General features: G+C 64.5%; 102 protein-coding genes and 1 tRNA gene (2 of these 103 only partly in view). 54 read left to right on the forward strand and 49 right to left on the reverse strand.

The annotated features are described in order from the left end of the window. Positions 1–1065, reverse strand: partial view of a 4-hydroxybenzoate 3-monooxygenase gene (gene pobA / locus XH96_RS35900; RefSeq protein WP_194390014.1) — the 5' portion only. It extends 105 nt beyond the left edge of the window; the window shows 1065 of its 1170 coding nt (coding positions 1–1065); the start codon lies at positions 1063–1065; its stop codon lies off the left edge, out of view. Positions 1066–1328: 263 nt separating this feature from the next. Here pobA and XH96_RS35905 point away from each other — a divergent pair, with 263 nt between their 5' ends. From XH96_RS35905 to XH96_RS35945, 9 genes are all read left to right on the forward strand, one after another. Then, positions 1329–2345 (forward strand): TRAP transporter substrate-binding protein, encoded by a 1017-nt coding sequence (locus XH96_RS35905; RefSeq protein WP_194390015.1) that lies wholly within the window; start codon positions 1329–1331, stop codon positions 2343–2345. Between the two features lie 225 nt (positions 2346–2570). Continuing rightward, complete coding sequence (locus XH96_RS35910) at positions 2571–3080, forward strand: TRAP transporter small permease (protein WP_194390016.1); 510 nt, start codon at positions 2571–2573, stop codon at positions 3078–3080. Positions 3081–3082: 2 nt separating this feature from the next. Beyond that, a complete protein-coding gene (locus XH96_RS35915) occupies positions 3083–4402 on the forward strand; it encodes a TRAP transporter large permease (RefSeq protein ID WP_194390017.1) in 1320 nt (439 codons plus the stop codon). A 211-nt stretch (positions 4403–4613) separates the two neighbouring features. Beyond that, positions 4614–5075: a DUF3237 domain-containing protein gene (locus XH96_RS35920; protein ID WP_194390018.1), complete on the forward strand. Its 462-nt coding sequence runs from the start codon at positions 4614–4616 to the stop codon at positions 5073–5075. Positions 5076–5336: 261 nt separating this feature from the next. Further along, positions 5337–6146: a crotonase/enoyl-CoA hydratase family protein gene (locus XH96_RS35925; RefSeq protein ID WP_194390019.1), complete on the forward strand. Its 810-nt coding sequence runs from the start codon at positions 5337–5339 to the stop codon at positions 6144–6146. Further along, complete coding sequence (locus XH96_RS35930; RefSeq protein ID WP_194390020.1) at positions 6143–8026, forward strand: feruloyl-CoA synthase; 1884 nt, start codon at positions 6143–6145, stop codon at positions 8024–8026. Before XH96_RS35925 ends, XH96_RS35930 begins: the two co-directional genes overlap by 4 nt. Before the next feature lie 25 nt (positions 8027–8051). After that, positions 8052–8813 (forward strand): SDR family NAD(P)-dependent oxidoreductase, encoded by a 762-nt coding sequence (locus tag XH96_RS35935; protein ID WP_028180698.1) that lies wholly within the window; start codon positions 8052–8054, stop codon positions 8811–8813. Positions 8814–8823: 10 nt separating this feature from the next. Further along, positions 8824–9243 (forward strand): thioesterase family protein, encoded by a 420-nt coding sequence (locus tag XH96_RS35940; protein WP_061029942.1) that lies wholly within the window; start codon positions 8824–8826, stop codon positions 9241–9243. A gap of 91 nt (positions 9244–9334) precedes the next feature. Next, the gene (locus XH96_RS35945; protein WP_194390021.1) at positions 9335–10486 is read left to right on the forward strand and encodes an ABC transporter substrate-binding protein; all 1152 of its coding nucleotides are present in this window, start codon (positions 9335–9337) and stop codon (positions 10484–10486) included. Between the two features lie 230 nt (positions 10487–10716). On the opposite strand, the gene XH96_RS35950 is transcribed toward XH96_RS35945, so the two are convergent. The 3 genes from XH96_RS35950 to XH96_RS35960 all read right to left on the reverse strand — a co-directional run bounded on the left by XH96_RS35950 (position 10717) and on the right by XH96_RS35960 (position 12987). After that, positions 10717–11730, reverse strand: coding sequence for an IS5 family transposase (locus tag XH96_RS35950; protein ID WP_194389004.1), 1014 nt, complete (start codon positions 11728–11730; stop codon positions 10717–10719). 214 nt (positions 11731–11944) lie between these two features. Then, positions 11945–12673, reverse strand: a complete 729-nt coding sequence (locus XH96_RS35955; RefSeq protein ID WP_194390022.1) for a glutathione S-transferase family protein — start codon at positions 12671–12673, stop codon at positions 11945–11947. A 38-nt stretch (positions 12674–12711) separates the two neighbouring features. Beyond that, entirely contained in the window at positions 12712–12987 is a 276-nt protein-coding gene (locus XH96_RS35960; RefSeq protein ID WP_194390023.1) for a hypothetical protein, read from the reverse strand. Positions 12988–13115: 128 nt separating this feature from the next. On the opposite strand from XH96_RS35960, the gene XH96_RS35965 reads away from it, so the two are divergent. Then, positions 13116–13814, forward strand: a complete 699-nt coding sequence (locus XH96_RS35965; protein WP_194390024.1) for a YafY family protein — start codon at positions 13116–13118, stop codon at positions 13812–13814. Between the two features lie 5 nt (positions 13815–13819). After that, positions 13820–14134, forward strand: a complete 315-nt coding sequence (locus XH96_RS35970; RefSeq protein WP_194390025.1) for a YkgJ family cysteine cluster protein — start codon at positions 13820–13822, stop codon at positions 14132–14134. On the opposite strand, the gene XH96_RS35975 is transcribed toward XH96_RS35970, so the two are convergent. Together XH96_RS35975 and XH96_RS35980 are read right to left on the reverse strand one after the other, a co-directional pair. After that, positions 14131–14529, reverse strand: a complete 399-nt coding sequence (locus XH96_RS35975) for a hypothetical protein (protein ID WP_194390026.1) — start codon at positions 14527–14529, stop codon at positions 14131–14133. The two genes, XH96_RS35970 and XH96_RS35975, sit on opposite strands and share 4 nt — an antisense overlap. Positions 14530–14801: 272 nt before the next feature. Continuing rightward, the gene (locus tag XH96_RS35980) at positions 14802–15149 is read right to left on the reverse strand and encodes a DUF3307 domain-containing protein (protein ID WP_194394388.1); all 348 of its coding nucleotides are present in this window, start codon (positions 15147–15149) and stop codon (positions 14802–14804) included. A 389-nt stretch (positions 15150–15538) separates the two neighbouring features. On the opposite strand from XH96_RS35980, the gene XH96_RS35985 reads away from it, so the two are divergent. Together XH96_RS35985 and XH96_RS35990 are read left to right on the forward strand one after the other, a co-directional pair. Continuing rightward, positions 15539–16984, forward strand: a complete 1446-nt coding sequence (locus tag XH96_RS35985; RefSeq protein ID WP_194390027.1) for a TAXI family TRAP transporter solute-binding subunit — start codon at positions 15539–15541, stop codon at positions 16982–16984. A gap of 192 nt (positions 16985–17176) precedes the next feature. Continuing rightward, positions 17177–17962: an enoyl-CoA hydratase/isomerase family protein gene (locus XH96_RS35990; protein ID WP_194390028.1), complete on the forward strand. Its 786-nt coding sequence runs from the start codon at positions 17177–17179 to the stop codon at positions 17960–17962. A 30-nt stretch (positions 17963–17992) separates the two neighbouring features. On the opposite strand, the gene XH96_RS35995 is transcribed toward XH96_RS35990, so the two are convergent. Next, positions 17993–18637, reverse strand: a complete 645-nt coding sequence (locus XH96_RS35995) for a glutathione S-transferase family protein (protein ID WP_194390029.1) — start codon at positions 18635–18637, stop codon at positions 17993–17995. An 85-nt stretch (positions 18638–18722) separates the two neighbouring features. Between XH96_RS35995 and XH96_RS36000 the strand changes: the two genes are divergently transcribed. Together XH96_RS36000 and XH96_RS36005 are read left to right on the forward strand one after the other, a co-directional pair. Beyond that, entirely contained in the window at positions 18723–19742 is a 1020-nt protein-coding gene (locus XH96_RS36000) for a YafY family protein (RefSeq protein WP_194390030.1), read from the forward strand. Between the two features lie 98 nt (positions 19743–19840). Then, the gene (locus tag XH96_RS36005) at positions 19841–20089 is read left to right on the forward strand and encodes a hypothetical protein (RefSeq protein ID WP_028179940.1); all 249 of its coding nucleotides are present in this window, start codon (positions 19841–19843) and stop codon (positions 20087–20089) included. Positions 20090–20145: 56 nt separating this feature from the next. Here XH96_RS36005 and XH96_RS36010 read toward each other — a convergent pair whose 3' ends face one another. The 3 genes from XH96_RS36010 to XH96_RS36020 all read right to left on the reverse strand — a co-directional run bounded on the left by XH96_RS36010 (position 20146) and on the right by XH96_RS36020 (position 23088). Continuing rightward, positions 20146–21093 carry a fatty acid desaturase gene (locus XH96_RS36010; RefSeq protein WP_194390031.1) on the reverse strand — a complete coding sequence of 316 codons (948 nt, stop codon included), beginning with the start codon at positions 21091–21093 and terminating at the stop codon, positions 20146–20148. Positions 21094–21107: 14 nt separating this feature from the next. Then, positions 21108–22124: an alpha/beta fold hydrolase gene (locus tag XH96_RS36015; protein ID WP_194390032.1), complete on the reverse strand. Its 1017-nt coding sequence runs from the start codon at positions 22122–22124 to the stop codon at positions 21108–21110. A gap of 160 nt (positions 22125–22284) precedes the next feature. After that, positions 22285–23088 (reverse strand): MBL fold metallo-hydrolase, encoded by an 804-nt coding sequence (locus XH96_RS36020; RefSeq protein WP_194390033.1) that lies wholly within the window; start codon positions 23086–23088, stop codon positions 22285–22287. A gap of 172 nt (positions 23089–23260) precedes the next feature. Between XH96_RS36020 and XH96_RS36025 the strand changes: the two genes are divergently transcribed. Continuing rightward, on the forward strand, positions 23261–24463 hold the full coding sequence (locus XH96_RS36025) for an MFS transporter (protein WP_194390034.1): 1203 nt from the start codon (positions 23261–23263) through the stop codon (positions 24461–24463). Between the two features lie 10 nt (positions 24464–24473). On the opposite strand, the gene XH96_RS36030 is transcribed toward XH96_RS36025, so the two are convergent. Next, entirely contained in the window at positions 24474–26087 is a 1614-nt protein-coding gene (locus XH96_RS36030; protein WP_194390035.1) for an acyl-CoA synthetase, read from the reverse strand. Positions 26088–26296: 209 nt separating this feature from the next. Between XH96_RS36030 and XH96_RS36035 the strand changes: the two genes are divergently transcribed. The 4 genes from XH96_RS36035 (at position 26297) to XH96_RS36050 (ending at position 32703) form a co-directional block, all read left to right on the forward strand. After that, on the forward strand, positions 26297–27499 hold the full coding sequence (locus tag XH96_RS36035) for an ABC transporter substrate-binding protein (protein WP_194390036.1): 1203 nt from the start codon (positions 26297–26299) through the stop codon (positions 27497–27499). 250 nt (positions 27500–27749) lie between these two features. After that, positions 27750–28817 (forward strand): HlyD family secretion protein, encoded by a 1068-nt coding sequence (locus XH96_RS36040; protein WP_194390037.1) that lies wholly within the window; start codon positions 27750–27752, stop codon positions 28815–28817. After that, entirely contained in the window at positions 28814–31588 is a 2775-nt protein-coding gene (gene rbbA, locus XH96_RS36045; protein WP_210337828.1) for a ribosome-associated ATPase/putative transporter RbbA, read from the forward strand. The genes XH96_RS36040 and rbbA overlap by 4 nt, the downstream gene beginning before the upstream one ends. A gap of 2 nt (positions 31589–31590) precedes the next feature. Beyond that, entirely contained in the window at positions 31591–32703 is a 1113-nt protein-coding gene (locus XH96_RS36050) for an ABC transporter permease (RefSeq protein ID WP_194390039.1), read from the forward strand. A 144-nt stretch (positions 32704–32847) separates the two neighbouring features. On the opposite strand, the gene XH96_RS36055 is transcribed toward XH96_RS36050, so the two are convergent. After that, a complete protein-coding gene (locus XH96_RS36055) occupies positions 32848–35901 on the reverse strand; it encodes an AAA family ATPase (protein WP_194394389.1) in 3054 nt (1017 codons plus the stop codon). Positions 35902–36189: 288 nt separating this feature from the next. Between XH96_RS36055 and XH96_RS36060 the strand changes: the two genes are divergently transcribed. Both XH96_RS36060 and XH96_RS36065 read left to right on the forward strand, forming a co-directional pair. Continuing rightward, the gene (locus XH96_RS36060) at positions 36190–36681 is read left to right on the forward strand and encodes a hypothetical protein (RefSeq protein ID WP_194390040.1); all 492 of its coding nucleotides are present in this window, start codon (positions 36190–36192) and stop codon (positions 36679–36681) included. 85 nt (positions 36682–36766) lie between these two features. Continuing rightward, positions 36767–37039 carry a hypothetical protein gene (locus XH96_RS36065; RefSeq protein ID WP_246789882.1) on the forward strand — a complete coding sequence of 91 codons (273 nt, stop codon included), beginning with the start codon at positions 36767–36769 and terminating at the stop codon, positions 37037–37039. A gap of 40 nt (positions 37040–37079) precedes the next feature. Here the strand turns inward: XH96_RS36065 and XH96_RS39595 are convergent, their stop codons facing one another. From XH96_RS39595 to XH96_RS36080, 3 genes are all read right to left on the reverse strand, one after another. After that, positions 37080–37211, reverse strand: a complete 132-nt coding sequence (locus XH96_RS39595) for a helix-turn-helix domain-containing protein (RefSeq protein WP_246789883.1) — start codon at positions 37209–37211, stop codon at positions 37080–37082. Between the two features lie 184 nt (positions 37212–37395). Next, complete coding sequence (locus XH96_RS36075; protein ID WP_371740193.1) at positions 37396–37767, reverse strand: type II toxin-antitoxin system RelE/ParE family toxin; 372 nt, start codon at positions 37765–37767, stop codon at positions 37396–37398. A 280-nt stretch (positions 37768–38047) separates the two neighbouring features. Next, positions 38048–38437 (reverse strand): hypothetical protein, encoded by a 390-nt coding sequence (locus XH96_RS36080; RefSeq protein WP_194390041.1) that lies wholly within the window; start codon positions 38435–38437, stop codon positions 38048–38050. 212 nt (positions 38438–38649) lie between these two features. Here XH96_RS36080 and XH96_RS39000 point away from each other — a divergent pair, with 212 nt between their 5' ends. From XH96_RS39000 to XH96_RS36100, 5 genes are all read left to right on the forward strand, one after another. Then, a complete protein-coding gene (locus XH96_RS39000; RefSeq protein WP_210337832.1) occupies positions 38650–39573 on the forward strand; it encodes a formylglycine-generating enzyme family protein in 924 nt (307 codons plus the stop codon). Further along, entirely contained in the window at positions 39570–41246 is a 1677-nt protein-coding gene (locus tag XH96_RS36085; protein WP_210337834.1) for an arylsulfatase, read from the forward strand. Before XH96_RS39000 ends, XH96_RS36085 begins: the two co-directional genes overlap by 4 nt. Before the next feature lie 80 nt (positions 41247–41326). Then, entirely contained in the window at positions 41327–42352 is a 1026-nt protein-coding gene (locus tag XH96_RS36090) for an HAD family hydrolase (RefSeq protein ID WP_371739915.1), read from the forward strand. Positions 42353–42396: 44 nt separating this feature from the next. Further along, positions 42397–42789 carry a cyclic nucleotide-binding domain-containing protein gene (locus XH96_RS36095; RefSeq protein WP_194390043.1) on the forward strand — a complete coding sequence of 131 codons (393 nt, stop codon included), beginning with the start codon at positions 42397–42399 and terminating at the stop codon, positions 42787–42789. Positions 42790–42813: 24 nt separating this feature from the next. Next, positions 42814–44964: an adenylate/guanylate cyclase domain-containing protein gene (locus XH96_RS36100; RefSeq protein WP_194390044.1), complete on the forward strand. Its 2151-nt coding sequence runs from the start codon at positions 42814–42816 to the stop codon at positions 44962–44964. A 302-nt stretch (positions 44965–45266) separates the two neighbouring features. Here XH96_RS36100 and XH96_RS36105 read toward each other — a convergent pair. After that, positions 45267–45343: transfer RNA gene (locus XH96_RS36105), tRNA-Met, on the reverse strand. Positions 45344–45706: 363 nt separating this feature from the next. Here XH96_RS36105 and XH96_RS36110 point away from each other — a divergent pair. Continuing rightward, positions 45707–47083 (forward strand): coniferyl aldehyde dehydrogenase, encoded by a 1377-nt coding sequence (locus XH96_RS36110; protein WP_371740194.1) that lies wholly within the window; start codon positions 45707–45709, stop codon positions 47081–47083. 116 nt (positions 47084–47199) lie between these two features. After that, positions 47200–48798, forward strand: coding sequence for a GMC family oxidoreductase (locus XH96_RS36115; protein WP_194390046.1), 1599 nt, complete (start codon positions 47200–47202; stop codon positions 48796–48798). 388 nt (positions 48799–49186) lie between these two features. On the opposite strand, the gene XH96_RS36120 is transcribed toward XH96_RS36115, so the two are convergent. Then, positions 49187–49948, reverse strand: coding sequence for an SDR family oxidoreductase (locus tag XH96_RS36120; RefSeq protein ID WP_194390047.1), 762 nt, complete (start codon positions 49946–49948; stop codon positions 49187–49189). A 129-nt stretch (positions 49949–50077) separates the two neighbouring features. Here XH96_RS36120 and XH96_RS36125 point away from each other — a divergent pair, with 129 nt between their 5' ends. Continuing rightward, entirely contained in the window at positions 50078–50590 is a 513-nt protein-coding gene (locus XH96_RS36125) for a CvpA family protein (protein ID WP_194390048.1), read from the forward strand. A gap of 127 nt (positions 50591–50717) precedes the next feature. Further along, the gene (locus XH96_RS36130) at positions 50718–51500 is read left to right on the forward strand and encodes an SDR family oxidoreductase (RefSeq protein WP_035669603.1); all 783 of its coding nucleotides are present in this window, start codon (positions 50718–50720) and stop codon (positions 51498–51500) included. A 169-nt stretch (positions 51501–51669) separates the two neighbouring features. Here the strand turns inward: XH96_RS36130 and XH96_RS36135 are convergent, their stop codons facing one another. Continuing rightward, a complete protein-coding gene (locus tag XH96_RS36135) occupies positions 51670–52146 on the reverse strand; it encodes a DUF3775 domain-containing protein (RefSeq protein ID WP_194390049.1) in 477 nt (158 codons plus the stop codon). A gap of 111 nt (positions 52147–52257) precedes the next feature. Here XH96_RS36135 and XH96_RS36140 point away from each other — a divergent pair, with 111 nt between their 5' ends. The 7 genes from XH96_RS36140 to XH96_RS36170 all read left to right on the forward strand — a co-directional run bounded on the left by XH96_RS36140 (position 52258) and on the right by XH96_RS36170 (position 59969). Continuing rightward, positions 52258–53106 carry an MBL fold metallo-hydrolase gene (locus XH96_RS36140; protein ID WP_194390050.1) on the forward strand — a complete coding sequence of 283 codons (849 nt, stop codon included), beginning with the start codon at positions 52258–52260 and terminating at the stop codon, positions 53104–53106. Between the two features lie 240 nt (positions 53107–53346). Further along, positions 53347–54189 (forward strand): fumarylacetoacetate hydrolase family protein, encoded by an 843-nt coding sequence (locus XH96_RS36145; protein WP_194390051.1) that lies wholly within the window; start codon positions 53347–53349, stop codon positions 54187–54189. A 182-nt stretch (positions 54190–54371) separates the two neighbouring features. Continuing rightward, on the forward strand, positions 54372–54983 hold the full coding sequence (locus tag XH96_RS36150; protein ID WP_194394392.1) for a glutathione S-transferase family protein: 612 nt from the start codon (positions 54372–54374) through the stop codon (positions 54981–54983). 15 nt (positions 54984–54998) lie between these two features. Further along, the gene (locus XH96_RS36155) at positions 54999–55868 is read left to right on the forward strand and encodes an MBL fold metallo-hydrolase (RefSeq protein WP_194390052.1); all 870 of its coding nucleotides are present in this window, start codon (positions 54999–55001) and stop codon (positions 55866–55868) included. 201 nt (positions 55869–56069) lie between these two features. After that, entirely contained in the window at positions 56070–57218 is a 1149-nt protein-coding gene (locus tag XH96_RS36160; protein ID WP_194390053.1) for an alpha/beta hydrolase, read from the forward strand. Positions 57219–57283: 65 nt separating this feature from the next. Further along, positions 57284–58255 carry an iron exporter MbfA gene (gene mbfA, locus XH96_RS36165; protein ID WP_194390054.1) on the forward strand — a complete coding sequence of 324 codons (972 nt, stop codon included), beginning with the start codon at positions 57284–57286 and terminating at the stop codon, positions 58253–58255. Between the two features lie 241 nt (positions 58256–58496). Further along, entirely contained in the window at positions 58497–59969 is a 1473-nt protein-coding gene (locus XH96_RS36170; RefSeq protein WP_194390055.1) for an amidase, read from the forward strand. Between the two features lie 91 nt (positions 59970–60060). On the opposite strand, the gene XH96_RS36175 is transcribed toward XH96_RS36170, so the two are convergent. Together XH96_RS36175 and XH96_RS36180 are read right to left on the reverse strand one after the other, a co-directional pair. Beyond that, entirely contained in the window at positions 60061–61149 is a 1089-nt protein-coding gene (locus XH96_RS36175) for a Zn-dependent alcohol dehydrogenase (RefSeq protein ID WP_194390056.1), read from the reverse strand. A gap of 45 nt (positions 61150–61194) precedes the next feature. Continuing rightward, entirely contained in the window at positions 61195–62979 is a 1785-nt protein-coding gene (locus XH96_RS36180; protein WP_194390057.1) for an acyl-CoA dehydrogenase family protein, read from the reverse strand. 229 nt (positions 62980–63208) lie between these two features. On the opposite strand from XH96_RS36180, the gene XH96_RS36185 reads away from it, so the two are divergent. From XH96_RS36185 to XH96_RS36195, 3 genes are all read left to right on the forward strand, one after another. Further along, a complete protein-coding gene (locus XH96_RS36185; protein ID WP_194390058.1) occupies positions 63209–63910 on the forward strand; it encodes an SDR family NAD(P)-dependent oxidoreductase in 702 nt (233 codons plus the stop codon). A 105-nt stretch (positions 63911–64015) separates the two neighbouring features. Continuing rightward, entirely contained in the window at positions 64016–64846 is an 831-nt protein-coding gene (locus XH96_RS36190; RefSeq protein ID WP_194390059.1) for an enoyl-CoA hydratase, read from the forward strand. A gap of 65 nt (positions 64847–64911) precedes the next feature. After that, positions 64912–65082: an RNA polymerase sigma factor region1.1 domain-containing protein gene (locus XH96_RS36195; protein WP_194390060.1), complete on the forward strand. Its 171-nt coding sequence runs from the start codon at positions 64912–64914 to the stop codon at positions 65080–65082. An 84-nt stretch (positions 65083–65166) separates the two neighbouring features. On the opposite strand, the gene XH96_RS36200 is transcribed toward XH96_RS36195, so the two are convergent. Both XH96_RS36200 and XH96_RS36205 read right to left on the reverse strand, forming a co-directional pair. Then, positions 65167–65790, reverse strand: a complete 624-nt coding sequence (locus XH96_RS36200) for a GNAT family N-acetyltransferase (protein ID WP_194390061.1) — start codon at positions 65788–65790, stop codon at positions 65167–65169. 68 nt (positions 65791–65858) lie between these two features. After that, a complete protein-coding gene (locus XH96_RS36205) occupies positions 65859–66062 on the reverse strand; it encodes a DUF1127 domain-containing protein (protein ID WP_124159348.1) in 204 nt (67 codons plus the stop codon). A gap of 110 nt (positions 66063–66172) precedes the next feature. On the opposite strand from XH96_RS36205, the gene XH96_RS36210 reads away from it, so the two are divergent. Together XH96_RS36210 and XH96_RS36215 are read left to right on the forward strand one after the other, a co-directional pair. After that, entirely contained in the window at positions 66173–67072 is a 900-nt protein-coding gene (locus tag XH96_RS36210) for a transcriptional regulator GcvA (RefSeq protein WP_194390062.1), read from the forward strand. A 143-nt stretch (positions 67073–67215) separates the two neighbouring features. Then, entirely contained in the window at positions 67216–68547 is a 1332-nt protein-coding gene (locus XH96_RS36215; RefSeq protein WP_194390063.1) for an MFS transporter, read from the forward strand. A gap of 118 nt (positions 68548–68665) precedes the next feature. Here XH96_RS36215 and XH96_RS36220 read toward each other — a convergent pair whose 3' ends face one another. Genes XH96_RS36220 through XH96_RS36230 form a run of 3 tightly spaced genes read right to left on the reverse strand, consistent with a single transcriptional unit; the run spans position 68666 to position 71272 of the window. Then, positions 68666–69079, reverse strand: a complete 414-nt coding sequence (locus XH96_RS36220) for a Rieske (2Fe-2S) protein (RefSeq protein ID WP_194390064.1) — start codon at positions 69077–69079, stop codon at positions 68666–68668. After that, positions 69079–70188: an amidohydrolase family protein gene (locus tag XH96_RS36225; protein ID WP_194390065.1), complete on the reverse strand. Its 1110-nt coding sequence runs from the start codon at positions 70186–70188 to the stop codon at positions 69079–69081. The genes XH96_RS36220 and XH96_RS36225 overlap by 1 nt, the downstream gene beginning before the upstream one ends. Before the next feature lie 25 nt (positions 70189–70213). Continuing rightward, positions 70214–71272, reverse strand: a complete 1059-nt coding sequence (locus XH96_RS36230) for an amidohydrolase family protein (protein ID WP_194390066.1) — start codon at positions 71270–71272, stop codon at positions 70214–70216. A gap of 143 nt (positions 71273–71415) precedes the next feature. On the opposite strand from XH96_RS36230, the gene XH96_RS36235 reads away from it, so the two are divergent. After that, positions 71416–71898 (forward strand): CinA family protein, encoded by a 483-nt coding sequence (locus XH96_RS36235; RefSeq protein WP_194390067.1) that lies wholly within the window; start codon positions 71416–71418, stop codon positions 71896–71898. A 164-nt stretch (positions 71899–72062) separates the two neighbouring features. Here the strand turns inward: XH96_RS36235 and XH96_RS36240 are convergent, their stop codons facing one another. From XH96_RS36240 to XH96_RS36295, 12 genes are all read right to left on the reverse strand, one after another. Further along, entirely contained in the window at positions 72063–72338 is a 276-nt protein-coding gene (locus XH96_RS36240) for a DUF1488 family protein (protein WP_131872072.1), read from the reverse strand. Positions 72339–72419: 81 nt separating this feature from the next. After that, the gene (locus XH96_RS36245) at positions 72420–73889 is read right to left on the reverse strand and encodes an AMP nucleosidase (protein WP_194390068.1); all 1470 of its coding nucleotides are present in this window, start codon (positions 73887–73889) and stop codon (positions 72420–72422) included. Positions 73890–74052: 163 nt separating this feature from the next. Next, entirely contained in the window at positions 74053–75387 is a 1335-nt protein-coding gene (locus tag XH96_RS36250; protein ID WP_194390069.1) for an HlyD family type I secretion periplasmic adaptor subunit, read from the reverse strand. A 10-nt stretch (positions 75388–75397) separates the two neighbouring features. Then, positions 75398–77146, reverse strand: coding sequence for a type I secretion system permease/ATPase (locus XH96_RS36255; RefSeq protein WP_194390070.1), 1749 nt, complete (start codon positions 77144–77146; stop codon positions 75398–75400). A 354-nt stretch (positions 77147–77500) separates the two neighbouring features. Continuing rightward, a complete protein-coding gene (locus XH96_RS36260; protein WP_028179604.1) occupies positions 77501–77770 on the reverse strand; it encodes a GlsB/YeaQ/YmgE family stress response membrane protein in 270 nt (89 codons plus the stop codon). A gap of 107 nt (positions 77771–77877) precedes the next feature. After that, positions 77878–78855: an ABC transporter ATP-binding protein gene (locus tag XH96_RS36265; RefSeq protein ID WP_194390071.1), complete on the reverse strand. Its 978-nt coding sequence runs from the start codon at positions 78853–78855 to the stop codon at positions 77878–77880. Further along, the gene (locus tag XH96_RS36270) at positions 78852–80267 is read right to left on the reverse strand and encodes an amidase (RefSeq protein WP_194390072.1); all 1416 of its coding nucleotides are present in this window, start codon (positions 80265–80267) and stop codon (positions 78852–78854) included. Before XH96_RS36270 ends, XH96_RS36265 begins: the two co-directional genes overlap by 4 nt. Next, on the reverse strand, positions 80264–80461 hold the full coding sequence (locus XH96_RS36275) for a hypothetical protein (RefSeq protein ID WP_194390073.1): 198 nt from the start codon (positions 80459–80461) through the stop codon (positions 80264–80266). Before XH96_RS36275 ends, XH96_RS36270 begins: the two co-directional genes overlap by 4 nt. Continuing rightward, positions 80458–81516: an ABC transporter ATP-binding protein gene (locus XH96_RS36280; RefSeq protein ID WP_194390074.1), complete on the reverse strand. Its 1059-nt coding sequence runs from the start codon at positions 81514–81516 to the stop codon at positions 80458–80460. The genes XH96_RS36275 and XH96_RS36280 overlap by 4 nt, the downstream gene beginning before the upstream one ends. Before the next feature lie 185 nt (positions 81517–81701). Then, complete coding sequence (locus tag XH96_RS36285; RefSeq protein ID WP_194390075.1) at positions 81702–82604, reverse strand: ABC transporter permease; 903 nt, start codon at positions 82602–82604, stop codon at positions 81702–81704. 3 nt (positions 82605–82607) lie between these two features. Continuing rightward, complete coding sequence (locus tag XH96_RS36290; protein ID WP_194390076.1) at positions 82608–83561, reverse strand: ABC transporter permease; 954 nt, start codon at positions 83559–83561, stop codon at positions 82608–82610. 189 nt (positions 83562–83750) lie between these two features. Continuing rightward, a complete protein-coding gene (locus XH96_RS36295; RefSeq protein WP_028179611.1) occupies positions 83751–85412 on the reverse strand; it encodes an ABC transporter substrate-binding protein in 1662 nt (553 codons plus the stop codon). Positions 85413–85611: 199 nt separating this feature from the next. Here XH96_RS36295 and XH96_RS36300 point away from each other — a divergent pair, with 199 nt between their 5' ends. Beyond that, positions 85612–87207 (forward strand): ABC transporter substrate-binding protein, encoded by a 1596-nt coding sequence (locus XH96_RS36300; protein WP_194390077.1) that lies wholly within the window; start codon positions 85612–85614, stop codon positions 87205–87207. Between the two features lie 94 nt (positions 87208–87301). Here XH96_RS36300 and XH96_RS36305 read toward each other — a convergent pair whose 3' ends face one another. Both XH96_RS36305 and XH96_RS36310 read right to left on the reverse strand, forming a co-directional pair. After that, entirely contained in the window at positions 87302–89533 is a 2232-nt protein-coding gene (locus tag XH96_RS36305; RefSeq protein WP_194390078.1) for a CHASE2 domain-containing protein, read from the reverse strand. A gap of 79 nt (positions 89534–89612) precedes the next feature. Beyond that, entirely contained in the window at positions 89613–93887 is a 4275-nt protein-coding gene (locus XH96_RS36310) for a VCBS domain-containing protein (protein WP_194390079.1), read from the reverse strand. Positions 93888–94506: 619 nt separating this feature from the next. Here XH96_RS36310 and XH96_RS36315 point away from each other — a divergent pair. From XH96_RS36315 to XH96_RS36325, 3 genes are all read left to right on the forward strand, one after another. Further along, complete coding sequence (locus XH96_RS36315) at positions 94507–95238, forward strand: transglutaminase-like cysteine peptidase (protein ID WP_194390080.1); 732 nt, start codon at positions 94507–94509, stop codon at positions 95236–95238. Between the two features lie 94 nt (positions 95239–95332). Further along, complete coding sequence (locus XH96_RS36320) at positions 95333–96448, forward strand: lysozyme inhibitor LprI family protein (protein ID WP_194390081.1); 1116 nt, start codon at positions 95333–95335, stop codon at positions 96446–96448. Between the two features lie 144 nt (positions 96449–96592). Further along, positions 96593–97606: an IS5 family transposase gene (locus tag XH96_RS36325; protein WP_194389004.1), complete on the forward strand. Its 1014-nt coding sequence runs from the start codon at positions 96593–96595 to the stop codon at positions 97604–97606. A gap of 338 nt (positions 97607–97944) precedes the next feature. On the opposite strand, the gene XH96_RS36330 is transcribed toward XH96_RS36325, so the two are convergent. The 6 genes from XH96_RS36330 to XH96_RS36355 form a co-directional block, all read right to left on the reverse strand. Beyond that, positions 97945–99144: an ABC transporter substrate-binding protein gene (locus XH96_RS36330; protein ID WP_194390082.1), complete on the reverse strand. Its 1200-nt coding sequence runs from the start codon at positions 99142–99144 to the stop codon at positions 97945–97947. Positions 99145–99221: 77 nt separating this feature from the next. Continuing rightward, positions 99222–101060 carry a long-chain fatty acid--CoA ligase gene (locus tag XH96_RS36335; protein WP_194390083.1) on the reverse strand — a complete coding sequence of 613 codons (1839 nt, stop codon included), beginning with the start codon at positions 101058–101060 and terminating at the stop codon, positions 99222–99224. A gap of 95 nt (positions 101061–101155) precedes the next feature. Next, on the reverse strand, positions 101156–101944 hold the full coding sequence (locus XH96_RS36340) for an ABC transporter ATP-binding protein (protein WP_194390084.1): 789 nt from the start codon (positions 101942–101944) through the stop codon (positions 101156–101158). 3 nt (positions 101945–101947) lie between these two features. After that, entirely contained in the window at positions 101948–102706 is a 759-nt protein-coding gene (locus XH96_RS36345) for an ABC transporter ATP-binding protein (RefSeq protein ID WP_194390085.1), read from the reverse strand. Continuing rightward, entirely contained in the window at positions 102703–103854 is a 1152-nt protein-coding gene (locus XH96_RS36350; RefSeq protein WP_194390086.1) for a branched-chain amino acid ABC transporter permease, read from the reverse strand. The genes XH96_RS36345 and XH96_RS36350 overlap by 4 nt, the downstream gene beginning before the upstream one ends. A gap of 5 nt (positions 103855–103859) precedes the next feature. Further along, complete coding sequence (locus XH96_RS36355) at positions 103860–104735, reverse strand: branched-chain amino acid ABC transporter permease (protein WP_028179067.1); 876 nt, start codon at positions 104733–104735, stop codon at positions 103860–103862. Between the two features lie 261 nt (positions 104736–104996). Between XH96_RS36355 and XH96_RS36360 the strand changes: the two genes are divergently transcribed. The 5 genes from XH96_RS36360 to XH96_RS36380 all read left to right on the forward strand — a co-directional run bounded on the left by XH96_RS36360 (position 104997) and on the right by XH96_RS36380 (position 109926). Continuing rightward, complete coding sequence (locus XH96_RS36360) at positions 104997–105746, forward strand: ABC transporter ATP-binding protein (protein WP_194394393.1); 750 nt, start codon at positions 104997–104999, stop codon at positions 105744–105746. Then, positions 105743–107269 (forward strand): permease, encoded by a 1527-nt coding sequence (locus tag XH96_RS36365; protein WP_194390087.1) that lies wholly within the window; start codon positions 105743–105745, stop codon positions 107267–107269. The genes XH96_RS36360 and XH96_RS36365 overlap by 4 nt, the downstream gene beginning before the upstream one ends. Positions 107270–107361: 92 nt before the next feature. Beyond that, positions 107362–108174, forward strand: coding sequence for an MBL fold metallo-hydrolase (locus XH96_RS36370; RefSeq protein WP_194390088.1), 813 nt, complete (start codon positions 107362–107364; stop codon positions 108172–108174). A gap of 65 nt (positions 108175–108239) precedes the next feature. Further along, entirely contained in the window at positions 108240–108761 is a 522-nt protein-coding gene (locus XH96_RS36375) for a hypothetical protein (RefSeq protein WP_194390089.1), read from the forward strand. 112 nt (positions 108762–108873) lie between these two features. Further along, complete coding sequence (locus XH96_RS36380; protein WP_194394394.1) at positions 108874–109926, forward strand: amidohydrolase; 1053 nt, start codon at positions 108874–108876, stop codon at positions 109924–109926. 82 nt (positions 109927–110008) lie between these two features. Here XH96_RS36380 and XH96_RS36385 read toward each other — a convergent pair whose 3' ends face one another. From XH96_RS36385 to XH96_RS36400, 4 genes are all read right to left on the reverse strand, one after another. Continuing rightward, a complete protein-coding gene (locus tag XH96_RS36385; protein ID WP_194390090.1) occupies positions 110009–110464 on the reverse strand; it encodes a cupin domain-containing protein in 456 nt (151 codons plus the stop codon). Positions 110465–110875: 411 nt separating this feature from the next. Beyond that, on the reverse strand, positions 110876–112132 hold the full coding sequence (locus tag XH96_RS36390) for an aminopeptidase (protein ID WP_194390091.1): 1257 nt from the start codon (positions 112130–112132) through the stop codon (positions 110876–110878). 113 nt (positions 112133–112245) lie between these two features. Continuing rightward, positions 112246–113607 (reverse strand): 3-carboxy-cis,cis-muconate cycloisomerase, encoded by a 1362-nt coding sequence (gene pcaB, locus XH96_RS36395; protein ID WP_194390092.1) that lies wholly within the window; start codon positions 113605–113607, stop codon positions 112246–112248. A 123-nt stretch (positions 113608–113730) separates the two neighbouring features. Then, a complete protein-coding gene (locus tag XH96_RS36400; protein WP_194394425.1) occupies positions 113731–114102 on the reverse strand; it encodes a hypothetical protein in 372 nt (123 codons plus the stop codon). Here XH96_RS36400 and XH96_RS36405 point away from each other — a divergent pair. Continuing rightward, on the forward strand, positions 113995–115343 hold the 5' portion of the coding sequence (locus XH96_RS36405) for a winged helix-turn-helix domain-containing protein (protein WP_194390093.1). 208 nt of this gene lie beyond the right edge of the window; only the first 1349 of its 1557 coding nucleotides appear in the window; its start codon is at positions 113995–113997; the stop codon falls past the right edge of the window. The genes XH96_RS36400 and XH96_RS36405 overlap by 108 nt on opposite strands.

Raw genomic sequence — 115343 nt, forward strand, 5'->3', positions numbered from 1 at the left:
GGTGTCGGGGAATTTGTGCAGCATCGAGGTCATCCACCACGAGAACCGCACGGCTTTCCAGACCCGTGCCAGCGCCTTGGCGGAGTAGGCGTCGAGGCCGGCGCTGGACTTCTCGTCGTAGAACTCGCGCAGCGCGCTCGACAGATAATGCGCGTCGCTGGCGGCGAGGTTCAGTCCCTTGGCGCCGGTCGGCGGCACGATGTGGGCGGCGTCGCCGCACAGGAACATCCGGCCGAAGCGCATCGGCTCGGCGACGAAGCTGCGCAGCGGCGCGATGCTCTTCTCGATCGACGGGCCTGTGACGAGGCTGTCGGCCGCCTCCTGGTCGAGCCGGCGCTTCAATTCGTCCCAGAAGCGGTCGTCCGGCCATTGATCGACATGATCGTCGAGCGAACATTGCACATAGTAGCGGCTGCGCCTGGTCGAGCGCATGGTGCACAGCGCAAAGCCGCGGGCGTGGTTGGAATAGATCAGCTCGTGGCTGACCGGCGGTGTGCCGGACAAGATGCCGAGCCAGCCGAACGGATAGACCCGCTCGAACTCCTCGATCGCCGAAGACGGGACGCTGGCGCGGCTGACGCCGTGGAAACCGTCGCAGCCGGCGATGAAATCGCAATCGATGGTGTGGCTGACGCCGTCCTTGACATAGGTCACGCGCGGGTGACTGCCGTCGAAATCATGCGGCTGCACGTCCCGGGCCTCGTAGACGGAGATGAGACCGGCGGCCTTCCTCGCATTCATCAGGTCGAGCGTGACCTCGGTCTGGCCATAGATCATCACCGTCTTGCCGGTCGCGCTCTTCATGTCGATGCGGTGACGGCGGCCGGAGAAGGCGAGCTCGATGCCTTCGTGCACCAGGCCTTCGGCATGGGCCCGCGCGCCGGCGCCGACCTGGTCGAGCAGCGCGACGGTTCCTTCCTCCAGAAGGCCGGCGCGGATGCGGCCGAGCACGTAATCCGGGCTCTGCCGCTCCAGGATGACGTTGTCGATGCCATATGTGTGCAGCAGTTGCCCGAGCAACAACCCGGCCGGCCCGGCTCCGATGATTGCGACTTTTGTCCGCAATACTTGCTCCTTCCGATCCTGTAGGCTTTCGTCGCGGGTCGCTTGTCGCCTCGCTCCGTGCAGGATAATTATATCATATAACGGTTGGGAAGAAGGGAGGGCGTTCGCCGCAGCGCGACAAATCCATGCAACATGGATGATGTAGACGGCGCGGCGAGGTGCGCGCCAGTTTCCGGCTTGAACGCGCCGGCCAATTAGATAACATGTTAATTAACAAGACCGGGCCATCGAAGCCCGCCGTCAAAAACAGGGAGAGACGCGTGATGAGGAAAGCCTGTCTGGCGTTGCTGCTGGCAGCAAGCGTGAGCCCAGCGTTCGCGCAGGAGAAGACCTTCGATCTGAAGATCTCGCACTGGGTGCCGGCCTCGCATCCGCTGCAGAAATCACTGGAGGACTGGGCCGCCGCGGTCGAAAAGGATTCCGGCGGCACCATCAAGGGCAAGGTGTTTCCGGCCCAGCAGCTCGGCAAGGCCTTCGACCATTACGACATGGCGCGCGACGGCATCGCCGATGTCACCTATGTCAATCCCGGCTATCAGCCCGGCCGCTTCCCCATCATCGGCGCAGGCGAACTGCCCTTCCTGATCTCGGACGCCAAGGGCGGCTCGATGGGGCTCGACGCCTGGTATCGCAAATATGCAGAGAAGGAGATGAAGGACGTCAAATACTGTCTCGCCTTCGTCCACTCGCCCTCCTCGTTCCACTCCCGCACCAAGAAGATCGTCAACCCCGAGGACGTGAAGGGCCTGAAGATCCGCCCCGCACACGCCACCATGGCGAATTTCGTCACTTCGCTCGGCGGCACCAATGTGCAGTCCTCCGCGCCCGAAGTGCGCGACATCATCGAGCGCGGCGTCGCCGACGGCGTCACCTTCCCCTGGGGCTCCCTGGTGCTGTTCGGGATCGACAAGGTGACCAAATACGACATGGAGGCGCCGCTCTACACCACGACCTTCGTGTTCGTGATCAACAAGGACAAGTACAATGCCATGTCCGACAAGCAGAAGGCCGCGATCGACAAGAATTGCACGGTCGAGATGGCGGGCGCAGTCGGCGAGCACTGGGGCAAGTTCGAGGACGCCGGCATCGACAAGGTGAAGGCGGAGTCCAGTCACGAGGTCTACAAGCTCACGGCCGAGCAGACCGCCGCCTGGAAGAAGGCCGCCGAGCCGCTGGTCAAGACCTGGAGCGATAATGCCAAGAAGGCCGGCGCCGATCCCGATGCGGCGCTCGCGGACCTGAAGGCATCGCTGAAGAAGTACAACGCGCTGGCGGAGTGACGCCCGGCAGCGGCCACGCGCTCACTGCACCTCTCCCGCTTGCGGGTGAGGTCGCGCCGAAGGCGCGGGTGAGGGCTCTCTCCTCTTGGGGGCTCTCGATTCTTTGGGGCTCTCGATTGTGGATGCACCCTCTCCCCAGCCCTCCCCCGCAAGCGGGGGAGGGAGTGCACCTCCCTCGCGGAAAAACTGAACCCGGCTTCGCCGGATTTAGATAGGATTCTTCCCATGAAGCGCTCCTGGATGGATCGCGTGATCGACTCGATCGAATGGATCGCGGCCGGCTTCGTCGGCATCGTCGCGCTCGACATCTTCCTGTCGGTGCTGCTGCGCAACACGCTGAACTATTCGATTCCCGACAGTTTCGACATCGGCCGCATGCTGCTCGGCATCCTCATTTTCTGGGGCATCGCGGCGACCTCCTATCGCGGCACTCACATCACGGTGGACCTGGTCTGGGGCAATGTCGGCCCGCGCTATCAGCGCTGGATCGACGTGTTCGCGACGCTGGTGCTGCTGTTCGTCGTCACCGTGCAGACCTGGACGCTGTTCGACAAGGTGCGCGGCACCTACAACGACAACGTCCAGACCTTCGACCTGCACATGCCGACATGGCCGTTCTTCGCGGTCGCCTGGATCGGCGACGTCTGCGCTGTGCTGCTGATCGCGATCCGCACCTACCGGCTGATCTTCCATCCCGAAGAGATGCACGACCCCAAGATCAAGGCGACGGAGTAGTCATGAGCACCGATGCCGTCGCCGTTATCGGCTTTGTTTCCCTCTTTGCCCTGATGCTGCTGCGCGTTCCCGTCGGCATGGCCATGGGCCTCGTCGGCGTCTCCGGCTTTTCCTATCTCGTCGGCGCCACGCCGGCGCTGAAGCTGGTCGGGCAGACCTCGATGCGCACGGTGACCGACTACACGTTCGGCGTCATTCCGATGTTCCTGCTGATGGGCTCCTTCGTCAGCAATTCCGGCATGAGCCGCGAGCTGTTCCGCGCCGCCAACGGCTTTGTCGGCCATTTGCGCGGCGGCCTCGGCATCGCGACCGTCGGCGCCTGCGGCGGCTTTGCCGCGATCTGCGGCTCCTCGGTCGCGACGGCCGCGACCTTCTCCGCCGTCGCCTATCCTGAGATGCGCCGGTTCGGCTATCCGCAATCCTTTGCCACCGGCGTGATCGCGGCCGGCGGCACGCTGGGCGCGATGCTGCCGCCCTCCACCGTGCTCGCGGTCTACGGCATCATCACCGAGCAGGACATCGGAAAACTCTTCATCGCCGGCATCATCCCGGGCCTGCTCGCGATGACCATGTACATGATCACGATCTTCCTGATCGGCTATTTCCGCCCCGACTTCCTGCCCAAGGGCAAGGTGACACCGTGGCGCGAACGCTTCGCCGGATTGAAGGACATCTGGGCGCCGGTGCTGCTGTTCATCTTCGTGATCGGCGGCCTCTACGGCCTGCCCTTCCTGCCGCGCTTCACGCCGACCGAGGCCGGCGGCGTCGGCGCCACCGGCGCCTTCATCATCGGCGTGCTGACCGGCCGCCTCGACCGCGAGAAGGTGCTGGCCTCGCTGCTCCAGGCCACGCGCACCGCGGCCGCCGTGTTCACCGTGCTGATCGGCGCGCTGATCTTCGGCTATTTCCTCACGGTGACGCAGACGCCGCAGAAAGTCACGGAATTCCTCACCGGCCTCGGCCTCGGGCCCTACGGCGTGCTGGCGCTGATCATGGTGATGTATCTCGTGCTCGGCTGCCTGATGGACGCCATGGCGATGATCATCCTCACCGTCCCGATCATCTTCCCCGTGATCATGCATCTCGGCTTCGACCCGATCTGGTTCGGCATCATCATCGTCATGACGGTCGAGCTCGGATTGATCCACCCGCCTGTCGGCATGAACGTCTTCGTCATAAAAAGCGTGGTGAAGGACGTGTCGTTCTCCACCATCTTCAAGGGCGTGATCCCGTTCGTGGCGACCGACCTCGTGCGCCTCGTGATCCTGATCGCCTTCCCGCTGCTGGCGACATGGCTGCCGACGCGCATGATGGCGCATTGAGGAGACGGATATGATTTCGTGCCATACGGCGAGCTGTCTTCCCCTCTCCCCCTGTGGGAGAGGGTGGCTCGCCGCGTAAGCGGCGAGACGGGTGAGGGGTCTCTCTCCACACGCTCGCTCGGGGAGAGAGACCCCTCATCCGGCGCTTCGCGCCACCTTCTCCCACAAGGGGAGAAGGGAAGAGACTGGCGCGATAGATTGGAGATAAGCGATGACCACCCCTACCCTCGAAACCAAATACGTCTTCACCATCACCGCGCGGATCGGCGAGGTCGTCACCGCCGGCGAGACCGGCATCGGCGTTCGCCGCATCATCCCGATCATCGGCGGCGAGGTGAATGGCGCGGTCACCGGAAAGGTGCTCCCCTTCGGCGCCGACTTCCAGACCATCCGCCCCAACGAGCTGATCGATCTCGAAGCGAAATACGCGTTCTCGACCGACGACGGCGCAGTTATCTATGTCGAGAACAAAGGCATGCGCTTCGGGCCGGTCGAGCTCCTGCAGAAGCTCAAGCGCGGCGAGCCGGTCGATCCCAAGCTGATCTATTTCCGCACCGTGCCGAAATTCGAGACCGGGCATGACAAGTATCGCTGGCTGATGGAGCACATCTTCGTCGGCTCGGCCGCGCGCCATGCGGACCGCGTGGTGATCGACGTGCACCAGGTGATGTGAGAAAGCTGCCACCTCGTCATTGCGAGCGCAGCGAAGCAATCCAGAGTCCCTCCAGGGAAAGATTCTGGATTGCTTCGCTGCGCCGCTGCGCTCGCAATGACGGAGGGTTCGGCAACAGCAACATGTCAAATGCTCCCCGAAGCCTCTGACCGCCGGGTCAGGCCCCGGCAATCCAATCCCTGCCCGGGGGTGATATCATCCCGCCCTCCTTGACTCCCAAAAAATTCGTTATACAACATAACTATTCTGATAAGGACGCAAATGACACAGGGAAACGCCGACACCGCCAACGCGGGCAGCTCCGGGCTGTTGAAGATCGAGCGGGCGGACCGGGTTCTGACCGTGGGTCTGAACCGGCCGGCCAAGCGCAATGCGCTCAATGACGGCATCATCCTGGAAATCGGCGAGTGTTTTGCTTCCCTGCCCGAGGACATCGGGGCGGTGGTGATCCACGGCATTGGCGACCACTTTTCCTCAGGTCTCGACCTCTCCGAACTGACCGAGCACGACGCGACCGGCGGCCTGCTCCATTCACAGATGTGGCACCGGGTGTTCGACCGCATCCAGTACAGCCGCGTGCCCGTCATCGCGGCGCTCCGGGGCGCCGTGATCGGCGGCGGGCTCGAGCTTGCCTGCGCCGCGCATATCCGCGTCGCCGAGCCCTCGACCTATTTCGCGCTGCCGGAGGGACAACGCGGCATCTTCGTCGGCGGCGGCGGCTCGGTGCGGCTGCCGCGCCTGATCGGCGTCGCCCGGATGATGGACATGATGCTGACCGGGCGCGTCTATAGCGCGACCGAGGGCGCATCCTACGGCTTCGCGCAATATCTGACGGAGGCCGGCAACGGGCTCGGCAAGGCGCTGGAGCTTGCGACCAAGATCGCCTCCAACGCGCCGCTGACCAACTTCGCCGTGCTCCAGGCGCTGCCGATGATCGCGGAGGCCAATCCGCAGACGGGTCTGTTGATGGAATCGCTGATGGCCACCGTCGCGCAGAGCGACAAGGAGGCCAAGCGCCGGATCCGCGAGTTCCTCGAACACAAGACCGCGAAGGTAAAGCCGAAGTCATGAGCGCACAGCCGTCCTCTTCCAGCACGGAGCGCGGCGCGAGCACTTTCCCGCTGCGGCCGATCTCGTTCGGCGATCCCGCCGTCAACGTCGAGCGCCGCGACGACGGCACGATCTACCTCAGGCCGAAGCAGCCGCTCGGCGACTATCCCGTCCGCATCACCGACCGCCTGCATCACTGGGCGACGACGACGCCGGACCGCGTCTTCATGGCCGAGCGCGAAGGCGGCCGCTCCTGGCGCAAGATCACCTACGCCGAGCTGCTCACCGCGAGCCGGCACATCGCATCAAGCCTGATTGCGCGCGGATTGTCCGCAGAGCGCCCGGTCGTCATCCTCTCCGGCAATTCGATCGACCATGCCCTGCTCGCCTTCGGCGCGTTCTATGCGGGCGTTCCATTCTGCCCGGTGTCGCCGGCCTATTCGCTGGTGTCGAAGGATTACGGCAAGCTGTCCTATCTGATGAAGTTGCTGACGCCCGGCCTCGTCTTCGCCGAGGATGCCGACAAGTTCGCCGATGCGCTCGCCGCCAATGTCTCGCTCGGCACCGAGATCGCCGCGTCCTATGGCCACGTGCCGGGCCGCGACGTCACCCTGCTCGCCGACCTCATGGCAACGCCGCTCCGCAGCGATCTCGACGACGTCCACGGCAGGATCGGACCCGACACGATCGCAAAATTCCTGCTGACCTCGGGCTCGACCGGAAACCCCAAGGCCGTCATCAACACCCAGCGCATGATCTGCGCCAACCAGGTGATGCTGCGCGAGACGCTCGCCTTCCTGAAGGACGAGCCGCCGGTTATCATCGACTGGCTGCCCTGGAACCACACCTTCGGCGGCAACCACAATATCGGACTGACGCTCTACAACGGCGGCTCGATGTATCTGGACGCCGGCAAGCCGATGCCCGGCGGCATCGAGGAGACCGTGCGCAATCTCCAGGAGATTTCGCCGACAGTGTATTTCAACGTGCCCAAGGGCTACGAGTCGCTGCTGCCGTATTTGCGCGACGATCAGGGCCTGCGCGCAAAGTTCTTCGACCGGCTGCACGCGATGTTCTTCTCGGGCGCAGCGCTGTCGCCCTTCGTCTGGGACAGCCTCGACGAGCTCGCGGTGAAGGAAAAGGGTTACCGCGTGCCGATGTTGACGGGCCTCGGCGCGACCGAGACTGCGCCGTTCTTCATGTCGGTCAATCCGCGCACCAGCCGCTCCGGCCATGTCGGCCTGCCGGTCTCGGGCAACGACGCCAAGCTTGTGCCGAACAACGGCAAGCTGGAGGTCCGCTGCAAGGGGCCGAACGTGATGCCCGGCTACTGGCGCCAGCCCGACATCACGGCGAAATCGTTCGACGAGGAAGGCTTCTACAAGCTCGGCGATGCGCTCAAGCCGGCCGATCCTGATGATCTCAACGCCGGCTTCGACTTCGACGGGCGCATCGGCGAGGATTTCAAGCTCGCCAGCGGTACCTGGGTCAGCGTCGGCCCGCTGCGGGCGCGCTTCGTTGCGGCCTGCGCGCCGCTGGTGCGCGACGTCGTCATCGCCGGCATCAACCGCGACGAGATTTCCGCGCTGGTCGTGCTCGATCTCGACGGCTGCCGGCTGATCAACCCGACGCTGCCGACCGACGATCTCGTCGTCGCCACGCGCGACCGCCTGGTGCGCGAGGCGTTTCGCGAGCGCCTGACCCGTTTCCTAAGCCAGGCTACGGGCTCCTCGACACGGATCACGCGCGCAATCCTGATGGACACGCCGCTGTCGATCGACAAGGGCGAGGTCACCGACAAGGGCTCGATCAATCAGCGCGCGGTGCTGGAGCATCGCGGCGAGCTGATCGAGGAGCTCTACGCTGCCAATCCGTCGAACCGTGTGATATCGGTCGCTTGAGAAATCATCGCCAAAGGAGAACGCCATGTTGTTGAAGGATCAGGCAGCCATCGTGACCGGCGGCGCATCGGGGCTTGGCGCTGCCACTGCGCGAAAACTGGCAGCGCAGGGCGCCAAGGTCGCGGTGTTCGATCTCAATGCCAAGCTCGCGGAAACCGTCGCCGCCGAGATCAAGGGCGTCGCCGTGACCTGCGACGTCTCCGATGCCGCCTCCGCTGAAGCCGCGATCGCGCAGGCGACGAAGGCCCACGGCCCGGCCCGCGTGCTGGTCAATTGCGCCGGCATCGGCGTTGCCAAGCGCGTGGTCGGCCGCGACGGCCCGATGGCGCTCGCCGATTTCGACAAGGTGATCAAGGTCAATTTGATCGGCACCTTCAACATGCTGCGCCTTGCCGCGACCGAGATGTCCAAGCTCGAGCCGCAGGCGACCGGCGAGCGCGGCGTCATCATCAACACCGCTTCGGTCGCCGCCTATGACGGCCAGATCGGCCAGTCGGCCTATTCGGCGTCCAAGGGCGGCATCGTCGGCATGACGCTGCCGATCGCTCGCGAGCTCGCGCAGTTCGGCGTCCGCGTGCTGACGATCGCGCCCGGCCTGTTCCTCACGCCGCTGCTGGCCAACCTGCCGCAGGAAGCCCAGGACTCGCTCGCCGCAGCGATCCCCTTCCCGCGCCGGCTCGGCAATGCCGACGAGTTCGCCGCGCTCGCGCTGCACATGGTCGAGAACGCCTACCTGAACGGCGAAGTGGTGCGCCTCGACGGCTCGCTGCGCATGGCGCCGAAATAAGGCGCTGCCCATGTTCGTGAACCGGCGCGAGGTCCAGATCCAGTGGGGCGATTGCGACCCCGCCAACATCGTCTATTACCCGCGCTATTTCGCGATGTTCGACGATTCGACCTCGACCCTGTTCGAGGTCGCCGGCTTCTCCAAGCAGGACCTGGTCCGGAAATACGGCCTGGTGGGTATTCCCATGGTCGATACGCGGGCCAAGTTCTACATCCCCTCGACCTATGGCGACTGGATCACCATCGAAACAAAGATCGAGAGCATCAAGCGCTCGAGCTTCGAGGTGAAGCACAACGTCTACAAGGGCGAGGCGCTGGCGATCGAGGGGTTCGAGACCCGCGTCCTTGTCGGCCGCGACCCCGTTAACCCCGACAAGCTGAAATCGGCACCGTTTCCGGCGGAAATGGTAGCCAAATTCACGGGGAGCTAGAGCCCGGAGCTAAATCGCCGCATCGCCAAAAGAGGGGGCTGAATTACCCCCCGATTTCTGCTTTCAAAGAAACACGTCAAGGGAGGAATAGATGAAACGTTCTTATTTGACCGCTGCCATCACTGCGGCCGCGCTGGCGCTGCCGGCATTGCCTGCGCTGGCCCAGACCAGCGAAATCACCATCGGCATCACCACCACCACGACCGGCCCGGGCGCAGCCCTCGGCATTCCCGAGCGCAACGCGCTGGAGTTCGTGCCGAAGGAGATCGGCGGCGTGCCGCTGAAGGTGATCGTGCTCGACGACGGCGGCGATCCCACCACCGCGACCACCAACGCCCGCCGCTTCGTGACCGAGTCCAAGGCCGACATCATCATGGGCTCGGCCCTGACGCCGCCGACCATCGCGGTCTCCAACGTCGCCAACGAGGCCGGCATCCCGCATTTCGGCCTCGCGCCGTTCCCGATCACGCCCGAGCGCATGAAGTGGTCGGTCGCGATGCCGCAGCCGATCCCGATCGTGGGCAAGGTGCTGTACGATCACATGAAGTCCAAGGGCGTGAAGACGCTCGGCTATATCGGCTATTCCGATTCCTACGGCGACCTCTGGTTCAACGACCTCAAGGCCCAGGCCGTGCCGATGGGCATGACCATCGTCGACGAGGAGCGCTTTGCCCGTCCGGACACATCGGTGACCGGACAGGTGCTGAAGCTGGTCGCCGCCAATCCGGACGCGATCCTGGTCGGCGCGTCCGGCACCGCGGCCGCGCTGCCGCAGACCGAGCTGCGCGAACGCGGCTACAAGGGCCTGATCTACCAGACCCACGGCGCTGCCAGCATGGACTTCATCCGCATCGCCGGCAAAGCGGCGGAAGGCGTGCTGATGGCCTCGGGCCCTGTGATGGACCCCGAGGACCAGCCGGATAGCGCGCTGACCAAGAAGCCGGGCCTCGCGCTGAACTCGGCCTATGAAGCCAAATATGGTCCGAACAGCCGCAGCCAGTTCGCCGGCCATTCCTACGACGCGTTCGAAATCCTCAAGCGCGTGATCCCGACGGCGCTGAAAACCGCAAAACCCGGCACGCCGGAATTCCGCGAAGCCATTCGCCAGGCGCTGCTGACGGAGAAAGAGCTCGCGGCGAGCCAGGGCGTCTACAACTTCACCGAAAAGGACCGCTACGGCCTCGACGAGCGCTCGCGCATCCTGCTCACGGTGAAGGACGGCAAGTACTCGCTGGTGAAGTAGGCGCGGCGAAAGATCCGAGACGACGAGAGCCGGCCCATCGGGCCGGCTCTTTTCATGTGTGGGTCGAGTTGCGGCTACGAGCGTTGCTGCGCCCCCTCTCCCGCTTGCGAGAGCTTTGCTTAATTGGACGCGGGGGAGTGATTGCCGCTGTTGGGCGTTTTTTGCGTAGCGTTGGACGTCGGCGGCATCGAAGGTTTGCGCTTTCGTGGTCGACTGATTGGGTTGGGCGGTCATGCGGCAACTCCCGCAGGAGACAACGCCACCCATCGTTTGAGATTCATTGCCAGGCAGATCAGGCGCAGATGCGTCTGGTTGCGCGCCCAGCCCAGATAGCGGGCGCGCGCCCAGCGGTAGCTGCCCTTGAGGCGCGCGAAGACCTGCTCGACCGGTGCGCGGCGCTTTCCCACGGCACCGTTGAAGCGCTTCTGCCGCGCGGTCAGCGGATGATGCTTGTTGGGCCGGAACATCAGCCGCGGCTTGATGCCTCGCGCGCGCAGGCCGCTACGGCGCTCGTGCTTGTCATAGGCCTGGTCGGCATAGACCGCCTTCTCATCACCACAGACCAACTCGTCGGCGGGCACCGTATCGTTGACCGCAGCATCGGTCAGCTTGCTGCGGCGGATGATTGCCGAGCCCTGGTCGATGCCAACATGGGCCTTGTAGCCGAAGTATCGTTTGCCGCCCTTCTTGGTCCATCGCGCATCCGGATCGCGCTTGCTGTTGACCAGTTTGCTCGGCGCCCGACCGTCCGGGCCGGGGGGCTGCGGCTCCTCTGGTGGCTTCGGCGGCTTCACCGCCGCCGGGATCAGGCTCGCGTCGATTAGTGTACCCCGCCGCACCACCAGCCCATGCGCATCGATCTGGCGCAGGATCTCACCGAACAGCCTCTCGTCCAGGCCGGCCCGCTGCAAACTGTCGCGGAAGCGCCAGATCGTGGCGTGATCGGGTGTCTCATCGCCGAGCACAAAGCCGCAGAAATCGCGGAATGAGGCGCGGTCATCAAGCGCCTCTTCAAGCTCCGGATCGGACAGCCCGTACCATTGCTGCAGCAACAGCGCCTTGAACATCACCAGCCGCGGATAGGCCGGCGCCCCACGCTCCGGTTCCGGCAGACCGCCTAGCACGCCCCCTACCGCTGCCCAATCGACCAAGTCCCCAATCCGTCTCAGCACCGGATTGCCTTTTCCCCGTCGCGACACCAGCGCGTCCGCAAAGCTCGGTTGTCCAACCTGTCGATAGGCCATTCCCGTCCTCCCTCAGCGGTCTAGGGAATCGCAGATTCGCGAATATGCAAAGCTCTCGCTTGCGGGAGAGGGTTGGGGAGAGGGTGCCTCCGCGTTGGGACTGTCCGAGGCGTGCAGAGACAATCCCCCAGAGGAGAAAACCCTCACCCGGCGCTTAGCGCCGACCTCTCCCGCAAGCGGGAGAGGTAACACCGAATCTGCCGATGCACCGCGGCTACGCCGCCTGCCGCAGCGGGGTCCAGGCGAACTCCGGATAATAACTGTCCATCATGCGATCGACATAGGCGGTGAGGTTTGGAAATCCCTCGGCGCGCTCGCGCAAAGCCGATTCGAAGAACGGCGAGAGAACGCCGGCGAGCATGCCGAACGCAGTGGCATCGACGCCGCAGGGCTTGCTGCCCATCAGGTACGCCTTGTCGCCCAGCTGCACCGACAGCGCGAACAGCGAGCGCACCGCGAGATCGACGTCGTCGTCCGGCGCATGGCGGCCGAGGCCGGAGAGCAGATAATTCTCGGCGACGCGGAATTGCGCATCCTCGCGCAGCTTCTCGCGATTGTGCTCCGGCGCGCCGTCGAAGAAATGCGCCGGCCCCTTGGCGAAATTGACCGGATCGACCCAGCGTGCGCCGACCAGCGCCCAGTAGACGTGATGCTCGATCATGCGCTCGAAGGCCCAGGCCTGCGCACGCTCGGCCAAGGAGAGCCCGGCATCGAAATCGAAGCCGTAGCGGCGCTCGATATGGGCGCGGATGAAGGTGGAATCGGCCACCGCCTCGCCGCCGTCGTCGATGAAAGGTAGCTGCCCCTTGGGGGACGCGGGCGGCATCGCCCGCTCCTTCCGGTAAGGCAGCCCCGCCATCTTGAGCTGCACCTCGGTCTTGGTGACGAAGGGGCTGATTTCCGGCAGGCCGAAGCCGGCGCCAAAGCCGTAAAGCGTGATCATGCGGGCTCTCCTGAACCTGTCGAATGAATTGACGGAACCTAGCGGCCGGCTGCTGCCACCATGGTGGCAGCAGCCGTGATATCTTCTGCGAAGCGCGCCCCTCGCCAGGCGCGGCCCATCACGTGGCGGACCAGCGCATCCGCGGCATGGATCAGCGAACGCGTCACGGCAGTCGCGAGCGCAAAGCGGAGGTCGACGACCGTGACATCAAGCGAAACGAGGCGGCGGAATGCCCAGGCCTGCCACGCCTGGACCTGGAAAGGCTGGCTCCGCCACAACGGGCCGGCCGGGCCGAAATGGGTTGGAATGATCATGGACAAATCCTCTTCAGTCGATGTGTTGTCCCGGTATAGAACTCCCCTGCTGCCAACATCCTGTCAGCAGCCGCCCGCCGCCTTCTGAAAAAGACCACCGGGAAAAAAGCAGCGACAAGGGACCTGTCATGAGACGCGCCGACCGGCTGTTTCAAATCATCCAGGTGCTGAGGCGTACGCGGAAGCCGCTGACGGCGGACGCGATCGCGGCCGAGCTCGAGACCTCGAAGCGCACGATCTATCGCGACATCGCGACGCTGATCGGCCAGCGCGTGCCGATCCGCGGCGAAGCCGGCATGGGTTACATTCTGGAGAAAGGCTTTGACCTCCCGCCGCTCATGCTGACACCCGACGAGATCGAGGCGGCGGTGCTGGGCGCGCAATGGGTCGCGGGCCACGCCGATTCCACGCTGGCGCGTGCGGCTGAAGACTTGATGGCCAAGATCGCCGACACTGTGCCTGAGCGCCTGCGGCCTTTCGTGCTGGAGCCGGCGAGCCGGGCGCGGCCGAGCTGGAACAGGGAACCGGACCGCCTGGACATGGCGCGCACCCGAACCCAGATCCACGAAGGCAGGAAGATCGTGCTACGCTATCGCGACGAGCAGGGTCGTCCCAGCGAGCGCGTGATCTGGCCGATTTCGGTCGGCTATCTCGAAGCAGTCCGGCTGCTGGCGGCCTGGTGCGAGCTGCGCGGCGACTTCCGCAGCTTCCGCACCGACCGCGTGGTCGAGGCGACCTATCTCGACGAGAAATATCCGGAACGGCGCGACGTGCTGCGCGCAAGATGGCGGCAGAGCCTGGTCTGGGGTCCGCCAAAGGACACGTGAGGACGATGGAAGAGATCGACCTGTCGAGCTGTTGCCAGGGTTGCGGCGCCTGCTGCGGCTATTCGCAAAACTGGCCGCGCTTCTCGATCGAGAGCGACGAGGAACTTGCCGCGATTCCCGAAGGGCTGGTCAATGCGCGCCAGTCCGGCATGCGCTGCGAGGGTGATCGCTGCTCGGCCCTGCAGGGAGAGATCGGACAGATGACGGCCTGCGGCATCTACGACGTGCGGCCGGAGGTGTGCCGCACCTGCATGCCGGGCGACGCCGAATGCGCGATGGCGCGGCGGAAGTTCGGCTTGCCGATGATAGAGGCCGCTTAGGCGGGCACCGCTTCGCCGATTTCGTCGTCGAGCTCGTCATCGAGCGGTGCGAGCACCGAGAGCGGCTTGGTCGACAGCGTGATCGGCTTGCGCCCGCCCGACAGCGACGGCGAGGATTTGGTCGAGCGTTCCCGCGACAGCGCATAGAGCGTCGAGCCGACGCGGCCACCGTTCTCGACCAGGTCGCGCTCGCTGCAGCTTGCTGCGATCGCGACCGCCAGCGAATGCAAATGGCTGCGGCGATAGCAGAACAGCGCCAGCCTGGCGCGCGCGTCAGGGGCAACACTCTCAACCAGCCTCGGCAGCCCACTCTCGCTGGCGCGATACATTTCGCCAAGGAGCTCGTCGCGGACCGGGCAGAAATCGCTTTCAAAGGTGTCGCGGCTTGAAAACATTGCAGTTCTCCCCTCGTGTCAGGAAGATGCAGCGCAATTCTCTAACGAAAGGTTAACCACACGGGGCGGTAGTCACCCGGGGTGATTGCGCCCCGGCCGCGAATCAGAGGCGGCGGTATGGACGAAACTGCAGCAACAGCGTCATGGCCGGGCTTGTCCCGGCCTTCCACGGAAGGCTGAGCGGCACTGAGAACGTGGATGCCCGGGACAAGCCCGGGCATGACGATCTTCTATATCGACCAGGGATTGCCCCCGCATCGAGGCCGCGCCTCTCAGTTCGCCGCCATGAAGATGGAGAGGCCGAAGCCGGTCAGGTGATGCAGCGCCTGGTCGACGCCGATCAGGGTCCAGAACCAGGGGTGCGCAAGGTCGACGCCGAAATTGGCGGAGACGAACCCCTTGGCGCGGTCGATCGTGATGTGGATCGCGAAGTCGATCAGCGCCACGAACCAGAATCTCGGCGCCACGACCAGGATCAGCGGCAGCGCAACGGCAAGGTGGATCAGGCAGTGCACCAGAAGCGGCAGGGCCCAGCCATGCTTCTGGTCCTTGCCGTGCGCCATCCAGGCGGTCTGGAGAACAAAATCGGCGATGATGTGCTTGAAGGTGAGCAGCAACATCCAGCCAATGAGCGCTTCAACCGGAATCGCCGATGACATGGGTGGAAACGACAAGCTGACGCCCTCATTGACGTGACGAGAAGAATTGGAGCGTTCAGCGCAACTTCTTCTTGGACCGGTCAAATCGCCGGGACGCGCGATTTATGACATTTCCCGCGGCGGAATGCAGCCGGGGGAACCGGAAAATCGCCAAGTGTGGCTAACTGGTGATAGGATGCCCGATCGCCGCGGACGTGTCGCGTCCGGTTACCTCCGGCTCGAAATTTGCGTTCTGTTACCGTCGCGCTATCATCGGCGACAGAGAATATCTTTCTTTTTTCAGACATTTACGAACTGCAGGGCGCCCGCCGCGAGCCGACCGCCATCCGAGATTAAGGCCAGGTGCTGCCATGAGTACTGAAGGCCCCACCTCATCGCCGACCGAACCGCCGCCCCGGCGCCCCAAGGTGATCAAGACAAACCAGCAGCAGGTTTTCCTCTACGTCGTGCTGACCCTGCTGTTGTCGCTCGCCACCGTCTGGGGCGGTCGCGCCTTGCTGCACAATTCGGAGACGCTGACCTTCGCCGTCGGCGCTCCCAACAGTGACGAGGCACTGTTCGCGGCCAAGCTCGCCACTGTGCTGGAGGACAACGCCTCCCGCGTCCGGATCGAGATCGTCAACAACGCGGACAACGCCAGGGCGCTCGCCCAATTCGACCGCAAGCAGGCTGACCTCGCCGTCCTGCGCAGCGACTCCAAAGTGCCGCTGCGCGCGCGCACGCTCGCGATCCTCGAGCATGATCTCGTGCTGCTGCTCGGGCCCGGCAACAGGAAGATCAAGTCCCTCTCCGAGCTCGGGAAGAAGAAAGTCGCGGTCGTCGCCGAGAACGAAGCCTCGCTCGCCTTCGTCCGCAGCATCCTCGAGGTCCCGGACGGCCCCGAGGCTGCGAGGGTCCAGATGGCGCCGCAGGGCGCAACGCTCGACAGGCTGTTTGCCCCGCCGAACGGCTTTGGCGCGGTGGTCGCCGTTGTCCACGCCTCCAGGGCCGTCAGGGACAAATCCTATGAGCAAGTCGCCAGACGCGGCGGCTTCACGCTGAACGCGATCGACGAAGCGAAGATGCTGGCCCGCAAATTCCCGGGCATCTCCAGCGAGACACTGACGGCAGGCACGTTGTCGACATCGCCGCAAATTCCCGACGATGATCTCGACACGATCGGGCTCGAATGGCTCCTGGTCGCACAATCGAGAATGTCCCCGACGACGGCAGGCGAGCTCGCGCGTATCATCTACGAGAACAAGTCCGCGCTCGGCCTCGACAACGGCTTCGCCACCAGGATAGAACCCGCGTCCGTCGAGAAGGATGCGTTCGTGATCGCGCACCGGGGCGCCGCCGATTACATCAACGACGACACCAAGACGTTCATCGATAAGTACAGCGACCTGATGTATGTGGGCCTTGCCGCGCTCAGCATCATCGGTTCGATCTTCGCGGCGATCTACGCCAAGATCACAAGGATCGCGCCGGAGAAGGCCAGCGAGCTCTCCACCGCCATCCTCGACATCGGCGAGCGGATCGAGCATGCCCACTCGCTGGACCAGCTCGAATGTCTCCAGGACGAGCTGGAGGCCATCTTGCGCGGCGCTGTTGTCGGCCTCAGAGACGGCACGATCAGTACCGACGGGCTCGACACCTTCAAGCTCGGCTACGAATTCGTCCGCGACGAGATCGGCATGCGCCGCGACTATCTGAAACGTCATGCCGGCGAAGCCGACAAGACGGTGCGCGACGTTGGCCCGGCCCAGCCGGACGACAGCAATGTCGTGGCGGTGAAGACCGCCCAGAGCGCCTGATCCACCGGGTTGGGCAAGCCGCTCTCGTGTCCCGGCTCTGCGGCGCATCACGACGTGCTGTGCCGCGTCCGGGGCACGACACCAAGACTTCCCGCCCCTATCCGTTAGCCAGCCGTCTGGATGAAACAGCCCGCACCGTCGTTGACGGTCTCCGCCCGGGCGGGCACTTTGGCGCCGACAATGGAGACAAGAATGTCGGACACCGCCGAGGCAGCCACCGGCCCCCTGATCGAGATCACCGGCGCACGCGCCACCATCCGCCTCAATCGACCGAAACATCTCAACCGGCTCCAGGCGGAGGATCTCGGCGAGCTGACGAGACTGTTCGACCGGGTCGAGGCCGATCCCGATATTCGCGTGCTGGTCTTGACCGGCACCGGGCGTGCCTTCTCCGCGGGCTACGATCTCAACTCGGTGGCGGAGCGCGCGGTCAGCGCGAGCGAGCAGCAGAGCGCGGGCTCGGCTTTCGAGGTGGTCGTCAACCGGCTGGAGGATTTGGGCGTACCGACCATCTGCCGGCTCAACGGCGGCGTCTATGGCGGCGCGACCGACCTCGCGCTCGCCTGCGATTTCCGGATCGGCGTCGATACCGCGGAAATGTTCATGCCGGCGGCGCGGCTTGGGCTGCATTATTACCCGAGCGGTATCAAACGCTACGTGACGCGTCTCGGCGTGGACAATGCGAAGAAACTGTTCCTGACCGCACAGAAGATCGGCGCGCCGGAGATGCTGCGCATCGGCTATCTCACCGCGATGGTGCCGGTGGAATCCCTCGACGAGGAAATCGACAAGCTCGCTGGTGTCCTCGCCGGCAACGCCCCGCAGGCGATGCGCGGCATGAAGCGCGCCATCAACGAGTTCGCCCGCGGCAAGCTCGATGAAGCCGCCGCCGACCAACGCCACCGCGACAGCATGCGCGGTGACGAGATCAGGGAAGGCATCAAGGCGTTTGCGGAGAAGCGGGCACCGCGGTTCTGAGGGATCGGTTGGTGTGCACGAGCGCGCGCCTCACACTCCAGCCGCAGCCGCATGTTGCGCCGCCATCTCGGCGTCGGCTGCCGTGATACGCTGGAACGCCGGCCGCGCCGTCATGCGTTCGGCATAACGGACGAACACGTCCTTCTTCGGCACGATGCCGAACATCATGGTCCAGCTGAAGGCGACGCCCCACAACACGTCGGCGGCCGTCATGCGCTCGCCGAGCAGATACGGGCCCTTCGACAGCTGTGCCTCGAGCGCGCCCAGCATGGTGTCGTAATCGGCATAGGGCGATTGCGTGATCGGCGCCGGCTCCCGCTGCATGAACTTGTCGATCAGGGCCGGCTCGAACGACGATCCGTAATATGCAATCCAGCGCAGATAGGGACCGCGCAGCGGATCGTTCAGGGCGGGCGTGAGGCCGGCTTGCGGAAACAGGTCGGCGAGATAGATCGTGATGGCGACCTGCTCCGTCACCAGCGCCTCGCCCTGGCGGATCGCCGGTACCTTGCCGAGCGGGTTGATGGCGAGATAGGCGGGCATGCGCTGCTCGCCGGCCTTCATGTTGAGAACGTGGAGATCGTAAGGAGCGCCCAGCTCCTCCAGCAGCACCCGCGTGCCGGTGGCGCGCGTCTGCGGCGAATAATACAGCGTGATGCGGTTCGGATCGGTCATGGCAGTCTCCCTCTGGCCGGCTGGCGCGGGGCTGCTTGTAGCGGACCATACCTGACATCTTCTGTCAGGTATGGTTTAAGGGATCATGCGCGCGAGCCGGATGCTGTCGATCCTCACCACCCTTCAGGCCAGGGGACGGGTCACTGCGCCCGCGCTCGCGGAGGCCTGCGAAGTCTCGGTGCGTACGATCTATCGCGACATCGACGCGCTCGCGGCGTCCGGCGTTCCCGTTTACTCCGACCGCGGCGCCGAAGGCGGCTATCGCCTGCTCGACGGCTATCGCGTGCGGCTGAACGGCCTGTCGCAGAGCGAGGCGGGCGCGCTGTTCCTGGCGGGATTGCCCGGCCCTGCGGCGGCGCTCGGGCTCGACGCCGCGATGATCGCCGCGCAGAACAAGCTGATGGCTGCCCTACCCGAGACGCTGCGCGAAGACGCGGGCCGGATGCAGGAGCGTTTTCATCTGGACGCACCGGGCTGGTTCGGCGAGGCGGAAGCCCCAAAGCACCTGCGCGCCATCGCCGCCGCCGTGCTGCGCGGGACGCTGATCAAGATCCGCTACCAGAGCTGGCGCGCGGAGAAGCAACGCCGCGTTGCGCCGCTCGGCCTCGTGCTGAAGGGCGGCAGCTGGTATCTCGCCGGCCAGGTCGACGGCAGCGTGCGCACCTATCGCGTCGCGCGCGTGCTCGACTGCACGGCGCTCGACGACCGCTTCGACAGGCCCGCCAGCTTCGATCTCGGCGCCTATTGGCAGGCCGCGACGCTGCGCCTGGAAGCCGAGATGCATCCCAATGTCGCGATCGTGCGGCTGTCGTCGTTCGGCGTCAAACTGCTCGACGCGCTGAGCCAACCCTATGTCAAGGCACGCACGCAGCTTGAAGAGACCATGGATGCCGATGGCTGGCGCATCGCGCGAATCCCGGTCGGCAAGACGTCGTGGCATGCCGCGGCCGAATTGCTGCGGCTCGGCCCCGAGGCCGAAGTGCTGGAGCCCGCCGATCTCCGCGACAAGATGGCGGAGATGACGCAGGCGATGGCTGCGCGCTATCGCGCGGTGCGAAAAGCCCGACGGCAGCACACTTTGTCGCAGCCCACGAAACAATCCTGAAACACGATTCTCCGCATCCCGTGTGAACGCGATCGCATCTCATCCCGACCGAGATGCAGGGACACAACAATGGCCCCTGCGCCAAATGGAGAATGAAGATGTTTCGTAAGCTTGCTCTCGGTCTGATCGCTGCCGGCTCGCTCGGTGTTGCCGCCCTCGCGCCCACCGCGGCCTCGGCGGGCGGCTTCCATCACCATCACGGTCATCACCACTGGGGTCCCGGCTGGGGCGTTGGCGGTATCTACCTCAACACGGGCGTCAGCAACTGCTACCAGGAGCGCCTCGTCCGCACCCGTCATGGCCTGCGCGTGCGCGTCGTGAATGTCTGCGCCTACGGGATCTACTGATATCTTGCCTCGCAGCAAAGCCCCGATCGCCAAGCGATCGGGGCCTTTGCGTCTGACTAGCCGGCCTGCCGCTGCCGCCGAAACCAGGCCCAGGTCTCCCGCGTCGTCCTGATGTAGCCGCGACCGCGATGCACGATCTCGCCGTCGACGATCTCGTTCAGCTTCGGCAACGCGTGAAAGGGGATCGAGGGATAGGCGTGGTGCTCGACATGGTAGGGCATGTTCCACGCGAACCATTTGACGACCGCGCCGGTGTAGGTGGTGCGGGTGTTGTGGAAGGCGCTGCGGGTGTGGTCGCAGCCGGTATGCTCGGCGTAGAGGTAGGGCCGCAGGAAGAACTGCCCGATGACCAGCGGCACGATCCAGACCCAGAGCAGCAGCGCCGACGAAAACCAGAGTGAGAGCGCGAGCAGCAGCGCATAGAGGGCCACATGGATCCGCGCCTCCGTCACGATGACGGCGCGCTTGTTCTCGGGAATCCAGGGCACGGTGACCTTACCGGTGAGCGCATGGACGAGCATCAGCCGCAGCCGGCCGGCGACCTGGAGCAGGCCGCTATAGGCCAGCGCGAGCTGCGTGTCGGATGCCGGCTTCACCCCGACGATCAGCTCGGGATCCCTTTCGGGATCCTGCGTGTAACGGTGATGGTCCCAGTGAAACAGGCAGTAATATTCGTAAGGCAGTCCGATGATGAAGGCCGAGAGATAGCCCACAGCGAGATTGAGGCCGCGGCTCCTGAACGCGGTCTTGTGCGCGGTCTCGTGCACCGCCATGAACAGGAAGGCGACGACATAGCCCTGCACCACCACCAGCGGCAGCGCCCAGAGCACGCCCCATGTCGACGATACCTTCCAGATCAACGCGCCCACCAGCAGGATCACGCCGTAATGGCCAAGGCTCTGCGCCGCACCCCTGATATTGGAGCGAACCGACAATTCGCGCAGCATGGCCGGCGTCAGCGGCTTCAGGCGATGCCCGGGTTCTGAAACGGTCGCGTCGCTCATGATCGGTGCCTGCCTTACTTGCTGAGAAGCGCGGCGATCTCGGCCTTGATGAAGGCCTGGTCGCGCGGATTGTTGACGGGGTTGCCGGCGCGATGACCATGCAGCGATGGGATCGGATGCAGCACGGCCGATTTCGCGCTGACGAGCCGAACGAGTTCGTCCTCGTTGTCGCGAACGTCGAAGTAGCGATCGGTCGCGCCCGGCATCAGCAACATGTGCGCCTTGATCGCCGCCAGCGCCCGGTCGAAATCACCCGCGAATGTCGGGCAGCGGCTGACGTCGCCATTCTGCCAGATCCCGATCTGCGCCAGGAGGTCGTTGGCGTCGCGCCGCGCAAACGTCGCGTCCCAGGCGCGGACGAGATAATCCTCCAGCGATGTGAAGCCGGCCTCGCGCCACAGTTCGTCGCGATAGAAGCCGTGCGACATCGCCCAGCCGGCATAGACGCGCCCCATGGCGCGATAGCCGGCGACGGGTCTTTCGGCGAAGCGGCCGTCGCGGAAGGCTGGATCGGCAGTGAGCGCGGCCTTCACGCTTTCCAGGAAGACGTAATTGTAGGGCGCGCAGCGGGCGCTGCCGCAGACGACCGCCGCACGCTCGACCATGTCGGGGTGCAGCGCCGCCCAGTGATAGGCCTGCATACCGCCCATCGACCAGCCATAGACCAGCGCAAGCTTGGAGATGCCGAAGCGTTCGGTGAGCAGCCGGTGCTGGACCGCGATGGCGTCGTGATAGGTCACCGCGGGGAAGGGCGCGGGCGTATTCGACGGCGAGGACGAGAGGCCGTTGCCGAACAGGTTCGGGATGATGATGAAATAACGCGTGGGATCGAGTACGCCGTCGGGCCCGATCAGCCATTCCGTATCGGTGTGCTGCGCACCGAACGAGGTCGGATAGAGGATGACGTTGTCCCGGGCGGGACTCAGCGTGCCGTAGGTCTTGTAGGCGAGCTTCATGGCGGGAAGGACGGTCCCGGACCGGAGCAGGACGTCGCCGGCCTCAAAAATCTCGTAGTCGCGCTGCGTCGTCATGCATTCAGCTCCCGCTCACGGAGGCCGCAAAACCCCACGGCTTCCGCGATGCATCGATCATGCCGGACCCGCAGCTGCGTGGTTTTGCGGCAGGAACAATAAATGTACTTATAGTACAGTTATTAGGGGCCGGCAAGATAAATCCGATCGCAGGTCCGGCTCAGGCGATGGCCGACAGATAGCGCGCGACCGACGCCGCGAACGCGGCCTTGGCGCCGCTGGCGATGTTGCGGCCCCACCAGGCTCCGTAGATCCGGTCGAAGGCGAGCGGCTCGACGGCGGCCGCGATCCGCCGCACCGCGGCGGCCCCCAGCGGCATGTAATTCGGATAGGAATACATGAAGCTGACGAAGCGGCGGTCCATCGTCACCTGCGCGATGTCCCCGGTGAGCAATGCGCCCTTGCCGTCCGCACCACGCCCATAGTGCAGCATGGTGGCGCCGGCGAAGTGGCCGCCGGTGCGCAGCAGCAGCACGTCATCGGAGATGCGATGGCTCTCGCCGGTCCAGTGCACGATGGCGGGATGAGGACGTGTGACGAAGGCGCGGTCGTCGGCGTGCAGATAGACCGGCACGCCGCCGAACGTGTCGCTCCAGTCGGCGACCGCGCCGTAATAGTGCGGATGCGAGATCGCGATGGCCTTCAGCCCGCCAAGTGCCGCGACATATTGGATGGCCTCGTCGGTCGCAAGCGGAATGCAATCCCACATCACGCAGCCGTCGTCTTGAGGCACCAGCAGTGCGCGCTGCCCGATGGCAAAGCTCGGCTCCATCCCGATCCCGGTGAGGCCAAGATCGTCGCGTCCCACCAGTCGATGCCTCCGCGCGAGCTCCTCGCGCGCGAGAAAGGTCTGTCCTTTCCAGTTCACGAACTGCCGCTCGTCCTCGCAAATCGGGCAGGAGCCGGGCGGCGCTCCGCGTGAGGGAAATTGAGCGCCGCAGGTTTCGCAGGTCCAGAGGGGCATGACTCGGGCTCCGTGGGAAGATCCAGGATGACACTGCGGACAAGCTCCCGGCAAGATCGATGGCCGGCAGCAGCGACTGGAACCAACGCGGTGAGCACCCGTTACGTTCAGGTCCACGCCAGAACGATTGGCCAAGGGGATCACGACACACGAAGAGCATGTTCGAGTATCGATGGCATCGCGGTCCCCCACCTCCTCCCGTATCTGGCCTTTGTTTGCGCTCAACTTCTTCATGGCCGACATGCAGTCGGGCATCGGGCCGTTCGTCGGGGTTTTTCTGCAGGAGCGCGGCTGGGCCAGCGGGCTGATCGGCACCGCGATGACGATCGGCAACGTCGCGGGCATGCTGATCACCACGCCGATCGGAGGCTTCATCGACGCCAGCCGCAACAAGCGGCTCTGGGTCGTCATTCCCGGCATCTGCGTCGTTCTCGCGTCCGGGATCATCCTGCTCTCGCAGAACTTCTGGGCGGTGACGTTCTCGCAAGTCGCGCAATCGCTGGCGAGCGCTGCGATCGTGCCGGCGGTAACGGGCATCACGCTCGGCATTGCCAAGCAGAAGGGTTTCAATGCGCTCAATGGCCGCAACCAGGCCTACAACCATGCGGGCAACATGGTCGGCGCCGGATTGTCGGGCTATCTCGGCTACAAGTTCGGCTATGTCGCCGTGTTCGCGCTGGCGGCCCTGTTCGGTGCCATCGCCATCGCCTGCGTCCTGATGATCCCCGCAAAGGCAATCGACGACCGCGCCGCGCGCGGCAGCAAGGAGGACGACTCCAAGGCTCCGCCGGATGCGATGACGATGCTGCTCAAGCACCGGGCGCTGCTCGTGCTGGCTCTCGCCCTCGCGCTCTTCCATCTCGGCAACGCGGCCATCGTTCCGCTCTACGGACTAGCCGCGGTGGCCGAAGGGCAGGCCAACGGCCCGAGCTTCGTCGCGACCACCGTGGTGATCGCGCAAGGCGTGATGATCGTGACGTCGCTGATCGCGATGAAGGCCGCGAGCAAGCGCAATTACTGGCCGGTGATCCTGGTGTCTTTCATGTTCTTGCCCGTCCGCGGCGTGCTCGCCTTCTTCGTCACGGGGTGGTGGGGCGTCGTGCCGATGCAGGTGCTCGATGGCATCGGCACCGGGCTGCAGACTGTCGCCGTCCCGGGCATGGTCGCGCGCTCGCTCGACGGCACCGGCCGCATCAATCTCGGCCAGGGCGCCGTGATCACGGTGCAGGGCATCGGCGCGAGCCTCAGTCCCGCACTTGGTGGCTGGATCGCGCAATGGATCGGCTACGGACCGACCTTCCTGCTGCTCGGCGGCTTTGGGCTCGCGTCGATCGCGCTGTGGCTGACCTTCGCGGCGGCGGTGAAGAAGTATTGAGGCGAAATCATTACGTCCCAAAATTCTTCTGGATTGCCTTGTCGAGCGTCTCACCGCCGACGAAGCGCTGGCGCAGCTCGCGCTTCAGCAGCTTGCCACTCGGATTCTTCGGCAGGCTATCGACGAAGATGACGCGCTTAGGCACCTTGAAATGCGCCATCTGGCCGGCGCAATGCTTGATGACGGCGTCCTCGTCCAGCGTCTCCCCGCTCTTGACCACGACGATCGCGGTGACCGCCTCGATCCAGCGCGGATCGGGCAGGCCGACCACCGCGACCTCGGAGACGGCGGGGATGCGGTAGACCATCTCCTCGACCTCGCGACTCGCGACGTTCTCGCCACCGGTCTTGATCATGTCCTTGACGCGATCGACTACGGTGATGTGGCCCTCGTCGTCGACAGTGGCGAGATCGCCGGAGTGAAACCAGCCGCCGGAGAACGCGGCCGCGGTCTTGACGGGATCGTTGTAGTAGCCGGACAGCAGATGCGGCGAGCGGTGCACGATCTCGCCGACTTCGCCCACCTCGACATCCTCCATCGCCGTGTTGACCACGCGCGTCTCGACATTGAGCACGGGCTTGCCGGCCGACCCGGCCTTGCGCAGCTGATCCTCCGGCCGCAGCACCGTCGCGAGCGGCGCGATCTCGGTCTGACCGTAAAAATTCCAGAATTTTACGGCGGGCAGGCGGCGCTGAAGCTCGAGCAGGACTTCCACCGGCATAATCGAGGCGCCGTAATAGCCCTTCTGCAGTGTCGACAGATCGGTCGTGTCGAAATTCGGCGAGCGCAGCATCGCGATCCAGATCGTCGGCGGTGCGAAGAACGAGGTGATCCTGTGGGTCTGGATCAGGGCCAGGATGTTGTCGGCGGTCGGCTTGCCGGTGATGACGCCTGAGGCGCCGAGATAGATCTGCGGACCCAGGAAGACGTCGAGCTGGGCGCAGTGATAGAGCGGCAGCGCGTGCAGGAACTTGTCGTCCGCGCTCATGCCGCCGTCGATGATGCAGCTGACATACTGCCACATCACGGCTTCGTGGGTCAGCATCGCGCCCTTGGGCAGAGATTCCGTGCCGCTGGTGTAGACGATCTGCGCGAGATCGCGGCTGTCGACCGATGCATCCAGGAACGAGCCGTCGGCGTCGAGGAGATCATCGAAGGTGGTGAGCCCCGCGGGCGCCGTGGCCGCATCCTCGCCCGGTAGCCAGATCATCTTCTCGACCGCGCAATCCCTGGCGCTCGCCGCGCGTGCCTGCGCGAGGAAGTCCGGTCCGGTCGCGAGCAGTTTCGCGCCGGAGCTCTTCAGGATGAAATTGATTTCGTCCGGATTGAGCATGAAGTTGATCGGCACCAGCACGGCGCCGATCCGCGCCACCGCGAAGCGCAGCGCAGCGAAGGCGTGCGAATTGCGCGACAGCACGGCGACACGGTCGCCCTTCCTGACACCGAACCCGAGCAGGCCGCGGCCGAGCCGGTTGCAGATCGCGTCCATTTCGGCAAAGGTCCAGCTCACACCGCCGCAGCTTACCGCGAGCTTGTTCGGCTCGCGGCCCGCCGAGCGGCGCAGGAGATCGCCGATCGAATGCTCGCGCGCTTTCGAGATGGTGGCTGCGGTGTCGCCGGTCATGTCCTTCCCCCTGAAATTTTAGCCTGCATGAATGGGTGTCTGGGCATTCGGCCCACCGCATTCAAACGTATTTTGCGTTTGCGCAAACGTAGTCGGCGCGATTGGCCGCGTCAAATCGACCGGCCCGCGCGGCGCCGTCACGCAAGAATTGACGCTCCGGAGCGGCAAATCTGGGCTCGTGCACCAACTATAATATCGGGGGAAATACCATGTGCCGGATTATGTGCGCCGCATTTGCGGCCGCACTCGCTGCGTCTGCGATCTGCCCTTCTCATGCCCAGCAGGCACCGCTCAAGATCGGCGTGCTCTCCGACTTCTCGTCCGTCTATTCCGACATTGGCGGCATGGGGAATGTCGAGGCCACCAAAATGGCGATCGAGGATTTTGGCGGGCAGATGTTCGGCAAGCCGATCGAGATGCTGAGTGCCGACGTACTCAACAAGCCCGACGTCGCATCCACCATCGCCCGCAAATGGTGGGAGACCGAAGGCGTCGACATGATCATCGATCTGCCGACATCGGCGACCGCGCTCGCGGTGATGGAGCTGTCGAAGCAGTACGAGAAGATCATGATCGTGACCGATGCGGCGAGCTCCGACATCACCGGAAAGTCCTGCTCGCCCTACACCGCGCACTGGACCTACGACACCTATGCCAATGCGCACACCGTCGGCAGCGCCATTGTCAAGAACGGCGGCGATACCTGGTTCTTCCTGACCGCGGACTACGTGTTCGGCCATTCGGTCGAGCGCGACACCAGTGACGTCGTGAAGGCCTCCGGCGGCAAGGTGCTGGGCAGCGTCAAGCATCCCCTCAACACGGCGGACTTCTCCTCGTTCCTGCTTCAGGCCCAGGCTTCCAAGGCCAAGATCGTCGGCCTCGCGAACGGCGGCGGCGACACCATCAACGCGATCAAGCAGGCCGGCGAGTTCGGCATCGTTGCCGGGGGCCAGAACCTGGCTGCGATCGTGATGTTCATCTCCGACGTGCACAGCCTCGGGCTCAAGCTGGCGCAAGGGCTGATCGTCACCGAGGCCTATTATTGGGACCTCAACGACAAGACCCGCGCCTTCGGCAAGCGCTTCCTGGAGCGGGTCAAGCGCATGCCAACCATGAACCAGGCCGCGACCTACAGCGCCACACTGCACTATCTCAAGGCGGTGCAGGCCGCCGGCACCCGCGACACCAGGACGGTGATGGCCAAGATGCGCGAGCTTCCGGTGCGGGATGCCTTCACCGACAACGGCGTGCTGCGCGAGGACGGCCGCATGGTGCACAGCATGTACCTGTTCCAGGTGAAGAAGCCGGAGGAATCGAAGGGGCCCTGGGATTATTACAAGCTGCTCGCCGAAGTTCCCGCCGACCAGGCGTTCCGGCCGCTGAAGGATGGCGGCTGCCCGCTGGTGAAGTGAAGCAGCCTGGATCGAGCCGGCGGCAATCCCTCCACCAAGGCTCGCGCGTCCGCTCCGCCGATCAGGGCGGACGCGTGGCGATGACGACGCGCGGCCCAAAATAGAGGCAGCACGGCGCGCACCGCGGTCTGATCTGCATCAAGCTGCGGTGCAAAATTCGCTGCAATGTTGAGCTCCGCCCTTTCCGCGCGATCCGCGATCGGGCGTTCGTATCTCAACAGTGGGCGCCACCGCACGGCGTTGTGCACAGATGAACTTTACACCGGGTCGCGTCGTCGCAGCCCTCGCCATCCTGCTCGCGGGCGGCGGTTATTACTATTGGCAGCACCGTGATGCCGACGCACTTCCACCGGGTTTCGCCCGCGGCAATGGCCGCATCGAAGCGGTCGAGATCGACATCGCCACCAAGACGCCGGGACGGGTCCGCGAGATCCTCGTCAACGAAGGCGATTTCGTCAGCGCGGGCCAGGTTCTGGCACGCATGGATACCGAGCAGCTGCAGGCCCAGCGCCGCCAGGCCGAAGCGCAGCTCCAGCGCGCAATGATCAATGTCGAGACCGCGAAGAGCCTGGTGAACCAGCGCGAGGCCGAGCGCCGGGCTGCGGAGGCCGTGGTCGACCAGCGCATCGCACAGCTCGACACCACGAGCCGCAAGCTGGACCGGTCCGAACAATTGATCAAGACGAGTGCGGTCTCCCAGCAGGTCCTGGACGACGACCGCTCCGCCAACGCCACGGCGAAAGCGGCGCTGGCCGCTTCCCAGGCCCAGGTGGCGGCCTCGGAAGCCGCGATCAGCTCCTCCCGCGCCCTGGTGATCGATGCCGGCGCAGCAGTCGACGCGGCAAAGGCCGCGATCGAAAGCATCAACGCCGACCTCAACGACAGCGTGCTGAAGGCGCCGCGCGACGGCCGCGTGCAGTATCGCGTGTCGCAGCCCGGCGAGGTGCTCGCCGCCGGCGGCCGCGTCCTCAACATGGTCGATCTCGGCGACGTCTATATGACGTTCTTCTTGCCGACGGCCGAGGCCGGCCGCGTCGCGATCGGCGCCGAGGTCCGCCTCGTCCTGGACGCCATCCCGAAATATGTGATCCCCGCCAGGGCCACCTTCGTCGCAGACGTCGCGCAATTCACGCCCAAGACCGTCGAAACCGAGGAGGAACGCCAGAAGCTGATGTTCCGCATCAAGGCGCATATCGCGCCCGATCTGTTGCGCCAGCACGTCGAGCATGTGAAGACCGGCCTTCCCGGCATGGCCTATGTGCAGCTCGATCCGGCGGCGCAATGGCCCGACAACCTCAAGATCAAGTTGACGAGATGAGCACGACTGCCGCAGCCGAAGCACCGGCTGCCGTCGGCAGCGTGGTGCATCTGGAAGGCGTGGGCCTGAGCTACGGCAAGACCCGGGCGCTCGAGTCCATTACGCTCGACCTGCCGTCCGGCTGCATGGTCGGGATGATCGGCCCCGACGGCGTCGGCAAATCGAGCCTGCTCGCCCTGATCGCGGGCGCGCGCGCGATCCAGGAGGGACGCATCCACGTGCTCGGCGGCGATATGGCGAGCGCGCGCCACCGCCGCAACGTGTGCCCCGACATCGCCTACATGCCGCAGGGCCTCGGCAGGAATCTGTACCCGACATTGTCGGTGTTCGAGAACATCGACTTCTTCGGTCGCCTGTTCGGACACGGCAAGGCGGAGCGGAACAGGCGGATCGCTGGCCTGCTGCGCGACACCGGGCTGACGCCCTTTGCCGACCGGCCGGCGGCAAAGCTCTCCGGCGGCATGAAGCAGAAGGTCGGCCTGTGCTGCGCGCTGATCCACGATCCCGAGCTCCTGATCCTGGACGAGCCGACCACCGGGGTCGATCCGCTGTCGCGCCGCCAGTTCTGGGAATTGATCGCCTCGATCCGCGACAGCAGGCCCGGCATGAGCGTGATCGTTTCGACCGCCTACATGGAAGAGGCCGCGCAGTTCGATTTCCTGATCGCGATGAACGCCGGCCGCGTGCTGGCGACCGGAACGCCCGCCGAACTCAAGCGGCAGACCGGAGCCGACACGCTCGATGATGCCTTCATCGGCCTCCTGCCCGAGGCCGAGCGCAGCAACCATGCCAATGTGGTCATCCCGCCGCGCGACGAAGACCACGCGGAGATCGCGATCGAAGCCGACCACCTGACGCGGCGGTTCGATGGTTTCGTTGCCGTCGACGACGTCAGCTTCCGCATCAGGAAGGGCGAGATCTTCGGCTTTCTCGGCTCGAACGGCTGCGGCAAGACCACGACCATGAAGATGCTCACCGGCCTCCTGCCCGTGAGCGAAGGAACCGCGCGGCTGTTCGGCAACACCATCGATGCCGGCGACATGTCGGTGCGGCGGCGCATCGGCTACATGTCGCAGGGCTTCTCGCTCTATTCCGAGCTCACGGTCGCGCAGAATCTCCATCTGCATGCACGCCTGTTCGAGCTGCCGGCGGACACCATCGCTGCGCGCATCGACGAGATGATCGCCCGGTTCGATCTTGCCGACGTCGTCGACGCCCTGCCCGACGCCCTGCCGCTCGGGCTGCGGCAGCGGCTGTCGCTGGCGGTCGCCATGATCCATGCGCCCGACATCCTCATCCTCGACGAGCCGACCTCCGGCGTGGATCCGGTCGCCCGCGACCGTTTCTGGCAGATCCTCGCCGAGCTCTCCCGCAAGGACAACGTCACCATCTTCGTCTCCACCCATTTCATGAACGAGGCCGAGCGCTGCGATCGGATCTCGCTGATGCACGCCGGCAAGGTGCTGACGTCGGATACGCCGGCCGCGATCGTGGCCGCGCGCGGCACTGCCACGCTGGAGCAGGCCTTCATCGCCTGGCTGGAAGAGGCGATCGCGGAGACGACGGAGCCGGCCCGCCAGCCGGCGGCCGCCCCGCCGCCGCCCGCACCTGCAAGTCCCCCAGCGGTCCGTCGGCACAGCGCCGCGTTCAATCCGACGCGCATGCTGGCCTATTCCCGCCGCGAGACGCTCGAGCTGCGGCGTGATCCGATCCGCGCCACGCTCGCGATCCTCGGCAGCGTGCTGCTGCTGTTCGTGCTCGGCTACGGCATCAGCATGGACGTCGAGAACCTGACCTTCGCCGTGCTCGACCGCGACGACACCGCGATCAGCCGCGACTACAGCCTCCAGATCGCGGGCTCGCGCTATTTCACCGAGAAGCCCCCGATCACCGACTACGCCGATCTCGACCGCCGCATGCGCGCCGGCGAGATCGGTCTTGCCATCGAGCTGCCGCCGGGCTTCGGCCGCGACGTCAGCCGCGGCCGCCAAGTCGAGATCGGCGCCTGGGTCGACGGCGCCAATCCGACGCGGGCCGAGACGCTGCGCTCCTACGCCCAGGCGATCCACGCGACCTGGCTCGCGCAGAAGGGCCGCGAGCTCTACGGCGATGCGGCAGTTGCCGGGTCCTATCAGCTCGCGCTGCGTTACCGCTACAATCCGGACGTCCGGAGCGTCGTCGCCATGGCGCCTGGCATCATTCCGCTGCTGCTGATCATGATCCCTGCGGTGCTCGCAGCACTCGCGGTCGTGCGCGAGAAGGAGCTCGGCTCGATCGTCAATTTTTACGTCACACCGGTGACGCGGCTGGAGTTCCTGCTCGGCACCCAGCTGCCCTATGTGGTGCTGGCCTTTGCCAACTTCCTGCTGCTGGTCGGCTTTGCGCTCACCGTCTTCCGCGTGCCTTTCACCGGAAGCTTCCCGACCTATGCGGCTGCCGCGCTGCTCTATGTCACGGCCACCACCGGCATCGGGCTGGTGATCTCCTCGTTCATGAAGAGCCAGATCGCCGCGCTGTTCGGCACCGTGCTGATCACGCTGATTCCCGCGATCCAGTATTCCGGCCTGATCGATCCGGTCTCCTCGCTGCAAGGGGTGGGCAAGATGATCGGTCTCGTCTATCCGACCAGCTATTTCGTGACCATCTCGCGCGGCACGTTCTCGAAGGCACTGGGATTCGCCACGCTTCACAACGAGCTCTTGGCGCTCGCCGTCATGATCCCGGTGCTGGTCACCGCAGGTACGCTGCTGCTGAAGAAACAGGCCCGCTGACCATGCGCCTTGGCAACTTGCTACAGCTCGGAATCAAGGAATTGCGCGGACTGGCGCGCGACCCGGTGTTGCTCGTGCTGATCGCATATTCCTTCACGTTCGCGGTCTATGAGGGTGCCAACACGCTGCCGGAGACGTTGAACCGCGCTGCGATCGCCATCGTCGACGAAGACCATTCGCCGATCTCGACTCGCATCGGGATGGCGTTCACCGCCCCGTACTTCTCCACGCCCCGGCTGATCTCGCAATACGAGATGGACCGACGGATGGATGCCGGCCTCGACACGTTTGCCCTCGACATTCCGCCGGACTTTCAGCGCGACCTCCTGGCGCGGAAGGCGCCGACGATCCAGCTCAACGTCGACGCGACGCGCATCTCACAGGCCTTCAACGGTGGCGGTTACGTCGAGCAGATCGTCAACGCCGAGATCGCGGAGTTCCTGGCGCGCGCCCGCGAAGCTCAAACACCGCAGATCGACCTCGCGCTGCGCGCCCGTTTCAATCCGGAGCTGAAGCGGTCCTGGTTCGGCGCGATCGACCACCTCATCATGTCGATCACGATGCTCTCGATCATCCTGACCGGGGCGGCGCTGATCCGGGAGCGCGAGCACGGCACGATCGAGCACCTCCTGGTGATGCCGGTCACGCCGCTCGAGATCATGGTGAGCAAGGTCTGGTCGATGGGAGCGGTGGTGCTGGTCGCCTCGGCGCTCTCCATCGCCTTCGTCGTCAAGGGATGGCTCGCGGTCACGATCGACGGCTCGGTGGCGCTGTTCCTGGTCGGCACGGCGCTGCAGCTGTTCGCCACCACCAGCATGGGCATCTTCCTCGCCACCGTCGCCGGGTCGATGCCGCAGTTCGGACTGCTGCTGATCATGATCCTGCTGCCGCTGCAGACCCTGTCGGGCAGCATGACGCCGCGGGAGAGCATGCCGCAATTCGTCCAGGACATCATGCTGGCGGCGCCCAATACGCATTTCGTGATGCTGGCGCAGGCGATCCTGTTTCGCGGCGCGGGGCTGGAGGCGGTGTGGCCGCAGCTTGCCGCACTCGCCGTGATCGGCAGCGTCTTCTTCGTGATCGCGCTGCGCCGGTTTCGCGCGTTTCTGGCGTGAGGCGCGAGGGCTTCGCTTCAAAAGGAGCGAAAAACAACCCCATGCACAGTAGCGATCCCTTTGTTTTAGCTGCGTGATTTATTCGACGCGTCGGGCAGGATGGCTCCTGCGCCGGCGCTATCGCCAGCCTGACCGGGAGCCGGCTCAGCTGAGCCGATCGTCCCGGGCGAGCATCTCGTTCAGCATCGCCTCGGCCTTGTGCTTCAGCGGCAGCGCGCCGCGTTCGGAAGCGATGGCGATGGCGGCGCGCAGAGCGACGAGGATGGCGGCCTTGTTCGCCGCATCCGATGGCGGGGTCACGACGGCTTCGCCGAACAGGGCCTCGGCCTCGAGGCCTGAAAACCCCTGCTGGCGGGCGGTGTTGCGGGCCTCGCGCAGCATGTTCTGCGCGGCCCTGACATCGCCGAGGCGGTGGGTGGCGAGCGCCAGATAGATCGAGCTGCGCAGCACCGCCGAGGTATAACCGACCGTCCTCGCCTCCTCGCACGCCTCAGTCAGCATGCCGCGCGCCCGGTCGAACAGCCCCTGCTCCAGATAGGCGATGCCGAGGTGGCAGGCCAGCACCGGCACGAACAGCCGGATGTCGTGCTTCTGCGCGAGGACAAAACCCTCTTCGAGAATGGCGGCGGCCGCCGCCGGATCGTTCTGCCCGAGCTTCAGCCAGCCTCCGCTATAGGCGGCAGCGACGCGGTCGTAGGGCCGGCCGGTCTCCTCGGCGATCGCGGCGGCCTCGCGCTGGAGCTGCTCGGCGACATCGAGCTCGCCCATGACGGTGTGGGTGAAGCTCTTCATCATGCAGCAGAGGAGGAGCAGGTATTTTGGAGTCGTTCCGATCGGGGCGCTGGCGTCAGGGCCCGCCAACTGGGCGTGAGCCAGTGCCAACGTCTGCTCGGCTTCGCGATAACGGCCGGCGAGGAAGTAAGCTTGCCCCAGTCCATATCGCGCGAGATTGAGCCAACCCTTGTTGCCCCACTCCACCGCGAGGCGTACGACTTCCTCGCCGATCGCGACCGCCTCGACCGGCGCCCCGTAGAAATTCTGTGCGCCCGATCTGACGGTCATTGCGGCGACCTTGCGTCCGAGGTCGTCGATCGCGTCAGCGCGCCGTTCGGCTTCCTTTCCCAGATCCAACCACTCTGAAATCTGGCCGGAGGCGATGAACGCCGCGCGCGCTTCCATCCGAAGATCGATGGCATCCGTCTCTCGCAAAGGCGTCATCGACGTCCTGTCCAGCGAGCTCATTGCGATTTCGAAATAGTTGGCCGCGTCCGCAAATGCCGAACGGCTCAGGCATTTTCGTCCCGCGCTCCTGCCATGGACGAACGCCTTCCGCCAATCCTTGGCACGCAGTGCGTGATAGCACAGCGCATCTGGCTCATCCGCGCCCGTTCCGTCGCTCTCGAATATCGCAAGAATGCGCGCATGAATGTCCTCGCGCAACTTTTCGACCATCGATTCGTAGGTCACCTGGCGGACCATCTCGTGCCGAAACTCGAGTGCATCCTCCAGCTCGCTGTCGATCCGCGCGAGCAACTCGGCACGATCGAGGGCCGCAAGGCAATCCTGGAGGACTTCCTCCGGCAGCTCGACGACCCTGCGCAGCATGGCTACGCTCGATCTCGGCCCAAGCGCCGCCGCAATCTGCAAGACGGAACGCTCCTGCCGCGACACGCGATCGAGACGCGCGGCGATCACGCCCTGGATGCTCGTGGGAATGCCGAGTTCGTCGATGGGACGCGTGAGCGCAAGATCACCCCACTGGCCCCGCAGCGTTCCGCTGTCCCTCAGGCCGCGGCAGACCTCCTCGATGAACAAGGGCACATTCGCGGTATGCGAGATGATCCTGGTCTTCAGATCGTTGTTCGCCGCGGATGGTCCAAGCATGTCGGCCAGCATGGCCAGCCCCGAATCGTCGTCAAGGGGCCGCATCGCAACGACCTCGGCGCGGCAGCGCGCGATCCAGATCGGCATGCCGTTCGGCCTCGACGTCAGCAGCACGAGAAGATTCGGTGTCTGAAGCGAAGCAATGGCAGACATGACGGTATCGCTGGCGCGGTCGATCCAGTGCAGGTCCTCGAGCAGCAGTATCGTGCGGTGGCGCCGGGCCGCAGTCTCGACGATCGCGCAGCTCGCGTCGGAAATCGCCCGCCCTCGGGCGTGAGGCTCCAACTCGGTCCACTGCGGCTCCGATATCGGCAAGTCCAGCACGGCATCGAGAGCGCATTGCTGGATCAGCGGTCGATCCTTTCGCGGATCTCCGAGGCCGTTGGGATCCTTGGCGGCGGTCTCCAGCAGCGAGAGCAACAGGCGCTTGAGCGTACTGAACGGCGCTCCCTGGAGATTCGGGCTGCACTCGGCGTCCATCAGGCGCCAGCCGGCCGCCTTGAGCTCCTGCGCAAATTCGTGCGCGAGGCGCGACTTTCCGATGCCAGCGTCGCCCAGCAGCAGCACGGTTTGCCGGCCAGCCCCAACGGCCTCCGCGGCGCGACCCAACAGCCCCCGTTCCGTGGCGCGATCGACGAACCGGGAGATGCTGCGCGCCCGTCGCACCCGCCAGCTCGACAGGTCACTTGCGCCCACGATCCGATAGACCGGTACGGGCTGATTGAAGCCTCGCAGGGACTTGCCACCGAGAAACTCGAAACGGACGTGCCCTTCGGCAAGCTGCTGGCAGGCCTCCGACACGTAGATCTGATTCGCCTCGGCTGCCGACTCGAGCCGGGCCGCCAGATGCTGGGCGGCACCGCCGATCTCGTAGACCCTGGAAAACTCGCTGGCGACCATGTAGGTGACCACATGTCCGGAGTGAAGGCCGACACGAACCTGAAGCCCGGCATCGCCGAGACTCGCGACGCGCCGGACGAGTTCGAGTGCTGCATGACAGGCCAGCGGCGCGTGGTTGTCGTCCGCGATCGGCGCGCCGAACACCGCCGCGATCCCGTCGCCCAGTTCTTTGCTGACGATGCCCCCGAACTGGCGTACCGCGCCTCGCATCGCGGCCAAGGCCGGCTCCAGCCGCGAGACCGCCGCCTCCGGCTCCAGCTCGGCGACGAGCTCGGTGGAATCGACGACATCCGCGCGGAGAATAGTGACGAACCGGCGTTCACTGTCGGGATCGGAGCGTTGCACGGCCAGGCCACATTTCGGGCACCAGCTCGCGCTTGGGTCGATCGTCGACTGACACGCGACACAATGCATTCCTGTGCTTTCAAAGGTCACGACGGCGTTCTCTGCCGACCGATTCTCACGGGGAGCTTGGCGCAAGAATACCTATCGCGACATGCATGGCAATCAAGTTGCCGCGAAACATACCTGTGTCGGCGAAGGTGGCTCTCTGGACGAGATATATTTTCGGGTGCTAGCGTCTTCACCGCGCGAGATCGGGCCGCGCATTCCAGCGGGGCAGCGAGGCTTTCGTTCTGACCAACGCGCCTTGCTGGCCTGCACGTCTCCGTGACAGATTTGATTGCATCGAAGGATAAGGCGATGGGCGGCAGGACATATAGCGGCAAGGCGTTTCGAGACTTGATGAACAGCAACTACTACCCCCTGGCGAACATGAAAAAGAGCGTCGCCAAGCTCAAGGCATCGGAGGACATTGACCTGCCGACCCTGGAATACGGCCAGTACCATCTGATTCTGACGCCGGCCTCGAAGTGGCCGCAGGGAAGCGCCAAGTACTGGCACAAGGAGAAGGGCCGGGCTCGTCTCGACCTCAGCACCCAGCCGAACACGGTCCCGCTGTCCAGGGACGAGCCGGGCGTGATCCCGCTGACGCGATGCGATCTGCTCGATGCCTGCGTCCGGAAATGCTTCAACTCCGAGCCGCCGATCCCGATGAAGACCAACATCATCGTCCACGCGCCGAGCGACGCCTATGCCCACCGGCACGAGATCCGGCTGGAGTGGGAATACAAGAAGGGCTCTGACAAGCCGACGCTGCTGAATCTGACGATGGTCTGCCCGTACCGATCCTGATTGGAAAGATTCTACTCTATTGGCGAAAATCATCGTCGCCCGCGCGCCCCAGACGCGCGGGCGTTTTGTTCGCCGGCGCTGTGACGTGGTCTCACCCGTCTCACATGCGATCACGGGGAAGGCCAAGGTGACGAGCCAGAATTTCCAGAAGTTCCTGGGCGAAGGCTCCGGCGGAAAGACCGGCACCTGCTACGAGACCGGCGACTTCCTCGCCACCGTGCACGCGGCGACGCCAAGGAATCTTGCGGAGTTCGTCGAAGGCGGGAAGACGATCAAGTTTCAGCCGGCGGGGCTGGTGTTTGGGCGAGGCGCCGTCGACGCTGTGGGAGCGGATGGGAAGGTGGTTGCAAGGTGCTGAGCACCGCATTCCACAAAAACATAAATGGCTGGCTCTACACTCAGGCAGCAGCCCCTGATGCGGCGCGGCGGGTGGTCTTGTGGCGGATAACTACGTCCACCCGATAGCTAAGTCGATCCAGGCATCGAACGATCCTGTCGATCGAGAACTTTCCGACACGCCCGGTGACCAAGGCAGATACATCGGGTTGCTTAAGGCCCAGCAGTTCGGCAGCCTTGTCTGAGTCAGCTTGCGACGTTTGATGATCGCACGAAGCTCACGAACAAGTTTCGCTTTGAGGAGTTCTTCCTCGGGATTGGCAAAGCCAAGGTCAGCGAAAATGTTATCGCTGCCTGCGGTTGCTTTGATAGCCTTGCTCATTTCCTGCCACCTCTTCCGTAGTTATCTTGGTAGTGGGCCTCGGCTGCCTTCAACCGGGTCTGAATTACCGAGATGTCATGCCTCGGAGTTTCGATCCCCTTCTTCAACTTCTTTTGGAAGGCATGAAGAACATAGACAACACCAACGAAGCGCACGGTGTAGCGCCGATAAGTATCGCCATCTTCATCGTCAACGACCTCCAGCACACTCCGGCCGCAGAAGCCCTTTAAGGCCCTGGCACGAGGATGCTCCCCGCCGCTCTGCGCATCGTTGATCGCAAACCCCATGACGCGGCGAACCTCGTCCGGGAAAGCCCGTAAATCGTCCTTCGACGACCCGATCCAAACTACGGGCTTCTGTTGGCGGATAGCCGTGGATCAGCAGATTGCGGAAAGCGATGATCTTCCGTACGTCGGGCACTCGGCCGGCGACTTCCGGCGCCTCCTTCGACAGTCGGTTCAGCGCCTCTCGAACTGCCGCTCCACTGCCGAACGGATCAACGGGCTCGCCCGATAGCCTGCGGCATCGTGGGACTCAGTATAGCCAAGCACCGGCGCCCGCCGGCTGAGGCTTAATAAAGCCAATCCAGAGTTGAATAGGCCAGCACACGTGTCACTTAATCCGCTTGCGAACCTTGGGTAGTAGGGCCTAGCGTGATACGCGCTCTGATCCCGGAGACGTTTCGCGCGGGCCCCAAACGGAGCCGGCGCGGGGACTTGCTGTCTGGTCTGGCAGCGTCGCGAGAGAGCTGCGAGCAATGAAACGCGTGGGCACTGCGCTGGCGTGCTTGGTTTTTTTAATGCTCGGCACGAGCGACATATTCGCTGCCAACCCTAGGGGCGCGCTGTTGTTGCCCTGCGGCCTGCAGCCATCCGGGACGCGCATCCGGAGGCTCGTATTATTTTCATTTCGGTTCTGGACGAGCCGGCCGTCATCAGAAAAGCCCTTGCGGAAGGAGCGTTGGGATACGTCATCAAATCCGACGCCGGCGATGAACTGGCGGATGCCGTACAGGCGGTTCTTGGTGGAGGTCTCCATGTGTCTTCTTCTGCGCGGCACGCGCTGAAAAGCGCGCATTGACAGGTAAGCCCCGCGCGAAGCACCCAAGGCACAGCAACAGCAGGGTGAGGGACGCGATGTCTTCAAGAACGGCATCAAACGACGCGTTCGATCTCGCGGGCGATCGTCAGTGCGGAAGCGGTCGGCACAGCACGGAAAGCGACCCCGCATCCATCCCCGATCGGGCGGAGATGATCCTCATACGCGGCGGCACCTTCCGCATGGGTTCGGACCGGCACTATCGGGAAGAGGCGCCAGTGCACCGCGTCACCGTCGATCCGTTCTGGATCGACCGGACGCCGGTGACCAACCGTCAATTCAGGGCGTTCGTAAAGGCGACGGGCCACGTCACCTTTGCCGAGATTTCCCCGGATCCGAAGGACTATCCCGGCGCGTTGCCTCACATCCTCTATGCCGGGTCGCTGGTCTTTGCACCCCCGCTCCGTCCGGTCGATCTGCGCGACTGGAGCCAATGGTGGAGCTTCCTCAAGGGCGCCGACTGGCGCCATCCTTACGGCCCGAAGAGCAACATCAACACGCTTGACGATCATCCCGTGGTGCACGTCGCCTATTCCGATGCGCTGGCCTATGCGCTCTGGGCCGGCAAGGACCTGCCGACGGAAGCGGAATGGGAATTCGCCGCGCGCGGCGGGCTCGACGGCGCCGAATTCGCATGGGGCGACGAGCTTGCCCCCGGCGGCAAGCACATAGCCAATACCTGGCAGGGCCGCTTCCCCCAAGAAAATCTCAGCAGCGACGGTTTCGAGCGCACCTCGCCGGTGACGGCGTTTCCGCCGAATGGCTACGGCCTGCACGACATGATCGGCAATGTCTGGGAATGGACCTCCGATTGGTGGTGCGCACAGCACGAAGCCGACGCGGCCAGGCCGTGCTGCATCCCGGAAAACCCGCGCGGGGGTCGCGAGGCCAACAGCTACGACCCCTGCCAACCCAACATCAGGATTCCACGCAAGGTGCTGAAAGGCGGTTCACACCTGTGCGCCCCGAACTACTGCCGCCGCTACCGTCCGGCCGCGCGTCATGCAGAGCCGATCGATACGTCCACGAGCCACGTGGGATTTCGTTGTGTCATTCGCGAAAGGAGCAAGTCGTGAGCACAGAGAAGGATGGAGACAAGTCCAACACGAAGGCCAGTGCACTTGATCGGCGCAGGATTCTGCTCGGTGGTACGGCGCTCGCCGCCACGTCCGCGCTCGTCGCGGGCGCGCGGGTCGAGGTGACGCAGGCGCAAGCGCAGCAGCCCGCTCCTGCCGGGCAACGGCCGAACATCCTCGTCATCTGGGGCGACGATGTCGGCGTCGCCAATATCAGCGCCTACACGTTCGGCCTGATGGGATACAAAACGCCGAACATCGACCGTATCGCCCGCGAAGGATTGATGTTCACCGACTATTACGCCGAGCAGAGCTGCACGGCGGGGCGGGCATCGTTCCTCACCGGCCAATCCGGCCTACGCACCGGGATGACCAAGGTCGGCTTGCCCGGTGCGGCGCAAGGCTTGCGGTCCGAGGACATCACCATCGCCGAGGCGCTGAAGCCGCTCGGCTATGCCACTGGCCAGTTCGGCAAGAACCATCTTGGCGACCGCAACGAATTCCTGCCGACGGTGCACGGGTTCGATGAGTTCTTCGGGAACCTCTATCACCTCAATGCCGAGGAGGAGCCCGAGCATCCCGACTATCCGAAGGACCCCGGATTCAAGGCGAAATTCGGCCCGCGCGGCGTGCTCAGATGCAGAGCCACCGATCGGGATGACCCGACGGTCGATCCACGCTTCGGCAAGGTCGGCAAGCAGACCATCGAGGATACCGGTCCGCTTACCAAGAAGCGGATGGAGACGGTCGACGACGAGACATCCAATGCGGCGATCGACTTCATCAAGCGGCAGGTTCAGGCCAACAAACCGTTCTTCTGCTGGCATAACGGCACGCGCATGCATCTCTACACCCATGTACGGCCGGAATATAAGGGCCGCAGCGGCCTCAGCGAATACATGGATGGCATGCTCGAACACGACGGCCACGTTGGCAACCTGCTCAAGGCCCTCGACGATCTGGGTATCGCCAACAACACCATCGTCATCTACGGCACCGACAACGGTGTGCACATGAACTCGTGGCCGGACGGCGGCATGACACCGTTCCGCAGCGAGAAGAACACCAACTGGGAAGGCGCCTATCGCGTTCCAGCGATGATCCGCTGGCCGGGCCGCATCAAACCGGGACAAGTCAGCAACGAAATCTTCGCTGCCCTTGACTGGTTCCCGACACTGTTGGCAGCGGCCGGGGAGCCCGACATCAAGAACAAGCTGCTTACTGGCTATGCCGCCGCCGGCAGGACGTTCAAGGTGCACCTCGACGGGTACAACCAGTTGCCGCTCCTTACCGGCCAACAGGAGAAGTCCGCGCGCAAGGAATTCTTCTACATCAACGATGACGCACAGCTTGTGGCGATGCGCCATGAGAACTGGAAAATGGTCTTCTGCGAGCAGAAGGTCCAAGGGACGTTGGAGATCTGGGCTGCGCCCTTTGTCTGTCGCCGCTTGCCCAAGATGTTCAATCTGCGCCTGGACCCATACGAACGGGCCGATGTTACGTCAAACACCTACTACGACTGGACGATTCAACGGGCGTTCCTGATCGTCCCGGCTCAAGCGATGGTGGCGCAGTTCGTCGAGACATTCAAAGACTTCCCGCCACGGCAAAAGCCCTCGAGCTTCAGTGTAGACGAAGTCCTGGCGCAGATGTCGAATCCGCACGGCGGGTGACAGTGGCAACAATGCGTCGGCCGGATCACGTGCTCCGGCCGGCGCCCGCGGTGGAGAATCCCGACCGGACGGAGATTGTCATGATTACCACCATGCGGCAAACCACCCGGCGTGCAGTGCTTACAGGTTTGCTCAGGGCCGCGCTTTGCGTGCTTGCAAGCCACAGCGCGTTCGCGCAAGCCGATCCACTGCCATCCTGGCAGGAAGGGGCGACAAAGAAATCGATCATCGAGTTCGTCACACGGGTAGCGACGCCCGGCGGACCGCAATTCGTGCCGGCCGTCCAACGCATTGCGGTCTTCGACAACGACGGAACGCTCTGGTCCGAGCAGCCGGTGTATTTCCAGGTCACGTTCGCCTTCGACCGTATCAAGGCTCTGGCGCCGCAGCATCCGGAGTGGAAGGACGCACAGCCATTCAAGGCAGCGATCGAGAGCGACTCCGGGGCGCTGGCGGCCTCCGGCGAAAAAGGGCTGCTGGAAATCGTGACGGCTACTCACGCCGGCATGACAACCGATGCTTTCTCCCAAACGGTCGCCGATTGGTTAGCGTCGGCGCGCCACCCGCGTTTCAATCAGCCCTACGACAAATTGGTTTACCAGCCGCAGCTCGAGCTCCTCGCCTATCTTCGTCAAAACAGCTTCAAGACGTACATCGTGTCTGGCGGCGGCGTCGAGTTCATGCGCGTGTTCGCCGAGCGGACCTACGGCATCCCGCCGGAGCAGGTCGTCGGCTCGTCCGGCGTGATCAAGTTCCAACTCGGACCAGATGGCACGCCTGAACTCATCAAGGAGCCCAAGATCGAATTCATAGACGATGGCCCCGGAAAGCCGGTTGGCATCAACCGCTTCATCGGCCGTCGGCCGATCCTCGCTTTCGGCAACTCGGACGGTGACCTTCAAATGCTGCAATGGACCGCAGCCGGCGGCGGGGCGCGCTTCATCGGCATTGTGCATCATACCGACGGCGAGCGTGAATGGGCTTACGACCGCACCTCTCCGGTGGGCAAGCTCGACAAAGCGCTGGAGGAAGGCCTGGCCAGGGGCTGGACCATCGTGGACATGAAGCGGGATTGGAAGGTGATCTATCCGTTCCAGAATCCCTGAGGGGTGCACGATGGGCATCCGCCGCCTCAATTGAGGGCTTTCGAATGACGTTCGAGCCCGGAAATGCAAAGACCGCGGTCCAGTCCGCATGGAAAGGCCTAGATCGAAGGGTGTTTCCCGCGGGCGCAACGATCTTCGCCGAAGGTGAGTTGGGAACGATCGCCTATATCCTGCTTCGGGGCGACGTCACGATTTTCGTTGGATACGGAACGGCTCAACAGCGCGCTTTGACGGAGCTGAAGCCCGGGCAGATGTTCGGCGTTCACGCGCTCATGGCCGGAGCGCAGCGCGCCGCGTCGGCTTTTACGAAAGGCGGATGCGAGTTGCTGGCCGTGAGCGAGGAAAAGCTCAAACAGAAACTGGATGAAGCCGACCCGTTCCTTCGCTACTGGGTCGACTATCTGTCGAAGCGCATTATCGACCTGTCTACGCAATAAAACGTCCGCGGAGGCGGCAGTTCAATGTATCCCGCTCCGGCTCGCATCTCGCGCATCCCTCTCTTCGTGACGGTCCTGACACTCTTCCTGACCGCCTCGCTGCTGGTAGGCGCCGGAGTTACGGTCGCCAACTACGTTGAGGACCGCAAGACCGCGATCAAGGTCGCATCCGATACGTTCAAGGCGAAAATAGACCGGATCAATGAGCGACGTCTCGCATTTTTTGCGACCGCCTTCTTGATGACCGAGCAACTCGGCAACGATCCCACGTTCCATCAGGCCTCCGGCTCGAAGGAGGCGATCCTGCCTCTGATCCTCTCCAGCTTGACGCTGAGCCCGCAGATATCCGCGGTGTATGCTGGTTTCGAGAACGGGAATTTCTTTCACGTTCTGTCGATCTCGGAAGCCGAGAACTCCTTTATCGCAGGTCTGGGCGGGCCTCGGACGACCCGGTTCGCGATTCGGGAGATCCGCGTCGACGGCAGCGGCGTTCGCGTCGAAACCTGGCGATTTCTCGACTCCAATCGCCAGCAGATTGGGACGCTTGGCAATCAGCTTCCCGCCTATGACCCTCGTCGCCGCGATTGGTATCGTAGCGCGCGCGCACAACCGCAAAGCGTCGCCCGCACGCTGCCGTATATATTCGCGGCCACCTCGCAGGCAGGAATGACCCTGGCAAAGGCATTTGAAGGCGGTGTCGTCGGCGTCGACATCACACTCGACCGGTTGATGGCCTATGTCCGGTCGGTCAGATCGAATGAAGAGCAGCGATTCGTGGCATTTGACGAAGAGAATCGTCTGCTCGCTCACTTCGATCCTGATCGGATGTTCAAAGTCCCCAGCGCAGGGGAAACCCAAGCGACCGAACTCGCAAGGACCACCGATCTTACCGACCCCGTGGTTCGGGAAGCATTGCAGATCTTCGCACGCAGCGGTCCCTACCAACTGGCCAATCTTGATGTAGCCGGTACGGAGTATCTGGCCACAGTGGTCCGGCAGGTCGCCAGAGACGGAGGCGTCTTCTTTGTGCTTTATGCGGCTCCTCTCTCGGACTTTCTGGGGTCTCTGGCCCACGCCGCTGCGCGAAACATCCCCACCGCATTGCTCGTCTTTGTTCTTGCCCTGCCGGCCATCATTTACCTCGCGCACTCGATTTCGAAGCCGCTCAGGAAGCTTTCCGACGAGGCGGAATTGATACGATCGTTCCAACTGGCTGATCCGATCAGAATGGAATCGCGGGTGCGTGAGATCAACACGCTCATCAGGTCAATGTCCGGCATGAAGGGCACGATTCGCGAAGTTTCCAAATTCGTACCGAAGGCGCTGGTCAAGGATCTTCTCGAAAGCGAGAGCCTGGTTGAGGTCGGCGGAGAGACCCGCCGCGTCAGCATACTGTTTACCGATGTCAAGGATTTCACTCGCATCGCCGAGGGCATGCCAGCTGAGAATCTCATGGTGAGACTGTCCGAATACTTTGAAGAGCTCGCGTCCTTGATCATCAAGGAGAGTGGAACGGTGGACAAATTCATCGGCGACGCAATTTTCGCGTTCTGGAATGCGCCGCTTCCGGTTGCGCGACACGAACATGTGGCCTGCGCGACGACCCTTGCATGCCGCGCCGTAGCGCGACGTTTGAACGAGCGGTGGGTCAAGGAAGGTTTGCCCCCTTGGCAGACGCGCTTCGGGATTCACGTCGGCGAGGCCGTGCTGGGAAATGTCGGGTCGTCCGATCGAATCGACTACACCGCGATTGGCGACACCGTGAACATCGCCGCGCGCCTGGAGGCACTGAACAAGTATTATGGGACCGGCATTCTCGCGAGTGGACAGGTTGCAGATCTCTGTTCGCGAGAATTCCTATTTCGGCGCGTGGACCGCAGCCAGCCGAAGGGCGCAGGAAAGGCGCTGAACGTCTTCGAACTTCTCGGCATGATCGATGGCCCCGAGGAATACCGCGTCACCCCGGAAATGGCGAAGCTCGTCCGGGACTGGAATAGTGTCTATGAGATGTACGCCAGCAAGGATTGGCTGCGCACGCTCAACGCTCTGGAGGGGTTTGCCACCGAGCATCCCGAAGATGTCGTGGCTGGAATCTATCTCGATCGCGTTGTCGGATTTCTGCTGGAGCCCCCGCCCCAAGATTGGGACGGCGTCATCCACTTCAGATCCAAATAGGGCAGTTCCTCGCTGGACCCAGAACATGCTGCGCTCGATGAACTGTTGAAGTAAGCGCGCGGCCGGTCTTTGATTCAGACGCCGCGAACAACAAGGCGGTGCCGGAAGACGAATTGGCCGATCGAAATATCGACGCCGCGAAGCTTTCCCACTGGGAGATTTTTCGTCTGGTGAAGATGCGAATGGGTCGTTGCGGGGCGATTTGAACCCGCAAGCTAAGCTATTGATGTTGTTGGGTTCGACCTCGGCACCAAAACAATACCCCAGCAATCCTGTGAGATTGCTGGGGTATTTTATCAACTTGGTTGCGGGGATAGGATTTGAACCTATGACCTTCAGGTTATGAGCCTGACGAGCTACCGGGCTGCTCCACCCCGCGTTAAATCGCTGCGTGCCTTTGCGGAAATCCCGGGGACGGTCGGTTGAGGCCGGCGCTGTTCGCGTGGCTTGCTCTTCCGTCCCAAAGGCTTCCTTGGAAGGCGACCCCGGGGCAAAGCCCATCGGGTGCGGGGCGTATGTATCAAGGCGGGGTGCCTTTGGAAAGGGCTGCGGGAACGTTTTTTTCGACTTTATGACAGGGGATGGACGAATTTCCGCTGCGTTCCGCGCGCTCTTGCCAGAAGTTCCGCAAAGCGCCAGCTTGCGGCAACAAGATTCAGGCTGAAACGCCTGGAGGGAGGAACCCGTGGACAAATCCCTGACGAGCGCCCCGCTGCGGGCCCTCGAAGAGGCCTTCCATGCCATGCGCGCGCGGTCGCGGGACGAGCCGGCGCCGGACCTCGCCCAGCGGCTCGACCGGCTGGCACGGCTGCGCGCGGTGGTCGCCGACAACGAGGAACGCTTCCGGCAGGCGATCTCGGCCGATTTCGGCCACCGCTGCGCGGTCGAGACCACCATCGCCGAAACCATGCTGCTATTCTCCGAGATCCGGCATGCCACCAAGCACCTCAAGGCCTGGATGACGCCGCACCACGTCGCCACCGCGCTGCAATTCCTGCCCGCGCGCAACCGGCTGATGCCGCAGCCGCTCGGCGTCGTCGGCATCATCGCGCCGTGGAATTACCCGCTCCAGCTCACGCTCGCGCCCGCGATCGGCGCGATCGCCGCCGGCAACCGCGTCATCATCAAGCCGAGCGAGCTGGTCCCGCACTTCTCGGCGCTGCTCCAGGAGACGGTCGCACAGCGGTTCGACGGCACCGAGGTGCTGATCACCGGCGTCGAGGACGAGGTCGCCAAGGGTTTTGCGAACCTGCCGTTCGATCATCTCGTGTTCACCGGCTCGACCCGGGTCGGCCGGCTGGTCGCGGAGGCCGCCGGACGCAATCTGACCCCTGTCACGCTCGAGCTCGGCGGCAAGTCGCCCGCGATCATCGATGCCTCAGCCGATCTCGACGAGGCCGCCGAGCGCATAGCCTATGGAAAACTTCTCAATGCCGGGCAGACGTGCATCGCGCCGGACTACGTGCTGGTGCCGGAGCGCTCGGTGCAGGCCTTCGCCGAGAAGGTCCGCGCGCAGATGCGGCGCATGTTCGGCACCGATCCCGCCAACAAGGATTACACCTCGATCATCTCCGACCGGCATTATGCCCGGCTCGAAGGCCTGGTCGCGGACGCAGCCCAGCACGGCGCAAAAATCCTGCAGCCGGCAAAGCCCGACGATCCCAACTGGAAGGCGCATCGCAAATTCCCGCCGACGCTGATCGCTGGTGCGACCGAAACGATGGCGGCGATGCAGGAGGAGATCTTTGGCCCGGTGCTGCCGGTGCTGGGCACTCGCGACCCGGCGGAGGCGATCGCCTTCATCAACCGTCGCGACCGGCCGCTGGCGCTGTACTGGTTCGGCAAGGACGCTGCCGCGCGCGACGAGATGCTGGCGCGCACCGTCTCCGGCGGGGTCACGATCAACGACTGCCTGTTCCACTTCACGCAAGTGAACCAGCCGATGGGCGGCGTCGGCGCCTCCGGCACCGGCGCCTATCACGGCGAGTGGGGTTTCAGGACGTTCAGCAAGCTGAAGCCGGTGTTCTATCGCTCCAGGTTCAACCGCCTCGCCGATCTCTATCCGCCCTATGGCGGCAAGATCGCGCGGCTGGAGAAGCTGATGCGGTTCATGTCGTAGGGGCTACACAAACGCCGTCATTGCGAGCGCAGCGAAGCAATCCAGAATCCCTCCGCGGTGACAGCCTGGATTGCTTCGCTGCGCTCGCAATGACGAGAAGAGGCAGGGGGAAACAATTGACCGACACATTCGATTTCGTCGTCGTGGGCGCGGGCTCGGGCGGCTGCACTGTCGCGGGGCGGCTGTCGGAGGATGCGGCGACGTCCGTGGCGCTGCTCGATGCCGGCGGGGCTTGCGACAACTGGGTCGTGACCACGCCGGGCGCGCTGGTGCTGATGGTCGCCGGCAACGTCAACAACTGGGCGTTCAACACCGTGCCGCAGAAGGGGCTGAACGGCCGCATCGGCTATCAGCCGCGCGGCAAGGGCCTCGGCGGCTCGTCGGCGATCAACGCCATGGTCTATATCCGCGGGCACCGCGCCGATTACGACCACTGGGCCTCGCTCGGCAATGCCGGCTGGGCCTATGCCGACGTGCTGCCCTATTTCAAGCGCTCGGAGAACAACGCCGATTTCGACGGCGAGTATCACGGCAAGGATGGGCCGCTCTTCGTCAACAAATTGCGCTCCGGCAATCCGGTGCAGCAGATCTTCCTGCAGGCGGCGCAGGAGGGGCAATTCCGCATCCGCGAGGATTTCAACACTGACGACCATGAAGGCCTCGGCATCTACCAGGTGACGCAAAGGAACGGCGAGCGCTGGAGCGCGGCGCGGGCCTATGTCCATCCGCACATGGGCAAGCGCGCGAACCTGCGCGTGGTGACCCAGGCGCATGCCACGCGCATCCTGTTCGATGGCAGGCGCGCGGTCGGCGTCGAATACCGCCAGGGCAAGGAATTGAAGCAGCTTCGCGCGCGGCGTGAGGTGATCCTGGCCGCCGGCGCGTTCCAGTCGCCGCAGCTCCTGATGCTGTCGGGCATCGGCGATGCCGCCGCGCTGCACGGGCACGGCATCGCAAGCGTGCATCATCTGCCGGGCGTCGGACAGAACCTGCAGGATCATCCCGACTTCATCTTCGGCTACATGTCCGACAGTCCCTATTTCTCCGGCATCTCGCTGAAGGGCATGCCGCGGCTGATCCGCGCCATCCTGCAATATCGGCGGGAGCGCCGCGGTCCCCTCACTTCCAATTTCGCCGAATGCGGCGGCTTCCTGAAGACGCGGCCCGATCTCGACATCCCCGACATTCAATTGCATTTCGGCATGGCGATGGTCGACGACCACGGCCGCAAGCGCCATAAGGGTAGCGGCTTCTCCTGCCATGTCTGCCTGCTCCGGCCGAAGAGCCGCGGCAGCGTTTCGCTCGCCAACCTTGATGCGATGCAGGCGCCGCTGATCGATCCGAACTTCCTTGGGCACGAGGACGATCTCGAGACCATGGTCGCGGGCTTCAAGACCACGCGCCGCCTGATGGAGACACCGGCGCTGCGCGCGCTGCAGAAGAAGGACATGTTCACCGCCAACGTGCGCAGCGACGACGATATCCGCGCCGTGCTGCGCGAGCGCGTCGACACCGTCTATCATCCCGTCGGCACCTGCAAGATGGGAACGGACGCGATGGCCGTGGTCGATCCGGCGTTGAAGGTGCACGGGCTCGAAGCCCTGCGCGTCGTCGACGCCTCGATCATGCCGACGCTGATCGGCGGCAACACCAATGCGCCGACCATCATGATCGGCGAGAAGGCGGCGGATATGATCAGGGGGGAGATGCGCTAGCCCTCTCTTCCGTCATTGCGAGCGCAGCGAAGCAATCCAGAAGCCCTCCGCGGCAAGACTCCGGATTGCTTCGCTGCGCTCGCAATGACGATGCGGATGGAGCAGTAACTGTACAGATCATCTCGACGCGCGGAGGCTCCCCCTCGCCCGGAATTTGCTCCCGCAAATTCCGGCCTCTCCCCGCGCGGCAGGGCTATCGCATATGAGCAGTACACTTTTGGGGCACGATAGTCTCCACATCGTCATGGCCGGGCTTGTCCCGGCCATCCACGCCTTGCTACGCAGCACAAAGAACGTGGATGCCCGGGACAAGCCTGGGCATGACGACCTCTGGTGAAGGTTCATATGCGATAGCCCTGCCGCACGCGGGGAGAGGCGAAAGGGAAGCTCAATTCAGCAAGAACCCGCCGTCCACCGTCACCACGCTCCCGGTCATGTACCGCGACGCGTTGGACGCCAGCAGCAGGATGGCGCCGTCGAGATCGGATTCGGCGCCGACGCGGCGCTGGGGGATGCGTTTGGCGAGGCGCTCGCCTGATGGCGTCGACCAGAACGCATGGTTCATTTCGGTGTCGATATAGCCGGGCGCGAGCGCGTTGATGCGGATGTTCTGCCCCGCCAGCTCCAGCGCCATCGCTTTGGTCGCCTGGATGATGCCGGCCTTGGAGATCGCGTAGGGCGAGACCGCCTTCAGGACGCCGGTGCCGAGCACAGAGGCGATGTTGACGATGTTGCCTTCCTGCTTGCGCGCAATCATGCGGCGGGCGATCTCGGTCGCGAGGAAATACGCCCCCTTCAGGTTGGCGCCGATCACCGCGTCCCAGTCTGCCTCGGTCTGCTCGGTCGCGAGCTTCTCGATGGCGATGCCGGCATTGTTGATCAGCACGGTGACGGAGCCGAGCGCGGCTTCGGCGGCGTCGACAGCCCCAGCGATCGAGGCGGTGTCGGTGACATCGAGCGCGACCGCGGCCGCGCGGCCACCCTTGCCGCGGATCTCCTCCTCGAGGCTCTTCAGCTTGTCGGTCTGCCGCGCAGCCAGCACGACGGCCGCACCATGCGCCGCCAGCACCCGTGCAAACTGCCGGCCCAGCCCCTGGCTCGCGCCCGTGACGAGGATGGTTTCTTTACTGACGTCGAATAGGTCTGACATGACGATTTCCTTGCCGATTCCTTGGGCGCATCCCGCGAGCTTTGGGGCCATCAATACAGACGATTTTAGCGATCTGAAACCGGAATGATCGGTTCGGCGTTCATTCGTTCCAGAGGCAGGGTTTCGCTCATGAACAGTTTCGATCTCGCCGTGTATGCCGCGCTCGCCGTCGCGGTCGGCTTCGGGTTCAGGACCGGCCTGCTGCGCAGCGCCATGACTATCCTCGCCTATCTCCTCGCCGCGCCGATCGCGGTTGCGCTGATGCCGATGATCGCACCGCAGATTGCCGGCAATGCAAACTCGCCGCTGCTCCAGAACTGGATCTGGTTCTTCGCGATCTTCGTGGTGGTGGGCATGCTGTTCGGCCATATCGGCCGCATCGCGCTGAACGACACCGTCGGCGAAACGGGAATCGGCGACCGGCTCGGCGGCGCCGCGCTCGGCGCCATCAGGGTCGGCCTCGTCGCCACCACGCTGGTGCTGGTGTTCGACCAGATCGTGCCGGCCAACCGCGAGCCGCCGTTCCTCGTCGGCTCGCATCTGCGGCCGCTGTTCTCGGCCGCCGGCCAGATGGGCTTCAAGTCGCTGCCGCCGGAGGCGGCCTCCGCGATCGACCGCCTCAAGCAGGAGCGGCGCATCTGATCTGGCGCATTTGCATCGCGGCGTGGGCGCGCATGCATTTTGGTGCGAGCCGATCCCTTATCAGCGGCGCAACAGTTGGCTAGAGTGCCGCCGTCCAAAACCTGCCTGACATTACGGGAGTGAAACAGTGGATCTTGGGATCAAAGGTCGCCGCGCCATCGTCTGCGCATCCAGCAAAGGCCTCGGGCGCGCCTGCGCCATCTCGCTGGCGGACGCCGGCGTTCACGTCACGCTGACCGCGCGCGGCGCCGAAGCCCTGAAGAAAACCGCCGACGAGATCCGCAAGGCCTATCCCGACGTGACGGTCACCGAGATCGTCGGCGACATCACGACACCGGCCGGCCGCGAGGCGGTGCTGAAGGCGTGCCCCGAGCCGGACATCCTGATCAACAATGCCGGCGGCCCGCCGCCCGGCGATTTCCGCAACTGGACCCGCGACGACTGGATCAAGGCGATCGACGCCAACATGCTGACCCCGATCGAGCTGATCAAGGCGACCGTGGACGGCATGATGGCACGCAAGTTCGGCCGCATCGTCAACATCACCTCGGCCGCGGTGAAGGCGCCGATCGACATCCTCGGCCTCTCCAACGGCGCGCGCGCCGGCCTCACCGGCTTCATCGCGGGCCTGTCGCGCAAGACCGTGATCAACAACGTCACCATCAACGGCCTGCTGCCGGGCCCGTTCGAGACCGATCGCCTGACCAGCACCGCGAAGGGCGAAGCCGACAAGCGCGGCGTCACGCCGCAGCAGATCCTGGCCGAGCGCGCCAAGCTGAACCCCGCCGGACGCTTCGGCCAGCCCGACGAGTTCGGCTATGCCTGCGCCTTCCTGTGCGGCGCCAAGGCCGGCTTCATCACCGGGCAGAACATTCTGCTGGACGGTGGTGCGTTCCCAGGAACGCTGTAAGGCTTCATCGCATCACGAAAGATCGTCATGCCCGGGCTTGTCCCGGGCATCCACGTTCTTCGTTCGGCAAGTAAGACGTGGATGGCCGGGCATAGGCGAGCGGAAGCGACGCCGTCCTTCGGACGGCTATGCCCGGCCATGACGATGTGGAGGCGTCAGAGCCCGATCATCAACGCTGCTTCGTCGCCTCGTCCTCGTCCCGCTCGCTGGGATCGGAGGAATCGGCGGTGAGGCGCTCGCCGGTCCAGTCGATCCCGAACTCCTCGAGCCCGTTGGCGAGCAGGTCGCCAAGCATCGGCTCGCCGAGCAGATAGTGCACCGTTTCGCGGCGCGGGCTGCGATACTCACCGCGCGCCTCCACGGCGCGGGCGCGCAAATCGTCCCAATCGTCGATCGTGCCGTCGCCGCGGCCAAGCCAGGTCAGCGCGACGAGATCGACCTGCTCGTCCTCGTTCAAGGCGATCATGAAGCTGCCGAGCTCTTGCACGACGGGGTCGGAGCCATTGTCCTCGAGGACATCGATCGCATCGTCGTCGCTCGGGTTCGAGCCGGAATCCGGATCGGAATCCCCCTCCTTGACGTCGAATTCACGCGCCTTCTCGATGATGAAGGCAACCTTCTCGGCGGAAATCGTAAGCTCCGGCATGGCTCTCTCCAGGGTTCCCGCGATAACGCCGCATCGCGTCAGATGATCCATTGCGCTTGACGGCGGAAAACCGCATGTTTCGGCACCAAAAAGAAGCTGGGAAGGTGCCGGATGCAGTGGCAGGTGGGCAAGGTCAAAATCACCAAAGTGGCGGAATTGGAGACGGTCGGCTCGACCCGTTTTATCCTGCCGCTCGCGAGCAATGAGGAAATTTGCAAGCTGCCCTGGCTGATCCCGCATTTTGCCACCGAGGAAGGCCGGCTGAAAATGTCGATCCATTCGCTGGTGGTGGAGACGCCTGGTCGGCGCATCGTGGTCGACACCGGCCTCGGCAACGACAAGCAGGGTCGCAACGTCCCGACCTGGAACAACCGCAGCACGCCGTTCCTGGAGACCATGACGGCGGCCGGCTTTGCCCCCGACAGCATCGACACCGTGCTGTGCACGCATCTTCATGTCGATCACGTCGGCTGGAATACGAAGCTGTCCGGCGGCAAATGGGTGCCGACCTTCCCGAAGGCGCGCTACGTTTTCGGCAGGACCGAATACGAATACTGGCGCGACCATTCGACCGAGCCGGACAAGCAGGCCGTGTTCGGCGATTCCGTGCAGCCGATCGTCGATGCCGACAGGGCCGATCTGATCCCGAGCGATCACCGGCTCTGCGAGGAGATCAGCATGATCCCGACCCCCGGCCACAGTCCCGGCCATATGAGCCTCCTCATCCAGTCGGACGGCGAACAGGCCCTGCTCACCGGCGACGTCGCCCATCATCCCTGCCAGATGGCGCATCTCGACTGGTCCTCGACCGCGGATTCCGACCAGAGCCAATCCGCCAGGACACGGCGCGAATTGTTTGGCCGCTTTGCCGACACGCCGACCTTGGTGATCGGCGGGCACTTCTCGGCAGGGCATATCAAGCGTGACGGGGACGCGTTCAGGTTTGTGGCGTCAACCTAGGCATCGTGCCCCGGATGCAGCGCAGCACGAAGTGATGCGCTGCCAAGCCGGGGCCTATGTGACCACGATCTGGGTCCCGGATCTGCGGAGCAGCGTTGCACGCTGCACCGCGTCCGGGACACGGTCGCTCCTATCGATTACGAAAGCCTGCAATGCACCGCTTTTGGGCGGTTGAATTTCCGGCCGCCCTGTTCCATGAAGCTGTTAACCGATCGGTCCAATCTCCAGGGAGAAACGAGAATGAAGCTTGTTCGTTACGGCGAGAAGGGTGCGGAAAAGCCCGGCCTGATCGACAGATCCGGCCAGCTGCGCGACCTGTCGGCGCATGTGAAGGACCTCACCGGCGAAGCCTATTCGCCCGAGTCCCTGAAGAAGCTGGCGGCGCTCGATCCCGCCGCGCTGCCCGCCGTGTCCGGCAAGCCGCGGTTTGGTGCGCCCGTCACCGGCATCTCGAAATTCGTGGCGATCGGCCTCAACTACAGCGACCATGCCAAAGAGACCGGCGCCGATATTCCGAGCGAGCCGATCATCTTCATGAAGGCCAACACCTCGCTGTCGGGTCCGAACGATCCGGTCGAGAAGCCGCGCGGCTCGACCAAGCTCGACTGGGAGGTCGAGATCGCCGCCATCATCGGCACCCGCGCAAAATACGTCTCGGAAGCCGATGCGCTGAACCACGTTGCCGGCTATTGCGTCTGCAACGACGTCTCCGAGCGCGCCTTCCAGATCGAGCGTCTGGGCCAGTGGACCAAGGGCAAGTCGCACGACACGTTCGGCCCGCTCGGCCCTTGGCTCGCCACCAAGGACGAGATCAAGGACGTGCAAAACCTGTCGATGTGGCTCGACGTCAATGGCCAGCGCCGCCAGACCGGGTCGACCAAGACCATGATCTTCTCCATGGCCAAGTGCATCTCCTATGTCTCGCAGTTCATGACGCTGCTGCCCGGCGACATCATCACCACGGGCACCCCGCCCGGCGTCGGCCTCGGCATGAAGCCGCCGACCTTCCTCAATGTCGGCGACGTCGTCACGCTCGGCATCGAAGGTCTCGGCGAGCAGCGCCAGGAGATCGTGGCGGCGTAAGCCGCGCGCGCATCATACACCGTCGTCATGCCCGGGCAGAAGCGCGAAGCGCGTCTTCGCGCAAGATGACCCGGGCATCCACGTCTCACAGTCTGACCACGACGCGACGCGTGGATGGCCGGGTCAAGCCCGGCCATGACGAGGAGACACCGTTCGCACAAGATCGATTGCAGGACATCCTCATGAAGCTCACCTTCTCCCCCGCCTCGCCCTTCGCCCGCAAGGTGCGCATCGCCGCGATCGAGCTCGGGCTGATCGACAAGATCGAGTTCGTGCCCGCAAGCGTGACGCCGGGCACCGCCAACGAGGACTATTCGAAGATCACGCCGCTGAAGAAGCTGCCGGTGCTGATCACCAATGACGGTGACGTCATTTTGGATTCCTACGTCATCGTCGAATATCTCAACGAGATGGCCGGCGGCAGCCTGATCCCGGATTACGGTCCGCGGCGCTGGAAGGCCAAGACCAACCACTCCCTGATCAACGGCATGCTCGATTCCATGCTGCTGTGTCGCTACGAGAAGATGGCGCGGCCGCAGGGCCTGCAATGGCAGGCGTGGTCGGACGACCATTGGAACCGGGCCTGGACCGGCATGGCACGCTTCGAGAACATGCCGGAGGTGCTGAACGGCCCGTTCGACATCTCGCAGATCGGCCTCGTTTGCGTGCTCGGCTATGCCGACTTCCGCTTCGCCGATTGCGGCTGGCGCAAGGCCTATCCCAAGCTCGACGCCTTCCACCAGAAGATGCTGGAGCGGCCCTCCGTGAAAGTATCGGTGCCGCCTCCGGCGTAAATCGCAGGAGTTTTCATGAGCCTGAAGTTCTCAGTCGGCGATCTCACCATCCATCGCATCATAGAGCAGGAAACCTCCTTCGTCCCGGCCCTGGAAATGCTGCCGGGACTGACGGCGGAGGTGCTGGCCGAGAATCGGGCGTGGATGCGCGAAGCGAAGGCGCTGGACGAGCAGGACGTGCTGCTGCTCTGTTTCCAATCGTACGTGGTGACGACGCCGCACCACACCATCCTGATCGACAGCTGCATCGGCAACGACAAGCCGCGGCCGCAGCGGCCGAAATGGAACATGAAGACCGACGACACCTATCTGCGCGGGCTCGATGCCGCGGGGTTCTCGGTCGGCGACATCGACGTCGTGATGTGCACGCATCTCCATGTCGATCACGTCGGCTGGAATACGCGGCTGGAGAACGGCCGCTGGGTGCCGACCTTCCCGAAGGCGCGTTACGTCTTCGCCAAGCAGGAGTTCGACCACTGGTCCGCGCAGAACGCGAAGGCGGAAGTCCCGCCTTTCGCCGACAGCGTGCTGCCGGTGGTCGAAGCCGGGCGCCACGAACTCGTCGGCAACGACCATCAGATCGGCGACCACGTGCGCATCCTGCCGACGCCCGGTCACACGCCGGGCCATATCGCGATCACGATGGGCCGCGGCAAGGACGATGCGGTGTTCTCCGGCGATCTCATGCACTCGCCGTTGCAGACGCTCTATCCGGAACTGTCGATCAAGTTCGACGTCGATCCGGCCAAGGCAGCCACGACGCGCCGCAGCTTCCTGGAGCGCTATTGCGACACCGATACGCTGTGCTGCACCGCGCATTTCCCCTCGCCGTCGGTCGGCAAGATCCGGCGCGAGGGCAATGGGTTCGTCTGCGCGGCGGTGTAATCTAGCGCGGCTCGCGCCGCGAACTCCCATCCTCCCCTGAAGGGGGAGGATGGGTTCGCATGCAGCGAAGCGAAATGCGAACCGAGGTGGGGTGACGGTCTCTCCTCGTTGAACACTGCGCGAGTGGAGAGATCACCCCACCCCGCTCGCGCTTCGCGCGATCGACCCTCCCCTTCCAAGGGAGGGTAAGGAGGAAACAACATGGCCGATCTGCCCCCAATCCCCCTGCCCGCCGGAATCCGCTCGCGTTATGTCGACGGCGTCAACGGCTTGCGCGTGCATGTGCTCGAGGCGGGATTCGAGACCAGGGGACGGCGCTGCATCCTGCTGCTGCACGGCTTCCCGGAGCTGGCCTTCTCCTGGCGCAAGGTAATGCCGGCGCTGGCTGACGCAGGTTACCACGTGATCGCGCCGGATCAGCGCGGTTATGGGCGCACGACGGGATGGAGCGCGGAGTACGACGGCGATCTCGCGCCCTTCTGGCTCCTCAACCTCGTGCGCGATGCGCTCGCCCTGGTGTCGGCGTTCGGCTACAGGCAGGTCGACGTGGTCGGGCATGATTTCGGCAGCCCGGTCGCCGCCTGGTGCGCCTTGATCCGCCCCGACGTGTTTCGTTCGGTGACGATGATGAGCGCGCCGTTCGGCGGACCGCCGCCGCTGCCGTTTGGCACCGTCGACACGCCGGCAAAGCCTGCCGCCGAGGACCCCGCCCATCGCGAGCTTGCCGCGCTGCCGCGGCCGCGAAAGCACTATCAATGGTACTATTCGACGCGCGCGGCGAATACCGACATGCGTCACGCACCGCAGGGCGTGCACGATTTCCTGCGCGCCTATTATCATCACAAGAGCGCGGACTGGACCGGCAACAAGCCGTATCCGCTCGAGTCGTGGTCGGCGGGTGAGCTGGCGAAGCTGCCGACCTATTACGTGATGGACCTGAAGGAGACCATGGCGGAGACGGTCGCCAAGGAAATGCCGTCGCCGGCCGCGGTCGCCGCCAATCAATGGCTGCCGGACCGCGAGCTCGCTTACTACAGCGCCGAATATGGCCGCACCGGATTCCAGGGCGGCCTGCAATGGTATCGCTGCGGCACCTCGGGCGCCTTCAACAACGAGCTGCAATTGTTTGCCGGCCGCAGCATCGACGTGCCCTCCTGCTTCATCTCGGGCAAGCAGGACTGGGGCACTTATCAGCGCCCCGGCGTGTTCGAGACGATGCAGGCGCGCACATGCACGAAGATGCTCGGCTGCCATCTCGTCGACGGCGCCGGCCATTGGGTCCAGCAGGAGCAACCGGCCGAGGTCAGCCGATTGCTGCTGGACTTCCTCACCAGGACCGGCCCTGCCTGATTTGACCGGGGAACCACGGCGCCCTATATAGTTTAGAATGGTTCTAAAGTTATGACAGGGCGGCCGTGAAGAATTTTGCCGATCTGACCGAGCGCGAGGTGCTGGCGGTTGCGATCTCCTCCGAGGAGGAGGACAGCCGGATCTACATGACCTTCGCCGAGGATCTGAAGGAACGCTATCCCGACTCCGCGAAGCTGTTCGAGCAGATGGCCGAGGAGGAGCGCGGCCATCGCCACATGCTGCTGGAAACCTACGAGGAGCGCTTCGGCCAGCATTTGCCGCCGATCCGCCGCGAGGACGTCAAGGGCTTCCTGCGCCGCCGCCCGATCTGGCTGACCAAGAACCTGCCGCTCGACACGATCCGCCGGGAAGTCGAGACCATGGAGCTCGAGGCCGAGCGCTTCTACGCCAAGGCCGCCGAGCAGGCCGAGGACGTCAACGTGCGCCGGCTGCTCGGCGACCTTGCCGAGGCCGAGAAGGCTCACGAGCACACCGCCGCGAAACTTACCGACGAGATCCTGAAGCCGGACGTGCGCGCCGAGGAGGACCGCACGCGGCGGCGCATGTTCGTGCTGCAATATGTGCAGCCGGGCCTCGCTGGCCTGATGGACGGATCGGTCTCCACGCTGGCGCCGCTGTTTGCGGCGGCCTTCGCCACGCACCAGAACTGGCAGACGTTCCTGGTGGGCCTCGCCGCCTCGATCGGCGCCGGCATCAGCATGGGATTTGCGGAAGCGCTGTCCGACGACGGCTCGCTCACGGGGCGCGGCTCGCCCTGGCTGCGCGGCATCACCTGCGGCGCGATGACGACGCTCGGCGGGCTCGGCCACACCGCGCCCTATCTTGTACCGGACAGCTGGGCCAACGCGTTCTGGATCGCGACCGCCATCGCCTGCGTCGTCGTGTTCTTCGAATTGTGGGCGATCGCCTTCATCCGCTCGCGCTACATGGACACCCCGTTCCTCCAGGCGGTGTTCCAGATCGTGCTGGGCGGCGCCATCGTGCTGGCGGTCGGGATCGTGATCGGGGCGGCGTAGACCTTCCGCACTCACTGTCATGCCCCGGCTTGACCGGGGCATCCAGTACGCCGCGGCCTATCGACTGAACCGCAGGCGTCTCGGCGTCCTGGATCGACCGGTCAAGCCGGGCGATGACACTGACTTAGCTGTTTGGCAGCCCCGCTGACAGCTAGCAGCATATCAATCGCCATCAAACAGCGATTGCAGCGTTCGGCCAAACTGCGCATCATCCTCCAACAACCAGAGCGGGAGAAGCGGTGTGGCGCCATCGGAATGGAGTTTCAAGAGCGCGGTCGAGCTGTCGGCCGCATTGAGCGCGAAGAAGGTCTCGGCGGTCGAGCTCACGCAGGATGCGATCGCCCGTATCGAACGGCATGACAGCAGGATCAATGCGATCTGCGTACGCGATTTCGAGCGCGCGCTCGTTGCGGCGCGCGAAGCGGATGCGGCGCTGGCGCGCGGCGAGCGCAAGCCGCTGCTCGGCCTGCCCGTGACGATCAAGGAATCCTTCAACATCGCCGGCCTGCCGACGACCTGGGGGTTCGTGCCCCAGAAGGACTTCAAGCCTGTGGAAGACGCGCTGGCGGTGGCGCGCATCAAGCAGGCCGGCGGCGTAATCCTCGGCAAGACCAACGTGCCGGTCGGCCTCGGCGACTGGCAGAGCTACAACGACATCTACGGCACCACCAACAACCCCTACGATCTCGGGCGCACACCGGGTGGTTCGTCCGGGGGATCGTCGGCGGCCCTTGCCGCAGGCTATTGCGCGCTCGCGACCGGCTCCGACATCGGCGGCTCCCTGCGCGTGCCGGCATTTCATTGCGGCGTCTTCGCGCACAAGCCGACCATCAATCTGTGCGCCGCGCGCGGCGAGACCCCGCCGCCGTTTCCAGCCATTCCGCGCGAGGGCGACCTCGCGGTCATCGGGCCGATGGCGCGCACGGCAGCAGATCTCTCCCTGCTGCTCGACGTCATGGCCGGACCCGATCCACTGGATGCCGGTGTCGCCTACAAGCTCGACTTGCCGGCTGCACGGCATCAGTCGCTGCGGGATTTTCGTGTCCTGGTGATCGACAGCCATCCGCTGCTGCCGACCGACCGGGATGTCCGCGGCGCGATCGACAGGCTCGCAACCGATCTTGCGAAGGCCGGCGTGACCGTCGCACGAGAGAGCCCGCTGCTCCCGGACTTCGTCGAGACGTCGCGGCTTTACATGCGCATGTTGCTGAGCTTCCTCGGCGCGTTCTTACCTCCCGACGAGCTGGCGGATTCGCAGGCACGGGCGAGCCAGCTTTCGCCGGACGATCGCAGCCTCGGCGCGGAGCGACTGCGCGGCATCACCGCAAGCCACCGCGCCTGGGTGCTCGACGCAGGCAGCCGCGCCGGCCTGCGGGCACAATGGCGCGCGCTGTTCAAGAGCTTCGACGCGGTGATCTGCCCGATCATGCCGACGCCGGCCTTTCCGCATGACCATTCGCCGGAGCAGCGGCTGCGGCGTATCAGCATCGACGGCAAGGACTACCCCTATTCCGACCAGCTCGCCTGGCCGGGCATCGCGACGCTTCCGGGCCTGCCTGCGACGGCCGCTCCGCTCGGTCTGTCGAAGAGCGGCCTGCCCGTCGGCGTGCAGATCGTCGGCCCGTGGCTGGAGGACCGCACGCCGCTGAAGCTCGCCGAGCTGATCGAGCGCGAGTTCGGCGGGTTCGTGCCGCCGAAGATGTTCGATGATTGATGCGTCACTTGTCGCGGTGAGTTAGGGCAAGCCGTCCTCACACTCCGCTGTCATGCCCGGGCTTGACCGGGGTATGACAGCGTGACGGCCGCTAGCTATCGAACACGATCACGCTGCGCAGCGTCTTGCCTGCCTTCATGTTGGCAAAGCCCTCGTTGATCTCCGACAGCTTCAGCTTGGCCGAGATCCAGTCTTCCAGATGCAGGCGGCCGCGCAGGTAGAAATCGACCAGGCGCGGCATGTCCACCCGAAAGTGGTTGGAGCCCATCGACGAGCCCTGGATCTTGCGCTCGCGCAGGAAGTCGAAGCCGTGCAGCTCGATCTTCTGGCCGAACGGGATCATGCCGACGATGGTGGCGGTGCCACCGGCGGCGAGCATCGCAAAAGCCTGCTCGGCGGTCTCCTTGCGGCCGAGCACCTCGAAGGCATGGTGCACGCCGCCATTGGTGAGGTCGCGGACCTGCTTCACGACATCGCCGTCGGCTGGGTTGATGATGTCGGTCGCGCCCAGCTTGGTCGCGAGCTGGAGTTTTGCAGGATTGGTGTCGATGGCGATGATGCGGCCGGCGCCGGCGATCTGCGCGCCGTTGATCGCGGCCATGCCGACGCCGCCGCAGCCGATCACCGCCACGGTCTCGCCGGCCGTCACTTTCGCCGTGTTCACCACCGCGCCATAGCCGGTGATGACGCCGCAGCCGATCAGCGCGGCGAGATCGAGCGGCATCTCCTTGCGGATTTTGACGATGGCGTTCTCGTGCACCAGCATCTGCTCGGCGAAGGAGGAGAGGTTGAGGAACTGGTGCAGCTTCTCGGGCTTGGACCATTGCATGCGGTTGGAGACGCCCGGCAGCAACTTCACAGTGGTGTCGGTGCAGAGCACGGTGCGGCCCGTGGTGCAGTTGTCGCAGGTGCCGCAGAACACCGAGAGGCAGGTGACGACGTGATCGCCCGGCTTGACGTAGGTGACATCGGAGCCGACCTGCTCGACCACGCCGGCGGATTCGTGCCCAAGCACCGCCGGCAGCGGATGCGGATAGAGCCCTTCCATGAAATGCAGGTCGGAGTGACACAGCCCCGCGACCGTCGTACGGATCAGGACTTCGCGCGGCCCCGGCTTCGGCAGGCTGACATCCTCGATGACGAGCGGCTTGTTGACTTCGTAAAGCACGGCGGCCTTCATCGAGCACTCCCTGTCGCGTTTTTTTGTTCAAGCGTCCTCCGCAGCCTACGCTGCCAGAACCAGTTCGCCAACCTCGCTCATGCTCACCGAGCGATCGCCGAGCAGCAACGCTGCGATCTTCGCTTGCGCGGCATTTTCCGTCAGCCGGAACGGATCGCTCGGCAACACGCGATGATCGATGACGAGGCGCGACAGCAGCAGGCGGCGCGCATCGCCGCGCATGTCGTGGATGCGATGCGCCTCCCAGGCGAGCGCGACCGCGCTCGCGACATGATAGAGCAGGCTGGTGGCGCGGCGCGCCTCCGCCTCATTCTCGGACTTGCTCGCGACCTCGCGCGCAAAGCCGACGGCGCGATCGGTGAGACCGCGCAGACGGTCGCGCCAGGCCTGCGGCACGGAGGCGCTGTCGTCGAGCCGGGCGTGCAGATCGGCCGCGAGCGCGGACTCCGCGCCGTGGCGGCCGACCGCGCGCCGCAGCGCATCGATGGCCACGATGTTTCCGGTGCCCTCCCAGACCGAGCCGAGATGCGCATCGCGCAACAGGCGGGCGGTGGCGAATTCCTCGATATAGCCGATGCCGCCGCGCATCTCGAGCGCATCGCCGCAGACCTTTCGCGCATCGCGCGTGGCGCGGAATTTCAGCGTCGGAGTGAGAATGCGCAGGAGCGCCGCCGCATCCTGGCTGCCGGCTTCGGCGCGATCGAGCGCATCGGCGGTGAGGAAACTCATCGACAGCGCCTGCTCGACCGGCAGCATGATCTTCAGCATCTGGCGGCGACCGAGCGGCAGGTCGATGATGCGGCTGCCGAACACCACACGGTTCGTCGCCACCGTCATCGCGTCGTGATAGGCGCGGCGCATCAGCGCGGTGGATTTGACGCCGTTGGACAGGCGCGACGAGTTCACCATCTCGGCCATCTGCACGAAGCCGCGGTCGAGCTTGCCGACGGCGTAGGCGATCGCGCCTTCGAGCTTGATCTCGCCCGAGGCCATCGAACGCGTGCCGAGCTTGTCCTTGAGGCGCACGATCCGGTAGTGGTTCTGCGAGCCGTCGTCGAGGAAGCGCGGCATCAGGAACAGGCCGACGCCGCGCGTGCCGGGGCTCGCGCCTTCGGGACGGGCCAGCAGCATCACGACCTTCGCGTCCGCATTCGAGCAGAACCACTTCTCGCCGTAGAGGCGCCAATGGTCGCCCTCCTGCACCGCGCGCGTGGTCAGCGTGCCGACGTCGGAGCCGCCCTCCTTCTCGGTCATGAACTGGCCGCCTTGCGTCAGCTTGCTCATGTCGGTCGAGGTCAATCCGTCGAGATATTTCGCCTTCAGCGCCTCGCTGCCGAAATTCGCCAGCAGCTTGGCGCAGCCGTCGGTGACGTTGATCGGGCAGCCCATGCCGAATTCGGTCTGGTTGAACAGGAAGGTGAAGGCGTGCTTGGCGACGACGGGATATTTGTCCGGCCAGCCCATGATACCCTTGCGGATCGAGAGCGCGTGGATGCCGAACTCGCCGAACGCGGCATTCTCCAGCTCGCGATAGGCCGGGTGGTATTCGATCGACTGCACGTCGCGGCCGAACTTGTCGCGCTGGTGCAGAATGGGCGCGTGCCGGTCGGCGAGGCGCGCGCATTCGTCGAGCCGGCCGCCGGCGAGTTCGCCGAGGCGGTCGAGATGCGGCTCGATGTGGCGGAATAGCGGCGCGGGCAGATGGATGCGCAACAGGTCGGTCAGCGCCGGATCGGCACGGTAGAAATTCATGCCGCTGGTATCGGGTGCCAGCAGGCCGGATGGTTCGGCCGCGACGTTGTTCGGCTGTGCTGGGGCCGGCTTGTGCATGATCGTCCTCACTCGCTTCCGCCTTGCGGACATTTGCGCTGATTTGGCGCTTGCCGCCTTGCATGATGTCGATCATGCTCCAGTGGCGGGGAGCGATAAAGCCGCAAATTGTCAGAGAGGCATGATCGCCGCGACGGAGCAATTCGCTCTGCGGAATTGCGATCGTTCCGTCTGGTTGTTGGCGTAGGCATGCATAGATCAGCGACTCCTTACCTTGAGAGATCGCGCCATGGAACATCCAAAGTACAAGATCGCCCTCATCGTCGGCGCCGGCGAAGGACTGAGCGCCTCATTGGCGCGCTTGCTTGCCGCCCACGGCATCCGCGTTGCGCTCGCCGCGCGAAAGATCGAGAAGCTCGGCGCGCTCTGCAGCGAGACCGGCGCCAAGGCCTATGCCTGCAACGCCACCGAGCCCGACGAAGTGGAGCGGCTGTTCGGTCTCGTCGAGCGCGAGATCGGAACGCCCGACCTCGTCGTCTACAATGCCAGCGGCCGCACGCGCGGGCCCGTCGTCGAGCTCGTTCCGGCCGATGTCGCGCAGGCGATTGCGGTCAGCGCCTATGGCGGCTTCCTGGTGGCGCAGCAGGCGGCCAGGCGCATGCTGCCGAACAAGCACGGCGCGATCCTGTTCACCGGCGCCTCCGCCAGCGTCAAGGGCTATGCGCAGTCGGCCCCGTTCGCGATGGGCAAGTTCGCGCTGCGTGGCCTTGCGCAGAGCCTGGCGCGCGAATTGTCGCCGCAGGGCATCCATGTCGCGCATTTCGTCATCGACGGCGGCATCAAGAGCGCGGCGCGAACCGAACCGGCGGACAGGCCGGATTCGATGCTTGATCCCGACGCGATCGCGGAGAGCTACTGGAACGTGCTGCAGCAGCCGCGCAGCGCGTGGAGCTGGGAGCTCGAGCTGCGGCCTTGGGTGGAGAAGTTTTGAGTTGTTTGTCATTCCGGGGCGATGCGAAGCATCGAACCCGGAATCTCGAGATTCCGGGTCTGGTCCTTCGGACCATCCCGGAATGACAACAAAAAGGGAGTCGACATGACCACCGAAACCACCATCGACACCGGCACCAACGAGCTCCTCTGCGTCGTCCGCGATCGCGTCGCGATCATCACGCTGAACCGGCCGGAGGCGCGCAATGCGCTATCCGATAACCTGACGCCGGCGCTGCGCACGATGATCCGGAGCTGCGGCGAGGATCCCGGTATCGGCGCGCTGTTGCTCACCGGCGCGGGAGAAGCGTTCTGCGCCGGCGGCAACGTCAAGGGCATGGGCGCACATCGCGATCCGAAGAAGCTCGAAATGTCCTTCGACGACAAGGTCGCCGATCTCCAGGAGCGGCAGCGGCTGCTGACCGGCGCGCTGGTGTCGGTGCGCAAGCCGACCATCGCCGCCCTGCCCGGCCCCGCGGTCGGCGCCGGGCTTGCCATCGCCATGGCCTGCGACATCCGCATCGCCGCGCAATCCGCCTTCCTCGCGACCGGCTATGCCCGCATCGCGCTCAGCGGCGATTACGGCATCGCCTGGCTGCTCACCCGGCTGGTCGGCACCGCGCGGGCGCGCGAGCTGATGTTCACCGGCGACCGGATTGATGCCGCGCGTGCCGAGGCGATCGGCCTCGTCAACCGCATCGTGCCTGATGACAAATTGCAGGCCGAGGCCTTCGCACTGGCAAAGTCGCTCGCCGAAGGCCCGCGCCTCGCACTGCGCTACATGAAGGACAATCTCGACGAGGCCGTGCTGTTCGATTTCGAAACGGCGCGCGACCACGAGGCCGAGCGGCTGGTCCGCCTGACCACGACCGCGGATCACAAGGAGGCGGTGCAGGCCTTCATCGAGAAGCGCAAGGCGGTGTTCACGGGAAGATAGAGGCCACGCGGTCCGAACCATCAGAACATTCCATAGAGTGGGTACCCCATTTTCAGGAGGACTGGATGGATTGGTCTGAGGTGATGCGGAAAGCTGTGCTCCTGGCGGAGAAGACGGGCTATGTCACGTTCGATCAGTTGAATGAGTTGATACCGTCGACCAAGGCGGAACCGGAAGACATTGAGGCGATACTGACCGCTTTAAGCGATCGGGGTATTTGGATTACGGAGGAATAGGTCCGTGCTTCGCGGGATGCGGTTGGGCTCGTCTCGCAAAAAATGCCCGGCTCCGGTTTGGCCAGAGCCGGGCTTGCAGTGGTGTCAGGCCGTGGCTGAGGGGCTGTCGGCCTGACGGGAAAGGGCGGCGAGCCGCCAGCTCGCGCAGGGAATGTCTTTCGGAGCGACGCTGATCTCCTTATCGAAACGCACCAGCTTCCAATCGTCGGGATGGTTGACGAATGCGAAGCCGGCTTTGCGCGCGAGCGAGACCATCGCATCGTTGGAACGCAGCGTGTCGCCGAACATGTGCTCGGCGCCAAGCGCGGCGGCGCGGCATTCGAGGTTCTTCATCAGCGCGGTGGCGATGCCATGGCCGTGCCAGCGGTCGTCGACCGACAGGCCGAACTCGAGAGTCGCGGTCTCGGCATGGAAGGCGTAGCGTGCTTCGGCGACGATGGCCTCGAAGCCGTCGACCATCATGGTCGCAACGATCGTGAAGCGCTCGCCCTCACCGACCCGAAGGAAGTCGTGCAACAGGCCCTGCGGCAGCTCGCTGATCGCGCCGAAGAAACGGTTGTAGCGGGAACGGGTCGAGAGCGAGCGGACATAGTGCTGGAACTCCTCGGTGTCGCGCGGCTCGACGAAACGAACATTGAGCGCCGTGCCGTCGCGGGTGCGCAGCCTGTCCGAATATTGCTTCAGGTCTTCGAGGCGAAGGATGCTCATGACACATGCCGTGCGGAGAAGGGACCGCCGGCGCCCCCACAGTCAGGCGGCGCCGGCCTGGCGGCCAATCAGGCCCGCCAGAAGGGTTTGTCGGCCTCGTAGGCAATGTCGGACCAGGACAGCCCGACGTCATGGAGATCGCGGGCAGTCCAGTTGGTCAGCTCGCGCCTGGTACGGTAGCGCTCGTGCCAGACGTGAAGCGTCTCGCCGATCTGCTGGATCAGGCCCGGTGCATGATGATTTGTCATCGAATTGTCGGTCAAAGTGGACATTTTCAGCTCCTGGAGCTAAGTTGACTGCTAATATCTGCTTCCTACCGCGCTGCGACAAACGACAATTTGTACCTATTCGCATGAAATAACGTCATGCATCGTGCTGCCAAATGACTGCCAGATTGCCGTCCCTGAACGGATTGCGGGCGTTCGAGGCCGCCGCGCGCCATCTCAGCTTCACGCTGGCAGCCAGCGAGCTGAACGTGACCCAAACCGCGATCAGCCATCAGATCCGCAGGCTGGAGGAGGAGCTCGGCATCCGCCTGTTCATTCGGCAGAACCGCGCACTGGCGCTGACGCCGGAGGCGCGCGACTACCTCCCGGGCGTCCGCGCCGCCTTCAACGACCTCCGGCTCGCCACCGATCGATTGCTGCGCAAAGAGGACGACAAGGTGCTGACCGTGTCGACGCTGGCCTCGCTCGCGGCAAAATGGCTGCTGCCGCGGCTGGCCGATTTCCAGGAGCAGCATCCCGGCATCGACGTGCGCATCACCACCTCGACCAGCCTCGTCGACTTCCAGCGCGACAATGTCGATGCCGCGATCCGCTATGGCCGCGGCCAGTGGCCTGGCGTGCGCGCCGACTGGCTGATGGCGGACGAGCTGTTTCCGGTATGCAGTCCGTCACTGCTGCGCGGCGACAAGCCGCTGCGCCGGCCGGAGGATCTGCGCAACCATCCGCTGCTGCACACCTCGAACGCCAACAGCGACGACTGGCGACTGTGGCTGACCGCTGCGGGCCTGCCGGCCGACATCGCGCGGCATCCGGGCATCACCTTCGACATGATTTTCATGACCATCCAGGCGGCCATCGACGGCATCGGCGTGGCGATGGGACGGACCTCCTACGTGCAGGACGACATCGCCAAAGGCCGGCTCGTCGTGCCGTTCAAGATCGCGCTGCCGGCCGATGCCGGCTTCTACCTGGTCGCGCCGGAAGGCCGTCGGGAGGCACCGAAGCTGGCCTCGTTCCGGCAATGGCTGATTGCTGCAACGCAAAATAAGGCCTGAAAAATCAGCAGCTTCCTCCGCAAAACGGATTGACTCGCCACGCCTCGCGCGGGATGGGGTATGGCAGATTGTCGCAGCATCAATCTGTCGCCTTGCCGTGCATGCATTTCGGCCCGGCCACGCCTTTCCAAGGGAGCAACGCCATGGCTGGACCAGCCGCCTCAACCAATCCGCCCGCAATCAAGTCGCGCGTCGGCGCGATCCTGCGCGCAACCAGCGGCAATTTCCTCGAGCAGTTCGACTTCTTCCTGTTCGGCTTCTATGCCGCCGCGATCGGCAAGGCGTTCTTCCCCTCCACCAACGAGACCGCCTCACTGCTCAATACGTTCGGCGTGTTCTGGCTCGGCGCCTTGATGCGCCCCGTCGGCGCCATCGTGCTGGGGGCCTATATCGACCGCATCGGCCGCCGCCAGGGTCTGATCGTCACGCTCGGCATCATGGCCGTCGGCACGATCGTCATCGCGTTCTGCCCGAGCTACGCGACCATCGGCATCGCGGCGCCGATCATCGTACTGATCGGCCGGCTGCTGCAAGGCTTCTCGGCCGGCGTCGAGCTCGGCGGCGTGTCGGTGTATCTCGCGGAGATCGCGACGCCCGGCAATCGCGGCTTCTACACCTCGTTCCAGTCGTCGAGCCAGCAGGTCGCGATCTTCGTGGCCTCGATCCTCGGCTACCTCCTCTCCGAGGTGATGCCGGCCGACACCGTGGCCGCCTGGGGCTGGCGCATTCCCTTCTTCGTGGGATGCCTGATCATTCCGCTGATCTTCCTCCTGCGGCGGACGCTGGAGGAGACGCCGGCCTTCCTCGCCATGAAGAAGCATCCCACCGCGAACGAGGTGTTCGCCTCCGCGCTCGCCAACTGGCGCATCGTCGTCCTCGGGATGATGATCGCGATCCTGACCACGACGACGTTCTACTTCGTCACCGTGTACACGCCGACCTTCGGCAAGACCGTGCTGAAGCTGTCGACGCATGACGCGCTGCTGGTCACGCTGCTCGTCGCGGTGGCCAACTTCATCTGGAACCCGGTCGGCGGCGCGCTCTCCGATCGCATCGGCCGCAAGCCGGTGCTGATCACGATCGCCTGCCTGTCGCTGGTGACCGCCTACCCGGCATTGCACTGGTTGGTGGCGGCGCCGACCTTCGGCAAGCTGCTCGCGGTCGAGATGATGTTCTCGTTCTATTTCGGCGTCTACAGCGGCACCATGTTGGGTGCCCTCGTCGAGATCGTGCCGGCGCATGTCCGCACCACCTGCTTCTCGCTGGCGTTTGCGCTTGCCGCCGCCCTGTTCGGCACCTTCACGCCGTTCGCCTCGACCTGGCTGATCGAGCGGACCGGCGACAAGGCCTCGCCCGGTTTCTGGCTGATGTTCGCCGCCCTGCTCGGCATCATCGCGGCCTCGACGGTGTATCGCGGCGGCGGCAAGGTGGCGCCGGCCTATGAAGCGGTGCCGGAGCCGGTCGCGGGGCGTTAGGACGGTGTCATTCCGGGGCGCGCGTAGCGCGAGCCCGGAATCTATTTCCCAGAGCATTCCTGTGGCACGATGGATTCCGGGCTCGACGCTTCGCATCGCCCCGGAATGACGACGGAGGCTACAGCTCCACCACCACGTAGTCGCTCTCGATCCTGACCGAAACAGTCTCGGCGACATACGGCCCCTTCACCACGCTCGCCCCCGGCTCGACATGGGCCGGATAGGCCTTCACGCGGAAGCGGCGGGGGTCGCAGTAGGATTGGCCGGTGCGGATGTCGAACTCCCAGCCGTGCCAGGGGCAGCGGATGATTTCCCCTAGCTTGGTGTATTCGATCTCGCCGGGATTGTTCGATTGCGCGAGCCCGATCAGCGGGCCCTCGCACAGCGCCGCGCCCTGATGCGGGCAACGGTTCATCAGGCCGAAATACTCGCCCTTGATGTTGAAGATTGCGATCGACCGCCCTTCGATCTCCAGAAACTTTCGCGTGCCCGGCGGAAGCTCGTCGACCGGCGCGACGACGTGTCTTGCCATCAGGAAACGCCGTAAAGCTTCTTCGCATTGCCGAGGTAGAACGCCTCGCGATTGGCTTCGCTGACGCCCGCCGGCAAGACGCGCGACGGTTCGTCATAGTCCCAATGCGGATAATCGGTGGCGAACAGCAGGCGGTCCCAGCCGATCCATTTGATGACGTCGAACAGGTCCTCGCGGCTTTCAGGATCCTCCATCGGCTGCGTCGTCCACCACACCTGCTCGCGGATATATTCCGACGGCGGCCGCTTCACATGCGGCACCTCGCTGCGCAGCCGCTGCCAGGCCTTGTCGAGCCGCCACGCCAGCGACGGTGCCCAGCCGAAGCCGGCCTCGATCATCACCATCTTCAGTTTCGGGAAGCGCTCGAACACGCCTTCCAGCACGAGGCTCGCCAGCGCCGATTGCTGGCATTGCGAGTGACCCACCATCTCCTCGATGTAGTAGGACGGCCAGCCCGACGGCGTGATCGGGTTGCCGCCGAAGCCGAAGGCATGGACGCCGACGGGAAGGCCTGCCTCCTCCGCGGCCTGGTAGATCGGCCAATAGCGGCGCTGGCCGAGCGGCTCGACATTGCGGCTGAGCAGCAGCACCTGCACGAAGTTCTTGTCGCCGGCGCGCTCGCGAATTTCGGCGGCGGCCGACAACCCGTCCTCGTTGCCCACGACGATGGACGCCTTCAGCCGCTTGTCCTTGGAGGTCCATTTGTCGATCTGCCAGTCGTTGACCGCCGAGCACAGGGCCGCCGAGAGCTCGTGATTGCGGATGCCCTGTCCCGTGTTGAGCGGATTGAGCACGCCCAATTGCACGTTGTTGGGATCGAGCAGCTGCTTCTGCATGAACGACAGCGAGGAGCCCTGCGGCCCGCCCTCCGGCGGATAGGCATCGCGGCGCGAGGCGTTGGGCTGGGCTTTCGGATAGGGCGGGCCTTCCATCATGCCCTGATAGGCATGGACGCCGTAGACTTCGAGGTGATGCTGCCAGCGTTTGGCGAGGTAGGGATAGAGCTCGGTGCGGGTGGCGCGTGCCGGATGGATGTCGCAGTCCGCGATCGCGGTTTTGACGGTCAGTGGGGACGCGGCTTCTTGGTTCTCGCGGAACTGGATATTCATCGCCTTGCCTCCTTTGGCAGCGGGCTCATTTCAGGCGGGGATAGGTTGCATGCGGATTGTCGATCATGATCTTGCGCACGAGATCGGGGGACAGACCTTCGGGCAGCGCGTCCTGGCCGTCGAACTGCCAGTGCGGATAGTCCGTGGAGAATAGGACCAATTCGTCCGACTGCATATGATCAAACAGGCGAATTAATGTCTCAGCTTCCGGCGGTGCATCAAATGGCTGTAACGAAAAGCGGATGTTGCTGCGCACAATCTCCAGCGGCGCACGATCGACCCATGGGGTTTCCATCCGCACCCCGCGCCAGAACTTGTGCAGGCGCCAGAGATAGGGCGCGATCCAGGACACGCCGGACTCCAGCATCACCATTTTCAGCCGCGGATATTTGGCGAACACGCCTTCGACGATCAGGCTGGTGAGCTGGGTCTGGAACGCCTGGGCCTGCCCGACATAGTCCTCAATGTGGTAGGACCCCCACCCCACCGCGGTCGGCGGATTGTGATAGGCGGAACCGGCGTGGATGCCGACCGGAAGTTCCAGACGCTCCGCGGTCTCGTAGATCGGCCACAGCGCGCGCTTGCCGAGCGGCACATCGCCCATGACCAGCATCAGGACCTGCACGAAGCGCTTGTCCGGGGCGCAACGCTCGATCTCGGCGACGGCCTTCTCGACGCTTTGCGTCGGAATCACGATCGAGCCGCGCAGCCGCGAATCGCGGTCGAGCCATTCCTTCGCCAGCCAGTCGTTCAGCGCGCGGCAGAAGGCGGCCTGCATATCCTCGGAGAACACCATCTGCACGCCATACAGCGGATTGCAGATGGCATGTTCGAGCTGAAAAGGATCGAGCACATGGCGCTGCATGTCCGCCAGACTCTCGCCCGGCTTGCCCTGCTCGGGCCGCCAGTCGGGCCGTGCCGTAATCGGCGAATTCTGCGGATAGGATTGCGAGACGAGGTCGACCATGCCGCGCGTCGTGACCTGATCGCGCCAATATTCGTTCAGGTACGGCAGCAGGCTGGTCAGATGCGGCACGGCCGGATGCACATCGCAGTCCACCCCACCGGCGATCAGGGACGCCATGACGTCTCCTTCACGTTTCCTCGTCCATTCTTGTCTCGTGCCCGCATTCAAGCAGGCCTGCCCGCCGCCCGCAACTCAGCCGGGGCCGCCGGCATATGCTAGGAAGGCGCAGCTCGGTTGCGAAGGAATGAGGGGTTTCAGGGATGAAAGAGCTCGTCGGCATTGCGGAACGGGTCGCGGCCCAACTGATCGCGCGCAAACAGACCATCGCGGTGGCGGAATCATCGGCCGGCGGCCTGATCTCGGCCAGCCTGCTCGCGGTGCCCGGCGCCTCCGCCTATTACCTCGGCGGCGCGGTGGTCTACACCCGCGAGGCCAGACGGGTGCTGATGGATATTTCGGATGACGGCATGAAGGGCTTTCGGTCGTCGTCGGAGCCCTACGCGCAATTGCTGGCCGAGCAGATGCGCAGCCGCTTCAGTTGTGATTGGGGCCTGTCCGAGACCGGTGCGGCGGGCCCCACCGGCAACCGCTACGGCGACGCAGCGGGCCATAGCTGCATGGCGGTCGCAGGACCCGCCGCGGAGGTGATGACGCTGGAGACGGGCAGCAGCGACCGGTTTGCGAACATGCAGGTGTTTGCAGCGACGGCACTGAAGTTGCTGCTGAGGAAGCTGGAGGGCTGACGGCATCGATGCGGTGAGCCGGGACGGTCTCGCCGCCAACACTGCTGTCATCGCCCGGCTTGACCGGGCGATCCAGTACGCTGAGACCGTTGTGATTGAATCGATACGCCGCGGCGTACTGGATGCCCCGGTCAAGCCGGGGCATGACAGCGGAATATGTAGGCCTACCGCCCCAAATGCCGCATGAAAATCCGTACCACATAGCCGTGAAAGCGCGGCGCTTCGTCGTAGAGGTCCGACGCAATGCGTTCGATGGTTTCGCGCAGCGACAAAAATTGTGCCTGGCGCGCGCTGCTCTCGGTGCCCTGCATGCCCGCGAGCTCGTCCATGGCAGCGTCGCTGATCTGGCACTGCACGACCTCGCCATCGTTCAGCATGGTGAAGCGAAAGGCCAGACGTTCGAGATCATGGCCAATGATCTTGTCGCGCGTGAGCGGCATTGCAAGCGTCCCGGTCGGCCCCCTCGCGGACAATGCGAAAAATTCTCCAACTTGTCAGCAAGGATGAAAGGGGGCCCCGACCTACTGGAACGCGACTTCGGCGAAACTGCGGAGCTTTCGCGAATGCAGGCGCTCCGATTCCTGCTGCTTGAGCCGCTCCAGCGCTTTCAGGCCGATCTCGAGATGCTGGCCGACACGGCGGCGGTAGAATTCGCTGGCCATGCCGGCGAGCTTGATCTCGCCGTGCAGCGGCTTGTCCGAGACGCAGAGCAGCGTGCCATAGGGGACGCGGAAGCGGTAGCCGTTGGCGGCGATGGCGGCGGATTCCATATCGAGCGCGACCGCGCGCGATTGCGACAGGCGGCGGATCACTTCAGGCCCGGAAATCTCCCAGTTGCGGTTGTCGACGCTCGCCACCGTCCCCGTGCGCATCAGGCGCTTCAGCTCGAAACCCTCGAGCCCGGTGACATCCTCGACCGCCTCCTCGAGCGCGACCTGCATCTCCGCGAGCGCAGGAATCGGCACCCACAGCGGCAGCTCGCGGTCGAGCACATGGTCCTCGCGTACATAGCCGTGCGCGAGCACGTAGTCGCCGAGCCGCTGCGTGTTGCGCAGGCCCGCGCAATGGCCGAGCATGAGCCAGGCATGCGGCCGCAGCACGGCCACATGGTCGGTGACGTTGCGCGCATTGGACGGACCGGTGCCGATGTTGATCAGCGTGATGCCGCGATAACCCGGCGCGACCAGATGGAAGGCCGGCATCTGCGGTGCGCGCGCGGGGGCAACGCCCGTCGTCGCGCCGCCGCTGCGCGTGATGACGTTGCCGGGCGCCACGAAAGCGTCGAGGCCCGCCTCGCCGGACTGAAGACGTTGCTGGCAGAGCTGCGCGAAGGCGTCGACATAGAACTGGTAATTGGTGAAGATCACGAAGTTCTGGAAATATTCGGAATCGGTGCCGGTGTAGTGATAAAGCCGGCGCAGCGAGTAATCGATGCGGGCGGCGCGGAACAGGGACAGCGGCTTGGGTGTCCCCGGCTGCAGCTCGAAGGTGCCGTCGGCGATCGCGTCGTCCATCGTCGCGAGATCAGGCACGTCGAACGCATCGCGCAGCGACCGCGTGACGGCGGAGTTCTCGCTGGTCGTGATGGCGGCTTCGATATTGATGTCGCGGCGATAGGCGAAGTGGATCGGGATCGGCTCGGCGGATTCGCCGATCTCGACCGGCACGCCGTGATTCTGGATCAGCAATCCGATCTGCTCGGTGAGATAGCTGCGGAACAGATCCGGCCGCGTCACGCTGGTCTCGTGCACGCCGGGCCCTGCGACGAAGCCGTAAGACAGGCGTGAATCCAGCCGCGCATGCGTCGCGGTGGTGATGCGGACAAAGGGATAATAGGCCCGCATCCGCGTCGTGACGGTCTCGCCGTTGACATAGGCCTCGAACCGGTCGCGCAGGAACTTGGTGTTGCGCTCGTAGATCTCTTCGAGGCGGGCCACGGCGAGACTCGCGTCGGTGAAGGATTCGGTGGCGATGGAGGGGGGAGAATGCATGGTTCGACCGCCGCTTTGCTTGAAACCAGCGCACTATAGCAGGATCGCAGCCAAGTCGTCATTGCGAGCGCAGCGAAGCAATCCAGAAATCTCGCCGCGGAGACAATCTGGATTGCTTCGCTGCGCTCGCAATGACGAGGAAAGATGACGCGCTTTTCGCGCGTCACTTCTCGCGGAACGCCCGCATCAGCTGGTCGTGCAGCGGCTTCATCAGGTAGGACAGCATGGTGCGGTCGCCGGTCTGGACGAAGGCCTCCACGGGCATGCCGGGAATCATCTTGACGTCGCCGAGCCGGGCGATCTCTTCCGGCGGCATCGAGACGCGGATGGTGTAGTAGCCCTGGCCGGTGCGCTGGTCGGTGGTGACGTCGGGCGAGACGCGGCTGACGACGCCGTTGAGCTCCGGCGTGGTGCGCTGGTTGAACGCGGAGAGGCGCAGCAGCGTCTTCTGGCCGATCTGGAGCTTGTCGATATCGACCGGATTGACCTTGGCCTCGACCTGGAGATCGTCGGCCTGCGGAACGATCAGCATCAAGGTATCGCCGGCCGTGACGACGCCGCCGACGGTGTGCACGGTCGATTGCAGCACCATGCCGTCCTGCGGCGCGCGGATGTCGATGCGGCGGAGCTGGTCTTCGGCAGCGACCTTGCGCTCGATCAGCTCGCCGATCTTGTCGTTGGTCTCGCGCAGGTCCTTGGAGACCTCGCTGACCACGTCCTTGTCGATCTGGATGATCTGGAGCTCGGTCTCGGTGATCTTGCCCTTGGCCTGGGCGCGCGAGGCGATGTACTGCGCGCGCTCGCCGTTGAGACGCGCCGAGTCACGTTCGAGCTGGGTCAGGCGCGAGATCTGCACCAGGCGCTTTTCGTAGAGCTCGCGCACGCCGGTGAGCTCGTTCTGCACCAGCGCGATCTCCTGGTCCTTGGCCTTCTCCTGGGCGCTGAGACCGGAGATTTCCTCGTTGAGCTGCGTGATGCGCTCGCGCAGCTGCGCCTTCTGCCCGGTGCGGCCGTTGACGCGAACGTCGAACAGCTTGGTTTCGGCCGAGAGCAGCACCTTGACGTCGGGATCGCTGGCACGCTCGATCAGCGTCTGCGGGAACTCGATGCTGTCGAGACCGCGCTGCTCGGCCTGGAGTCGCGCCGCACGCGCCTGCGCGGCGTCGAGATTCTTGGTGACGATCGCAAGGTTGGCCTTGGTCACGGTGTCGTCGAGCCGCACCACGATGTCGCCGGCCTTGACCCGGTCACCGTCGCGGGCGCGCACCTCGCCGACCACGCCGCCGGTCGGATGCTGCACCTTCTTGACGTTGGATTCGACCACGATCTGCCCCGGCGCGATCAGCGCGCCCGAGATCAGCACGGTCGACGCCCAGCCGCCGAGGCCGACGACCAGGACCAGCACGATGACGAGGCCGAGGACCAGGTGAAACCTGATGGAATCACCTACAGTCTTCTTGGCGGCGGGCTTCGTTCCGCCGATAGCCAACGTGCTCATGACTTTGTGCTCATGATTTGGCCACTCCGCCTTCGCTGACGATCTTGATCGGGGCCGGCGGCGTCGCGCGCGGCTGCAGCACCTGGGCGAGCACCTGCTCCTTGGGACCGAACGCCTGCATGCGGCCGTCGCGCAGCACCAGGATCTGGTCGACCGCCTCGACGCCGATCGGGCGGTGCGCCACCACGACGACGATGGCACCGCGTTCGCGCGCGGCACGGACGGCGCGGGTCAGCGCCTCGTCGCCTTCGGTGTCGAGGTTGGAGTTGGGCTCGTCGAGCACGACCAGGAACGGCCTGCCGTAGAGCGCGCGCGCCAGCGCCACGCGCTGCGCCTGGCCCGCGGAGAGCGCTGCGCCCTGCTCGCCCACCTGGGTATTGTAACCCTCGCGCATCTTGATGATCATGTCATGCACGCCGGCTTCTTTCGCAGCCGCGATGATGTCCTCGGAGGTCGCCTCGGGATCGAACCGGCTGATGTTCTGCGCGATGGTGCCGCCGAACAATTCGACGTCCTGCGGCAGATAGCCGATATGGCGGCCGAGCATATCGGACGACCATTGATCGAGCGCCGCCCCGTCGAGCCGTACCTTGCCGCGCACCGGCTGCCAGACCCCGACCAGCGCGCGGATCAATGACGACTTGCCGGAGCCGCTCGGGCCGATCACGCCGAGGCCGTTGCCTGCGGCGAGCGCGAAGGTGACGTCTTGCACCACGAGCCGCTGATCACCGGGCGGCACCATGGCGAGGCCTTCGACCGAGAGCCGGCTGGTGGGCGCCTGCAACTGGGTCGGCATCGCCTGCGCCGGCATCTGCTCCAGCAGGCGGGTGAGGCGGTGCCAGCTCTGTCGTGCGGCGACGAAGGATTTCCAATGCGCAATGGCGAGATCGACCGGAGCGAGCGCGCGGGCGGAGAGGATCGAGCCGGCGATGATGATGCCGGCCGTCGCCTCCTGGTGGATGACGAGATAGGCGCCGACCGCGAGCACGGCCGATTGCAGCATCATCCGCAGTACCTTTGCGACCGCGCCGAGACCGCCGGCGACGTCGCTCGCACGCTGATTGCCGGCGAGATATTTTTCGTTGGCTTCGCTCCAGCGCTGGTTCATCCGTCCGGCCATGCCCATCGACACCATCACCTCGGCGTTGCGGCGGCTGGTCTGGGCGAGATCGTTGCGCTGGGCGGCGAGCCCCATCGCCTCGCGTGCCGGCTGGCGGGACATGAACTCGGTGACCAGCGTCAGGCCGACCAGGATGACGGCGCCGACCAGTGCGGTGACGCCGATCAGGACGTGGAAGGCGAAGCAGATGGCGAGATAAAGCGGCAGCCAGGGCAGGTCGAAGAACGCGCTCGGACCCATGCCGCCGAGGAAGGAACGGACGTTGTCGAGATCGCGCAGCGGCTGGAGGCCCTCGTTGCGGCTGCCGACTAGAAGCGGCAGGCGCACGATGGTGTCGAACACGCGCTTGTTGAGGGCCTCGTCGAGGGACGTACCGATCCGCCCCAGGATGCGGTTGCGAATCATGTCGAGCACGCCCTGCGCCATGTAGAGGAAGCTGGCGAGGATGATGAGGCCGACCAGGGTCGGGATGCTGCGGCTCGGCAGCACCCGGTCGTAGACCTCCAGCATGAAGATCGACCCGGTCAGATAGAGCAGGTTGATCATGCAGCTCATCAAGCCGACGCCGATGAATGCCGTGCGACAAGCGCGCAAGGCGTCACCGAGCTCTGAACGGCGGACGCCAGGGATGGCTGCCATCAGTCTGATCTCTTTCGGCTAGGGGGCAAGGCCCCTGATTTCACGGGCAATTCAGGGTACTCGCCCCGGATTAACATCGCGTTCGCCCGGCGTCCAACGCAGCCGAGTTCATCCAGAGCCCTGATGGGCCACATCTACCCCTGATGGCCTCCCGCGCAAGTCCGGAATTTCACAGGCTTGCGGCTTTTTCTTGCAGGCTTTCAGTCTCTTCCGGGAAAATGGCGAGGCTGGAAGTTCCGGCCACCCGAATACGGGCTAAAGCGTGATGCGATTAGGATCAATCGTCATCGCGCTTTAGGTTGTTGTTTAAGCATGATCTTTTCGGAAACCGCTGCACACCTTTCCGGATCGTGCCTAGAACCTGCCCCCGCCACGCACCAGGCGCACGACAACCAGCAGAATGACGGCGCCGATGGCGGAGTAGACGATTTCGGAGACGAGCCCTGTGCCGAGACGAATGCCGAGCTTCGGAAACAGGAAGCTCGCCACCAGCGCGCCGGCGATGCCGACCACGATGTCGCCGATGATTCCGAACCCGGTCCCGCGCACCACCTTGCCGGCGAGCCAGCCGGCGACCAGGCCGACGAACAGGATGACGAGCAGGCCTTCGTTGGAAATGTGCATCAGTGCGGTCCCCTCTCCGTGAAGGGCGCCATGGAACGCGAACCGGGATGAATGAGGTGTGAATACTGGCGGCAGGGCTCGCGCAGCCAGACCCAACTCATCCGGGACTATGACACTACGGTGACCGGCTCCGCCAGCACGCATCTCGCCGCCCTGCCCGGTCCGACCTCGACATTCGCGGGCAATTGCTCCAGGCAGCGCGGCTCTGCGAGCTTGCAGCGGGGAGCGAAGGAGCAGTTGTGCGGCTTCTCCGCCAGCGAGGGCGGGGTGCCGGGAATGGTCTCCAGGCGGGCGCCGCGCTTGGCGCCGTGGATGGTCGAGGCGAGCAGGCCCTTGGCGTAGGGATGCACCGGCGAGCGGACGATGTCGCGAAGCGTGCCCTGCTCCACGATCTGGCCGGCATACATCACCGCGACGCGGTCGCAGATCTCGATGGCGACGCCGATGTCGTGGGTGACGAAGATGACGGACATGCCGAACTCGCGCTGCAGCTCGCGCAGCAGCAGCAGGATCTGGATCTGCACGGTGGCATCGAGCGCGGTGGTCGGCTCGTCCGCCAGCAGGATCTTGGGACGGCAGGCGAGCGCGAGCGCGATCATCGCGCGCTGACGCATGCCGCCCGACATCTCGTGCGGATAGGCGTCGAGCCGGCGCTTCGCCGAGGGGATGCGCACGACCTCGAGCATTTCGAGCGCCCGCGCCCTTCCTTCCGCGAAACTCCTGCCTTCGTGGCGCACGACGCTTTCTGCGATCTGCGCGCCGATGGTGTAGACCGGATCGAGCGCGAGCGCCGGCTCCTGGAAGATCATCGACACGGTCTGGCCGCGAAACGACGACAGCTCCTCGTCGTTCATGGCGAGCACGTCGCGGCCCAGCACGTTGACCGTGCCCGTGATCTGCGTGCGCTTCTTCGGCAGCAGCCGCATCAGCGCGCGCAGTGTCACGCTCTTGCCCGAACCGGACTCGCCGAGCAGGCCCAGCACCTCGCTGTTGCCGAGCGAGAGGCTGAGATCGTTCACGGCATAGACCGTGCGCTCGCCGGTGAAGCGGATGTTGAGGCCCGAGATCTCGACGAGTTTTGTCATGACGGCAGTTTCGGCAATCGGTCGTGATAGTCGGTGGCGCGCTGGAAGGCGGCGCCGATGGTGAGCAAGGTCGCTTCGTCGAAGGAGCGGCCGATCAGCTGCATGCCGACGGGCAAGCCGGTTTTGGTGAAGCCCGAGGGCACGGTGAGCGACGGCAGGCCCAGAAAATTCACCGGGCGGGTGAACAGCGTCAGCCGCTGCACCATGGCCGGCGCGCTCGGGCCGCCGCCGACATCGCTCTCCTCGATCGTCGGCGCCGGCACCGGCGAGGCTGGCGCGATCACCGCATCGACGCTTGCCGTCGCGGCATTGTGGGCCGCGAGCGCCGGGCCGCGCCAGCGCATCGCTTCGAGATAGGTGATGGCGGGAACGGCGAGGCCGTTCTGGAGCCGCATCAGGACCTGCGCGCCATAATCCTGCGGACGCTCGATCATCCAGCGCTTGTGGAAGGCGGCGGCTTCCGCGGCGAGCACGAGCTGGCTCGCCGAGGACAATTGCCGCTGGTCCGGCAGCTCGACCTTGACGATGTCGGCACCCTCGCGCTTGAGCACTGCGATGGTCTCGTCCAGCACGCGCGCGACCTCGCTGTCGAGATCGTCGACATAGAAGGAGACCGGCACGCCGATCTTGAAGCCCTTGAGCGCGCCTTTGGTCGCCCCGACGTAATCCGACAGCGGCTCGTGGCTGCAGGTCGAATCGGCGGGATCGGGGCCGGCCATCAGCGCCAGCAACAGCGCGCAGTCCTCGGCAGTGCGGGCCAGCGGGCCGACGGTGTCGAGCGATTGCGACAGCGGCATCGCGCCGGCACGGCTGACGCGGCCCACCGTGGTCTTGAGGCCGGTGACGCCGCAGAAATGCGCGGGCATGCGGATCGAGCCGCCGGTATCCGAGCCGAGCGCCGCATAGGTCAGGCGCGCGGCGACCGCGGAGCCAGATCCGGATGACGACCCGCCGGTGATGTGGGCGACATTCCAGGGATTGCGCACCGGGCCGTAATGGGCGTTGTGCCCGGTCGGCCCATAGGCGAACTCGGCGAGATGCAGCGTGCCGAGGCGGACCTGGCCGGCGTCCTTCAACCGCTGCAAGGCCGTGGAGGTCACGGTCGGCACGAAGTCGCGGCGGATCAGCGAGCCACAGGTCGCGACGTGGCCCGCGTCGTAATACATATCCTTGTGCGCGAGCGGCACGCCGTGCAGCGGACCACGGACATTGCCCTTGGCAAGCTCGGCATCGGCTGCATCGGCCGCCTTCAACGCAGCCTCCGCCTCGATCGACATGAAGGCATTGAGGTGCGGCTGCCACTGCGCGATGCGATGCAACAGCGCGCGCGTCACGTCATGCGAGGACAGCTGCTTCGTCGCGATCGCACGCGCGACCTCGGTCAGCGTCATCAATGCGGGTTCGGTGCTCATTTCGACCCCTTCTGCGTCTGCGCGAGGACATAGCCGGCAGGCTCGAGGTCGAACGGCAGCGTGCCGGCAATGGCCGCGAAGCCCTCGAAGGCAGGTCCGATGGCATTGGAGATGCGGGTTGCGATCTCGTCGTCCACGGGCACGCCTGCGACCAGCGCGATCGGCTTGATGTCTTTCGGTGTCGGTCTCGTCATACAGTCTTCTCCCTGGGCGCGCGGCTGTGGCCTGAACCCGGTATCGCCATGTAGCACGCGGCCTCGTGGCCCATTCTATCGAGCGCGGTGAGCTTTGGTGTCGCGTTTGCGCAGAGCGGCTCCGCAAACGGACAACGGGTGTGGAAGCGGCAGCCCGGGGGCGGATCGATCGGATTGGGCGGATCGCCTGATATCGGCGGCGTCTCGGTGCGCTTGTCCGGGTCCGACGACGGCATCGCCGCGAGAAGGGCACGCGTGTAGGGGTGGGCAGGCGCGTCCCAGACCTGATCGACCGGGCCGAGCTCGACGACCTCGCCGAGATACATCACCAGCACGCGGTCCGAGATGTAGCGGACCACGTTGAGGTCGTGGCTGATGAACAGATAGGTCAGGCCGAACTCGCGCTTGAGATCGGCCAGGAGATTGAGCACCTGCGCCTCGACGGATTTGTCGAGCGCGGAGACGGCTTCATCCAGGATCACCAGCCGCGGCGACAGCGCCAGCGCCCGCGCGATGTTGACGCGTTGGCGCTGGCCGCCGGAGATCTCGTGCGGATAGCGGTTGGCGAAGGTTTCCGGACGCAGACCGACCTTGCCGAGCAGCTCGCGCGCGAGCGCGCGTGCCGTGGCGTCGGCCATGCCGTGCACCTTGGGGCCGAAGGCGATCGATTCCTCGATGGTGAGGCGCGGATTGAGCGAGGCGTAGGAGTCCTGGAACACCATCTGCATGCCGCGGCGCAATTCGCGCAGGGTCAGCGATTGGCCAACGGTCCTGCCGTCATAGATGATGTCGCCGTCGTCGCGCGGCATCAGATGCATCAGCAGCCGCGCGGTGGTGGACTTGCCGCAGCCGGACTCGCCGACGATGCCGACGGTCTCGCCCTTGGCGACGGTGAACGAGACGTTGTCGACGGCGCGCACGGTACGCTTGGCGGCGAACGGCCCACCGCGCACCGGAAAATGCTTTGTCAGGCCGTTGACCTGAAGCAGCGGCTGCGCGACGCCGCCGACGTCCTCGACCGGCTCCAGCATTTCAACGGAGGCATTCTCGCTCATGGCCGCGATCTCCCACCTCTCCCCATCGGGGAGAGGTCGGCGCGCAGCGCCGGGTGAGGGGGCGCGGCAGACTCGGTGGAGCGTAACCCCTCACCCGGATCGCATCTTTCGATGCGATCCGACCTCTCCCTACGGGAGAGGTGTACGGAGGCCGACGCACCAGCTCGTATTCCCATCATCATTCGTCAGTTCCTGATGTCCATGGCGCTGCGCAGGCCGTCCGAGAGCAGGTTGAAGCAGATCGAGACCGCGAAGATCATCGCGCCCGGCAATGCTGCGACCCAGGGATTGACGTAGATCGCGGTCCGCAGCGTGTTCAGCATCAGGCCCCATTCCGGCTCCGGCGGCTTGGTGCCGAGGCCGAGGAAGGAGAGACCGGCCGCCAGGATCATCGAGACCGAGATCAGGCTCGTAGCATAGACGAAGATCGCACCGAGCACGTTGCCGAGGATGTGCACGCGCATGATGGTGAAGGGCCCGGCACCGGAGGCGCGCGCGGCCTCGACGAAATCCATGTTGCGCACGCCCGTCGTGACGCTCTCGGCGACGCGGGTGATCTGCGGCACGAACACCACCGTCAACGACACGATGGAGTTGAGGATCCCGGCCCCGAGCGCGCCGGAGATCGCGATCGCCAGCAGCACGGACGGAAAGGCATAGAACACGTCAACCGTGCGCATGATCGCGGTGTTGAGCTTGCCGCCGACATAGCCGGCAATGATGCCGAGCGAGGTGCCGATGCAGAAGGCGAGGATCACGGGCAGGATGCCGATGACCAGCGACAGCCGGCCGCCGTAGATCAGCCGCGCCAGCATGTCGCGGCCGAGCTCGTCGGTGCCGAGCGGATAGCCGGGCGTGCCGATATGGCGGAGGCGGCGGATCATCGAGCCCTTGTAGGGATCTTCGAGACCGAGCCATGGCGCAAGGACCGCGGAGAGGAAGATCAGCAGCAGCACCAGCGCGCAGGCCACGCTGACCTTGTCGCGCATGATGCGGCGGCCGACCGTCGCCCAATAGCCGCGCGCCTTGGTCGCGGGCGCGGCCTGCAGCGCGGCTTCGGCGGTGGCGTGAAGCGGAAGCTCGCTCATCTTCTAGCCCCGCTTGATGCGCGGGTCGATCGCGGCTTGGGCGATGTCGACCAGCAGATTGAGGAACACGAAGAACAGCGCGAGGATCAGGATCGTGCCTTGCAGCAGCGGCAGGTCACGCTGGAAGATTGCCGAGTTGAGCAGGAAGCCCGATCCCGGCCAGGAGAATACGGTCTCGATCAGGATCGAGCCGCCGAGCATGTAACCGAGCTGAAGACCCATCACGGCAAGCGCGGTGGGCGCGGCATTCTTGACGACGTGGCGGAACACGCCGCGCTCGTGCAGGCCCTTGGCCCGCAAGGCTTCGACGAAGTCCTGCGAGAGAATGTCACCGGTGAGGGCACGCACCGTGCGGGTGACGATGCCCATGGGAATCACCGATGTCGTGATCGCCGGCAGCACCAGATATTTCAAATGCGCCCAGTCCCAGGCCCAGGAATTGGAGCCGCCGGGCCCGGCGCCGACCGCGGGCAGCCAGTTGAGCTGGACCGAGAAGATGATGACGAGCAGCATGCCGAGCCAGTAATGCGGCACGGAGACGCCGGCAATTGCAAAGGACGTTGCGACCTTGTCGATCCAGGTCTCGCGAAAATAGCCGGCGATCAAGCCGAGCAGGATGCCCATCGTGAAGCCGATGATGGCCGCGGCAATCGCGAGCGTGACGGTGTTGCCGACCGCGCGCATGACCTCGGCCAGCACGGGGCGTCCGGTCGCGATGGAATTGCCGAGATCGCCATGGAGGGCACGAAGCAGCCAGAGGCCGAACTGCACCGGCAGCGGGCGATCGAAACCATAGGCGGCGCGAAGCTGCGCCGCGAGCTCCTGCGAGGCATCGGCCGGCAGCACCGCGACGAGCGGATCGCCCGGCGTAATGTGCACGAGCAGGAAGCACACCAGCGCCACGCTGATGACGATCGGGACGACATAGACGATGCGTCGGGCGATATAGGCGAGCACGTTGTTTCTTTCTTCCTTCTCCCCCTGTGGGAGAAGGTGGCGCGAGGCGCCGGATGAGGGGTTGTTTCCGCGGCTACAGCATTTCAAACGAGAGAGAGCCTCTCCGCGGAGAGAACCCCCTCACCCGGCTTCGCTGTCGCGAAGCCACCCTCTCCCACAGGGGGAGAGGGCGCACTGAGCAAGCTACGACTACTGCTTGATCGACACCGGCGAGAAGTCGATGAACCAGCTCTTCGGCTGCACGACGCCCGTCACCTTCGGGCTCATCGCGCGCGGGCCGACGTCGTGGGCGACGTAGAGGAAGGCCGCGTCGTCGACGGAGGCCGCATGCAGTTCGGCGAGCGCGGCATCACGTGCGGCGGGATCGAAGGTCTGGCGTGCCTTCTTCACCAGCTCGTCGAATTTGGGATTGTTGATGAAACCCCAATTGTTCGAGACCGGCGGCGCCATGCCCGATTGCAGGAAGCGCACCAGGGCGAAGAACGGGTCCATCGCCGCATAGGTGACGTTGGTCGCGTTCGAGCCGTTGGCCGAGGGGTCCTTGGCGCCCCGGCGCCAGTTGGTGAACAGCGTGTTCCACTCGATGACGTCGAGCTTCACGTCGAAATAGCACTCGGCCAGCGCCTGCTGGAGATATTCGTTCATCGCCAGCGGCTGCATCTGGCCCGAACCGGACGCGGACGTCTGCGTCTTGACCGTCAGCTTCTTGTTGGGACCGAAGCCCGCTTCCTGCATCAGCTTTTGCGCTGCCGCCTTGTCGTACTTGATCTCGAAGGTCGGCTTGCCCCGCCAGGGATGGCCGGGCTCGAAGGTGCCGGTCGCCGGCACCATCAGGCCGGCGAGCAGGCCGTCCCTGAGGCCTTCGCGGTCGATGCAGAGGTTCGCCGCCTTGCGCACGCGGATGTCGTTCCAGGGCGAGCCTTCGACACGCGAGAACTGCCAGGGCCAGACGTGCGGCTGCTCGTTGGCGTAGAGCTTGAAGCCGCGCTGCTTGAGCTCGGGCAGCGCATCCGGCGCAGGCGCTTCGACCCAGTCGACCTGCCCCGAGAGCAGCGCCGCGGTGCGCGCATTCGCCTCCGGCATCGGTAGCAGCACCATCTTGTCGATCTTGGGCACGCGCGCCTTGTCCCAATAGTTCGCGTTCTTGACCAGCTCGAGCCGTTCGCGCGGCGTGAAGCTCGACATCTTCCACGGGCCGGTGCCCGAGGCGTCCTTGGCGAACGCGGTCCAGGCGGCCTGCGACTTGGCCTTGGCATCGGCGCCTTCGGCCTTGTCGTAGAAGGCCTGCCACTTCGCCGGGCTTGCCATGAACAGGTTGGTGAGGTTGATGGGCAGGAAGCTGTCGGGCTCCTTGGTGGTGAGCTCGACCGTCATGTCGTCGATCTTCTTCGCCGAGGCCAGCGTCGGCATGCGCGAGGCCGTGACGCCGACCTGGCTGGCGTCGAATTGCGGCGCGTCCTGCTTCAGCACCTTTTCGACGTTCCACACGACGGCATCAGCGTTGAACGGCGAGCCGTCATGGAACGTGACGCCGGGGCGCAGCTTGAAGACCCACTTGGTCTTGTCGGCATCGTCGACCTTCCACTCGGTGGCAAGACCGGGGATCACCACGCTCGCCTTGTCGGCAGAGGACAGGTCCCAGCCGGTCAGCGCGTCGTACATGGTGAGGCCGGTGAAGCGATTGCCTTCAAAGCCCTGATCGGGCTGACCCAGGGTGCGCGGAATATCGGCAGCGGTCATGCCGATGCGCAGCACGGTCTCGGCGCTGACCGCGCGCGGCCATGCGGCCACGCTCCCGAGCGCCAACAGCGCGATCAGCGCCGCGCGGGTCTTGTTCTTCTTGATAAGCATCGCCTCAATCCTTTTCCGGCTTTCGATGACTAATTTTGATGCACTCGTATGCAATGGCTATGCCAAGGGGAAACTTATTCTGCAAATTGCCCTCGGGACGACAAGTACTTGTGATGACGCACCGGCGACATCGGCGCGCTGCCTATTCTGGCATCAAGATTGCAAGTTCGGCCCCAGACCCTCCCTGGAGCTTTGATTCATGCGTATTCGTCTGTCGACCTGTCTCGCCGTGCTTGCGCTGGCAGTTTCCGCAATCTCGGCGCGCGCCGAAACGGTGGTGCGCTACGGCATTTCGATGGCGGACATCCCGCTGACGACAGGCCAGCCCGATCGCGGCGCCGGCGCCTACCAATTCACGGCCTACACGATCTACGATCCCCTGGTCGCCTGGGAGATGGACGTCGCCGACCGCCCCGGCAAGCTGGTGCCGGGCCTCGCCACCGAATGGAAAGTCGACGATGCCGACAAGACCAAGTGGCGCTTCACGCTTCGCAAGGGCGTGAAGTTTCACGACGGCAGCGAGTTCAACGCCGATGCGGTGATCTGGAATCTGGACAAGGTGCTCAACGACAAGGCGCCGCAATTCGACAAGCGGCAGAGCGCGCAGGTGAAGACCCGCCTGCCCTCCGTAGCCAGCTACGCCAAGATCGACGACTTCACCGTGGAGATCACCACCAAGACGGTCGACTCCTTCTTCCCGTATCAGATGTTGTGGTTCCTGGTGTCGAGCCCGGCGCAGTATGAAAAGCTCGGCAAGGATTGGGACAAGTTCGCCAGCCAGCCCTCGGGCACCGGCCCATTCAAATTGACCAAGCTGGTGCCGCGCGAGCTCGCCGAGCTGACCAAGAACCCCGACTACTGGAACAAGAAGCGGATTCCGAAGGTCGACAAGATCGTGCTGGTGCCGATGCCGGAAGCGTTGACGCGCACCAATGCGTTGCTTGCGGGACAAGTCGACCTGATCGAGACGCCGGCGCCGGATGCCGTGCCGCAGCTGAAAGCGGCCGGCATGAAGCTCGTCGACAACGTCACCCCGCATGTCTGGAATTATCATCTCAGCGTGCTGCCCGGCTCGCCCTGGACCGATATCCGCCTGCGCAAGGCGCTCAACCTTGCGATCGATCGCGAGGCGGTGGTCGGCCTGATGAATGGCCTCGCCAAGCCAGCGAAGGGCCAGGTCGACCCGTCGAGCCCTTGGTTCGGCAAGCCCACGTTCGAGCTGAAATATGATCTCGCAGCAGCCAAGAAGCTGGTCGAGGAGGCCGGCTACTCCAAGGCGAAGCCGCTGAAGACCACCTTCATCATTGCGCAAGGCGGCACCGGCCAGATGCTGTCGCTGCCGATGAACGAATTCCTGCAGCAGAGCTTCAAGGAGATCGGCATCGACATCGATTTCAAGGTCGTCGAGCTCGAGACGCTCTATACGCATTGGCGCAAGGGCGCGGCCGACGAGATGAACGCCGGCATCACCGCCAACAACATCGCCTATGTCACCTCGGACCCGCTCTACGCCATCGTCCGCTTTTTCCATTCCGGGCAGATCGCGCCTGTCGGCGTCAACTGGGGCGGCTACAAGAACCCGAAGGTGGATGCGCTGATCGACGAGGCCAAGCAGACCTTCGATCCCACCAAGCAGGACGAGCTGCTGGCGCAGGCGCATGCGCTGATCGTGGACGATGCCGCGCTGGTCTGGGTGGTCCACGACACCAACCCGCACGCGCTGTCACCGAAGATCAAGCAGTTCGTGCAGGCGCAGCACTGGTTCCAGGATCTGACGACGATCGGGGTGGAGTGAAGCTTGGGGCTCGCACGCGGCGGCGTCCAACGCACGCTGTCGTCCCGGGGCGCGACATAGTCGCGAGCCCGGGACGGGAGCGAGTGTGTGCACCCTATTTCGTCAGCAGCGCGTACGCCCCGGTCCAACCCTCCGGCGGTGGATTGAGCTGGAAATCCTTGATCCTCGCCTCGTAGAGCCTGAACAGCTTCTCAAGCGTGTCGGCGTCCTCGCTGCGGCGGCCGCGCTCGATCGCATCCAGTGCGCCCTGCCAGTTGCGGCTGCGGTAGCAGCCGAGCATCTCGATGGTGATGTTGCGCAGGCGCTGGAATGCGCCCGAATGCATCACGTCCTCGCGGCCCGCGATGGCATAGATGACTTCCGGTTCGGTCTTGCCCTTGACCATGATGAAGTCGAGCTCGAGGATCGCGAACTTCTCCTTGGCCGCGAGCGCGGTCCTGGATCCGACGATGATCGGGAAGCCGTATTCCTTGGTCTGCCCTTCCAGCCGCGAGGCCAGGTTCACGCTGTCGCCCAGCACCGAATAGTTCTTCTTCAGGTCGGAGCCCATGTTGCCGACCACGCCGATACCGGTGTTGAGACCTATACCGACATTGAGCGGGATGTAGACGTGGCCGCCATCCGCAGCTTCCTGCTCGCGCTCCTTGTTCACCACGTCGATCTGCTCAAGCATCTGGATCGCCGCCTCGCAGGCATTGACCTCGTGCTCGGCATCGTCGAGCGGCGCGTTCCAGAACGCCATGATGGCGTCGCCCATGTATTTGTCGATGTAGCCCTTGCGCTCGATGATCACGTCGGTCAGCGGCGTCAGGAAGCGGTTCATCAGCGCGATCAGCCCTTGCGGATCGTGCTTGTAGCTCTCGGAGATCGTGGTGAAGCCGCGCACGTCGGAGAACATGATCGTCATCTCGCGCTCCTCGCCGCCGAGCACGAGCTTTTCCGGCGACTGCGCCAGCTGCTCGACCAGCACCGGCGACATGTATTGCGCGAACATGCCGCGGATCTGCACGCGCTGGCGCTGCTCGCGCACGAAGCTGGCGAAAATCAGCGTCAGATAGATCGCGGTGGTCGAGAGCAGCGGATAGGTGAAGTCGATGAGGTAGCGGTGCTGACTGTAGAAGAACCAGGACGTGCCGACCAGGATGGCAGCGAAGGCCGCGCCCGCCAGCACGAGGCGGACGGGGCCGAGATTCGGCGTGAAGATGATGACGAGCAGTCCGATGACGAGCGCGGCGATCAATTCGACGCCGAGCGCGTAGCTCGGCTGCGAGATCACCGCGCGGCTCAGTACGCCCTCCAGCACCTGGGCATGGATCTCGACACCCGGCATGGCCCGGGACACCGGCGTGGTCTTGATGTCGTTCAAGCCACCCGCGGACGTGCCGACCAGCACCAGCTTGCCGGCAAACCTCGCGGGCGGCACCGCATTATCGAGCACGTCGACCGCGGAGACGTAGATCGACGGATCCCGGCGGGCATAGTGCACCCAGAGCTGGCCGTTCTTGTCGGTCGGAACCTCCAAGCCCTTGAGGCGGATTGCCTTGATGCCCGTCTTGTCGGTACGGACCAGCAAGGTCGGCGTGCCCGTGACGACGCGCAGGATCTCGAGGCTGAGCGAGGGCATGATGTTGCCCTGGGCGAGCATGATCATCGGCACGCGGCGGATCAATCCGTCACGCTCGGTCCTGATCGAGAACAGGCCGCGGCCGGCCGCGGCCCTCTCGATGACCGGCACGTTGCGGAGCAGGCCGGGGAATTCGAACAGGAAGCGCTCGGCCCCGTCCTCCCCCACCGTGGCCACCCCCGTGAACGGCAGTGACTTGTCGAGTTCGGACAAGACCTCCGGAAGCCCGGTTTCGCCCAGCACGACGCGCGAGCCCTTGATCGCGTCGGCGAGGATCTGATCGTTGCTCGGCAACTCACGTAGCTTGGCGCGGGTCGCGTCGTCGAGATAGCGCATCTGGCCCGCGACCTGATCCGGGTTGAGCCGGTCGGCTTCGGAGAAGACCACGTCGAAGCCGATCGCCACCGCGCCGTTGTTGGTGAGGTTCTGGATCAGATCGGCGATGCGCGTGCGCGGCCAGGGCCACTGGCCGAGCCTGGCGAGGCTCTTCTCGTCGATATCGACGATGACGACCGGCCGCGCCGCCTTCTGGCGCGGATCGATCAATTGAAACATGTCGAAGGTGCGCAGCCGCAATTCCTGGATCGGCGGCGGATCCCAGAGGCGCGCGCCCGCGAACAGGACCAGCAGCGCAAGGCACATCAGCCGCGCAAGGCCGAACTTCCGCGCAAACCACCGCCGCAGGATCTTGAGACGTTTCATGGGGGTTGGATATCACGCTTTGACGGCGAACGGCAGCGCGGATCGGCTTTGCAGACGGTCGCGGCCCATCGCGCAGCGATCAGGCATGGACGATGAAGTCGCTCGCCTGGACCTGGGCGACACCCTTCAGGAGGATGGTGTCCGTCGCATTGATCGTGATCAGGGTGTCAGCTCCTGAGGCCGCCACGTGCTGGGCTATCCATGCCGAGTCGATATCGGTCGCCACAACCGCCGTCAGGTCGATGTGGTCCTGGCCGTGCTCAAAATCGAGGATCGTGTCGTGGTTGGAGTTGGCGGCGAATACGAACTGGTCCTGATAGCCGGTCCCGAACAGCACATCCTTGCCGCTGGTGCTGGCGAGGGTCACCGGGCCCTGTTCGTTCAGGTTGAAGATCAGGTTGACCGTATCGGTCGCGCCGTGACCGTCGGTCACCGTGATCGCCAACTTATCCGTCGCAGTCCCGCTCTGGCTCGGCTCCGTATAGGTCAGCCCCTGGAGTGCTGAATTGACACTCGCCAGCGTATCGGACGTCGGTCCAGGCTCCACATAAGTGCCCGAATCCACCGCCGCGGTGAGTGCGAAGGTTTCATCGGGAGCAGCGTCGGCGTCGGTGACCGTGATGCCGTGGATGAAGACCTGGACGCCTTCCTGCGATACGCTGATCTGGTTCACGTCGATCACCGGTGCGACGTTCCCGTCGTCCGCGCCTGTCACGTCCACCGTGAGCGTTGCCGTGCCGGTCGCACCATGCGCGTCTTTGGTCTGGACGGTGAATATATCGGTATAGGCCCCAGCCGAAAGCGCGTTGATGGCCGCTGCGTCGGGAACGTAGCTATAGCTGCCGTCGAGGTTGACCGTCAGCGAGCCGTACAGTCCTGCAACCGTCGTCACCGCATGGTGATCTGCGTTCAGAACGGCATAGGTCAGCGTCGCCGTCTCGCCGCTGTCGACATCCGTTCCGGACAAATGGCCGGCGAGATTGGCGAAGGTGTCGGCCGCGGCAGTATCCGTGAGCGGACCAATGTCGAGATTGGCGAGCGTCGGCGCGTCGTTCGTGCCGTTGATCGTGACCGTCACGTCCTGAGAGACCTGGGCGCCATGATCGTCGGTGAAGGTGACGGTGTAGACCTGGGTGATAGTCTGGCCCTGCCCCAGCGACTGCAGCACCGCATTGCTGTTGTCGAGGCTGAAGTGCCAGCCCAGCGTCGCGCCGTTGCTGGTATCGGTGCTGGATTCGAGCACCGACGGATCGATCGTGAAGCTGCCGATGTTCGCGCCGGCACCGAACCCCGGCAGAGCCGAACTGACGGACGACGACTTGAAAACGGCTTCCGCCGTGTGGGTATCGATCAGGTCGAGATCCTGGATCGCCAGCGTACCGCAGATGGCCAACGTCGCACTGGCATCCTCGGTGACCGCTCCAGTGGCATCTGCGGCGCTGCTGGTGACGGTCGGCGCGTCGTTGACGCCGTTGATCGTGACGGTGACGTCCTGCGTGACCATCCCACCGTGATGGTCGTCGATCGTGACGGTGTAGACCTGGGTAATGGTCTGGCCCTGCGCCAGCGACTGCAGCACCGCATTGCTGTTGTCGAGCGTGAAATGCCAGCCCAGCGTCGCGCCGTTGTCGGTGTCGGTGCTGAATTCGTGCACCGACTGATCGATCGTGAAGCAGCCGAGCGGCGTGCCGTCGTCGAAGCCCGGCAGATGTGCGCTCGACGTCGACGACTTGAACACGGCCTGCGCGGCATGAGTGTCGATCAGGTCGAGATCCTGGATCGCCAGTGTGCCGCAGATCGAGAGTGTCGGGCCCGCGTCCTCGATGACACAGCCCTTCGCCGCGTCTCCATCGCTCGTGATGGTCGGGGCATCGTTGGTCCCCGTGATGGTAACCGTGACGTCTTTGGTGACCGTTCCACCGTGGTGGTCGTCGACCGTAACGGTGTAGACCTGCGTGACAGTCTGGCCTTCGGCCAGCGACTGCAACATCGGATCGCTACTGTCGATCGTAAGGGTCCAGCCGACAGATCCTCGCGAGCTGACGCCGGGACTCTCGCTGACCGACGTTAGCGCGAACGTGCCGATATGCGAGGTGCCATCGCTGAATCCAGGCAGATGCGCGCTCGACGTCGTCGACTTCAGCTCGAAGCTTGCGGTGTGGGTATCCGTGAGATCGGGATCGTTGAACGTGATGGTACCGTTGGCCACGAGCGTGACCGCCGCATCGTCCTCGGTTACCGCGCCGGTCGGGGTCGTATCGTCCTCGATGATCGTCGGCACGTCGTTGGTGCCCTCGACATTGACGTCGGCACCATTGATGGAAACCGTGAGCGGCGTGCTGACGATGCCGCCGTGCCCGTCATCGACCTGCACCACGTAATTGAGGATCAGCTTCTCGTCCTCGGCAAGGAAGTCGAAGAGATGGTCGGGAACGCTGTAGGTCCAGGTGGCCGAGCCGTTGTTGCCGTTCCCTGCACCCTGCACCACCGTCAGCGGCACCTTGACGGCTGCGATCGCGGCGAGTTGCTGCGGCGTCAGCGTGGCAGTGATGTCGTTGCCTTCGGCATCGAGATATTTGAACGGCTGGGTCGACGAGAGCTCAGCGCTCACGATCGGCCGGTCCGTCAGATCGACGTCGGTGAAGGTGACGGTGCCCGTGATCGTGTCCAGGGCCTCGTTGCCGGTCCCGACCTTCTCGATGACGTTTCCGCCCGACGTCGCCACGGTCGGCTTGTCGTTCGTCCCCGTGATCGTGATGGTGATCGGGATGAACCTGGACTCGGGATTCACCACGAAATTGGTGTCGACCCGCACCATGTAGGTCAGCGTCAGGGTTTCGCCGGCCGCGAGGAAGTCGAAGACCTTGTCGGGGATCGTGTAGGTCCAGACCGCTGAGCCGTTGTTCTCGTTGGCGGGGTCGGCAACGACGCTGATCTGGATCTGCGTCGCTGCGATGCCCTGCTTCTGGAGCTCGGTGAGCGAGCCGGTGACATCCTGCTGGCCGGCGCTCTTGTAGACGTAGTTCGGCGCTTCGGCGAGGCTCACCGACACCGTCGGCCGGTCGCCGAGGTTCTGATCGACGAATCTGATCAGGCCGGTGATCGTATCGGCATGCGTGTCGCCCGTCATGCCCGCGCGCTCAGTCAGCGCGAAGGCCGTCTTTAGATTCCCGCCGGCGTCGAAGCTTTGCACGATCGGCTGGCCGGGAACACGGGTGGCCTGCTGCGTTGAATTGCTGGGGCCGTCGCGTCCCTGCGGGCTGAGATTGACGAATGTCGCGACTGCGACGGGGCCGGACCCCGACTTGAACGCGAAGTCCAGGCTGATCGGCGTGATCGTGTCGGTGAAGTTCGTGGTCAGCTTGGTGTTGGTGTTGTTGTCGGTGAACTTCAGCGTGAACACGTCCGTGATCAGCTTCTGAATTTCCGGCGACATCAGCGCATTGCCGATCGAGACGTTGCCGCCGCTGATCTGGATCATCTGGCCGGCCTGGTTGACCGTCGCGATCGGCAGCAGCGTGATCTTGTCGAACAGGATGTAGGAGCCGGTGGTGCCGTTCGGCTCGACCAGCACCTGGAAGCTCGCCTGCGGCTGCGGATCGCCGCCGCCGGCCGGAACGACGAAATTGATCTGGGTCAGCACCGCCGTGCCGCGGATGCCCATGGTGGCGACCGGCGTGTCGACCTTCATGTCGCCATGCTTGGCGGTCTCGCCCGCGACGAAGGTGATGGTGCCCGCAACCAGGCTGAGCAGCGAGGAGTTGCTCGACCCGTTGGGGTCGTAGACCATCTCGTTCAGAACCATCCGCGCATTGGAGGACAGGCCGAACACGGTGCCGTCGATGAAGGTGATGCCGAGTGTCGAATCGCCGCCGGTCGAGACCACGTCACCCTTTTCGACATTGTCGCCGTTGTTCAGGATGACCGAGACGCCGTTGCGAACCGCGGTCGCACTGCCGGAGAGTTTTGTGACGTGACCGATGACCTGGGCCGCAGCGGCGCCGGGCGCGGCCTGGGCAACCTGGACGTGGCCGGTGAGGGCATTGACGATGTCGCCGGTGAGGTGGGCGCCGTCGGGCGAGGCGATCGCGGCGCGCTTCTCGCCCCTGAAATAATCGTGAACCACGAACTCCTGCCCTTCGTGGGACAGCACGAGATCGAGGCCGGCGCGCTTGAACTCGCCGTTGAAGATCAGGTTGGGGTCGGGAACAACGAACGCGCCATCAGGAACATGGCCATGTCCCTTTGCGATGAAGGGCTTGGCCGCAAGGGAATCGGCATGGACATGGCCAGGCGTACCGGAAACCTGGCCGTCTAAGGACGTCGCGGCGTCGAATTTGCCAGCGTAGTTCAACCGGGGCACCGCAAAAAGGGTTAAAATTTAAGTAAGTATCAATTGCCTAAGCTTGCTTAGCATTACCAAGTCCTTAGCGAAACCATCTATTGCTTGTGTGATTTCGCGTCACTTGGCCATAAGAGCCCCCGCAGGCCGGCGCCTTCCCAGAGAAGCTGAAGTAACACTCCAAGCATTCTGAAGTCGAATTGAGCTCAGATGCACGCATTCCCCATCATCCCAAGTCGTTCATTGTAAAATTGGTCGAAGAGATACTTGCGTCATCTTCATTGCATGATGCCCGGTAAGATCCTGCGCCAGATATGGAACTAGATCTGTGACCTAGCTAACAGAACCCGTGAAATAGCGCACTGTTAGCCATAGGACGCAGAATCAGCCACCTCGCAACGCCTGCCTGCAACGGGATCCATATCACGGCAGCGCCTTTCCTAGCCTTGGGATCGTAAAATTTTAGGCAATTTGGGCAGGCCTGCTTCAGCCTGTCCCACGGTTTTAGGACCCCTGCCGGGCGCGTTAAGCAGAACAGAACGGCCCGCCTCGCACTATCTCCAGGAAAGCAACACAGCCCGGCACGTCGAGATCGAGGGGGATCTCGCGAAGCCCGGGAAGGGGATGTCAGATGGAGACCGCTGCTCGCTCGCGCGCTTGGCGCGCAATCCTGATCTTGTGCGGATTGATCCTGCTCGGATCGGCCGCCGAGCTTCGCGCCGGCACGCTGCTGTCGCCCGGCGCCGGCGTCCTCGTCCGCAAATCCGCCGAGCCGTTCGGAGTGTTCGCCTTCGCCATCTCGTCGGGCGGCCTGCAGCAGAAATGGTCCGCGCTGAAGGACCGGCTCGACGACGACATGGTGCAGCTCGCACTGTGCGACGGCGACCGGGACAATTGCGTCTCGCCCGCGGCCCTGAAGCTGCTCGCCATCGTCGACCAGGCCCGCGCCCGCGATGGCCGTGCGCGCCTCGGCGAGACCAACCGCGCCATCAATCTCGCCATCCACGCCGCCAACGACGGCACCGACGACGTCTGGAGCTCGCCGCTCGCGACCTTCGCGCGCGGCGCCGGCGATTGCGAAGACTATGCCATTGCCAAGCTCGCAGCGCTGCGGCTGGCGGGCATCCCTCCCGAAGACCTCCGCATCCTCGTGGTGCGCGACATCCGCGCCGGCGAGGAGCACGCGATTGCTGCTACACGGCTCGACGGCCACTGGCTGATGCTCGACAATCGCCGCATGGCGATGGTCGAGGACGACGCTGCGCGGAGCTATCAACCGCTGTTCGTGCTCTATCAGTCGGCCGTGATGAAGTATGTCGACGAGCCGGTGCGAGTCTCGATCGCGGCCACCGAGGCGCGTTGATCCTTCCTGCAGGTCGGATTCACCCCCACCACAAAGCCATTTCGCCGCGCGATCCCAGACGCTAGCATGTTGCTTTCCATGCGGGGCGACCGGAATGCGATTCATCGTGCTGTCTGTGCTTGCGCTGCTGGCATTGCCGTCGGCGCCCGCCTCCGCGCAATCCGAACGCCCGATCGCCGACAGGCTGCCGCTGTATGCCAAGAACAACTGCCAGCAGATTCGCGATCCCGGCAACCAATTATTCTGCGGTGACGCCGAGCTGGCCGCTGCCGCCGAGAAGCTGAGCACGGCGATCGAGGCGCGGCTCGCCCGCCTGCCCGATCGCCTGCCTGCAATCGAGGAGAATGCGATCTGGATCCGTCAGCGCAATCTCGGCTGCGGCATCGTCGGCCAGGCAGCAATCCGCTCCGACGATTTCGACCGGGTGAAGGCGTGCCTGCTCAAGGTGACCGAGGAGCGCGCCGCGATCGTGCGCGATCCTGATTTCGACTGCCTCGCGGCCAGCACCGCAGCGGGCGCGCTGATCTGCGCGGACCCGTCGCTGGCGCTCGCCGAAACCGAGCTCAACGGCCAGGCGCTCGGCCTGATCGGCAAGCTGGACCCGACCGCGGCCCGCTTTGCCTTCGCCGAATATGGAAGGTGGACGCGAGAACGCGACCGCAGATGCAATCTGGTCGGCAAGGAGAACGTGCCGCTGCAAGAGCTCGAATCCGCGGAGGACTGTCTCGCCGACCATCTGAAGCGTAAGACCGATGAAATCCGCGCGGCGAAGGGTGACCCCAGGAAGGTGTTCGGCCGGCAGGTCGCGGCCCGCTCACCCGACACCGACGCGGTCGATTTCTGCGCCGCGCGCATCCATGCGGCCAATTCCTGCGGCAACTTCCTGCGCATCAATCGCGTCAACGCCATCGACAGCCAGGTGACCGAGCAGGAGGCGCAGGTCACCGGTGAAATCGAGATGGCCGTGCTGGCGCCCTTCACCATGTGCAGCAAGGTCGCCTCCGTCTGCACCGGCACCTGCTGGGACGCGAGGACGGGGCGTCCGCAGCCGGGAGCCGGCAACAAGGAGCGCTCCGGAGAAGCCTTCAATGTCACGCGCCGGCTGAGGATCCAGCGAACCTTTGCCTTCGTCAAAGCCGCCGACGGCTGGCGCTGCCGGGAAGACGAGTTGGCTCCGGTGCATTCGGGCACCGCCGGCGGGGGATCGTAGGGCTCTTATTCTCCCCTGGAGGGCAGGGCTATCGCATGCGGATTTCACGAGGACTGTCTGCGGGCTTGCTCCGCCTCTCCCGCAAGCGAGAGCTTTGCATATTCGCGAATCTGCGATTCCCTAGACCGCTGAGGGAGGACGGGAATGGCCTATCGACAGGTTGGACAACCGAGCTTTGCGGACGCGCTGGTGTCGCGACGGGGAAAAGGCAATCCGGTGCTGAGACGGATTGGGGACTTGGTCGATTGGGCAGCGGTAGGGGGCGTGCTAGGCGGTCTGCCGGAACCGGAGCGTGGGGCGCCGGCCTATCCGCGGCTGGTGATGTTCAAGGCGCTGTTGCTGCAGCAATGGTACGGGCTGTCCGATCCGGAGCTTGAAGAGGCGCTTGATGACCGCGCCTCATTCCGCGATTTCTGCGGCTTTGTGCTCGGCGATGAGACACCCGATCACGCCACGATCTGGCGCTTCCGCGACAGTTTGCAGCGGGCCGGCCTGGACGAGAGGCTGTTCGGTGAGATCCTGCGCCAGATCGATGCGCATGGGCTGGTGGTGCGGCGGGGTACACTAATCGACGCGAGCCTGATCCCGGCGGCGGTGAAGCCGCCGAAGCCACCAGAGGAGCCGCAGCCCCCCGGCCCGGACGGTCGGGCGCCGAGCAAACTGGTCAACAGCAAGCGCGATCCGGATGCGCGATGGACCAAGAAGGGCGGCAAACGATACTTCGGCTACAAGGCCCATGTTGGCATCGACCAGGGCTCGGCAATCATCCGCCGCAGCAAGCTGACCGATGCTGCGGTCAACGATACGGTGCCCGCCGACGAGTTGGTCTGTGGTGATGAGAAGGCGGTCTATGCCGACCAGGCCTATGACAAGCACGAGCGCCGTAGCGGCCTGCGCGCGCGAGGCATCAAGCCGCGGCTGATGTTCCGGCCCAACAAGCATCATCCGCTGACCGCGCGGCAGAAGCGCTTCAACGGTGCCGTGGGAAAGCGCCGCGCACCGGTCGAGCAGGTCTTCGCGCGCCTCAAGGGCAGCTACCGCTGGGCGCGCGCCCGCTATCTGGGCTGGGCGCGCAACCAGACGCATCTGCGCCTGATCTGCCTGGCAATGAATCTCAAACGATGGGTGGCGTTGTCTCCTGCGGGAGTTGCCGCATGACCGCCCAACCCAATCAGTCGACCACGAAAGCGCAAACCTTCGATGCCGCCGACGTCCAACGCTACGCAAAAAACGCCCAACAGCGGCAATCACTCCCCCGCGTCCAATTAAGCAAAGCTCTCGCTTGCGGGAGAGGCCGACGCGCTCGCAGAGCGCGGCGGGTGAGGGCTCTCGCCACGCAGGGACATTCTCCTCAATCCTCAACAATCCCGACGCGGATATACCCCCACCCCAGCCCTCCCCCGCAAGCGGGAGAGGGGGCCCAGCGCCGATGCCGCCGCATCGTGCACACCATATACGATCGCCCTCCCCCTCCAGGGGAGGGTGAAAGAGAAGCATCAAAACATCAGATTGTCCTTCACCAGCACCCAGCGGCCGCCCTTGACCTGCTGCACCTGGGTGATGGTGTTGGCGAGGTGGTCGGTCTTGGAGAACTTGGTCGGCGGCGAGTTGAAGATGTCGAGGAATTTCTCGCCCGATTCGAGCGCATCGAGCATCTTCTGCCCGGTGAGATCCTTGCCGGCCTTGTTGGCGTAGAACGCAAACGTCATCACCGCGTTGTAGCCGATGATGGCCTGAGTGTTGGCGTCGGTGCCGAACATCTTCTTGTAGTTGACCAGCCAGTCCTTAACCTTGCCCTTGGCGGTGTCCTCGTACGGGATCTCGAAGCCGCTTGCAGCATAGAGTCCCTCGACGGCCTCCTTGCCGAGCATCGGCACTTCCATCACGTTGACGGGTGTCGCGCCGAGGAAGGTGACGTCCCAGCCGAGCTTCTTGGCCTCGGTCATCGCGCCGATGGGCTCACGCAGGACCGCACCGAGCACGACAAGGTCGCAGCCGTCGGACTTCATCTTGGCGATCTGCGCGCTGAAATCGGAGGCGCCGCGCTTGTAGCTCGTGATCGAGGCGGGCTGCACCTTCATGACGGTGAGCTGCTGGTTGAAGCCGTCGAGCACGTTCTTTCCGTACTCGTCGTCCTGATGCATGATGCAGGGCTTCTTGAAGTTCTTCCACTCCATCATGTATTTCAACGCCGCCCGCGTGCTCTCGACGTAGGGAAGCAGATTGTTGAACTTCAATCGTTCCTGCGGCTTGGCTGGATCGAACTTGAAGGTGAACTCGGCCGCCGTCAGTGGGAAGAGCTGCATGACGCCGGCGTCGAGCAGGATATCCTGCGCGGCGAGTACGGTGGGCGATCCCATCGGCCCCACCATCGCGAAGATCTTGTCCCGCTCGATCAGCTTCTGCGAGGCCAGCACGGCCTTCTTCGGATCGTAGCCGCTGTCCTCGACCACGAGGCGGATCTTCCGGCCGTGGATGCCGCCGGCGGCGTTGACCTCCTCGACGGCCATCTTCATGCCGTTGGAGACCGGCACGCCCCAGCCCTTGATCGGACCGGACAGGTCCTGATGGGTGCCGATGACGATCTCGGTTGCCGAGATGCCTTCATTGGTGACCTTGGTTTGCGCGACGGCCGGCAGACAACCGAGCGCGATAGCGCCCATAGCAAGGCCGAACGCGTGGAACGACTTCGACATTGACGTCTCCTCTCCTTTGGGCCCGTATTGTACGAAGGGCGGGGCCATCGCTCCCTCGCTTTTTCGAAAGGTATGATTCACGCCACCGCGCGCTCGCGATACATCGCTTCGATTTCGGCGGCGTAGCGCTTGTTCACGAAGCCGCGCTTCAGCTTCATGGTCGGCGTCAGCTCCTCGTCCTCCGGGGTGAGCTGGCGTTCGATCAGGTAGAACCTCTTGATGGTCTCGACGCGGGCAAAATTGCCGTTGACCTGCTCGATCTCGCGCTCGATCAGGTCCTGGATCTCCCTCGCCCGGCACAGGCTTGCGTAATTGGTGAAGGGGATGTCGTGATCCTGGGCGAACTTCTCGACGTTCTCCTGGTCGATCATCACGAGGCAGGTGAGATACGGCCGTTTGTCGCCGATCACCACGGCGTCGGAAATGTAGGGCGAGAACTTGAGCTGGTTCTCGATCTCGGACGGCGTGATGTTCTTGCCGCCGGAGGTGATGATGATGTCCTTCATCCGGTCGGTGATGCGGACGAAGCCTTCATTGTCGATGGTGCCGACGTCGCCGGTGTGCAGCCAGCCGCGCGGATCGATGGTCTCGGCCGTCTTCTCCGGCTGGTTCAGATAGCCCATGAACAGGAAGTCGCCCTTGATCAGGATTTCGCCGTCGGGCGACAGCGCGACCTCGCCCCAGGGCACCGCGGTGCCGACCGAGCCGAGCTTGATCCTGTCCGCCGGCATCATGGTGGCGACCCCGCAATTCTCGGTCTGGCCGTAGACCTCGTGCATGTCGATGCCGAGCGCCAGATACCAGCGGATCAGTTCCGGTGCGATCGGCGCCGCGCCGGTGAACGCGATGCGGCAGCGATCGAGCCCGATCATGCGGCGAATGTTGCGGAACGCGACCAGGTAGGCGACGCGGTTGGCGATCCGCAGCGACAGCGGCGGCGCCCTGCCCTCGAGTCGGCACTCGACCATGCGGTAGCCGATGCCGATCGCGCGCCGATAGACCCATTGCTGCAGCGGCGTCGCATCCTTCAGCGCGATGGTGATGGCGGAATAGAACTTTTCCCAGATGCGCGGCACCGCGAGAAAGACGGTCGGCTGCACCTCGCGCAGATTGTCCGGCACGGTTTCCGGGCTCTCGGCGAAATTCATCACCGAGCCGAGCGCGACCGAGATGTAGTAGCCGCCGATGCGCTCGGCGACATGGCAGAGCGGCAGGAAGATCAGCCGGTCTTCGTCCTCTCGCGCCGGGATGAAGTCGTTGGCATGGCGCATCTGGTGCGTGACGCTGCGGTTGGCGTGCATCGCGCCCTTGGGCGGACCGGTCGTGCCGGACGTATAGACGAGGATCGCGAGATCGCCGGCGCTGCGGCTGTCGATCATCTCCTGCCACAGCGCTTCGCGGCCGACCATGTGGTTGCGGCCGAGCGCACGAAGCTCGTCGAGCGATAGCACCATGTCGTCGCAGAAGCCGCTGAGGCCCTCCATGTCGAACACGATGATCTTCTGCAGGGACGGACAGCGTGCGCGGCAGGTGAGAATCTTGTCGAGCTGCTCCTCATCCTCGGCGAAGATCACCCTGGTGCGGGAATCGTTGACGAGATACTCGACCTGGGACGCCGAATCGGTCGGATAGATTCCGGAAGAGACGCCGCCGGCGCACAGGATACCCATGTCGGCATGGACCCATTCCGGGACGGCGTTGGCGACGATGGAGGCGACGTCGCCGGGCATGAAGCCGATCGCGCGAAGCGCGTAGGCGATCTCCTTCGAGATCTCCAGCCATTCGCGCCAGCTCGTCGGCTGCCAGATGCCGAACTTCTTCTCGCGGATCGCCGGCCTGTCGCCCCGCGTCTCGGCGGCGCGCAGGAAGCTCTTCGCGATCGTATCAGCGACCGTCAGCACCGCCGGTCGGGCCATGCGCCTCTCCTCCCTCCTTGTCGCCTGCCTCCGCTGCCTGCCTTGCCGGCGGTCTATGTTGCGGATGGCAAGCTCATCTTACTGCCAGCTCTTCCTCACCGCCACGTCTTCTTCTTTTTCCAGCGCCGCTCGCCTCGCGCGCCCGCTTCCTTGGCGCCAAGGTAGAACTCCTGAATGTCCTGGGAATGCATCAAGCGGTCGCAGCTGTCGTTCATCACGATACGGCCGATCTCCAGCACATAGCCGTAATGTGCCGTCTCCAGCGCCACCTTGGCGTTCTGCTCGACCAGGAGGATCGACATGCCCTGCTCCTCGTTAACCCTGCGGATGATGGTGAAGATCTCTTTCACCAGCAGCGGCGACAGACCGAGCGAGGGCTCGTCGAGCAGCAGCAGCGTCGGCCGGTTCATCAGGGCGCGCCCGATCGCGAGCATCTGCTGCTCGCCTCCGGAGAGCTGTCCGGCCGGCTGGTTGATGCGCTCCTTCAGCCGCGGGAAATAGCCGTAGACACGCTCCAGATCCTCCGCAACGCCGTCCCGGTCCTTGCGCGGATAGGCGCCCATCATCAGATTCTCGCGCACGGAGAGGAACGGGAACACCTCGCGCCCCTCCGGCACGTGGCTGAGGCCGAGCCGCACGATCCGGTCGGCCTCCATGCGCTGGATCGGCCTGCCCAGAAATTCGATCGCGCCCTTCTGCGGATCGAGGATGCCCGAGATCGTTTTCAGCACCGTGGTCTTGCCGGCCCCGTTCGCCCCGAGCAGCGTGACGATTCGGCCGCGCGGCACTTCCAGCGAGATGCCCCGGATCGCCATGATCGGCCCGTAATAGCTCTCGACGTTGGAGAGCTTCAGGATGGTGTCCGGGGTCGTGGCGGCATCCATCGGTCAGGCTCCCAGATACGCGGCGACGACGTCGGGGTGTTGCTGTACCTCGGCGGGCGAGCCCATCGCCAGCACCCGGCCGTAGTTCAGCGCGATGACCCGATCGGAGACGCGATTGACCAGCGACATGTCGTGTTCGACCATCAGCACGGTGACGCCGAGCTCGTTCTTCAGGTCGCGGATCCAGAACGACATGTCGCCGGTCTCCTCGACATTGAGGCCGGACGACGGTTCGTCGAGCAGGATCAGCTTTGGCTCCGAGCACAGGGCGCGCGCCAGCTCGATGACCTTGCGCACGCCGTAAGGCAGCCCCGAGATCAGCTTGTCGCGATAGGGTTCGAGATCGAGGAGTTCGATGACCTGCTCGACCCGGCGGCGATGCACCTTCTCGTTGGCCCGCACGCTCGGCAGGAACAAGAGCTCCTGCCAGAGCTGCGTGGTCGAGTGCCGGTGGCGGCCGACCAGGAGATTCGACAACACGGTCGCATTCTCGAACAGCTCGATGTTCTGGAAGGTGCGGGCGATGCCGAGCCTGGCGATGTCGTAGGGCGGCTGCTCCGTAATGTCCTGGTCCTCGAAGAAGATGCGGCCCGAGGTCGGCCGGTAGATCCGCGAGATCAGGTTGAAGATCGAGCTCTTGCCGGCGCCATTCGGGCCGATGATCGAGAGAATCTCGCCCTTCTCGACCGCGAACGAGACCGCGTCGACGGCCTTGAGGCCGCCGAAATGCAGCGACAGGTTCTCGGCACGGAAATAGCTCATCGATTGCGCTCCGACTTCACGTAGATCTTCTGCCGCTTGAAGGTGGCGCGCTTGTAGAGCGGGAACAGCTGGAAGAAGAGCTTGATCTTCAGCCAGCGGCCGTAGAGCCCGAGCGGCTCGAACAGCACGAACAGCACGATGATGATGCCGTAGATCGCGCCCTTCAGGCCGTTGAGCGAGGCGAAGGCCGCGACGTTCGACTGGATGTTTCCCGCAGTCGCCGTGCTCGCCCCGAAGGTCGCGGCGAGGCCGGCGATGATGCCGGGCATGTCGTCCTTGAGATAGGTCAGGAACGGATCGATCATCACGATGAAGATCGCGCCCAGCACCGCCCCGTGCAGGCTGAAAGTACCGCCGATCAGGATCACGATGATGAACTCGATCGAGAGCTGGAGCGTGAACATCTCCGGCGAGATGAAGGAGAGCTTGTGCGCGAACAGAACGCCGGCAAAGCCGGTGATCGCCGCCGAGATGGCAAAGGACTTCACCTTGTAGAGCGCGACATTGACGCCCATGCTGCGCGCCGCGGTCTCGCTGTCGCGGATCGCGACGAAGGCACGGCCGGTCGGCGAGCGAAGCAGGTTGAGCGTGCCGACGATGGTCAGCACCAGCACGGCAAGGCAGAGGTAATAGAAGGTCGGGCTGTCGCGCGGCACCGCGACGCCGAGCAGTGACAGCGTCTTGACCCGCATGCCCTCGTTGCCGTGGGTCACGCTCTCCCAGCGCGCCAGGATCTCCTCGACGATCAAGGCAAAGGAGATGGTGGCGATGACGAGGTAGATGCCGGTGAGCCGCAGGGCAGGAAAGCCGACCATGGCGCCGATGATGCCGGTCAGGAGCCCGGCGGCGAGGAAGTAGACCGGGAACGGCACGTTGTATGTCTGCAAATAGGCCGCGGTGTAGGCCCCGATCGCGAGGAACGCGGCGTGCCCGAGCGAAGCCTGGCCGGTGAAGCCGGTCAGGATCAAGAGCGCCACGCCGACGATTGCATAGATGCAGACGAAGACGAGCTGGCTCATCAGATAGCTGGACAGCACATGCGGTGCGATCAACAGCAGGGCGAGCAGGACGCCGTAGGTGACGACGTAGCCCGAATGCGGAAACAGCCTGATGTCGTCTTCATAGTCGGTCTTGAACATGAAGCGCATGGCGTTCAGACCTTCTTGCGGACGTGGAGGCCGAACAGGCCTTCGGGCTTCAGGAGCAGCACCGTCAGCAGCACGACATAGGGCGCGACGTCCTTCCAGCCCTCCGGCAGGTAGAACCCGGCCATGCTCTCGATCACCCCGATCAGGACGCCGCCGACCACTGCACCGGGGATAGAGCCGAAGCCGCCGAGCACAGCGGCGGGAAATGCCTTCAGGCCGAGCACGAGGCCGACATTGGAGTGGATGAAGGTGATCGGCGCCAGCAGCACGCCGGCACAGGTCGCGACCGCCGCGCTGATCGCCCAGACGACCGACACCACGCGCTTGACCGGAATGCCCATATAGTAGGCTGCCAGCATGTTCTCGGAACTGGCGCGCATCGCAGTGCCGAGCATGGTCTTGTTGAAGAACAGCCAGAGCAGCGCGCACAGGATCATCGTCGCCGCGATCACCGAGAGCTTGTCATAGGCGAGCACCAGCGAGCCCATGCGCAGCACGCCCTGGCTGAACGGCGTCTCGATCTTCAGGTCGTCGGTGCCCCAGATCATGCCGGCGACCGAGCGCAGGAAATAGCCCAGCCCGATCGTCGCCATGATGATCGAGAACTGCGGATAGCCGAGGATCGGCCGCACCACCACGCGCTCCGCCACCATGCCGAACAGCGCCATCGCGGCCACCGCGCCGGCAAAGCCGATCCAGTAGTTCAGGCCCATCATGCCGATGAAGGTGAAGGCGAAGAAGCCGCCCAGCATCATCAGATCGCCCTGGGCGAAGTTGACGACCTCGGTAGCCTTGTAAACGAGCACGAAGCCGAGCGCGATCAGGCCGTAAACGCAGCCGAGCGCAACACCGCTGACCAGCTGCTGAACAAAATCCAGCATCGACGCGTGTCCTCCCGATGCAACCCGCGGTTCTTCCCGACCGCCCTGCCGCATCTTGTGTCCAGTCGCTACGCAGTCGTTTCGCTGCGTTAGCGCCATTTGTCCGGAATCAATTCAGCCTGAACGCTCGCGCGCTGTCAACAAACGGTGACTTGCCTTTGGTCGATCCCGGATGAGGAATTTGAGGCAAAGCGATTCACCGTGCCGAAATATCTTCGGGTCATGGTCTCGGGCGATGCAAAACCGGATGGTGTGGCCGTCATGAAGCCGGACAACTCGGCACTGGAAGTCCGAGGGTTAACGAAGCGTTTTGACCGTCCGGCGGTCGACGGCCTCGATCTCACCATTCACGCCGGCGAATTCTATGCGCTGGTCGGCCCCAACGGCGCCGGCAAGACCACCAGCCTGCGCATGGTTGCGGGCCTGCTGCGCCCGGATGCCGGCGCGATCTCGATCTTCGGCGTCGATGCGTTGCAGAGGCCCGCCGCCGCCAAGCAGGTGATGGCATGGGTCTCCGACGAGCCTATGATCTACGACAAGCTGACCCCGCTCGAATACCTCGAATTCGTCGCCGGCCTCTGGGGCATCGCCCCCTCGGCCTCGGAACCGGTCGCGCAAGAGCTGCTCAGCTCGCTCGGGCTCGCGCCGCACCGGCACGAGCGCTGCGAAGGCTTTTCCAAGGGCATGCGCCAGAAGGTCGCTCTCGCGGGGGCCCTGGTGCACGATCCCCGCCTCATCATCCTCGATGAGCCGCTGACGGGGCTCGATGCCGTCTCCGCACGCCACGTGAAGGACCTGCTCAGCGAGCGTGTCCGCGCCGGCTGCACCGTCATCATGACCACGCATATTCTCGAGGTCGCCGAGCGTATGGCCGACCGCATCGGCGTGATCGCGTCCGGCCGCCTGGTCGCCGAAGGCACGCTCACCGAGCTGCGCCAGCAGAACGGCCATGCCGACACCAGCCTCGAGGATCTCTTCATCGCGCTGGTGACGCTTCAGGCCGCAGCATGAGCTCGGCAACGGCGCTATCCTGGTTTGCCCGCCACGAGCTGCGGCTCGCCTGGCGCGAATGGTTCGCCATGATGACCGGCGGGCGGCGCAAGCGGACGCGCGCTGCCGTCATCGGCCTGCTCTGCTTCGCCGCGCTGCTGCACCTGCCGGCCTGGGCGGTGATCGGCCGTTTCGCCGGCCTGCGGCTGCCGCTCGACAAATCCTCGCTGATCGTGATCTCGGCGACGATTTTTCTCGCCTGGACCTTGATGCTGTCGCAGGCGATCGAGTCTGTGACGCGGGTGTTCTACGCCCGGGCCGATCTCGACCTGATCATGTCCTCGCCGGCGCGGCTCGCCAATCTGTTCTCGGTCCGCATCGCCGCGATCGCGCTGACCGTCACCGTGCTGGCGCTGCTGTTCTCGACGCCCTTCATCGACGTGCTGGTGATCGGCGGCGGCGCGCGCTGGCTTGCCGCCTTCGGCGTCGTCATTGCGATGGGCCTGTCGGCCGCGGCGATTGCGATCGCCGTCACCATTCTCTTGTTCCGCCTGATCGGCCCGGCGCGAACGCGCCTGATCGCCCAAGTCCTCGCCGCGATCATCGGCGCGGGCTTCGTGATCGCGCTGCAGGTCGCGGCGATCATGTCCTACGGCACGCTGTCGCGCTTCACCATCCTGACCTCGGGCAGCCTCGCCGCCTACATGCCCGACGTGGACAGCATCTGGTGGTGGCCGGCGCGGGCGACCATGGGCGACACCGAGGCGCTGCTGCTGCTTCTCGCGCTCGCCCTGGTGCTGCTCGGCAGCGTGATGGCGATCTTTTCGCACCGATTCGCCGACACCGCGATCGATGCCGCGGCGTACGGCACGTCCGGCCGCGCCCGCGCGAAGGAGCGCCCGTTCCGCGGCGGATCGCGCCAGCAGGCGCTGCGGCGCAAGGAATTCATGCTTCTGTGGCGCGATCCCTGGCTGATCTCGCAGACGTTGATGCAACTGCTCTATCTGGTGCCGCCGGCACTCCTGCTCTGGCGCAACTTTGCCGACAGCGCTGCGGCGCTGACGCTGATCACACCTGTCATCGTGATGGCGGCCGGACAGCTTGCCGGCGGGCTCGCCTGGCTGACGATCTCGGGCGAGGACGCTCCCGATCTCGTCGCCACCGCGCCGCTGACGTCGTCCAGCGTCATCCGCGCCAAGATCGAGGTGGTGCTGATCGCAATCGCCGTGATCTTCAGTCCGCTGGTCGCGGCGCTGGCCTTCGCCTCGCCATTCCAGGCGGCCATCAGCGCCGGCGCGATCGTGGTCGGTGCGGCCTCGGCGACGGCGATCCAGCTCTGGTTCCGGGTGCAGGCCCGTCGCAGTCAATTCCGCCGCCGCCAGACGTCTTCGCGGCTTGCGACCTTTGCCGAAGCGTTCTCCTCGATCGGCTGGGCCGCGACCGCCGCTCTGCTGCTCGCCCTGCCGCTTGCCGGCCTCATCAGCGGCCTGATCACGGCCACCCTCGTCGCCGCCACCTGGAGGTTCAGCCCCAGGCGGGCGTGAAGGTGCGACACTGACGCGCTGTTGATCGCGGCCCATTGGCCACGCACTGCGTTGCGCGCTAGACTTGTTCCGAAATCATCGGGGACGGATTCATGCGGCGACTGGTTTCGGCGGCCCTTGCGCTGTTCGGCGCAATCCTCTCACCTGCCCTCGCCCAGCAGCCACAGCGCAGCGAATGCCTGGCGATGGCCAATGCGGCGCCGCGGATCATGCCGGTGGTCTTCAGGCAGGCTGCAGCTGCGGCCGAGGTCGAGATCACCTATGCCGGCCATTCCACCTATTTCATCGACACGCCCGCCGGCTTGCGCATCGCGACCGATTATAGCGGCGCCTATCAGGTCGGGCGGCTGCCTGATGTCGTCACCATGAACCGGGCGCACAGCACGCACTATTCTTTATATCCCGACAAACGAATTCCCCATGTGCTGCATGGCTGGGCCGATGACGGCAAGCCGGCGATCGTGTCGGAGCGCATCAGCGACACCTTCATCCGCAACGTCACGACGGACATCCGCCGCTATTTCGGCGACGATGCCGGCAGCGACATGATCCGCGACGGCAATTCCATCTTCATCTTCGAGGCGGCCGGGCTCTGCATCGGCCATCTCGGCCACCTTCACCACAAGCTCGATGACAGCCACTTTGCCCAGATCGGGCGGCTGGACATCGTGATGGTGCCGATCGACGGCACCTATACCATGTCGCTGGACGGCATCTCCGAGATCACCAAGCGGCTGCGCGCCTCGGTGGTGCTGCCGATGCACCGCTTCGCCACCCCGCTCGACGACTTCATGCGCCGGATCGGCCAGCAATTCGAGATCGACCGGCGCCTCGAGCGATCGTTCCGGATGTCGCGGGATGCGCTGCCGCCGAAGCCGACCGTGATCATCCTCGACGGGGTCTGAGGCGCAATTTTCTCCAAGCCGGCTGTTGGCCTTTGGTGTTGATCTCCCCGCGACAGGAGATCGACATGACCGGGTTTGCGAGATTGCTGCACGCGGACGGACCGAATCCCGAGCACGCGGCGGCGCTTCAGCTTTACGGCCGCTTCGTCGGCGCCTGGGATGCCGAGATCACGGCCCATGGACCCGGCGGAACGAAACACGTAGCCCCAGGCGAGATCCATTTTGGCTGGGTGCTGGAAGGGCGCGCCGTGCAGGACGTCTGGATCATCCCCCGCGCTGCAGACGGAGCGGCCTTCCCGATCGCCGGAAACTGGTACGGCACGACGCTGCGCGTCTACGACCCCACCATTTCCGCGTGGCGGATCTCCTGGTTCGATCCCGGCCGCAGCGTGTTCCGCCAGCAGATCGGCCGTCCGCGCGGTGAGGACATCGTGCAGGAAGGCACGACCGAAGCCGGCGAACTGACGCGGTGGAGCTTTACCGAGATCACGGACGATTCCTTTCACTGGCTCGGCGAATCCAAACCGGCCGCCGCGGCCGACTGGCGACTCGTGGTCGATGTGAGGGCGAAGCGGCGCAAGGGCTGACGAAAGCGCCGCTGTGCTCGCGACGACGGACGCGGTTGCAGAACACGCGCTGCTGCGTGAAGAGATCAGATGCTAGGCTCCTTCCACAAGAACATAGAGGGAGCGAATGCCGATGGCCGCAAGCGGTCTTCCTGCCAACACGAGCGGGCTATTCGTCGAGCCGCGCGAGGACTGGCTCGCGCTGCACCAGGAGGAAATCATCGATCCGGCGCGGCCGATCGTCGATCCCCACCACCACCTCTGGAATCGCGGCCATCGCTATCTGATCGAGGAGATGGCCGCTGACATCGCGTCCGGCCACAACATCATCGCCACCGTCTATGTCGATTGCCGCTCGATGTATCGCGCTCACGGACCTGAGGCATTCCGGCCCGTCGGCGAAGTCGAATTCGCCAACGGCGTGGCGGCGATGAGCGCCAGCGGAGCCTACGGCCCAGCCGCGATCTGCGCCGGTATCGTCAGCCACGCCAATCTTCTGCTGGGAGACGCCGCCAGGCCCGTGCTGGAAGCCGAGATCGCGGCGGGCAATGGCCGCTTCCGCGGCATCAGGCATTCGTCGGCCTGGGACGAAGACCCTCTCGTCGCCGGCATGTATGCGAACAGGCCGAAGGGGCTGTTGCAGGATCCGAGCTTTCGCAAGGGCTTTGCCTGCCTGGCGCCGCTGAACCTCAGCTTCGATGCCTGGCTGTTCCATCCGCAGATCGGCGAACTGACCGAGCTGGCGCGCGCCTTCCCCGATACCAGGATCGTGCTCGATCATTGCGGCGGCCCGGCCGGCGTCGGTCGCTTTGCGGGCCGGCGCGAAGAGGTGTTTGCGCAGTGGCGCGCGTCGATCCAGGAGATCGCGACGTGCGAGAACGTGGTGGTGAAACTCGGCGGGCTCGCAATGTGCCTGCTCGGCTACGACTTCCATCTGCGCGAGACACCGCCGTCATCCGAGGAGCTTGCCGCGGCATGGCGCCCCTATATCGAGACCTGTATCGAGGCATTCGGCGTGAAGCGGGCGATGTTCGAGAGCAATTTCCCGCCGGACAAGGGCCAGTGCAGCTACCAGGTGATCTTCAACGCGTTCAAGCGTATCGCCTCGCCCTTGAGCGAGGCCGAGAAGACGGCGCTGTTCTCGCAGACCGCGACCGAATTTTACCGGCTCGAGCTGCCGTCATGACGAAAAGAGGGGCCGGGATGTTGATCCCGCCCCCTCTTCATCGTGGCCGCTGGGAAGCGTCCTTGAAATCTTATTGTCCGATTTAGCCGGCCCCCATCAGCGAGGCCGGCCGGCGTTCGCCGGTGGCGGCGAACATCTTCTTCAGCTTGTTGACGACGCGGATCAGGAAGCCGATCATCACCGGATTGGTCTTGCGGCAGAACGCGATCTTCTTGACGTGCCCTTCGACATGCCATTTGGCATGCGCGCCGTCACGGAAGAAAATGACATCGCCGGGGCCATAGCGCTTGGGCGGCATGCCGTCGCTTTCGAGTACGATCGATCCTTCCATGATCATGATCGTCTCGTCGATGTCGTAGTACCAGTTGAAGCGCCCTTCGGTGCAGGACCAGATGATCGTCTGGGCGGTGCCGTCGGCGCTGGTCGACAGGACCCGCGAGCGGGATACCGGATCGCCCTCTATGATCCAGGACGGCTCGATCGGCCGCAGCTCGAGGTCCACATTGCAATTACCGACTTCAATCAATGCGCGCGACATCTGCTTCCTCGGGAAATGATATTTGGGGCCAGATCCGGCCCGGATTGTTTCGAAAGATGCCCGGACGCTAGTGTTCCGTTTTTAATTCTTTCTTACGCCGGCTTCGAGAATCAGCCCGAAGTGGCCGGCGCAAACCGGTTAACATCCCGATTCCCTTGCAAATCCGCCCACATGCCCCGGTCCTCTCCCGGGTGCGACAAAATGCGCGAAGGCACTGGAGCGGAGCCGGCCAATGGCTCTACGCCCAAGGCTCTGGTACCCGGCTCCGGCTGCGCGCTCGCGTTGCGTCCGCCGCGGGATTCGCACCAGGGCTATCGAACGAACCGCGCAGGAATCAAGGCCGATAGATGTGCGCAGCGAGAACCTGTCGCCGTCGCGCTCACCCTCTCCCATCGAAGAGAGTCACGCCGGCTATTTCGCCCATTCGCCCTTGCGGAACACGGGCACCTTGCTGCCGTCGGCCAAAATGCCGTCGATGTCGGTCTCGGCCGAGCCGATCATCCAGTCGATATGGATCAGGCTCTGGTTGCCGCCTTGCGCCGCGATCTGCTGCGGCGTGAGCTGAGCGCCGTTGACGAAGCATTTCGAATAGCACTGGCCGAGCGCGATGTGAGACGCTGCGTTCTCGTCGAACAACGTGTTGTAGAACAACAGGCCGCTCTGCGAGATCGGCGAGGAATGCGGCACCAGCGCCACTTCGCCGAGGCGCCGCGCGCCCTCGTCGGTGTCGAGCACCTTGTTCAGCACCTCCGCGCCGCGCGAGGCTTTTGCGTCGACGATCTTGCCGTCCTCGAAGCGCACCGCGATGTTGTCGATCAGCGTGCCCTGATAGGACAGCGGCTTCGAGCTCACGACATGGCCGTAGACCCGGCGGCAATGCGGCGTGGTGAAGACCTCTTCGGTCGGGATATTGGCGTTGCAGCTGATGCCGTTCTTGGAGAGCGAGGCGCCGCCTTCCCATTCGTGGCCGTCGGCAAGGCCGATGGTGAGATCGGTGCCGGGACCCGAATATTGCAGCGCGCGAAAGCGCTGGCCGTTGAGCCAGTTGGTGCGCTCGCGCAGCACCGCATTGTGGCTCGCCCAATTGCCCATCGCGTCCTCGCGATCGACGCGGGACGCTGCGAAGATCGCATCCGCGAGCTTGCCGACCGCGACGTCCTCAGGATCATCAGGGAACACCAGCTTCGCCCAGGACGGGCTCGGATAGGCGATGATGTTCCAGTTGGTGTCGAAGTTGACGATCTTCTCCAGCGCGGGCTGATAGGCCATCGAATTCGCCTTGCTCGCGCGCGCCACCTTGGAGGGATCCTCGCCCGACAGCAGCATCGGGTTGTCGCCGACGATGGCGAGCCGTGCGGTGTTGTCCGAGAAGGCTTTGGCCATGCCCTCGTAGAGCCAGCCGGCGGCACGATCGAAACTGGCGTCGTGGCCGTGGCGGTAGCGTGCCAGCGTCATCTCCTCATCCGACAGGATCGGCGTCACGAGACCGGCGCCGGCCTTGTAGGCATGCACGGCGATCCGCCGCACCAGCGGCAGCGCAATCGCCGGCGCTGTCAGAAGCAGATCCTGTCCCGGCCGCAAGCCCAGGCCCACCTTCACCGCCACCTCGGCCAGCCGGTCGAGCTTCGCGGGATCGATGGGAGTTGAGGTGTTGCGTTGATCAGTCATGCCGGGCCCTCTGCCGAAAGTCTCTCGCTCAATCTAAGTCTAGCATCGTAAGACACAAGTGTGCGAGCGTCTTGCAACGCACGAAAGATACGCAGTTTCACGCATTTTGGTTTTCAACGCGTTGCCGATTTCAGCACCCGGTCGACCATGGCGGGCGCGAGTCCGAGGTAATTTTTCGGTGAGGTGAGTGCCTCGATCGTGGCACGGTCGATGCGGCTCGATATCCGTGAATCTGCGGACAGCGCATCGGCAAGGCTGATTCCCTTCTCGTTGGCCTGACGGCATGCATCATAGACCGCGTCATGCGCCTCCTGCCGCCCGATCTGCGGCGCCAGGCCCATCATGACCGCTTCGGCCACAATCAGGCCGCGGCTGATGGCGAGATTGTCGTTCATCTTCGCCTCGTCCACGATAAGGCCCGCGAGTGCGAACTTCGCCTGGTGCAGCGCGCCGGCAGTCAGCACGAAGCTTTCGGGGATCGCCATCCATTCGGCGTGCCAGGGCCCCGTGGCGCGCTCGAAATCCTGCACCATGGCGTCGAGCATCAGGCCTGCATGCTGGCGCACCGCCTTGGACGCCGCAAGCATCAGTTCGGAGGAGATCGGGTTGCGCTTCTGCGGCATGGTCGAGGAGGCGCCGCGCCCCTTGACGAAAGGCTCGTAGACCTCGGCAAACTCGGTCGAGGCCATGATCATGATGTCGAGCGCGATCTTGCCGAGCGAACCGGTGACGAGGGCGAGAAAGTTCACCGCCTCCGCAAAGCCGTCGCGCGCGACGTGCCAGGTCGAAGCGGGAACGCCGAGCTTCAACTCGGCACAGAGCGCCGCCTGCACCTCGAACCCCTTGTCGCCAAGCGAGGCCAGTGTGCCGGCAGCGCCGGCGAACTGGCCGACCAGCACGCGCGGCTTCAATTGCGCCAAGCGCTCGGCATGGCGATCGAACATCGCGAGCCAGATCGCGGTCTTGTAGCCGAAGGTCACCGGCAACGCCTGCTGGAGATGGGTTCGGCCCGCCATCGCCGTGTCGCGATGGCGCTTCGACAGATCAGCAAGGATCCTGCGCAGCTCGGCGATGTCGCGTTCGACGATCTCGATCGCGGCGCGCAGTTGCAGCACCACGGCGGTGTCCATGATGTCCTGCGTGGTCGCGCCCCAATGCACGTAGCGGCCGGCCTCGCCGCATTGCTTCACCATCTGATGCACCAAGGGGAGGATCGGATAACCGACGACATCGGTCTCCTGCCTGAGCAGATCGAAATCGAACGCGGCGACGTCGGTCCGCGCCGCGATCGCCGCGGCCGCCCCTTGTGGGATCACGCCGCACTTCGCTTCCGCCTTCGCCAGCGCCACCTCGACCTCGGCATAGCGCGCGACGGTGGCGACGTCGGAGAACACCTCGCGCATCTCAGGCGTGCCGAAGGCGTCGCGAAACAGCATGGAGTCGAGCACGGTGGTGGAGGCGGGGAAAGCTGGCATGGGCGCTTCTTCGTGGTTGGTGTTTTGTGTGGCGGCAGCTTACGCAGGCCGCGCATTTCGGCAATGGACATTCACCGTTCGCCACATTTGCCGCGCCACGACATTATGACGGCACGTCATCTGTTACTCGGTCATCCCAAGGTGCGATGCGCGGCAGCGCGGGAAGCCTCGGGATGACAGTAAGCGGCGAGCATGGTCCCGGCCCCGCGGCGATCCGCCGACCGCAACATTCCAGCTGCGGTTGTATTCCCCTCCGACACGGGCATGGCTGCCATCACGCAATCGCGATGAACCAAGCGCCCGCTTCGACAGACACATGATTTTCGGCCCCAATTTCATTTTGTCATTTTGCTTGCCCGATTTCACAATGAGGCCTGAGTTCTCGACGTGCAGTTTCTGTTCCGGGATCACCTTCTCGATACTGACCGGCGCGAGCTGAGCCGCGAGCAGGTTCCCATTGCCGTGGAGCCGCAGGTTTTCGACCTCGTCGTCCACCTCATGCAGAACCGCGACCGGGTGGTCAGCAAGGACGAGCTGATCGACAAGATCTGGCACGGGCGCAGCGTCTCCGAATCCACCCTGACCAGCCGGATCAACGCGGCGCGCAAGGCGATCGGCGACAATGGCGCAAGTCAGACGCTGATCCGCACCATCACCCGCAAGGGTTTTCGCTTCGTCGGTGATGTCCAGACACAGCTCGGCGCGGTCGCACCGGGGCCGGTTCGTGTCGCCCGGACCCAGACAACCTTCGCTCTGCCCGAGCGGCCCGCGATCGCCGTGCTGCCCTTCACGAATATGAGCGGCGAGGCCGGGCAGGATTATTTCTCCGACGGCATCAGCGAGGACATCATCACCGCGCTGTCGAAGCTGCGATGGTTCTTCGTCGTCGCGCGCAATTCCTCCTTCGTCTACAAGGGCCGCGCCGTGCACATCCACGAGGTCGCACGGGAACTCGGGGTGCGCTACGTGGTCGAAGGCAGCGTGCGGCGGAGCGGCGATCGGGTGCGCATCTCGGCCCAGCTCAACGACGTCTCGACCGGCAGCCATCTCTGGGCCGAACGCTACGACCGAGAGCTCGCCGACATCTTCGCCGTGCAGGACGAGATCACCGAGGCGATCGTCGCCGCGATCGAGCCGCAGCTCTATGCCGCCGAAAGCTTCCGAGCCCAGCAGAAGCCTCCGGGCAGCCTGGATGCATGGGACCTCGTGATGCGCGCCCTGTCGCATTACTGGCGCATTACCCGCGAGGACAATGCCGCCGCGCAGGGGCTGCTGGAACAGGCCGTCGCGATCGATCCCGCCTATGGCAAGGCACTGGGCCTGCTTGCGACCAGCCATATGTTCGGCGCGCATATGGGCTGGGCCGACATGGCCGCGACCTTGCCGCTTGCCGAACGTGCGGCGCTCGCGGCGGTGGAGGCCGATCGCGAGGATGCCTGGGCCCATCACGGCCTCGCCTACACCTATCTGTTTCGCCGCCGCTTCGACGACGCGCTGGCGGAATTCGAATTGGCCCTGAGGCTCAACCCGAATTTCGCGATGGCACATGCCTTCCACGGCGTGACGCTTTGCTATGCCGGACGATGGCAGGACGGCGATGCGGCCGCCCGTCGCGCGCTGCGGCTGAGTCCGCGCGACCCGCTCGCGGCGATCTATTGCGGGGTTGCGGCCTATGCCCGGTTCGTCGGCCGCGACTACGAGGGGGCCGTCCAGATGGCACGGGAATCGATGCGCCA

Source organism: Bradyrhizobium sp. CCBAU 51765, assembly GCF_015291725.1.
Taxonomy (GTDB): Bacteria; Pseudomonadota; Alphaproteobacteria; order Rhizobiales; family Xanthobacteraceae; genus Bradyrhizobium; species Bradyrhizobium liaoningense.

What these genes read in the sequence shown, in the direction of transcription:
- XH96_RS35905 (WP_194390015.1), top strand. Translation starts at nt 1,329, where the DNA reads ATGAGGAAAGCCTGTCTGGCGTTGCTGCTGGCAGCAAGCGTGAGCCCA.
- XH96_RS35910 (WP_194390016.1), top strand. Translation starts at nt 2,571, where the DNA reads ATGAAGCGCTCCTGGATGGATCGCGTGATCGACTCGATCGAATGGATC.
- XH96_RS35915 (WP_194390017.1), top strand. Translation starts at nt 3,083, where the DNA reads ATGAGCACCGATGCCGTCGCCGTTATCGGCTTTGTTTCCCTCTTTGCC.
- XH96_RS35920 (WP_194390018.1), top strand. Translation starts at nt 4,614, where the DNA reads ATGACCACCCCTACCCTCGAAACCAAATACGTCTTCACCATCACCGCG.
- XH96_RS35925 (WP_194390019.1), top strand. Translation starts at nt 5,337, where the DNA reads ATGACACAGGGAAACGCCGACACCGCCAACGCGGGCAGCTCCGGGCTG.
- XH96_RS35930 (WP_194390020.1), top strand. Translation starts at nt 6,143, where the DNA reads ATGAGCGCACAGCCGTCCTCTTCCAGCACGGAGCGCGGCGCGAGCACT.
- XH96_RS35935 (WP_028180698.1), top strand. Translation starts at nt 8,052, where the DNA reads ATGTTGTTGAAGGATCAGGCAGCCATCGTGACCGGCGGCGCATCGGGG.
- XH96_RS35940 (WP_061029942.1), top strand. Translation starts at nt 8,824, where the DNA reads ATGTTCGTGAACCGGCGCGAGGTCCAGATCCAGTGGGGCGATTGCGAC.
- XH96_RS35945 (WP_194390021.1), top strand. Translation starts at nt 9,335, where the DNA reads ATGAAACGTTCTTATTTGACCGCTGCCATCACTGCGGCCGCGCTGGCG.
- XH96_RS35950 (WP_194389004.1), bottom strand. Translation starts at nt 11,730, where the DNA reads ATGGCCTATCGACAGGTTGGACAACCGAGCTTTGCGGACGCGCTGGTG.
- XH96_RS35955 (WP_194390022.1), bottom strand. Translation starts at nt 12,673, where the DNA reads ATGATCACGCTTTACGGCTTTGGCGCCGGCTTCGGCCTGCCGGAAATC.
- XH96_RS35960 (WP_194390023.1), bottom strand. Translation starts at nt 12,987, where the DNA reads ATGATCATTCCAACCCATTTCGGCCCGGCCGGCCCGTTGTGGCGGAGC.
- XH96_RS35965 (WP_194390024.1), top strand. Translation starts at nt 13,116, where the DNA reads ATGAGACGCGCCGACCGGCTGTTTCAAATCATCCAGGTGCTGAGGCGT.
- XH96_RS35970 (WP_194390025.1), top strand. Translation starts at nt 13,820, where the DNA reads ATGGAAGAGATCGACCTGTCGAGCTGTTGCCAGGGTTGCGGCGCCTGC.
- XH96_RS35975 (WP_194390026.1), bottom strand. Translation starts at nt 14,529, where the DNA reads ATGTTTTCAAGCCGCGACACCTTTGAAAGCGATTTCTGCCCGGTCCGC.
- XH96_RS35980 (WP_194394388.1), bottom strand. Translation starts at nt 15,149, where the DNA reads ATGTTGCTGCTCACCTTCAAGCACATCATCGCCGATTTTGTTCTCCAG.
- XH96_RS35985 (WP_194390027.1), top strand. Translation starts at nt 15,539, where the DNA reads ATGAGTACTGAAGGCCCCACCTCATCGCCGACCGAACCGCCGCCCCGG.
- XH96_RS35990 (WP_194390028.1), top strand. Translation starts at nt 17,177, where the DNA reads ATGTCGGACACCGCCGAGGCAGCCACCGGCCCCCTGATCGAGATCACC.
- XH96_RS35995 (WP_194390029.1), bottom strand. Translation starts at nt 18,637, where the DNA reads ATGACCGATCCGAACCGCATCACGCTGTATTATTCGCCGCAGACGCGC.
- XH96_RS36000 (WP_194390030.1), top strand. Translation starts at nt 18,723, where the DNA reads ATGCGCGCGAGCCGGATGCTGTCGATCCTCACCACCCTTCAGGCCAGG.
- XH96_RS36005 (WP_028179940.1), top strand. Translation starts at nt 19,841, where the DNA reads ATGTTTCGTAAGCTTGCTCTCGGTCTGATCGCTGCCGGCTCGCTCGGT.
- XH96_RS36010 (WP_194390031.1), bottom strand. Translation starts at nt 21,093, where the DNA reads ATGAGCGACGCGACCGTTTCAGAACCCGGGCATCGCCTGAAGCCGCTG.
- XH96_RS36015 (WP_194390032.1), bottom strand. Translation starts at nt 22,124, where the DNA reads ATGACGACGCAGCGCGACTACGAGATTTTTGAGGCCGGCGACGTCCTG.
- XH96_RS36020 (WP_194390033.1), bottom strand. Translation starts at nt 23,088, where the DNA reads ATGCCCCTCTGGACCTGCGAAACCTGCGGCGCTCAATTTCCCTCACGC.
- XH96_RS36025 (WP_194390034.1), top strand. Translation starts at nt 23,261, where the DNA reads ATGGCATCGCGGTCCCCCACCTCCTCCCGTATCTGGCCTTTGTTTGCG.
- XH96_RS36030 (WP_194390035.1), bottom strand. Translation starts at nt 26,087, where the DNA reads ATGACCGGCGACACCGCAGCCACCATCTCGAAAGCGCGCGAGCATTCG.
- XH96_RS36035 (WP_194390036.1), top strand. Translation starts at nt 26,297, where the DNA reads ATGTGCCGGATTATGTGCGCCGCATTTGCGGCCGCACTCGCTGCGTCT.
- XH96_RS36040 (WP_194390037.1), top strand. Translation starts at nt 27,750, where the DNA reads ATGAACTTTACACCGGGTCGCGTCGTCGCAGCCCTCGCCATCCTGCTC.
- rbbA (WP_210337828.1), top strand. Translation starts at nt 28,814, where the DNA reads ATGAGCACGACTGCCGCAGCCGAAGCACCGGCTGCCGTCGGCAGCGTG.
- XH96_RS36050 (WP_194390039.1), top strand. Translation starts at nt 31,591, where the DNA reads ATGCGCCTTGGCAACTTGCTACAGCTCGGAATCAAGGAATTGCGCGGA.
- XH96_RS36055 (WP_194394389.1), bottom strand. Translation starts at nt 35,901, where the DNA reads ATGCATTGTGTCGCGTGTCAGTCGACGATCGACCCAAGCGCGAGCTGG.
- XH96_RS36060 (WP_194390040.1), top strand. Translation starts at nt 36,190, where the DNA reads ATGGGCGGCAGGACATATAGCGGCAAGGCGTTTCGAGACTTGATGAAC.
- XH96_RS36080 (WP_194390041.1), bottom strand. Translation starts at nt 38,437, where the DNA reads ATGGAGACCTCCACCAAGAACCGCCTGTACGGCATCCGCCAGTTCATC.
- XH96_RS39000 (WP_210337832.1), top strand. Translation starts at nt 38,650, where the DNA reads ATGATCCTCATACGCGGCGGCACCTTCCGCATGGGTTCGGACCGGCAC.
- XH96_RS36090 (WP_371739915.1), top strand. Translation starts at nt 41,327, where the DNA reads ATGATTACCACCATGCGGCAAACCACCCGGCGTGCAGTGCTTACAGGT.
- XH96_RS36095 (WP_194390043.1), top strand. Translation starts at nt 42,397, where the DNA reads ATGACGTTCGAGCCCGGAAATGCAAAGACCGCGGTCCAGTCCGCATGG.
- XH96_RS36100 (WP_194390044.1), top strand. Translation starts at nt 42,814, where the DNA reads ATGTATCCCGCTCCGGCTCGCATCTCGCGCATCCCTCTCTTCGTGACG.
- XH96_RS36110 (WP_371740194.1), top strand. Translation starts at nt 45,707, where the DNA reads ATGCGCGCGCGGTCGCGGGACGAGCCGGCGCCGGACCTCGCCCAGCGG.
- XH96_RS36120 (WP_194390047.1), bottom strand. Translation starts at nt 49,948, where the DNA reads ATGTCAGACCTATTCGACGTCAGTAAAGAAACCATCCTCGTCACGGGC.
- XH96_RS36125 (WP_194390048.1), top strand. Translation starts at nt 50,078, where the DNA reads ATGAACAGTTTCGATCTCGCCGTGTATGCCGCGCTCGCCGTCGCGGTC.
- XH96_RS36135 (WP_194390049.1), bottom strand. Translation starts at nt 52,146, where the DNA reads ATGCCGGAGCTTACGATTTCCGCCGAGAAGGTTGCCTTCATCATCGAG.
- XH96_RS36140 (WP_194390050.1), top strand. Translation starts at nt 52,258, where the DNA reads ATGCAGTGGCAGGTGGGCAAGGTCAAAATCACCAAAGTGGCGGAATTG.
- XH96_RS36145 (WP_194390051.1), top strand. Translation starts at nt 53,347, where the DNA reads ATGAAGCTTGTTCGTTACGGCGAGAAGGGTGCGGAAAAGCCCGGCCTG.
- XH96_RS36150 (WP_194394392.1), top strand. Translation starts at nt 54,372, where the DNA reads ATGAAGCTCACCTTCTCCCCCGCCTCGCCCTTCGCCCGCAAGGTGCGC.
- XH96_RS36155 (WP_194390052.1), top strand. Translation starts at nt 54,999, where the DNA reads ATGAGCCTGAAGTTCTCAGTCGGCGATCTCACCATCCATCGCATCATA.
- XH96_RS36160 (WP_194390053.1), top strand. Translation starts at nt 56,070, where the DNA reads ATGGCCGATCTGCCCCCAATCCCCCTGCCCGCCGGAATCCGCTCGCGT.
- XH96_RS36175 (WP_194390056.1), bottom strand. Translation starts at nt 61,149, where the DNA reads ATGAAGGCCGCCGTGCTTTACGAAGTCAACAAGCCGCTCGTCATCGAG.
- XH96_RS36180 (WP_194390057.1), bottom strand. Translation starts at nt 62,979, where the DNA reads ATGCACAAGCCGGCCCCAGCACAGCCGAACAACGTCGCGGCCGAACCA.
- XH96_RS36185 (WP_194390058.1), top strand. Translation starts at nt 63,209, where the DNA reads ATGGAACATCCAAAGTACAAGATCGCCCTCATCGTCGGCGCCGGCGAA.
- XH96_RS36190 (WP_194390059.1), top strand. Translation starts at nt 64,016, where the DNA reads ATGACCACCGAAACCACCATCGACACCGGCACCAACGAGCTCCTCTGC.
- XH96_RS36195 (WP_194390060.1), top strand. Translation starts at nt 64,912, where the DNA reads ATGGATTGGTCTGAGGTGATGCGGAAAGCTGTGCTCCTGGCGGAGAAG.
- XH96_RS36200 (WP_194390061.1), bottom strand. Translation starts at nt 65,790, where the DNA reads ATGAGCATCCTTCGCCTCGAAGACCTGAAGCAATATTCGGACAGGCTG.
- XH96_RS36205 (WP_124159348.1), bottom strand. Translation starts at nt 66,062, where the DNA reads ATGTCCACTTTGACCGACAATTCGATGACAAATCATCATGCACCGGGC.
- XH96_RS36210 (WP_194390062.1), top strand. Translation starts at nt 66,173, where the DNA reads ATGACTGCCAGATTGCCGTCCCTGAACGGATTGCGGGCGTTCGAGGCC.
- XH96_RS36215 (WP_194390063.1), top strand. Translation starts at nt 67,216, where the DNA reads ATGGCTGGACCAGCCGCCTCAACCAATCCGCCCGCAATCAAGTCGCGC.
- XH96_RS36220 (WP_194390064.1), bottom strand. Translation starts at nt 69,079, where the DNA reads ATGGCAAGACACGTCGTCGCGCCGGTCGACGAGCTTCCGCCGGGCACG.
- XH96_RS36225 (WP_194390065.1), bottom strand. Translation starts at nt 70,188, where the DNA reads ATGAATATCCAGTTCCGCGAGAACCAAGAAGCCGCGTCCCCACTGACC.
- XH96_RS36230 (WP_194390066.1), bottom strand. Translation starts at nt 71,272, where the DNA reads ATGGCGTCCCTGATCGCCGGTGGGGTGGACTGCGATGTGCATCCGGCC.
- XH96_RS36235 (WP_194390067.1), top strand. Translation starts at nt 71,416, where the DNA reads ATGAAAGAGCTCGTCGGCATTGCGGAACGGGTCGCGGCCCAACTGATC.
- XH96_RS36240 (WP_131872072.1), bottom strand. Translation starts at nt 72,338, where the DNA reads ATGCCGCTCACGCGCGACAAGATCATTGGCCATGATCTCGAACGTCTG.
- XH96_RS36245 (WP_194390068.1), bottom strand. Translation starts at nt 73,889, where the DNA reads ATGCATTCTCCCCCCTCCATCGCCACCGAATCCTTCACCGACGCGAGT.
- XH96_RS36250 (WP_194390069.1), bottom strand. Translation starts at nt 75,387, where the DNA reads ATGAGCACGTTGGCTATCGGCGGAACGAAGCCCGCCGCCAAGAAGACT.
- XH96_RS36255 (WP_194390070.1), bottom strand. Translation starts at nt 77,146, where the DNA reads ATGGCAGCCATCCCTGGCGTCCGCCGTTCAGAGCTCGGTGACGCCTTG.
- XH96_RS36260 (WP_028179604.1), bottom strand. Translation starts at nt 77,770, where the DNA reads ATGCACATTTCCAACGAAGGCCTGCTCGTCATCCTGTTCGTCGGCCTG.
- XH96_RS36265 (WP_194390071.1), bottom strand. Translation starts at nt 78,855, where the DNA reads ATGACAAAACTCGTCGAGATCTCGGGCCTCAACATCCGCTTCACCGGC.
- XH96_RS36270 (WP_194390072.1), bottom strand. Translation starts at nt 80,267, where the DNA reads ATGAGCACCGAACCCGCATTGATGACGCTGACCGAGGTCGCGCGTGCG.
- XH96_RS36275 (WP_194390073.1), bottom strand. Translation starts at nt 80,461, where the DNA reads ATGACGAGACCGACACCGAAAGACATCAAGCCGATCGCGCTGGTCGCA.
- XH96_RS36280 (WP_194390074.1), bottom strand. Translation starts at nt 81,516, where the DNA reads ATGAGCGAGAATGCCTCCGTTGAAATGCTGGAGCCGGTCGAGGACGTC.
- XH96_RS36285 (WP_194390075.1), bottom strand. Translation starts at nt 82,604, where the DNA reads ATGAGCGAGCTTCCGCTTCACGCCACCGCCGAAGCCGCGCTGCAGGCC.
- XH96_RS36295 (WP_028179611.1), bottom strand. Translation starts at nt 85,412, where the DNA reads ATGCTTATCAAGAAGAACAAGACCCGCGCGGCGCTGATCGCGCTGTTG.
- XH96_RS36300 (WP_194390077.1), top strand. Translation starts at nt 85,612, where the DNA reads ATGCGTATTCGTCTGTCGACCTGTCTCGCCGTGCTTGCGCTGGCAGTT.
- XH96_RS36305 (WP_194390078.1), bottom strand. Translation starts at nt 89,533, where the DNA reads ATGAAACGTCTCAAGATCCTGCGGCGGTGGTTTGCGCGGAAGTTCGGC.
- XH96_RS36315 (WP_194390080.1), top strand. Translation starts at nt 94,507, where the DNA reads ATGGAGACCGCTGCTCGCTCGCGCGCTTGGCGCGCAATCCTGATCTTG.
- XH96_RS36320 (WP_194390081.1), top strand. Translation starts at nt 95,333, where the DNA reads ATGCGATTCATCGTGCTGTCTGTGCTTGCGCTGCTGGCATTGCCGTCG.
- XH96_RS36325 (WP_194389004.1), top strand. Translation starts at nt 96,593, where the DNA reads ATGGCCTATCGACAGGTTGGACAACCGAGCTTTGCGGACGCGCTGGTG.
- XH96_RS36330 (WP_194390082.1), bottom strand. Translation starts at nt 99,144, where the DNA reads ATGTCGAAGTCGTTCCACGCGTTCGGCCTTGCTATGGGCGCTATCGCG.
- XH96_RS36335 (WP_194390083.1), bottom strand. Translation starts at nt 101,060, where the DNA reads ATGGCCCGACCGGCGGTGCTGACGGTCGCTGATACGATCGCGAAGAGC.
- XH96_RS36340 (WP_194390084.1), bottom strand. Translation starts at nt 101,944, where the DNA reads ATGGATGCCGCCACGACCCCGGACACCATCCTGAAGCTCTCCAACGTC.
- XH96_RS36345 (WP_194390085.1), bottom strand. Translation starts at nt 102,706, where the DNA reads ATGAGCTATTTCCGTGCCGAGAACCTGTCGCTGCATTTCGGCGGCCTC.
- XH96_RS36350 (WP_194390086.1), bottom strand. Translation starts at nt 103,854, where the DNA reads ATGCGCTTCATGTTCAAGACCGACTATGAAGACGACATCAGGCTGTTT.
- XH96_RS36355 (WP_028179067.1), bottom strand. Translation starts at nt 104,735, where the DNA reads ATGCTGGATTTTGTTCAGCAGCTGGTCAGCGGTGTTGCGCTCGGCTGC.
- XH96_RS36360 (WP_194394393.1), top strand. Translation starts at nt 104,997, where the DNA reads ATGAAGCCGGACAACTCGGCACTGGAAGTCCGAGGGTTAACGAAGCGT.
- XH96_RS36365 (WP_194390087.1), top strand. Translation starts at nt 105,743, where the DNA reads ATGAGCTCGGCAACGGCGCTATCCTGGTTTGCCCGCCACGAGCTGCGG.
- XH96_RS36370 (WP_194390088.1), top strand. Translation starts at nt 107,362, where the DNA reads ATGCGGCGACTGGTTTCGGCGGCCCTTGCGCTGTTCGGCGCAATCCTC.
- XH96_RS36375 (WP_194390089.1), top strand. Translation starts at nt 108,240, where the DNA reads ATGACCGGGTTTGCGAGATTGCTGCACGCGGACGGACCGAATCCCGAG.
- XH96_RS36380 (WP_194394394.1), top strand. Translation starts at nt 108,874, where the DNA reads ATGGCCGCAAGCGGTCTTCCTGCCAACACGAGCGGGCTATTCGTCGAG.
- XH96_RS36385 (WP_194390090.1), bottom strand. Translation starts at nt 110,464, where the DNA reads ATGTCGCGCGCATTGATTGAAGTCGGTAATTGCAATGTGGACCTCGAG.
- XH96_RS36390 (WP_194390091.1), bottom strand. Translation starts at nt 112,132, where the DNA reads ATGACTGATCAACGCAACACCTCAACTCCCATCGATCCCGCGAAGCTC.
- pcaB (WP_194390092.1), bottom strand. Translation starts at nt 113,607, where the DNA reads ATGCCAGCTTTCCCCGCCTCCACCACCGTGCTCGACTCCATGCTGTTT.